Origin of the sequence: Gluconacetobacter diazotrophicus PA1 5 (assembly GCF_000067045.1) — a bacterium.
GTDB lineage: Bacteria > Pseudomonadota > Alphaproteobacteria > Acetobacterales > Acetobacteraceae > Gluconacetobacter > Gluconacetobacter diazotrophicus.
This window is the reverse complement of sequence record NC_010125.1, coordinates 1,077,986-1,191,445: the sequence shown is the minus strand read 5'-3', so window position 1 is coordinate 1,191,445 and position 113,460 is coordinate 1,077,986. Positions and strand designations below refer to the sequence as shown.

Genomic DNA, 113,460 nt, shown 5'->3' with positions numbered 1-113,460 from the left:
CGCGCAATATCGTCGACAAGACGGTGCTGGAGGCCCTGGGTCCCGACGGCGTGCTGATCAACGTCGCGCGCGGCACCGTGGTGGACGAGGACGCGCTGGTCGCGGCACTCCAGGCCGGGACACTGGGCGGCGCCGGGCTGGACGTGTTCCAGCATGAACCCCATGTGCCCGATGCGCTGAAGACGATGGACAATGTCGCCTTGCAGCCCCATCGCGCCAGTGCCACGGTGGAAACCCGTCTGGCAATGGGCGACCTAGTCGTTCGCAACCTCGCCGCCTGGTTCGCCGGGCAGTCGCTGCTGACCCCGGTGGTGTAGCATAACGTACCCGGTCCTGCTCCCGCCCCGGGGCCGCCGGGGCAGGAACGGGACAAGGTCCGTGGCCCATCATCCATCGCCTGGCATGTCATCGCTCCCAGACACTGGGCCGCGCATGTTGGCCCATGTCATTCTCGATGACGTCGATGATGGGCTGGGGGCCGGCCGGGTCCGGCGGAACGATGTCGCCCAGGCGATCGCCGACCTGCACCAGACGGCCCGCTTCGTCCCCCAGGGACTGGTCGGGCCGTTCAACCTGCATCTGTCGGTCCAGACCAACGGCCTGATCTTCGATATCCGCAGTGTGCAGGATGTGCCGCTGCGGATCTATCGGGTCTCGCTGACCCCATTCCGCCGCCTGATCAAGGATTACGTCCTGCTGGTCGACAGCTTCGACCAGGCGGTGACCGAGGGGAATACGATGCGCATCCGCGCGATCGATATGGGCCGGCGCGGGCTGCATAATGACGGCGCGGCGCTGATGATCGAACGCCTGCGCGGCAAGATCGACATGGATGAGGAAACGGCCCGGCGGCTGTTCACGCTGGCCTGTATCCTGCAGCAGCGGCGCTGAGAGGTCGGGCTCTGCCCGAACCCGGCAGGGCATGATGCCCTGCACCCCGGACGAATGGGTTTTCAAAGGGCAAGGTCCTTGCCGACATCTACAGCCATCCGTTGGCGCGGGCGATCCGCCCGGCTTCGATGCGGTTGGCGGCGTTGAGCTTGCCAGCGGCGGTCGAGAGGTAGTTGCGCACGGTGCCGGGCGACAGGCCCAGGCGGCGGGCGATGTCCTTGTTGGAAAGGCCTTCTTCCGCAAGGCGGAGCGCGTCGCGTTCGCGGGCGGTCAGCGGGTCGGCGCCGGCGTCCCAGGCGGCGGCCATGAGGTCGGGGGGAATGAAGGTCCCGCCCGTGGCGACGGTGCGGATGGCGGCGGCAAGCTGTTCCACCGGGGCGTCCTTCAGAAGGTAGCCGCGTACTCCGGCGGTGCGGGCGCGGGCGAGGTAGCCGGGGCGCGCGAAGGTGGTGACGATGATCGTGCGTGTCGGCAGGCTGGCCGCGGCGATATCTCGCGCGACGTCGATGCCGCTCGGGCCCGGCATTTCGATATCGGTCAGCAGGATGTCGGGGACGAGGGTGCGGACAAGGTCCAGCGCCGCCGTTCCGTCCTTCGCGCGGCCGATGATGGTCAGGTCGTCTTCCAGTTCCAGCAGGGCGGCGATGGCCCCGAGCACGAGCGTCTGGTCTTCGGCGATGACAAGACGGATCATGCGGGCACCGTGGCGACAAGCCGGATGCCCTGCCTGCCGGCCTCCGGCGTGCCGGGCTGAAAGGCCAGCGCGCCGCCCGCGGCCGCCAGCCTCTGGCGCATTCCGGTCAGGCCCCGTCCTTCCGTGAAACTGCGTCCGTGGCCGTTGTCGCATACGGACAGGCGGGCGGTGCCGTCGTGATGGTCCAGCTGAATGACGCAACATGTGGCTTCGGCGTGGCGGATGACGTTGGTGACGGCTTCGCGCAGGGTCATTGCGAGGACGGCGCCGGCATCGGCGGGGATGGCGGCGGGGTCCCCGGCAAGGGTCGAGGCGATGTTCGCGGCTTCAAGGGCGGCGGTGGAGGCGGCGATTTCATGCGCCAGGCTTCCTCCGGCGTGTCCGGCCAGGGCGGCACGGATTTCGGCCAGGCCCTCGCGCGCCAGGGCGGCGACGGCGCGCATCTCGGCTTCGGCGGCCTCGGCGTCCCGGGGGGCGAGTCTGGCGGCGAGGTCGGCCTTCAGCGCGGTCAGGGTCAAAGCGCGGCCGATGACGTCGTGCAGGTCACGCGCGATGCGTTCGCGCTCGGCCGTCCCGGCAAGGCGGCGGACTTCTTCCTGGCTGGCCAGCAGGGCCTGGGTGCGTTCATGGAAGGCCACCCGCGACATGGTGCTGCCGCCGATGATGATGACAAGCAGGATTCCGGGGAACCACCACAGCACGGGCTGGTGCCAGGCCAGCCCGGCCAATGCCGTCGCGACGGCAATGGCCGCGACTGTCGCGACGGCGAAACGGACGGGTCGCAGGTGGCCGGCCACGGCGCTGGCGTAGATCGGGAAGACGGTCCAGCTGCCGAACGGGGCGAGTGCGATGCCGATGCCCAGCATGATGCCGGCACAGGCCAGCAGCGGCAGGTCGGTGAGGCGGTGACTGACAAAATACACCGGCAGGAACACGGCCAGCCCGATGGCCGAGGCGATCAGGTCGGTCGCATGGGGTGGCTCCCACGCCCAGGGCAGGACGTAGAAGATCAGGTAGACGAGCCAGGGCCATGGCCCCTCCCACCAGCGCTCGCCCCGTGTGTGCATCGTCGGATCGTTGCGTGTGGCGGGGGCGGGCGTCAAGCGGCGCTCCTGCGCCAGCCGGCCCGGGCCCAGAGGAAGGCGGCGGCTGTCATGGCCAGCAGGGCGGCGGCGTGCGTGGCGACGGTTCCGATCGTGTCGGCGCCGACCAGGAAGCGGGCCAGTTGCCCCAGGTGGTACGAGGGCAGCACCTCGCCGATGGCGCGCATCCACCCCGGCAGTAACTGCGAGGGAAACCACAGGCCGCCCAGGATGGCGGACCCCAGGAACAGGACATTGGCGAGTGCGACCGCCCCCTTTGCGCTCATGCGCATGCCGATTCCGAAGCCGACCAGGGCGAACGGGATGGCCGATGCGAGGTGGAGCAGTGTCAGGGCGCCCCATTGCGCGGCGGTCAGCCTGACACCGGCAATCAGGCTGAGGGCGTCGATCAGCATGATGGCGGCGGCCGTGGCGGCAAGGGTGGCGACGAGTTTCGCCGCGACATAGGCCCCGGCAGGCATGGGGGAGACGCGCTTGAGTTCGATCAGCCCCTGTTCGCGTTCCGACGCGATGCCGGCGCCGAAGCCGAACAGCGCCGGACCTATGGCGGCAAAGACGCCATAGGTCGCCAGGGTGGCGGTGGCTTCCGATGGCGACGGGTGCGCGGGGATGGCAAGCGTGAACAGGGCGTAGAAGGCGGCGGGGGTCAGGACGGTCGGGACGATGAATTGCGGCAGGCGCCAGGAGCGTTTCAGCTCGGCGGCGCATTCGCGGCCATAGATGCCGGCGGGCAAGGCGAGGTCGGTCATGCGGCGAGGCCCTTTTCCGGGGTGAGGAGGATGGCGATGGCGTCTTCGAGCGTGGCGTCGTGGATGCGCAGGGCGGCCAGGGCCGGGTCGCGGTCGCACAGGCCGCGTGCGGTGGCGACGGCGTCGGCGGTGACGAGGCGGAGGTCGGCGCCGTCACGGACGGCCTCGCGCACGGCGGGGAGCGTCGCGGCGATGGCGGGCGGAAGGGCGGACCGGCAGCGGATGACCGAGCCGCCGGTGCGGGTGCGCAGGGCGGCCGGGGTATCGTCGGCGACGATCTGACCGGCATTCATGACGACGACGCGGTCGGCGAGGGCGTCGGCTTCCGCCAGGTCGTGGCTGGTCAGCAGGATCGCGGCCCCGTCGTCGGCGGCATCGCGGACGGTGCTCCACAGGGCGCGGGCGGAGGCGCGATCCATGGCGGCGGTGGGCTCGTCGAGAATGAGCAGGTCGGGCCTGCCGCAGATGGCGAGCGCATACTGCACGCGGCGGGCCTGGCCGCCCGACAGGGCGGCGCAGCGGCGGTGGGCGAGATCGGACAAGCCGGCGAGGGCAAGTGTCTCGGCGACGGGGCGCGGACGGCGGTAATAGCCGGACTGGAGGGTGACGAGTTCCGCGACGGTCATGGCGTCCGGCAGGCCGGCGGCCTGGAGCATGACGCCCATTCTCGCGCGGGCGGCGGCCCGGGCGGGGTCGAGACCGAACAGGCGGGCCTGACCCGCGTCGGGGCGCAGACGGCCGGTCAGCAGGCCGATGCCGGTGGTCTTGCCGGCGCCGTTGGGGCCGAGAAGGGCCGTGACCTCGCCGGCCCCGAGTGTCAGGCTGAAATCGCAGAGTACGGTCTTGCCGACCAGTCGTTTCGTGACGGCCGACAGGCAGGCCGGTGGTGGCTGTGTCATGGGGTCCTCCTCGGTGTTCGAGTGTGGAGGACGTGGTCCTGGCGAGGAATTGCCGGGTGTCAGGTGCCGGGCATGACATCTGTCATGGTGGTCTGTCCGGAATGGTCTCTCGTTTTGAAGGAAAGGAAGCCTTCGTTCAGAAAAGAACGAACGGTTCAATCTGCCGCCGAACTGACCACCAGTTCGATCTCGATCAACGTCGCCGCGTCGGTGAAGCCCGGCACCCGGCGTAGCGTCGTCGCGGGGCGGCCGGTTCCGAAGGCCTCGCGCAGCAGCGGGAAACAGGTGGAAAAGGCATCTGTATCGCGCAGCATGAAGACAATGCGGGTCACGTCCTGCATCGCATATCCGTCGCGCGCCAGGATGGCCGCGCCATGGTCCAGGGCGATGCGGCATTGCTCGACCAGGTTGGGGGCCGGACGCCCGGTCGTGGGGTCGATCCCTGTCAGGTGCCGAACATGGATGTCCTGTCCCATCATGCGGTGCGCGATGCTCCTTCGCCGGATGTATCAATAACGAACCTGAAAATAACAAAAGTGTCATATTGTGTTCACGATAAAATTCAACCCCGGCAAGGCGATTTCGAGGAATCATGGAACCGTATCCATCGCAGAAGAATCAGATTCATGCCGGCTGTGCCGCTAGGCGCGGCCCCCGGGGGGTAGACGGCCACCAAACGGACAGCCAGGGCGTGCTGCTGCTGGGGCCGCCGGGGGCGGGCAAGTCCGACCTGCTGCTGCGGCTGGTCGATGCGGGCTACGACCTTGTGGCCGACGACCGGGTGGACCTGGCCGGCGGCTGGGCCTCGGCCCCCGCTGCCCTGGCCGGTCTGATCGAGATCCGGGGCATGGGCATCGTGCGCATGCCCTTCCTGGCGCGGGCGCGGCCCGTGCTGGTGGTCCGGCTGGTCGGACCGGACGACCGGCCCGACCGGTTGCCCCTGCCGGCGCACGATCCGGTGACCGGCCTGCCTGAAATCCGGCTCGATCCGGCGCTGGCCTCGGCGGTGGCGCGGGTCAATCTGGCTCTTGACTGCCAGCATGGACGTTGCAAAATTTTAACGTCCGAGCAGATGTGATGCCGATGTGATGCCTGTGTGTCCTTTTCATGGCGGTGCTTTGGGTGTCAGATGGACGTTGACGCATCATTCCCTTGCGGTGCGGCGACTGTTCTCGGGTCCGGAACTGTCCGGCCCGTTGTTCAGCCAGGATTTCCCGTGACGGATTCTTCACATGACGGAGTACCGGCGCCGCGTCGCATCCTGCTGGTCACCGGTCTGTCCGGGGCGGGAAAATCCTCGATTCTGCGCATTCTCGAGGATCTGGGATACGAGGTCATAGACAATCCGCCGCTGGGCATGATGGACGAGATCGTGACCCGCGCGGAACAGCCGGTCGCGATCGGGGTGGATTCCCGCACCCGGGGCTTCGACGCCGCCGCCGTGCTGGCCGCCCTGGGGCGGCTGCGCGTCAATCCCGACCTGCAGGCCGAGCTGATCTATGCCACGGCCGAGGAAAGCGTGCTGCTGCGCCGTTATACCGCCACGCGGCGGCGGCACCCGCTGGCCATGCGCGGTACGGTCAAGGAAGGGATCGAGGCGGAAATTGAACTGACCGCGCGGCTGCGGGCCGCCGCCGACATGGTGATCGATACCTCCGACCTGCCGCCGCCCGAACTGCGGCAGGTCGTGGAAATGCGCTTCGCCCCCCGCCATGACCGCATGGCCGAAGGGCTGACCGTCGCGCTGATGTCCTTCGCCTTTCCCGCCGGCCTGCCGCGCGAGGCCGACATGGTGTTCGACGCGCGGTTCCTGCGGAACCCCTATTACGATCCCGACCTGTCCGTCCGGAATGGGCTGGACCAGGCGGTGGCGGACTATGTGGCGTCCGACCCCGATTATCCGCGCTTCCTGGACCAGATCGACGGCATGTTGGGCCTGGTGCTGCCGCGCTTCGTGCGCGAGGGCAAGAAATACGCGACCATCGCCATCGGCTGTTCCGGCGGCCGCCATCGCTCGGTCACGCTGGTCGAGGCGCTGGCGCGGCGCCTTGCGGCCAAAAATCTTGCGGAACCCGGTGGAACATGCGACAGCCCCGGGAAACCTGCCCATATTGAAAAGGGCGCGGCCCCGACCGATGTGCAGTCGGGCGGCGCGGATGCTCAGGGTGCGTGGCCGATCATCGTCATGCACCGCGAACTGGCCCGGCAGGGGCGATCTAGCTGGCGCTGGGCCAGCCGACCGAGGGAGCACGCGGCGGACGTGGTGGAAGGGCAGTATTCCTCATGATTGGTATGGTCCTCGTCACCCATGGCGAGCTCGGCGACACGCTGAAACGCGCGATGGAGCACGTGGTGGGGCCGCAACCCCAACTGGCTACCCTGAACATCGAGGCTGGTGACGATCCCGTCCTGCGACGCGCGGACCTGCAATCGGTGATCGCCGGCGTCGATACGGGTGATGGCGTCCTGCTGCTGACCGACATGTTCGGCAGCACGGCCTCGAACCTCGCCATTTCCACGATGGAAGCGGGCCGGGTGGAAGTCCTGGCCGGCGTCAACGTGCCGATGATGGTCAAGCTGGCGCAGATCCGCAACGGCCACACGCTGGAGGAATGCGCGGACCTGGCCGAGGGCGCGGGCCGCAAATACATCTCCACCGCCTCGCACCTGCCGCCGCAATGCCTGGGGGGCGCCCGGAGCTGCCTGCTGGGCGAACGCCCCGCCGACATGCCGCCGCAGGCGCTGTACCGTCCTGCGCCGCGGCGGGTCGCCATGGGCTGACCGGGCATGTCCTCGCCCGGCATGTCGGCTCCTGGCGGGCTGGACCCCCAGGACCCCGATGTCCTGTCCGTGACCCTGACCATGGTCAATCGTCGCGGGCTGCATGCGCGCGCGGCGGCCAAGCTGGTGACGGTGGCCGAGCAGTTCGACGCGAATGTCGAGGTCACGCGGGCCGACCAGACCGTATCGGCGCGCTCGATCATGGGCCTGATGATGCTGGGGGCCGGTCGGGGGGAATCCATTACCCTGATGGCCACGGGATGGGATGCCCATGCGGCGATCGAGGCCCTGGTGGCCCTGATCGAGGCGGGCTTCCATGAAGACGACTGACGCCGCCGGCCCCTCGTCCGCGCCGCGCCGGCGGGCTGCCGGCCGGCGGGGAACGCGGGCGGAACACCGGCTGTCCGGCGATGCCACGGTGCGCGGCATCGCCATCGGCCCGGCGGCGGTGGCGCTGGAAAGCCCGGCGCCGGATATGGATCCCGACGCCCGCGCCGCCGACCCCGCACCCGAGCTGGAGCGCCTGGCCGAGGCCGTGGAACGGTCGGTGCGGCAGGTCGAACGCCTGCGCGACCGCCTGGCGGTGCTGCCCGAGGACAGCCAGATCGAAATCGGATCGCTGCTGGAGGTCTATCGCCGGATGCTCGGCCCGTCGCGCCTGCAGCGCGGCATCCGCCGCCGCATCGTCCAGGACGGACTGACAGCCGAAGCCGCCGTCCGGCAGGAAACCGAAAGCCTGGCCCTGGCCCTGCTGGGCGGGGCCGACGCCCCGGTGCCCGAGGGCGAGGACGCCGCCGCCGCCCAGCGCCGCGCGGGCGAATTCCGCGAAATCGGCCGGCGGCTGCTGCGCAACCTGGGGCGCATGCCCTTTCGCTCGTTCAGCGCGCTTCCCGAGGGCGCGGTGCTGGTCACCGAACAGTTGCGCCCCGCCGATGCGGCGCTGATCGACCCGTCGCGCATCGTCGCGGTCGCGACCGAGGAAGGGGGCGCCACCGACCACACCGCCATCATGCTGCGCGCCCTGGGCATTCCCGCCGTGCTGGCCGCCCACGGGCTGATGGCGCGGGTGCGCGAGGGGGCCACCGTGGTGGTGGACGGCACCGCCGGGCTGGTGGTGGTGGACCCGACCGAGGATACGCTGGCGGCGGCGCGCGGCGGGGTGGCCGAACATGCGCGCGAACGCCAGGCGCTGGGCCGGCTGCGCCGCCTGCCGGCCCGCCTGTCCAGCGGCGAGAAGCTGCATCTGCAGGCCAATCTGGAACTGCCGGCCGAACTGGCGCTGATCGCGCAGTCCGGCGCGTCGGGCATCGGCCTGCTGCGCACGGAATTCCTGTTCATCAATGCCGAAACCATGCCGGACGAGGACAGCCAGGCCGCGATCTATTCCGAAATCATCACCGCGATGGCAGGGGATACCACCACCATCCGCGTGGTGGACTGGGGCGGCGAAAAGCATAGCGAGGCCCTGAACCGCGCGGGGCTGGACCGTGACGGCGACAACGTCAATCCGGCGCTGGGCGTGCGCGGCCTGCGGCTGCTGCTGCGCCATCCCGCGATCCTGGAAACCCAGTTCGCCGCGATCCTGAAGGCGTCGTCCGCCGGGCCGATGCGCGTCATGCTGCCGATGGTCACGACCGTCCCGGAACTGCGCGAGGCCCGCGACATCTATCAGCGCGTCGCGCGCCGCCTGCGCCGCCGGGGGGTGAAGCTGGGTGACAGCCTGCCGCCGCTGGGCATCATGGTCGAAACCCCGGCCGCCGCCATCATGGGCGATGCGCTGGCGCAGGAAGCCGAATTCCTGGCCATCGGCACCAACGACCTGACGATGTACACGCTGGCGGCCGATCGCGCCCTGGCCGATGTCGCGTCCCTCTACCAGCCGCTGCATCCCGCCGTGCTGCGCCTGATCCAGACGGTGACCGAGGCCGCGCTGCGCCAGTATCGTCCGATTTCGATCTGCGGGGAAATCGCCGGCGATCCGCGGGTGGTGCCGCTGCTGGTCGGGCTGGGCCTGCGCAGCTTCTCGATGACCGCCTCCGCCGTGCCCCGGGTGAAGCGCAGGGTGCGCGCCCTGTCGTTCGAGGACTGCCGACGGCTGGCCCACCGCGTGATGGAATCCCCGGACGTGGCCGAAGTCCTGTCCCTGATCGACGCCTTCGCCGCGGGGGGGTAGCGGTCATGGATGGTCCGGTTGGCATCGGGGACCTTCACGCCGTCGAACTGCCGTGGCGGGACCCTGATGACGTGCTGTGGGCGTGGCGGGACGAACCGTGGCTGGCCTGCCTGGACAGCGGCGGGCCGGCGGGGCCGCGCGCGCGCTGGACCATCCTCTGCCGCCGGCCGCGCCAGGTCCTTGAATGGCGGGACGGCGGGGCCCCGCTGGCATCTGATCCGCTGGCGGCCCTGCGCGCCCTGCTGCCGCCGGCCGGATCGCCGCCCGTGACCGCATCCGGCGAGGCCCTGCCGTTCGCGGGCGGGGTGATCGGCTTCGCCGGGTACGGGGTGGGGCGGCGCCTCGAAGGGATCGCGACCCGCCACGTGGCCGATCCGGCCCAGCCGGACCTGGCGGCGGGGTTCTATGACCATGCCGTCCTGTTCGACCGTGTGCGGCGGCGCGCCTACCTGGCGACGATCCGCCCCGATCCGGACCGGCTGATCGCCGACGTAAGCGCCGCGTGGGCGGCCATGGAGCCGGCCCCGGCCCCCGCCGCCCTGCCGCGCCTGGCCTTCGCCGCCGACCAGGCGCCGGGGCAGTACGCCGCCGCGGTGGCGCGCGCGGTGGAGCGGATCGCGGCGGGCGACATCTTCCAGGTCAACATCACCGGGCGCATGGCCGCCCGCCGCCCGCCCGGCCTGACGGACGGCGCCATCTACCGGGCCCTGCGCCGGGCCTCGCCCGCGCCGTTCGGGGCGTGGCTGGCCTGCGGGCCGGGTTTCGGCCTGCTGTCGGCCTCGCCGGAGCGGTTCGTGCATCTCGGCCCTGACGGGGTGGCCCGCACCCGGCCGATCAAGGGCACCCGCCCGCGCGGCGCCACCCCGGCACAGGATGCCGCCCGCCGTGTCGAACTCGCGGCCGATGAGAAGGAACGGGCGGAAAACCTGATGATCGTGGACCTGATGCGCAACGATCTGGGTCGTGTCGCGCGGATCGGCAGCGTCGGTGTCCCGGAACTGCTGTCGGTGGAGACCTTCACCCATGTCCATCACCTGGTGTCCGAGGTCACGGCCACCCTGGCCCCGGGACGGGATGCCATCGACCTGCTGCGCGCCACCCTGCCGCCCGGATCGGTGACCGGCGCGCCGAAGCACCGCGCGATGCAGATCATCGACGAACTGGAATCGTCGGCGCGGCAGGCCTATTGCGGGGTGGTCTTTCGCATCGGCACCGATGGCGCGATGGACAGTTCGGTCGTCATCCGCGCCCTGGCCACGACGCCGGATGCGATCGTGGCGGCGGCGGGGGGCGGGATCACGATCCTGTCGGACCCCGGGCGGGAATATGCGGAAATGTGCCTGAAGATCGCGCCGCTGCTGGCCCTGTTCGGGGCCGAGCCGGCCGGGATGGCGTCATGACGATGCTGTGGCTGAATGACGGGCTGGTCCCGGCGGACCGGGCGCGGATCGATCCCGCCGATCGCGGCCTGACCCTGGGTGACGGACTGTTCGAGACGATGCGCGTCGCGGGGGGGCGCATCGCCCATCTGGCCCGGCATCTCGACCGGCTGTGCCAGGGTGCGGACCTGCTGATGTTTCCGGGCCCCGACCTGGACCGGATCGAGGACGCGTTGCGCCAGGTGGTGCGGCACAATGCGCTGGCCGAAGGCGCGCTGCGCCTGACTCTGACGCGCGGCTGCGGCCCGCGCGGCCTGTTCCCGCCCGCCTCTCCGCAACCCAGCCTGCTGATCGTGCCCTTTCCCCCGGCGCCCGCCCCGGGACCGGCCCGCCTGGTGGTCAGCACCCGCGTCCGGCGGGATGCGGCATCCCCGCTCTCGCGGGTCAAGAGCCTGAATTACCTGCCCAACATCCTGGCCCGGCTGGAGGCCGAACAGCGCGGCGCGGATGACGCGCTGCTGCTGAACGCGGCGGGGCGGGTGGCCGAAAGCACGGTCAGCACGGTGCTGGTCCATCACCAGGGGCGCCTGGTCACGCCGCCGGTCGGCGACGGCGCCTTGCCGGGGATCGCTCGCGCCGTGCTGCTGGCGGCTTGCATGGTGGAGGAGGCCTCGCTGATACCCGACGATCTGCGGGGGGCAGGGGGTGTGGTGCTGGTCAACAGCCTGTCGGTGCGTCCGGTTGTCAGTCTGGACGGGATGGCGTTGTCTGTTCTGCCGGGGTTGGTCGAGGACATTCGGGCGTGTGTACAAGGGCTCAGCCCTTGACCCGCCAAAGGGCCGAGCCCTTTGGAAACCCAATCGTTCGGGGTGCGGGGCATCATGCCCAGCCTTGCTCCCGTGGTCCAGGTTGGATAAGGACGCGGGCTTTGCCGCCCGTCCATGTGAAAGGTCGCTTCCCGCGATGACCCAGACGCCCGTGCCGGTCCGCCGCGCCCTGATTTCCGTTTCCGACAAGGCGGGGTTGCTCGACCTCGCCCGCGCCCTGATCGCCCATGGGGCGGAAATCCTCTCGACCGGGGGCTCGGCCCGTGCGCTGCGCGAGGCCGGACTGAAGGTGACCGAGGTGTCGGACCATACCGGCTTTCCCGAAATTCTCGACGGGCGGGTGAAGACCCTGGTGCCGCAGATCCATGGCGGCATCCTGGGCCGCCGCGACCTGCCGGCCCATCTGGCGCAGATGGACGAACACGGGATCGCGCCGATCGACCTGGTCGCGGTGAACCTCTACCCGTTCGAGGCCACGGTGGCCTCCGGCGCGGGGGAAGAGGACTGCATCGAGAACATCGATATCGGCGGCCCCGCCCTGATCCGCGCGGCGGCCAAGAACCACGGCCATGTCGTGGTGCTGACCGATCCGGCGCAGTACGGCGCGGTGATCGACGCGCTGGCCCAGGGCGGCACCACGCTTGCGGCGCGGCGCGCGCTGGCCGGCGCGGCCTATGCCCGCACCGCCGCCTATGATTCCGCCATCGCGGCGTGGTTCGCCGTGCAGCGCGGCGACGTGCTGCCGGAACGCCTGGCCGTCGCGGGCCTGCGCCGCGAAAGCCTGCGCTATGGCGAAAATCCGCACCAGCAGGCGGCCTTCTATGCCGACGGCAGCAGCCGGCCCGGTGTGGCCACCGCCCGCCAGGTGCAGGGCAAATCCCTGTCCTACAACAACCTGAACGATACCGATGCGGCGTTCGAGGCCGTGGCGGAATTCGACGGCCCGGCGGTGGTGATCGTCAAGCACGCCAATCCCTGCGGCGTCGCCACCGCCGATACGCTGTCGGCGGCCTGGGACCTGGCGCTGCGCTGCGATCCGGTCTCGGCCTTCGGCGGCATCGTCGCGCTGAACCGCACGCTGGACGCCGACGCCGCCGCGCGCATCGCGGCCATCTTCACCGAGGTCATCGTCGCCCCCGACGCGACGGAGGAGGCCCAGGCGATCCTGGCGAAGAAGAAGAACCTGCGCCTGCTGCTGACCGGCGCGATGCCCGACCCGTCCGTGGGCGGGGTGGCCATCCGTTCGGTCGCCGGCGGCTTCCTGGCGCAGACCCGCGACAATGGCCGGATCGTCCCCGCCGGCCTGAAGGTGGTGACCCGCCGCGCCCCGACCGAGGCCGAGATGGCGGATCTGATCTTCGCCTTCCGCGTCGGCAAGCATGTGAAGTCGAACGCCATCGTCTATGCCAAGGGCCAGGCGACCGCCGGCATCGGCGCGGGGCAGATGAGCCGCGTGGACTCGGCGCGCATCGCCGCGATCAAGGGGGCGGAAGCCGCCCGGGCCGCCGGCCTGGACCAGCCGCTGACGACGGGCAGCGTGGTGGCGTCGGACGCGTTTTTCCCCTTCGCCGACGGGCTGGAGGCCGCGATCGCGGCCGGCGCCACGGCGGTGATCCAGCCGGGCGGATCGATCCGCGATGACGAGGTCATCGCCGCCGCCGACCGGGCGGGCATCGCCATGGTGTTCACAGGTATGCGCCACTTCCGGCACTGATCCGACGCAAGCGGGGATTGTCGCGCCGGGCGGGATCGACTTGACTGTTCCGCCCCACGCACGACGACCACGCAGAGACGAGACCAGGCATGGAAATGTTCCAGGATATGTTCCGCCGTTTCCCCCTTCTTCCGGTGGCGGCCGGCCTGTCCGTCCTGCTGGCCGGATCGGCGGCCGCCCGGCCGTCGGCCGCGCCCGCGCGTCCCGCCGCAGCGCCCGCTGCCGCGGTGTCCACGGGGCAGCCGGTTTCGGCCTACGACTTTTCCCCGCTTCCCGTCACCTCGGGCACGGTCGCGCATTACCTGCCCACGCCGGCGGGTGACGTGGACGGGCTGATCCTGACCGACGGGACGGAAATCCTCTGCTCGCACGAACTCGGGCTGGCCATTGCCGGGCTGGTCAAGCCGGGCGACCGGGTTTCGGTCAGCGGCCTGCGGGGCCGTACCCTGCCGATCGTGCGGGCCTATGCGGTCGATGGCCCGCGCGGCCGCCGTATCGAGGATGCGGGGGCCGTCTCGGTCCGCCTGCCCACGCCCACCAGCGGGCCGGACATCGTGGTGGACGGCACGGTGCGCGCGCCGCTCTACAGCCTGCACGGGCAATTGATCGGCGCGGTGATGCAGGACTACAGCGCCATTTACCTGACGGCGGCCGAGGCCGCGCGCCTGGCCGCCTGGCTGCAGCCCGGCCGTCCGCTCTATGCCGTGGGCAACGGCAGCACCGGCGCGTTGGGAACGGCGATCGACGCGCGCGACATCGGGCCCTCGGCCGGGCAGACCATGCGGGTCGCCCCTCCCGACGCGCCGATGCCCGGCGCCTTCCCCGGCAGCGCGGCCTATGACGAGATCCCGGGGGCGAGTGCCCACCCGTGACACAATTATGCGTTCGCGGCATGACAGTTATGTTATGAATGCATATACGTCACGAATGCATGCAACCCGGGACGGAACATCCCTGTTTTCCCCAATATCAAATACGACCGGTCGCTTGACAGCCTCATGCCGCGTCGTTAGCTAGCGCCTGCACCTGCCTGGAGGTGTGAATTTTGGGTAAGGATACGGACAGTTCCCGTCAGTCCTTCGACGCGCGCCTGCGGCAGGCCCGGGACCGGAATATTTCCGGCCGGGAGACGCAGGGGGCGACGACGCAGGGCAGCGACATGTCTGTCCTGGGGTTCGCCCTCAGGGCTGGCACCGAGATGGTCTCCGCCCTTGTGGTCGGCGTCGCGGTCGGGTGGGGGCTGGATCGATGGCTGGGCAGCCGTCCGGCTTTCCTGATCCTGTTCTCGTTCCTGGGCGGTGCTGCGGGTGTGCTGAATGTCTGGCGTCTGGTCAGGCCCATGGACACGCCGGGGGACAAGCCGGACCCGTAGGCGGGCCGGCGCGGTAGAGGGAAGACGAAGTTGGCGGCTGGATCCACCATCGACGCACTGGGTCAGTTCGAACTCCATCCCGTCCTGGGCGGACTGGGCGAATCCTTGCGCTTCAGCCAGTCGCCCGTCATGATGATCGTGGCGTCCGTCCTGGTCCTGGCGTTCCTGTATGTCGGCATGCGTCCCGCCGCCATCGTGCCCGGCCGCCTGCAGGCGGCGGCGGAAATCTGCTACGATTTCATCCATGACATGGCGGTGGACACGATCGGGCCCGAGGGTCGGGCGTTCTTCCCGTTCATCTTTACGCTGTTCTTCTTCATCCTGGCCGGCAACTATCTCGGCCTGCTGCCCTTCTCGTTCGCCTTTACCAGCCATATCGCCGTGACGCTCGCGCTCGCGCTGCTGGTGTTCGTGCTGGCGGTCATCGTCTCGCTCAAGGCGCAGGGCCCGAAGTTCTTCGCGCATTTCATGCCGGCGGGGGCGCCCGTCGCCCTGGCCCCACTGCTGGTGCCGATCGAAATCCTCTCATTCCTTTCCCGTCCCGTCAGCCTGTCGATCCGTCTGTTCGCCAACATGGTCGCCGGTCACGTGATGCTGGAAATGTTCGCCGCCTTCACGATCATGCTGGCCGGGCTCGGACTGTTCGGCGACGTGCTCGCCGTCGGGCCGGTGGTCATCAATGTCGCGTTGATGGCACTTGAATTGCTAGTGGGTGCGCTGCAGGCCTATGTCTTCGCCATTCTCACCTGCATCTACCTGCGGGAGGCGGTCGCGCACTGATCGCGACGTATCCCCAGCCTCTTTGAACGCCTGAACAACCAAGGAAAGCCTCGCTATGGACATCGCTGCAGCCCGGGAAATTGGTGCCGGTATCGCCGTTATCGCCCTCGCCGGCGTCGGCATCGGCCTGGGTAACATCTTCTCCACGCTGGTCAGCAGCATCGCCCGCAATCCGGCCGCGCGTCCGCACGTGTTCGGCCTGGGCATGCTGGGCTTCGCCCTGACGGAAGCCGTTGCCCTGTACGCCCTGCTCATCGCCTTCCTGATCCTGTTCGTCTAAGAACGGAGGCCGAAATGGCACGTTCCGCGGTGTCGATCACCCGCAAGGCGGCGTCGCTCCTGACGTCGTCCGCGCTGGCCCTGCCCGTTATGGCGATGGCCGCGCCGGGCGCGCGCGCCGTGGGCATGCCGCAGCTTGATTTTGCCAACCCCCTGATCATCGGTCAGGTGGTCTGGGGTGGCGTGATCTTCCTGGTCCTCTACCTGCTGCTCAGCCGTTCGGCCCTGCCGAAGGTTGACCGGGTGCTGGCCAACCGGCGCCAGACGATCGAAAACGACCTGGATATCGCCCATCGCGCCAAGGATGAAGCCGACGCGGCGGTGGACGAACTGCACCAGGCCCGTCGCGCCGCGATGGCCGAAGCGCAGGCCAATGTCGAAAAGGTGGTCGAGGACGCCCGTCTCGCCGCCCTTCACGAGACACAGAACATGAATGCCCGCCTCGCGGCGGAAATCCGTGATGCCGAGGCCCGGGTGGCCGCGGCGCGCGCCGCGGCCCTGGGGTCGCTGCGCCAGATCGCGGACGATACCGCGCAGGCCTTGGTTCATCAGCTGTCCGGCACGTCGGTTCCGGCCGACCAACTGGCCCGCCGGGTCGACGACGCCGCGACGGCGCACGGTTTCTGATCGCGGACGCAAAGGAACAGGTCCAAGACCATGCTGCATGAACCCCGTTTCTGGTCGGCCGTCGCCTTCGTCCTCTTCTTCGTCCTGTTCGGCAAGAAGCTCTGGACGCCGCTGGCCGCCGCCCTGGACAGCCGCGCCGACCGCATCCGCGCCGACCTGGACGAGGCCGCGCGCCTGCGTCGCGAGGCCGAGCAGATGCTGGAAGACGCGACCCGCGAGCGTGAAACCGCGATGGTCGAGGCCCGCGCCCTGGTCGAGCATTCGCTGATCGAGGCCGCGCGCATTGCCGACGAGGCCCGTCGCGAGGCCGAAGCCGTTGCCACCCGCCGCGAACAGATGGCCCGTGACCGCATCGCGGCCTCGGAACGCAGCGCGGTGCGCGAGGTCCGGCAGGTCGCGATCGACGTGGCGATCCAGGCCACGCGCGATGTGCTGGCCACGGCGCTTCCGGCCGGCGCGGACCATGCGATCGTCGATCGGGCGATCGCCGACCTGCCGTCGGCCCTGTCCCACCGCGCCGCCTGACCGGGGTCGCCCTTCTGACCGTGTCCTCATCCCCTGATCGTTCGGAGCCCGTCCTTTCGATCGTGGCGGCCGTCCTGAACGAGGCGGAGAACATTCGGCCCGTCTGTGCCGAACTGGCCGAATCGCTCCGCTCCCTGCCGCCGTGCGAAGTCGTCTTCGTCGATGACGGCAGCACCGACGGCACCGTGGACGCCCTGCTGGCTGCCCGGGCCGAGGGTGTGCTGCCCGGCCTGCGGGTCCTCTGCCACGATCGCCGGCTTGGAAAATCCGCCGCCCTGCGTACGGGGATCGAGGCCGCGCACGGGCGCTGGATCGCGACGATCGACGGCGACGGGCAGGACGATCCTTCGGAAATCGCCGATATGCTGGACCTGGCGCGGAATGCGCCGGGCCGCGCGCCGCTGGTCGTGGGTGTCCGGCTGCGGCGCCGCGATACGCTGTCGCGCCGGTTTGCGACGCGCTTTGCCAACGGCCTGCGCGGCCGGCTGCTGCGCGACGGCTGCCCCGATACCGGCGCACCGCTGAAGGTATTCCTGCGCGCGGATTTCCTGCGCCTGCCGCAGTTCGAGGGGCTGCATCGCTTCCTGCCCGCGCTGCTGGGGCGGCAGGGCGTGCCCCTGCTGTGCCGGCCGGTGCGGCACCGCAACCGTCTGCACGGGCATTCCAAATACACCAACCTGAACCGCGCGCTGGTCGGTATCCGCGACCTTCTGGGCGTGATGTGGCTGAACAACCGCACACGGCTTCCCCATCATATCACCGAACGCTAGGGCGCGGCGGATGACGCGGCTGACCTTGCGGCATTACGTCATGCTGGCGTTGTGTACGTTCATGATCTTCCTGCCCGGGCGGGCCAGCCTGCCGCCCCTGGACCGGGACGAGCCGCGCTATATGGAAGCCAGCGCGCAGATGCTGCGCAGCGGCAATTTCATCGATGTCCGGTTCCAGGACCAGCCGCGCTATCTGCAGCCCGCCGGCATCTACTGGCTGGAGGCCGCCTCGGTCGCCGCCACCGGCACCCTGCGCCAGCATGCGGTGTGGGCCTATCGCATTCCGTCGCTGCTGGCGGTGACGGCCGTGGTGGTGCTGACGGCCTGGATCGGCGCCACCCTGTTCGGTCCGGCCAGCGGTCTGCTGGCGGCGGGACTGCTCGCCGTGTCGGTGCTGACGACGGCCGAGGGCCGGATGGCCACCATCGACACCACCCTGCTGCTGGCGGTGCTGCTGGCGCAGACGGGGCTCCTGCGCGCCTATCTGGACCGTGAACGCGACCGGCCGACGCCGCTTTCGGCCGCGCTGCTGTACTGGACGGCGCTGGGGGTGGGGCTGATGCTCAAGGGGCCGGTGGTGCTGATCCCGGGCTTCGGCACGCCGCTGGCGCTGGCGCTGGTGGAACGGCGCATCGACTGGTGGCACCGGCTGCGGCCCGCGTGGGGCTGGGCGGTGATGCTGGCGATCGTCCTGCCCTGGTGCGTCGCGATCGGGGTCGTCAGCCATGGCGATTTCTTCTCGCGCGCGGTGGGAACCAATTTCCTCGGCAAGGTGGCCCATGGCCAGCAGGCGCACGGCCTGCCGCCCGGGTATCACCTGCTGGCGTTCGCCATCGCCTTCTGGCCCGGCTCGATCTTCGCGGCGATGGCGCTGCCCTTCGTCTGGGCCCGGCGGCATGCGCCGCCGGTGCGTTTCCTGCTGTGCTGGATCGTGCCGCACTGGCTGGTGTTCGAAGCCATCGCGACCAAGCTGCCGCATTACGTGCTGCCCACCTATCCGGCGATCGCGATGCTGACCGCGGCGGCGATCATGACCATGCCCGACCGCTGGTCATGGCCGGCCGCGCTGTGGGGCCGGGTGGTGCTGGCGGTGTACGGCGTGCTGTGGCTGGTGCTGGGGGTCGCGCTGTCCGTGGCGGGGCCTGTGCTGCTGTGGCGGCTGGAGCATCGGGTGGAGCCCGCGGCGCTGATCGTGCCGCTGGGCGCGTTGCCGCTGGTGCTGGTGTCCGCCTGGCTGCTGGTGGGGCGCCAGCCCCTGCGGGCCGCCATGGCGGCGGTCGCGGCGGCGGTAATCATCCATGTCGGCCTGTTCGTGACCGTGATCCCGAACCTGCAGGCGATCTGGCTCAGTCCGCGCCTGGCCGCGCTGGTGGACGATTACCGGCCGTGCCCGGATACGATCGTGGCCTCGCCCTCGTTCTCGGAACCCAGCCTGGTGTTCCTGGTGGGGCAGAATACGGCGCTGGTCGATCCCGTTGCCGCGGCCGACCTGCTGCGCGACAACCGGGCCTGCGGCCTGGCGCTGGTGGACCGCCGCGACGAACCGGCCTTTCGCGCGCGCCTGCGGCGGGACGGCCTGAACGTGATCGAATTCGGCCGCGTCGCGGGGCTGAATTATTCGACGGGCAAGCATCTCGATATCGGGCTGTTTGGACCGACACCCCCATAAAAAAGCCGGGCTGTGCCCGGACCCGGCAGGGCATGATGCCCTGCACCCCGAGGATAAGGACCCACGCCGTGACCGGATTGCTGCGCGTGTTGACAGGTCTGGCGGTCCTGTCCCTGTCCGTCCTGTCTCCAGCCCGTGCCCAGGTGCCGGACACGGTGACGGTCATTCTCGACTGGTTCCTGAATGCCGATCACGCGGCGCTTCTGGCGGCCGACTATAGCGGCGCGTTCCGCCGGCATGGATTGCAGGTGCACCTGATCGCCCCGTCCGATCCCGGGTCCCCCGCGCGGCTGGTGGCGGCGGGGCAGGCGGATCTGGCGGTGTCCTACGAAACGCAGCTGGGCATGCTGGCCGAGCAGGGGATTCCGCTGGTGCGGGTGGGCACGCTGATCGACACGCCGCTGGATACGCTGATCACCGGGCCGGACATTCATTCCCTGAAGGACCTGAAGGGCAGGACGATCGGGATTTCCATGGCGGGGGTCGACGACGCGGTGCTGGCGGCCATGCTGGGGTCGGTCGGGCTGTCCCTGTCCGACGTGCATCAGGTCAACGTCAATTTCCAGTTGGAACAGGCCCTGATGTCACACGCGGTCGATGCCGTGATCGGGGCGACGCGCACCTATGAACTGATCGACCTGCGGCAGAAGGGATTCGCCCCCGGCGCGGTCTATCCCGAGGAACATGGCGTGCCGCTGAATGACGAACTGATCTTCCTGGCCGCGCGCGACCATGCCCATGACCCCAGGATCGTCCGCTTCATGGACGCGCTGGAGGAGGGGACGAACGTCCTGCTGAACCATCCGGACGATATCCTGGCCCAGGCCGTCCGGGAGCATCCCGAACTGGATACGAAGCTGAACCGTGCCGCCTGGACGGCGACCCTGTCGCGCGTCTGCAAGCAGCCCTCGGTCCTGAATGCGCGGCGCTATCGGGCGTTCATGGCATTCCTGCGTGCCCGCGGCGTGGTGCATCGGGACATGAACCTGTCCGACTACGCCGTCGATCCGGCTGACGGCACGCCGTAGGCGGAAAGCTCGGCGTCAGGCAATCCGGTCGGCGACGGCGGTGGCGACCATCAGGGCGGCAACCAGCGGCAGGAAGGCGACCATCGGCAGGACCGACGCGACGTCCATCGAGTGGGCGACCAGATTACCGATTTCCTGAATAAGCATTATCCAAAATCCTATGGGTTGGTTTCGGGCGGAACCAACACCGAATTCCTGCCCCACGCAACAGGAAAGAAGAGGGAGGCAGGTGACTGGAAAATGCATAGTAAACAATAAACGAATATTCTGTTCATTCTTTGAACATGAGAATGTTTATTGATTGGAGTCGAAAAACACGCCGTGCTGAATCGTGACGCGTTTCTATGCGATCGTGGGGAGATCATCAGGGTTCGACGGAAGAAATGATCAATAAATGGGCATTGTGCACATTTATTGATCTTATGCGTTTGTAATGAAAAATTCGTGCTTCGACGCGGTCGTCTAGATCTTCGGCTTGATCGATCGTGCCCAGGATGTGGTCATCCGCAACCCATGCCACGCCAGCAGGCTGTCGCACAGGAACATGGCCAGCGCCCCCACGGTACAGCACAGCGCCACGCCGAACATCACGACCAGCCACGATGCCACCGAGGAATCCCGCAGGCTGCCCAGGAACAGCACGAAGGCCGCGCCGCAGGCCGACGCGCCGCCGACCGCGCCCAGCAGGATGGCGGCATCCAGCAGCAGCGTGCGCCGGTGCAGATGGCCCAGGTGCCGGTGCAGGTGCCGGCGTTCGGACGGCGTCTTGGTCTGCTCCAGCGTCTCGTTCGCCTTCTCGATATGGTCGGACACGCGCGCCAGGCGGGTATTGAACAGGTTCAGCAGCGTCCCGATCCCCGACAGCATGAAGATGGGGGTCAGGGCGGTCTGGATCAGGTGGGCGACGGTGTCGACCGGCTCGTCGGGCAGTAATCCGGGAAAGGGGGACACGGGGCTTCCTTGACCTGGGGGCGGGCCTGCTGGTGGATTGAGGTATGTTGGTGTTGAAGCCGTTCGGCCTGCGGAATGCAACCGGGGAATGGCTGTTCGTCTTGCGCCGTCCGCCGTGCGCGGGCCACTCTGGAATGCAGGAGGCCCCCGATGTCCCATAATTATGCGACGCCGATGACGCCCGAACGCCGGCTGGCCCGGCTGCTGTCGCGCATCCCCGACGACAGGATCGTGCGGATCGAGAAGACGGCCGATCCGCATGGGGCCCTGCGCTGGCGCGCCGCGATCGGGGGGGCCGACGCCGCCCCCGGCGACGCGCCGGACTGGAGCGCGTTCTGCGATACCATGCCCGACGCGCTGGAGGCCGCATGGAGGGCGGTGCGCGGCGCAGGTCCGTAGGGGCGGGCTTGAGTTCCGGCGGCCGGCGCCTATTGTGACGGACCAGGCTGGACGGACCAGGCTGGCGCGTGCCCGTGGATTGTCCGACATGACCCATCATCAGGTTCCGGCAAGCTTTACAGTGACGCTGTCCTGTCCCAACCGGCCGGGCATCGTGGCGGCGATCGCCACCACGCTGTACGAAGCCGACGGCAATATTACCGAGGCGCAGCAGTTCGACGACGTCGAAACCGGATTGTTCTTCATGCGCGTCGTCTTCAGTATTCGTACGGACGGCGAGCGCCTGGACTGGCTGCGGGCGCGGCTGGGTGCCGTGGCCGAACGCTTTCACATGAACTGGACCCTGCATGACCGCGCGGTGCGCCGCCGCGTCCTGCTGATGGTCTCGAAATTCGACCACTGCCTGGCCGACCTGCTGTACCGCTGGCGGATCGGCGAGCTGCCGATGACGCCGACGGCCATCGTCGCCAATCATCCGCGCGCGGCCTATGGCCATATCGACATGGCCGATATCCCGTTCCACCACCTGCCGGTCACGCGCGACAACAAGGCCGAGCAGGAAGAGCGCCTGTGGACCCTGGTGCGGCAGACCAATTCCGAACTGGTGGTGCTGGCCCGCTATATGCAGGTCCTGTCGGATTCCCTGACCGCGCGGCTGTCGGGGCGGTGCATCAACATCCACCATTCCTTCCTGCCGGGCTTCAAGGGCGCGCGGCCCTATCACCAGGCGCATGCGCGGGGGGTGAAGCTGATCGGGGCGACGGCGCATTACGTGACAGCCGACCTGGATGAAGGCCCCATCATCGAACAGGATGTGGAACGCGTCAGCCATTTCGATACGCCCGCCGACTTGGTGCGCAAGGGGCGTGACATCGAACGTCGCGTCCTGGCCCGCGCCGTACGCTATCACCTGGATGATCGTGTGATCCTGAACGGCAACAAGACGGTCGTGTTCGGTGATTGACGCGGAGGAGGTTGCTTTATCGTATTGACTGATCTGGCATATTCTCCGTAACGTTTCGTCATGATATTGTCCTGGGTGATGAATCGTTGCCCGGACGGGCCAGTGGACGGCATCGCGGTCCGTGTGCCGGCGGCCGGCTGCGGAACGTTTTTCCTGCTTCGTTTCCTTCCCATCTTTCGGACCAGTACCGGTCGCCGGACCCTTCATGACAGGTGGATATTTCTTCAGCGGTTCGGCGGAGTCTGAATTGAATGGCGAGACATGGCGCTTCTGACGGATTCCTCGCAATTCTCCGGTGTCATGCCGGGCACTTTCGCCGTGGTCCCGATCATGTCTGATCGGTTCGTCTGTCTTCTCGACCCATCGGGCCGTGTCGCGGCCTGGGGCGCGGACGCCCGCAACCTGACGGGCTATACGGCCGACGACATGCTGGGCCGTCCTCTGGCCGCGCTGTTTTCGCCGTGCCGGGGCGCCGGGGAAACAGGGGCCGCCCTTCCGGTCCAGGGACAGGCCGAGCGGGTCGAACTGATCGCCCGCAGGGACGGCACCCGGTTCCACGCCCGCATCGAATGTCATGCCCTGGACCATTCCCGCCATATCGGCGCGATCCTGGCGGACATGCCGGCGGCCGTCGTCGTGGTGCAGGATGTGTCGGCGGCGGGTGGGCCGGCGCAAGGTGCCGATCCGGCGCTGCGTCCGGTCCTGGACCGGATTCCCGACGGCATCGCCCTGTTCGGGGCGGATTGCGGCCTGCTCTATCGCAATGACCTGTTCGGGAGCACGCTTGCCCTGCCGGATGACCTGCTGTGGCCCGGTACCCAGGCCCGGGCGATCATGGCGGTGCAGTCCGGCGATACCGCGCGGACGGCGGACGGTGCGTGCGACTGGACGACCGAAATCCTGCGGCAGGGGCGGTCGCTGCGCCTGTCCTGGACCGGGCTGCCGGATGGGCGCCGGCTGCGGCTGTGCCGGGACCTGACGGACCTGCGCCGGTCGGAAAGCCGCGCGCGCTTTCTGGAACAGCATGACGATGTCACGGGTCTTGCCAACCTCCCGGGATTGCAGACGCATCTCCAGATGTTGTGCGAACGGCCGTCGGAACGCTTTACGGTCCTGTATTTCGACCTGTTCGGCTTCAAGCGCATCAACAACACCATGGGCCACGCGGCAGGGGACGAATTGCTGCGCCTCGTCGCCGACCGGGTGCGCCGGTTGATGGAGCCGGACGACGTCGCCGCCCACATCCGGGGCAATAAATTCGCGCTGGTCATGCGGGCGGAACAGGATAGCGACATGATCTGGGCGCACGCGCAGCATCTGCGCAGCGTCCTGTCGCGCCCGATGTCGGTCCTGGGCCACGACGTCACGGTCGGGGTCGGGATCGGCGTGGTGCGCTTTCCCGCCGACGGCAGCGATCGCGATACCCTGATGTGGAACGCCGATATCGCGCTTCAGTACGCCAAGGACGGCAAGGGCGAGGGAATCCGGTTCTACAATCCGGTCATGGACCGCATGCGCCAGAAACGCATGGACCTGGAACGCGACCTGCAGCGTGCGCTGGCGCAGGATGAATTCGTCCTGTTCTACCAGCCTTTTCTGAATATCGGGACCCATCGCATCGTGGGTGTCGAGGCGCTGATCCGCTGGATGCATCCCGTCCGTGGCCTGATCCCGCCAGGCGACTTCATCCCGGTGGCCGAGGGCATGGGCCTGATGTACGATATCGGCGTCTGGACGCTGAACACCGCATGCCGTCAGGCGTCTGCCTGGCCGGAGGATATCGTCGTTTCGGTCAATGTGTCGGCGGCGCAGTTCCGGCATGACGGACTGGTCGAAACCGTGGCCCAGGCGCTTCTGGGGTCGGGGCTGGATGCCGGGCGCCTGGAACTGGAAATTACCGAAACCGCGATGATCGACGACGTGCCGCGCGCGGCACGGGTGCTGCGGCAGTTGCGCGAGATGGGCGTGAAGATCGCGCTGGACGATTTCGGAACGGGGTATTCCTCGCTCAGTTTCCTGCAGAGCCTGCCCTTTACCCGGATCAAGATCGATCGCAGCTTCGTCCGCGAACTGGGCCAGGGTGTCGGCGACGGGGCGGCGATCGTGGGGGCGATTACCAGCCTGTGCGGCAGCCTGAACGTGGTCGCCACCGCCGAGGGCGTGGAAACGCAGGAACAGTTCGATTACCTCAAGCAGATCAATTGTTCCGAAATCCAGGGCTTTTTCATCTGCCGGCCCCGTCCGGCCTCCGAAATCCAGCCGCTGCTGGATCAGATCAACTGATCGTCGCCGGGTCCCGGATCCGTCCGGTGGCCGCAATGGCGGGCATAGTCGCTGGGCGTCAGGCCGGTCAGCGCCCGGAAGCGTGCCGTCAGGTGGCTATGGCTGCTGAAGCCGCACAGGCCTGCGATCCGCTTCGGGGATTCGCCCAGGCGTAGCAGATGCCGGGCGCGTTCGATGCGCAGGCGCGTCAGGAACTGGTGCGGGGTCTCGCCATGCGACTGGCGGAAGGCCCGTGCGAAATGAAAGCTGCTCAGCCCCGCGGCCATGGCCAGATCGTCGATGGACAGGGCCCGGTCCATCTCGGCGTCGATCAGGGCGCGGACCCGGCGGAAGGCCGCGACCGATAGCCCGCCCCGTCGTGGCAGGTCCAGCCGCCGGTCGGTCATGTGTGCCAGAAGATAGGACAGCAGGTCCATTCCCGCCTGTGTCACCGCGACACGGTCCGCCGGCTGGGCCCAGTGTCGCGGCAGAATGGCCGAACGGATTTTCGCCTCGATCCCGGCATGGCGGAAATAGGCATCCTCGCGCAGGCTTATGCGGGCGGGGTCCAGGTCGAACATTTCGGATGTCGCACGGTCGAAAGCGTGCGGCGCGATATAGAGATGGAACATCCGGATCGGCCCGCTGACGTCCCAGTCGCTGGTGGCACGTGCGGGCATCAGGCACAAATCTCCCGCGCCATTGCTGCATTTCCAGCCTTGATCAAGCCTTTTCCGGAATCCTTCGCCGTGTTCCAGGTACAGGCTCAACGTATGATGGTTGGGGGTGTCGTACCGCGTCAGGGCGACCTCGTCGCGGTCCCATATGGCAACGGCCAGCCCTTCGCCGACATGGGCCGACGCGCGCAGCGTCGCGTCGGTATCGTGCAGGGTGCGAAAGATCGTCAGGTCGGCCAGTTGTGTCATCGCGAGCGGCCATGGGGGTGGGGACTGGATAGGGTATCATAGAGCGGGTCCTCACGGACAGGACAGGTGGCCGCGCGAACCGGATCGCAACAAAGCGCAGGATTCTGACAGGCGCGGCCACTCCGGGACCGGCGCGCTTCGCTAGAGTGCGCGAGGCAGGGCCGCCGGCCCGGTCATGATCTTGTTCCAAGGATAAGGCGTCACATGCTGGGTGTGCTGTTTTTCGCCGTCGTGCTGATCTGGGGCACGACATGGTTCGCCATCCACGTGCAGGTGGGCAGCACGCCGCCGGAAACCGCGATCTTCTGGCGCTTCCTGATCGCATCGCTGACACTGGGGGGCTGGCTGGGCCTGGCCGGGCGTCTGCGTCGGGTGCCCCTGCGGCTGCATGCCTGGCTGGCCCTGATGGGCGCGTGCATGTTCTCGGGCAATTTCCTGGCGATCTACGGGTCGGAGACCTACCTGGCCAGCGGCACGGTGTCGGTCATTTTTAGCCTCGCGACATTGTTCAATACCCTGAACCAGTGGCTGTTCTTTCGCCATCGTCCCAGCCTGCGCGGTATTGCCGGCGGCTGCATCGCGATTCTGGGCATCGTGTTCATGACCGGCATGGCCGGGGCAGGCGGGATCTCGCGGACCGGGGCGCTTCTGGCATTGGCGGGAACGGCCCTGTTTTCCTGCGGCAACATGGTGTCGCGTCGCGTGGTGATGGCTGGCGTGGACCTGCCCAACGCGATCTTTCGCGGCATGGCCTGGGGCTGTGTGTTCCTTGCCGTGCGCCTTGTTGCCGGTGGCGAATCCCTGGCGGGTTCGACCGACCCGGCATGGATCGGGGCATTGCTCTATCTGGCGCTGCCCGGATCGGTGGTGGCGTTCCTGGCGTATCTGCATCTGGTCCACCGGATCGGTGCCGACCGGGCGGCCTATACCACCATCCTGTCGCCTGTCGTGGCGCTGGCGATATCGATCCTGTTCGAGGGAACGCGCTGGACGTCGGGCATGACGCTGGGGATCATCCTGGTCCTGCTGGGCAATCTCGTGACCTTCGCCCGGCCCGGCCTGCTGCGCCTGCCACGCGCTGTGCGGTTATGACCAGTCGCAAGGCAGGCCGATATCATACGGCGATGCGCAGCGGAAACGGGGCATCGCTTATCACAAGCGGCAGGTGGCCCGATGCGTCGCCGTCATGCTGGACCGGGGCGCAGGCGGGCGCGATCAGGCGGATATGCGACGCCCGGACGCGCCGCATGCCCGGCACCTGATCGGGGCGGTCGCGCAGCAGGCCGAGCCCCGCCCTGGCCATCTGGCCCGTCCCCGGCGCATCCAGCAACGTCACGGAAAATCCGCGCCGCAGGGGCGTGGCTTCGGGCGCCAGGACGTGGCGCCCCCCATAGAACCGTCCCTTGGAGACGACGACTCCGAACGTCCTGCATGCCTCGCCGTCGATCGTGACATGCAGCGGGGGGAAATCGTAGCGGCCGGCTTCGCGGATGGCCTGCACGGCATAGGCGGTGCGGCCCAGCAGGCGCTTGCCGCGCAATGACACGTGATGCACGACCTGCGCATCGAAGCCCGCGCTGGCCATCTGCATGAACAGGCACGTCTGTGTGCCGGTCTGAAGCTGGCCCGGCCATATCGTGCGAGATGCGCCCGACAGCAGCGCCCGGGCGTTGTCGGCCGGCGCGAACGGAATCCCGAGTTCATGGGCCAGGACGTTGGCCGTGCCCAGGGGCAATACGCCCATGGTCAGGTCGGACCCCGACAGGCCGTCGGCGACCTCGGAAATCGTACCGTCGCCGCCTGCCGCCACGATATGGGTAACGGTCCCTGCCTGCCATGCGGCGCGCGACAGGATACGGCCATGCCCGGCATGGGCCGTCGCCGCCACCGTTACCGCCGCGCCCGCTGCCTCCAGGCATCGGACAAACTGTCGCAGCCGGCCCAGGCGTCGCCGTCCCGCCGTGGGATTGTAGATAACCAGAATACGCATTCAGGCCGCCAAGGATGATCCGGTCGATCAGTACCCGGATGTGTCCACGCGGCCAAGGGGGACAGGGCGGGGATTTTATGCGTCCTGGGTTCCCGCCGGCACGCGGAACTGGTCTCCGTCAGGTATTCTGGGGGGATATGGTCTGGAAACCATATGTCTCATAGCGGGTTTTCACGGTTCCGTTCGCGACGTCCACCACCATGAACCCTTCCGGGGTGCCGTAGCGCGTTCCGTGCCACCAATTGCCGCTGACGGCCCCGCCGGTGATGTAGGGCACACCATGCCAGTCGATCCGCTCCAGGATATGCGTATGGCCCTGGAACACGCCGATGACGTTGTACCGATCGAACAGCGGCAGAACCTCGTAGGCGTTGACGACGCTCAGGCCGTTATGGGCGGCCGGTCTGGCCGGCGGGGCCGCGTAGTCCTCGACAGCGGTGACGAGGGGGATATGTGTGACCACGATGATGGGCGTACCCTCGGGCTGCGCGGCCAGATCCTTTGCCAGCCATGCAAGCTGGACCGCGTCGATCCGTCCCTCGTAGGCGCGATCGGCCGTGATTCCGATCGAATCCAGGACCACCACGTGGACACCCTTGTGGTCGAACGCATAATAGAGGCGGCCGAAACTGTCCTCGAAATATTTCTTGCCATATAGCGGATCGGTCGGCCGCGCGCCGCTCTGGGTATAGACCCCGAAGCAGTCGTGATTGCCGATCGTGTGATGGACCGGCAGCGTCAGGTCGTCCGCCGTGCGCTTGTAGAGATCCATCAGCATCGTGGCGCGCCCGGCATTGACGCCCAGCGCGTCGAAGACGTGATCGCCGCCCTGGATCGCGAAATCCGCCGGCACCGACCGGGCCTTGGCAAACGCCATGTGGCACCCGCTGTTCGCGTTCAATTCCGGCTGGAGGTGCGTGTCGGTGATGAACAGGAAGGTGAACGGTTCATGCGCGCGCAGCGGCGGGCGGCTGGGCACCGACGCGAACGCGCCACCCGTGCCCGTCAGCGCCAGGCCTGCACCCAGCGTGAGAAAGGAACGTCGGTTAACGTGAAGCATGAACAGCGTACCCCGTATCAGGCATGGATCACCGGCCAGAAAGAAAACTGCGGATATTTTTGTAAAGATTCAACGGTTTCATAAATGTTTCACATTGTCGGAGACGGCAGTTTCAGATCCGCCAGCGATCGGTTCAGGACCCAGGCCAGGCGCACCCCGGCCTTTTCCAGTTGCAGCGTCGCGGTGTCGCGCGCGGCGGCGTCATAGCCCGGCGGCAGCGATACCGGCGCCGCGTCGGGATCGCATCCGCTCGGTGCGTCCAGGTGATAGGCGACGTCTCGTGCCAGGCTGAAGCTCTCCTCGGCCCATTGCCGCGCGTCACCCTGCGACCATTCGTTCTTCTGCGCGACCGTGATTCGCGAAAACAGCGTGTCGGCGAAATGGCGTGCGTCCGGGTCGATTTCGCTGACGGTCACCGAATCCCAGTAGCTGTGCAGATTGACGGTGCGCGGGCCGCCCATCGCCAGGCGCACGCAGTTGCCGCCCTTGTCGTGCCGGTCGGCCGCATGCAGCGGCTGATGAATGTCGCCAACGAAATGCACCACATATTTCAACGCCAGCACCCGTTCAGCCGGGGTTGTGGCGGGATCGGCCAGTTCGCGGGTGAACTCTTGAAGCTTGTTGACGACGCAATCCTGGGCCGGTCCGGTGCTGGCCGGCTGGGCGGAAGGAAATCCGTAGCACGCCTGCGCCAGATCGGGCCGGTCGATTTCCAGGTCGACGAAATGCCAGGAACCGGTTTCCTTGTGACCGGCGGCGCGCCACGCATCGGCCCAGCTCGCACGGGCCGCCAGGTCGGGCGCCGTCAATGTGTCATGGTCCTGTGCCAGGATGGCCGTGACCTTCTGCCGGGTATCCGGCGACAGATAATCCCAGGCCAGATCGGCGACGATCGCGTGGCCTTCCCGCCCCCAGGCGCGGGCGGCATGGTCCGGCAGCGTACCGGCCAGCGCCAGCAGACCCACGGCGAGCAGACGCGTCATGCCGCGCCGGAAGCGCGAATCGTGTGACATGCCGATTTTTCCTTCGATTTTCCCATTGATGGCCTGGAGTGCCGCACTCTCAAGCAGGCTCTAGTTAGAGGCCGGGCCGTGCCGAGGCCACTCCTTTTTTCCGGGACGGTCGCAAATTCGCAAAAGGCCGGGGGCCTTGCCCGCGCCGGTGGGCGCTGAATCGCGGTTTTGTGAAGATTAAATGAAACTGCGATTCGGAATGGTGCAAATCGAAACAATTTTTAATAGATGGTCACGCAGACCGGCCTCGGGGGGTCGTCTTACAGAAATGTTTTGAAATAAGGCCACACGGAATAGGGGATATTCCATGCGTTGTCGCTCGCTCTGGGCTTTCTTTTGTTGTTCGACTATCCTGACTTCCCATGCCCTGGCGCAAACGGGGGCACCGGCCGTGGTGTCGAGTGTTGCGCCCACCGCTGGCGCTCAGTCCAAGTCCCCGTCCCATCCCGGGAAGGCTCCATCGGACAATAATGACGCGCCTTCGATGATGGGGGCGACGGCGCCGACGGACGCCCGGGGCGAAGTCGTGGAGGTGCATGGTTCGCGCCATACCGCCGTGGGCGGCGGCATGATGACCCACGAGGATGCGGCGAAGTCCCGTTCCACGGTCACGGCCGAGTTCATCGCGAAGCAGACGCCGGGCCTGAACCCGATGCAGCTCATCCAGTATCTGCCGGGCGTGAATACGACGTCGGTCGATCCGCTGGGCATCAATGGCGGCGAAATGACGATGCGCGGGCTCAACCAGAGCCAGATCGGTTTCACGCTGGAAGGCTTTCCGATCAACGATATCGGCAACTATGCCGTCTATCCGCAGGAAATCGTGGATTCCGAAAACCTGCGCATGATCAATGTCGAACAGGGTTCGGCCGACCTCGACAGTCCGCACATCAGCGCCACCGGCGGCGCGGTCGATATGTATCTTATCGACCCCACCGACCATTTCGGCGGCACCGTGGATGGAACCTACGGCAATTACAATTCCAGGCGGATTTTCGGCCGCGTCAATACCGGGTTCATCGGCAACACCAATCTCAAGGGCTTCGTGTCCTTCTCCGCCGCCGACGAACATTCCTGGCGTGGCCCGGGCGATCAGTCCAAGCTCCATGGCGAAACCAAATGGGTGAATGCCTGGGGCAATGGAAACGTGATTTCCTTCTCGCTGATCGGGAACCAGAGCGAGAGCACCCTGTTCCCGTCGATGTCACTGGCAAACTGGAAGAAATACGGCGCCTACTACACCTATGACGCGAAATGGAATCCGAAGGCGCCGGATGCGAACTACTACCAACTGCATCGCAATCCGTTCACCAATATCTATGCCAGCGCGCCTTCGACCTTCACGCTGACGGACAACCTGACGCTGACCGAAACGCCGTATTTCTGGTACGGCAACGGGAACGGCGGCGGTGCGTACAACGAGAGCCTTACGAGCCAGCAGTGGGGCGCGCAGAGCCTGACGGGCTCCATCGGGCCTTATAATGCGTCCAATACCAAATCGATGCTGCTCTATAACCCTTCCAATACCCAGACCTATCGTCCGGGCGCCGTTACCAAGCTCAGCCTGCATACCGGGATCAACCGCCTGACGGTGGGGTACTGGTTCGAATATTCGAAGCAGTTGCAGACCGGCCCCTACAGTCTGGTCAACATGGCGACCGGCCAGCCCTACGACGAATATGGCGGCGGGCCCAACATGGTTCTCTCGAACGGGATGACGGCCGAGTACCGCGACACGCTGACGCAGACCCGCATCCATACGATGTTCATCGATGACAGCCTGTCGCTGCTGCACGGCCGGCTGACGATCGAAGGCGGGCTCAAATATGCCGTCGTCGACCGTGACGGGCATAATTTCCTGCCGGACACGTCGACCGGTCCTTATATCCATGGGTCGTGGCAGGAGCCGCTGCCGGCCGTATCCATCCGCTACAAGATCAACGACGAAAACCAGCTCTTCGCGTCCTCAACAACCAATTTCCGTATTCCGATGAACACGTCGCTGTACGATTCCGGAACCTACAAGCAGGGCGTCGGTTACACCGCGAAGGCCAATGCCGACACCAAGCCGGAAATTTCGATCTCGGAGGAATTCGGCTGGCGCTATCAGGGGCCGCTCCTCAACAGCACGCTCAGTTATTTCCATTATAACTTCACCAATCGGCTGTATACGCAGACGCTCATCGACCCGAGCGGCGCCATTTATACGCGCAGCATCAACGGTGGCGGCTCCCATGCCGACGGCGTCGATTTTGAAGTCGGGACGCGGCCGATCCTCTATCATCTCCGTCCCTATTTCTCGGCTGAATATGTCAATGCGCGGACGGACAGCAACGTGGGTGCCGGAAATGGCGACTATGTGTTCAGCAAGGGCAAGTTCGCGCCCCAGACACCGAAATATCAGCTCGCTTTCCACCTGGATTATGATGACGGTCACCTGTTCGGCGGTTTCGGCTTGAAATACGTCGCCAGGCAGTATTCCACCTTCAATAACGACCAGTCCATTCCGGACTACCTGACGATGGATGTGAATGCGGGCTACCGCTTCAAGGATGTCGGTCCGCTCAAGGCGCCGACCTTGCGGCTCAACCTGCAGAACATCACGAACAATCATTATCTGGGCTTCGTCCATGGTACGTCTGCCAACGCCCTGCCGACCACGGGTGTCTATGGAACGAAGATTGCCGGGGCCAGTACGTCCTTCGACGTCGCAGCGCCGTTCTTCGTCGGCGGCACGGCGAGCGTGGATTTCTGATCTGCCGGTCCGGTGACCGATTTTTACGGTTGCCGGTTGTCCCCATCCCGTCGGCGTCCCACCGACGGCCGGACAGGCCGGATGTTCTGCTGACCTACGTCGGCATGAACGAAGGCCCGTCATGGCTGAATGTCCGGGACGCCAGGCGGGCTCCGGTCGCCCGTAGCAGGTGAGTGGCATCTTGTGCGAATCTACTGATTCCAGCCATGCACCAAGATGGAGGCGATCATGACATCGAATAACCGCAGGCCGTCCGAACGATGGACCTGAGACCCGTTCCCTCAGGCTCGGAGCATGTGGGCGATGGGCCGCAGGGTATGAATGCAACCGGCCCCGAGGCGCATTCCGACGTTCCTCCCGCGCGGGGCTGGTCGCTCACCGTCACCCTGCTGCTCGGCGTGGCAGGCATGCTCGACTTCATCGACCGGTTCGTCTTCTCGACCGCCAACGACGCGATCAAGCACGACCTTCATCTCTCGGACGCGACGGTCGGCCTGCTGGGCGGGACCGCCTTCGCGCTGCTCTACGGCGTGATGATCCTGCCCTTCGCCCTGATCTCCGATCGCGGCTTCGCCGCGCGCATGGCGTCGATCGGCATTGCACTATGGAGTGTCGCCACCGCCCTGATGGGACGCACGCATGGAATCGCCGCCATGGCGACCACCCGCGTCTGCGTGGGACTGGGGCAGGCGGCGTTCTCGCCCTCCTCCGCAGCCCTGAATGCGGCGTATTCGACCCCCGCGAAGCGCAGCACGTCGTTCGCGATCTCCTACGGCGTGTCCTATCTTGGCTATATCATCGGGCTGGCGGGTGGTGGCTATCTGGTCGAGCATATCGGCTGGCGCGCGACCTTCGCGGCCGTCGGGCTTGCAGGGGTTCCGGTCGCGATCCTGATGCTGCTGTTCGTCCGCGAGCCGCGGATACCGCGGGCGGCCCAGGACGGGGAATCGTGGCTCGCGTTGTTCGCCAACCGGCCGTTGCGCGACCTGCTCCTCTACGGTGTCACCAGCCAGGTCGTGAGCTACGGCGTCACCTTGTGGGGCGTTTCCTTCTATATGCGGTCCTTCGGCCTGACGGCGGGGCAGGCCGGTACGTGGTTCGGCCTCGGGATCGGAATCGCGAGCGTCGTCGGGACCTTCATCGGCGGACCGATCGCCGACCGGGTGGCAAGACGCACCGGTTTCGGCGGCGCGATGCGCTTCGTCTTCTGGGCCTACCTCGTCTCCCAGCCCTTCCAGATCGTCCAGGTGCTGACGCACTCGCTCGATCTCTCGCTGACGATGCTGGTGCTGAGTGCGACGATCTCGGCTTTTTGCACCGGCCCGATCTACGGAGCAATCCCGAGCATCGTGCCGGCACATCGCCGCGCGGCGGCGGTGGGGCTGTATGCGCTGCTCGCCAACGCAATCGGTATCGGGCTCGGCCCCCCGCTCTTCGGCTGGATCAGCGATATGCTGACGCCGCATTTCGGCATCAACGCCCTGCGCATGTCGCTGCTGGTGGCCGCCATCCTCAGCTTCTGGCCGGCGGTCCACCTCTTCCAGTTGCAACGCCGGTTCCGGGGGTAGAGAACGGGGTGGGATGCCCCGCCCATCTTCAGGCCCTGATAGCGCGAGGATGGCGTGTGTGTCCGGTAATTCCGGCTGGGCGGCATGCGACTATACGAGTCCGCAAGCACACAGTCGCTTACCGGCCGAAACCGCTAATTTTGGAAAACTTTAAAAGGAGAATGGCGCACCCGAAAGGACTCGAACCTCTAACCCCCAGATTCGTAGTCTGGTGCTCTATCCAATTGAGCTACGGGTGCCGCTTGGGGCGCTGTTTAACCGAGTGCTGGGGAAACGGCAACCCCCTCCGGTTCATTTTTTTTCGTGTGGGTTTCGGTGGGGCGGGGTGGGGGTGGAACCGGGCGGGGTTCGGAGGGTTAGGCCCGTGGAGCATCCGCGCGGCGCGTTCGGGTCGTCGTCGGCGCGTGTCTTGAAGCGGGCAGCGAAAGGGGCGTCATGACCGGGTTCCGTCCATCTCATGTTCTCGTGATCGCCTGTCTGGTCTGCCTGGTCATGGCCGGGGGGGCGGCCCGGGCCGCTTCGGCCGGCGGTCTGCGGCTTTGCGGCGAGATGCCGGTCTTTCATGACGAGTTCGATGACCTCCGGCTCTCGGCCTGGCAATTGGGGGGGGCGCGCTGGATCACCCATACCCCGTGGGGAGGGGATTTCGGGGATGCGCGGTTTACCGATCCCGGCCCGGGCTCCGCCTTTTCCGTCCATGACGGTATCCTGTCGATCGCGGCGCGCAAGGATGCCGCCGGGCGCTGGACGGCCGGCCTGCTGGCGTCGGCGGACGGGGCCGGCAACGGCTTCACGGCGATGTACGGATATTTCGAAACCCGCATGAAACTGCCGCCCGGCCCCGGCACATGGGTCGGGACATGGCTGAACGAATCGGCTCCGAAGGACTGGATGCTGCCGACCGTCGAAATCGACACGATCGAATATTATGGCCAGTTCACCGACGGGTTTCACACCACGGTCCATGTCTGGCACGGGCGGTCGTCACAGCCGGACGGGGGTGCCGGGACGATCATCAAGGTGCCGGCCCATTCCCTGGTCGATGATTTCCATACCTACGGCACGCTGGTCACGCCGCGATGGATCACCTTCTACCTCGATCGCAAGGAAATCTGGCGCAGTCCGACCCCGCCGGAACACCGGTCGCCGTTCATGTTCCTGATCAACCTGGCGCTCGGTTCGGGCTGGCCGATCGACAAGACCCTGAATCCGGCCATCATGAAGGTGGATTACGCCCGCGTCTATCCGGCCGCCGATCCCGCCGCGTTCGCCCGTTGCCTGGTGGGACAGGCGCATTAGGACGACCCAGGTTTTCAGGTCCGTCTTGTTTCAAGGACGCAGAAGATGTTCGAAAGAGTCGTTTCAAACCTGGGTCGGCTGATCGGCACGATACCGGCGCTGTACAGGCGTCCGAAGGACGACACGAAATACAACCCCCAGATCGACGGGCTGCGCTGCCTGGCCGTCGCTTCGGTCCTGCTGTGGCATGGGGGATTGCGGATGGTGCGCCATGGCGACTGGATCGATCCCACCGGGCGGAACACGGGATCGCTGTACCGGTTCCTGCCACATGGCGAGATCGGGGTCGTCCTGTTCTTCATGATCAGCGGCCTGATCATCGCAAAACCGTTCCTGAGCCAGCCCGATCGCCGGATCATACTGGGCAAATTCTACTACCGCCGTATTCACAGGATCTATCCGCCCTACATCATCGCGCTTGTCCTGTTCAGCATTCCCGTGTTCCTGGATTTCGTTCACGCCAACCATGCATGGGTGATTTCTCCGACCGAGAGTTTCCTGGCCAGCCTGTTCTATGTTCACGGAATCGTCTGGAATGCGTCCTCGATGTTCATTCCTCCGCTGTGGTCGCTGGAGGTCGAGGTGCAGTTTTACCTGCTGTTTCCCCTTATGATGTGGATCTACCGGGCCATGGGGCCGTCGCGGATCGCGGCGACGATGGCGGCCATGGTGCTGTATGTCGCGGCTTTGGGATACGTCCATAGCGTGTTCCCGTTCGACGGGCGGTTCCGCTATGGCGTCCTCGCACATCTTCCTTATTTCGTCATGGGAATCGTTGTCGCCGACCTTGTCCAGACCTATGGTCACGCCATGCGGACCAGCCCGCGCCGGTTCGACCTGGTTTTTGCCGTGGGCATCGTCCTGTTCCTGCTGGTCGGGCTGGCATTTACCCGGGTCAATGCCGAAGCGCGGCAGGCCGTGCCCTATAGCGGGCTGGAGGCCGCTGCGATCGTCGCCTGCGCCCTGGTGATGCTGGGTGCCATGTATGGCGGACGATGCCGGAGGATCTTCGCCAATTCCTGGATCTGCCTGACCGGGACGATGTGTTATTCGATCTATCTGGTGCATGTGCCGCTGATGGAGGCTATCGAGCGGCTGGTTCTGCGTCATCTGCCGCTGGCATCGGTCGTGCCCTGGTGGGCCGTGGATGCGATGATCCTGTTTCCTTCGGTATGGGTCGCCGGTCTGGCGTATTATATCCTTGTCGAACGGCCCTTCATGAATCGGGAAACGCGTCCTGCTCCGGTCGTTCCGGCCGGGGGGGCGCCGGTCGAAGGGGCGCCGGCGCTGCGGGTCTCGGGCCCTACGGCGTAACCCCGCCCCGGGTGGGTATGGCATGCTCCAGCAGGGCGCGCAGCATCGCCCCGGTATCGGGGACGGCATCGGGGCGCTGCGGCGTGCGGTGGTAGGTTGCGTTGGCGCGCACGGCCGGTGTGCCCTCGACGGTTGCCAGGCCCTGGACGAAGACCAGGCTGCGTGTGATGCGCAATGTTTCCGACCGCAGCTCGACCCAGGCGCCGTGCGCGACCGGCGTCAGGAAATCCAGCCCTAGCGACACGGTAGGCAGGAAATCGGTCCGCAGATCCTCGCGGAACAGGGCGGCCAGTGCCAGATAGACGTCGCAGACGGTGGCCAGCTTGCCCCCGTGGCAGATCCCGCCCCGGTTGCAGAATGCGGTCGTGACCCGAAACCCCCCGATCAGTTCACCGGCTTCCAACCCCACCAGGAAGCCGCCGCTTGCGGTGTTGAACCCGCCGGGAAAGGGTTCAGGCATGGGTATGAAGCCGGGCGGGGGCGGCAGTGCGTCCTTGCCCGTGTCTGTGTCCGTGTCTGGGGCCATGCCGGATCTCCGTCGTGGCGGGTATGGCGGTGTTACGCGCCAGCGTCGTCGCGGGATGCCGGGCGGGCGCAAAACACTGCGTGACCGGGGCCCGTTACGTCGCCAGCAGGATTCGCGCGGCTTCGGTGGCGACATCGTGGCGCAGGCGCACGATGCCGCGGCCGCCGCCGCCGCTGGGGTGCACCCGGTTGGTCAGGATCAGCACGAAACTGTCGCTGGCCGGGTCCATCCACAGCGACGTGCCGGTGAATCCGGTATGGCCGAACGAGCCCACGGGGAAGATATCGCCGCGCGGCGTGGAATAATGGGTGCGGATGTCCCACCCGATGCCGCGCAGGTCCGGCTTGCCGGCGGGCTGCTGGGGCGTGGTCATCAATACCAGGGTTTCGGGCTTCAGCGGATAGGCGCTGGGCCGTCCGGCCCGCCGGTCCAGCAGCGCCTGGGCGTAGATGCTCATGTCGGCGGCGTTGGAGAACAGGCCGGCATGGCCCGCCACGCCGCCCATCCGCCGCGCCGTCGGGTCGTGGACGATTCCGCGCAGCATGACCCCGTCCGCATCGAACTGGGTCGGCGCAATGGCGGGGCGCCATGCGGCGGGGGGCAGGAAGCGCGAATGGGTCATGCCCAGCGGGTCCAGCACGCGTTCCTGCACGGTGCGGTCCAGGGGCTGGTGCGACAGATGTTCGACCAGAAGCCCCACCGTGATGAAATTGATGTCGCTGTAGACGAACCGCTCGCCCGCCGGGTGGTCGGGGCGCGTGTCCATCACGCGGCGCACGGCTTCGTCCTTGCCGGTCCAGGATGTGGACAGGTCCAGGTCGGGCGGCAGGCCCGAATAATGGGTCAGCAGGTGGCGGATCGTGATGTCCGCTTTGCCGTTGCGTGCGAAATCCGGCAGGTACCGGCAGACCGGGTCGTCCAGCCGGAAGGCCCCGGCCTCGAAGAACTGCATGGCCGCGACCGTGGTCGCCACCGGCTTGGTCAGCGACGCCATGTCGTACAGCGTGCCCTCGTCCAGCGGCTCTGCCGTGGGCAGCAGGGCACGCCTACCATAGGCTTGGTGATGGACGATCGCCCCGCCATGCGCGATGACGACGACCGCGCCGGGAATCTGCCTGTCCGCGATCGCACGGTCCACCAGCCGGTCGACCGGGGCGAACGGGCGGGCGGGGGCGGCGGCGCATCCGGCGGCCAGTCCCGCGCCTCCGGCCGCGACCATCGCCCGCAGGATCGTCCGGCGGCCAAGATCCGTCATGGCGTCTGTCATGGTGTCGGCCGCTCCGTCGGCTGGTCGGTGGGGATGGGGTCCGGGCGCAGGCGGCAGGCGCCGCCGATCGCCAGGCTGGCCGCCACGCCGATCGGGACCAGCCAGGGAAAGGCGATGGCGTGTCCCCCGGGATGCACGCCCAGGATCAGCGCCGTCATGATCGCCAGCGTGCCCAGGAAGGCCGCGACCGCATCGCGCTGCCGCGCGCCGCGGACCAGCAGGCCCAGCAGGAACGCGCCCAGCAGCGCCCCGTAGGAATAGCCCGCGATCGACAGGCCGAAGATCACCACCGACTGGCCGGTGGCCGAGAAGCACGACGCCGTGACGACCAGCATCACCGCCCACGCGGCGGTAATGGCCCGCGACAGCGCCACCGCGCCGGATCGCCGCGTCAGGCGGGTGGGCAGCAGGTCCGACAGGGTCGATGCCGTCATGGCGTTCAGCGCCGAGGCCAGCGATCCCATCGTCGCGCTGACGATCCCCGCGATCAGCAGCCCCGCCAGGGCCGGCGGTAGGTCGCGGGCGATGAAGGCGGGAAACAGCGCGTCGGGCGAGGGCAGGCCCAGCGCCGCCGGCGATGCCCCGCCATGGCGGAGCCATAGCAGCACCCCCACCGCCGACAGCAGGCCGAACAGCAGCGTGACGACGATGGCGCTGCCGATCATCGCGGCCTGGGCCGCGCGCAGCGACCGGGCCGCCAGCACCCGCTGGACCATCAACTGGTCCGTGCCGTGCGACGCCATGGACATGATGGCCCCGCCGACGATCGCCGTGACCGGGGCGTAGGGCGAGGTCAGGATCGCGCCCCCCCGCTGGAACAGCGCGAACCGCCCCGCCAGCCAGGCCGCGTGCAGCGATGTCATGTCGAGCGATCCGGCGGCATCCCGGGGCAGCAGCAGGGCGACGCAGAACGCGGCCCCTGCGGCATACACGCCGAACTGGATGCTGTCGGACCACACGACGGCCCGCAACCCGCCGATGGCGGTATAGAGCGCGGTCAGCGCCGTCAGCCCGATCAGCACCGGCATGCGCCCCGCCGGCAGGTGCGCCGCCGCCAGCAGCGCGCAGATCGGCAGGGTGGAGGCGAACAGCCGCACGCCCTCGGCCAGCAGCCGGGTCAGGAGGAACGCGCCGGCCGCCAGGCGCTGCATGTCCCGTCCGAACCGGTGGCCCAGATATTGATACGCGCTGGCCAGGCTGCCCCCGGGGCCGCCCCGCATGTAGAGCGGCAGCAGGATGCGCGCCACCGCGATCCGCCCGACCAGATAGCCCAGCCCCAGCCCGACGAAGACCATCCCGCCGCCATAGGCCACGCCGGGGACGCTGACGATGGTCAGGGTCGATGTCTCGGTCGCGACGATCGACAGGCAGATCGCCCAGGTCGGCATGTCGTGGCGGCCGGCCAGATAGTCGGCCGCGACATGGCGGCCGCGCGACAGGCCCAGCGACACGGCGGCCAGGACCAGCAGGTACAGGCCGATGATGACGGGTTCGGCGTGGGGCATGGCGGCGCGGTGGTACTCCCGTGGCGGGGGGCAGGGCAGGGGAAGGGGCCGAGGGGGGCGGGTCGGGAACTTTGGCCCTTCGCCGGGGTTTGCGAGGATATCAACCTATAGAGGAGGTTTTCATGCATCACGACCGTTTTCCGGCATCCAGCCTGTCCCGTGCTGCGTTGCTGGTGGTGGCGATGCTCGGCCTGGCGGGGGGATTGACCGCGTGCAACACGGTCCGCGGGGCGGGCCAGGATGTCAGCTCGGTCGGCCATGATGTGTCGCGTGGGGCGAACGCCTCGCAGAACGCGATCACCAAGTCGACGGGGGCGTCGCCCCGGTAATTCATGCCCTGAACGGCGGCCGGAACGGGACGCGCGCGCGTCCCGTTCCGCATTCCGTCCGGCATTGCCCGCGTGGCAGGCCCGCAGATGGGCCTTGCATTTCCACCGGTCCTTTCCCAATAATAAAAACGTTCCGGTCCTTGCGGCCGGTCGAATTGACGTTCTCGGGGCGGGGTGAAAGTCCCCACCGGCGGTATTTGCGCCCGGTCATCAGGCCGGGGTGCATCAGCCCGCGAGCGCCCGCCAGGCCTTTGGGCATGGCGGGGACAGCAGATCCGGTGTGATTCCGGAGCCGACGGTTACAGTCCGGATGATAGAGAACGATGCCCGCCCGGGCGTGCCGCGCTGTGTCGTGGTGCGTCGGCGGGTCCGTACGCCCTGGGTCCGTCCGGATGGATGGGACCGTTCGTGTTGGCTGCGCACTTGCGAGATTCGGGGACCGTGGAGGCCGCGCATGACGCGGCCGGCCGTTCCGTGTCCGCTGCCGCCCTCGCCCCCCCTGTCGATCCGGCCCGCATCGCGCGGGCCTTCCGTGCCGCGCTGGCCGAGGCCGCGCGGTATATGGGTGCCACCGCCCCCAAACCCCCCGTCGGCTGCGCCATCCTGGACGCGCGTGGCGAGATCCTGACCGTCGCCGGCCATCACCGGGCCGGCGCCCCGCATGCCGAGGCCCTGGCCCTGCGCCAGTGCGCGGAACAGGGGCTGATGGATCGCGCGTCGGTGGCCGTCGTGACCCTCGAACCCTGCAACCATACCGGCCGCACCGGCCCGTGTTCCGAGGCGATCCTGGCCTCGCCCATTCGCACGGTCTGGGTGGGCGCCGCCGATCCCAATCCCCGCGTGGCCGGGGGCGGGGCCGCCCGGCTGCGCGCGGCGGGCTGCGCCGTGTATGTGCTGGGGGAAGCGGGGGGCGAGCTGCTCCCCGATCCGTTCCCCGAACTGGCCGCTGCGTGCCGGGCGCTGATCGCCCCCTTCGTGCACTGGTCGCGGACCGGTCGCGCGTGGCTGACGGTCAAGCAGGCGGTCGATGCGGACGGATCGATGATCCCGCCGGCCGGGCGGACGACCTTTACCTCCGACGCCGCGCTGACGCTGGCGCACCGGTTGCGCCGGGCGACCGATGCCGTCGTGACCGGCAGCGGCACCGTGCTGGCCGACCGGCCGGGCCTGGATGTGCGGCGCGTGGCCGACCATGCGGACCGGGCCGCGCGGCCGCTGGTCGTCTGCGACCGGCGGGGGCGGGTGCCGGAGGACTGGCGCGCCGCCGCCAGGGGGCGCGGGTTCGACGTGCGGACCTGCGACGATATCACCCGGCTGCCCGCGATGCTGGGGGCCGACGGCGTGCTGTGGGCGCTGGTCGAGGCCGGGCCGGCCCTGCTGGATGCGCTGCGCGCGGCGGGGCTGTGGGATGACTGGCTGACCATCGGGGTCGGCCCGGACGGGACGGAACGGATGGATGTCGCCGTCCGCTGCGGCACGGATACGCCGCTGCGCCTGTTCGCGGAACTGGCGGCGCCGGGGACGGCACATCCAGGGACGGCACATGGGGAGGAAGCATGTTTTCCGGCATCATAGAGCATCTGGGCACCGTCACGGCGGCGCGGCGCGGCGACCGGTCGCTGCATGTCGCGGTGGCCACGGGCATCGGCGACCTGTCGATGGGCGAGAGCATCGCCGTCAACGGCGTGTGCCTGACGGTGACCGCCTATGACGCGGCGGGCAATGCCTCCTTCTTCATCAGTTCGGAGACCCTGGAGCGCACCAGCCTGGGCCGCCTGGCCGAAGGCAGCCGCGTGAACCTGGAACGCGCCGTCACGCCGGCCACGCGCCTGTCGGGCCATATCGTGCAGGGCCATGTGGACGGCACGGCGCGCCTGCTGTCGGTCGAGGATGCGGGCGAATCCCGGCGCATCGTCTTCGGCATCCCGGCCGCGCTGCGCCGCTATCTGGTCGAGAAGGGTTCGATCACCCTGGACGGCATCAGCCTGACGCTGAACGAGATCGGCGAGGTCGGAACGGGTGCGGGCGGCGCGGAGGAATTCCCCGTCGCGCTGATGATCATTCCCCATACCTGGACCCATACCACGCTGGGCACCCTGTCGCCCGGCGATGGCGTGAATGTCGAGGTCGATGTCATCGCGAAATATGTGGAGACCCTATGCCAGTACCGGTGATGAGTCCCGGCCTGCGGACCGCGGTGGCGGCGATCCGGGCGGGCGGCATGGTGATCCTGGTCGATGACGAGGATCGCGAGAACGAGGGCGACCTGGTGATGGCCGCCGACATGGTCACGCCGCAGGCGATCAATTTCATGGTCACGCACGGGCGCGGCCTGGTCTGCCTGCCGCTGGAGGCCGAACGGGTCGAGCAGCTTGGCCTGTCGATGATGACGCAGGTGAATACCTGCCCGCGCGAGACCGCCTTCACGGTGTCGATCGAGGCGCGCGAGGGTGTGGAGACCGGCATTTCCGCCGCCGACCGCGCCCGGACCATCCAGGTCGCGGTGGCGGACGGCGCGGGACCTGCCGACCTGGTGTCGCCCGGGCATATCTTTCCGCTGCGCGCGGTGCCGGGCGGGGTGCTGGCCCGCAACGGTCATACCGAGGCCTCGATCGAACTGGCGCGCATGGCGGGCCGCGCGCCGTCCGCCGTGATCTGCGAGATCATGAACGAGGACGGGTCCATGGCGCGGATGTCCGACCTGCGCCCCTATGCCGAGCGGCACGGACTGCCGATCCTGTCGATCGCGGAACTGGTGTCGTGGATGAAGGCCCAGGCCGGACAGGCATCCGGGCAGGCCGCTGGCGATTCCGGGGAACGGATCGAGAAGGTCGCCGAGGCCGCGCTGCCGAGCTGCTATGGCGGCGAGGACCTGATGATCCACGCCTTCCGCGCCGCCGATGGGACCGAGCACGTGGCGCTGGTCAAGGGCGATCCCGCCGCCGGCGCGGTGCCGCTGGTGCGGCTGCATTCGGAATGCGTCACGGGCGACGCGCTGGGCTCGCTGCGCTGCGATTGCGGGGCGCAGCTCCAGACCGCGCTGGCGCGTATCGGCGCGGCGGAAAGCGGGGTCCTGCTGTATCTGCGCGGGCATGAGGGGCGCGGTATCGGCCTGGCGAACAAGATCCGTGCCTATGCGCTGCAGGATCGCGGGCTGGACACGGTGGACGCCAATCACCGCCTGGGCTTCGAGACCGATGCGCGGGACTGGAGCGCCGCCGGCGCCATCCTGCGCACGCTTGGCGTGCGGACGCTGGACCTGATGACCAACAACCCGGCCAAGGTCGTGGCGGTGGAGCGGCACGGCTTTACCGTGCGCGAGCGCGTCGCGGTCGAGATCCCGCCCAATCCCTTCAACCGCGCCTATCTGGACGCCAAGCGTACCCGGATGGGACACCATCTCTGCTCCACCGTCAGCGCGGCGGCCGAGTGAGGCGCCGCAGACCACCGACCGGATAGAATCGACATGAGCACCAATACGCCGTCTTCCTCACCCGACCTGACCTTCGCGCGGCCGCCGCGCCTGGCGATCGTGGTCAGCCGCTTCAACGAAACCGTCACCCACGGCCTGCGCGACGGGGCGCTGGAATGGCTGGGCGAGCACGGCATCACCGTCGCGGACGACGACGTACTGTATGCCCCGGGCGCCTACGAACTGCCGCTTCTGGCCCAGACGCTGGCCCGTACCGGCCGCTATGAAGGGGTGATCTGCCTGGGCTGCGTGATCAAGGGCGACACGGCGCATTTCGAATTCATCAGCCTGGGCGCCGCGATCGGCCTGATGCAGGCCTCGCTGGCGACCGAGATCCCGGTCGCGTTCGGGGTGCTGACCACCTACACCGACGAACAGGCCGTGCTGCGCTCGCGCACCGACGAACATAACAAGGGGCGCGAGGCCGCGGCCGCCTGCGTCGAAAGTCTGGCCTTGATACGCAAAATCAAGGGCTGATACGCTGGCCTGACACGGGTCGGCGCCACCGCCGGCCCATGGTCCCGGGGGGCCGGGCGGCGGGGGCGCGGAATGAAGCTGGTGACGTTGACGGCCGGACTGTTCGGGGTCGCGCTGACGGTCTGGCTCCTATCCCGCTTCGGCGTCCACGCAATCGCGCATCTGGTGGCCCAGGGGGGCTGGGGCATCCTGGCCGCCATCCTGTTCCATACCGTGCAGGTCCTGCTGTCCGCCGGGTCGTGGCGGGCGATCGCGGGCCAGGACCGGGCCGGCCTGCCGCTGCGCGATTACGTCGCCCTGCGCTGCGTGCGCGAGGGTGTGAACAACCTGCTTCCCGTCGCCCAGGTGGGGGGCGAGGTCATATCGGCCCGCCTGCTGGCCCGGCGTGGGGTCGGGCTGCGCCGGGCCGCCGCCGCGACGATCTGCGACCTGACGATCGAGCTGCTCAGCCAGGTCGTCTTCACCCTGCTGGGGCTGGGCCTGCTGCTCTGCCTCGTCAAACGCTCCACGGTTACGGATGAACTGGTCGAAAGCGCGGGGGTCGCGCTGGTGCTGGGGGCGGTCTGCCTGGGCAGCCAGTGCCTGGGGGCGGTGTCGCTCATCGAACGGCTGCTGGTGCGCATCGCTGCCCACCTGGGATGGACGGGCGTCGAGGGCATTCGTGGACTGCATGGCGAGATCATGGGCCTGTACACCGCCCCGGGCCGCGCGTTTCGGGCAGGGGTCTATCAACTGGTCGCATGGTCGCTGGGTGCGGTCGAAGTCTGCCTGATCCTGCATTTCATGGGCCATGACCGGTCGCTGACCAGCGGTTTCGTGATCGAAAGCGTGGGCCAGGCCGCCAAGTCGGTGGGCTTTGCCGTGCCCGGCGCGCTGGGCGTGTCCGAGGGCGGGTTCATCCTGATCGGCAGCCTGTTCGGCCTGCCGCCGGCGGTCTCGATCGGCCTGTCGCTGATCAAGCGGCTGCGCGAGATCGCCTGGGGCCTGCCCGCGCTGGCCGGCTGGCAGTGGATGGAAACCCACTGGCGGGGCCCCAGCAAGCTGGATCACGGTATCGGCCTGCCCGGCCATTAGGGGCGGGGGGGCATGTACCTAAGTATTTATCCTTTATAATGTTTTTCCTCGCATGCCGATGATTGGCGCGTCCGGCGCGGGCGGGGTGACGCCGGCGGGCAGGGCTGTCCGCCGAACATGCGTCTTGCATCCTTCCGCCATCCCGGGTCAAACGATCCCCCATTGCGCGGCGTTCTGGGCGCCGCGGTCGCGCCGCCAGTTTCTCAAGGGCTGAATTACGAATCATGCTGTCCCTTCCGATCGGTCGCCTCGTGGCGTTCTGTTCCCGTCGCGCCGTGCTCGTATTGCTGCTGTTCGCGGCGCTGGTCGGGGGTGCGGTCGACTGCAGCATGCACCGGCTGGGGGTCACGACGGATACCGGCACCATGTTCTCGCGCACCCTGCCGTGGAAGCAGCGCTCGGACGAACTGGCGCGCCTGCTGCCGCAGCAGCAGGACCTGCTGGTGGCGGTGGTCGAGGCCGACCTGCCCGAGGAAGCGCAGGCGACGGCCCGCGCGCTGGCCGACCGGCTGCGGGGCGACAGCGCGCATTTCCTGTCGGTCACCCTTCCGCAGGATAATCCCTATCTGGTCCGCAACGGGCTGATGTTCCTGGATCAGAAGAACCTGGGCGGGGTGCTGGACACCGTCGTGACGGCGCAGCCCTTCCTGGGCGGCCTGGCGGCCGACCCGTCGGGGCGCGGCCTGTTCGATTCCCTGTCGCTGATCGCGCTGGGCGTGTCGCAGGGCCAGGCGAACCTGAAAGGCTTCCAGCCCGCGCTGGATGCTTTCGCCACCACGCTGGAACAGGCGGCCGACGGCCACGCCCAGCCCCTGTCGTGGGAGCGGATGCTGGCCGGCAGCCTGGCGGACATGGGCGGGAAGTTCGTCTTCGTCGTGACCCGGCCGCGCATGGATTATGGCTCGTTCCAGCCCGGCGGCGCGGCCAGCGACGCGATGCGCCAGGCCATCGGCCAACTGGAATTCGTCCGGTCGGGCCACGCCAAGGTGCATCTGACCGGCGACGTCCAGATCAGTGACGAGGAATTCGCCACCGTCGCCCAGGGCATGGTCGCGGGGCTGATCGGGTCGCTGGTGCTGGTCACGCTGTGGCTGTTCCTGGCCGTGCGGACCTGGCGGATCATCGCGCCCATCGTCATCACCCTGGTGGCGGGCCTGTTGCTGACGACGGGCTTCGCGGCGCTGGCGGTCGGCACGCTGAACCTGATTTCCGTGGCCTTCGCCGTGCTGTTCGTGGGTATCGCGGTCGATTTCGCGATCCAGTTCTCGGTCCGCTTCCGCGCCCAGCGCCTGCCCTCCGGCGCCATGCCCACGGTCCAGGCGGCGCTGGAGCATACCGGCGAGGAAACGGGGCACCAGATCCTGGTGGCCGCCATGGCGACGATGGCGGGATTCCTGGCCTTCACGCCCACCGCCTTCGTCGGCGTGGCGCAGCTTGGCCTGATCGCCGGGTTCGGCATGATGATCGCCTTCATCTGCACCGTCACGCTGCTGCCGGCGCTGCTGCGGCTGTTCCGCCCGTCGCTGGACCATCCGGCGACCGGCTTCGCCTTCGCCCGCCCCGCGGATCGCGCGGTGCGGCTGCATCGCACCCCGATCCTGAGCGTCTTCACCTTCCTGGCGGTGCTGGGCGCGGTGCTGATTCCGGTGCTGACCTTCGATGCCGATCCGCTGCATACCAAGGACCCGAATTCGGACGGCATGCGGACGCTGAAGCTGCTGATGACCGATCCGCAGACCTCGCCCTACGGGGCGCAGGTGCTGGTCCCGAACCTGCAGCAGGCCCATGCCCTGGCGGACCGGCTGTCGCAACTGCCGCTGGTCGATGACGCGATGTGGCTGGGCTCGCTGGTCCCGGCCGATCAGCCGCCCAAGCTGGCGATGATCCAGGACGCGGCCTCGATTCTGCTGCCCACCCTGGTCGTGCCCAATCCACGTCCCGCGCCGGACGCCGATGCCCTGCGTGCCTCGGCGGCCAAGGGCCGCCCGGGACCTGGGCGGCGTGCTGGACAAGCTGGCCCCCGGCGATCCGCTGCGCCGCATCCAGGCTGCACTGGCGCGGCTGTCGCACGCGCCGGACGCACAGGTGATGGCGGCGAACAGCGCGCTGGTGCGCTTCCTGCCCGGGCAGCTCGACCAGTTGCGGCAGATGCTTTCGGCGCAGGCCGTGACCCTGGACGACGTCCCGCAATCCATCCGACAGGATTACCTGCTGCCCGACGGGCGCGCGGTGGTGGCGATCCATCCCAAGGCCTCGATGGACAGCAGCACCGAACTGCACCGCTATGTCGCGCAGATCCGCAGCGTGGCGCCCGACGCGGGCGGCGATGCGATCGACGTGGTCGAAAGTGCGTCCACCATGGTCCGGGCCTTCGTCTTCGCGGCGATGTCCGCCATCGTCATGATCGCGGTGATCCTGCTGGTGGCGCTGCGCCGCCTGCTGGACATGGCGCTGGTGCTGGCGCCGCTGCTGCTGTCGGCGCTGATGACGGTCATCCTGATCGTCGTGGTGCCGGAACAGCTCAATTTCGCGAACATCATCGCGCTGCCGCTGCTGCTGGGCGTCGGTGTGTCCTTCAACATCTATTTCGTCATGAACTGGCGGTCCGGCGTCCAGGCCCCGCTGTCCAGCCCCACGGCGCGGGCCGTCCTGTTCTCGGCCCTGACGACCGGGACCGCATTCGGCTCGCTGGCGGCATCGCACCATCCGGGCACGGCCAGCATGGGGCGGCTGCTGCTGCTGTCGCTGGCCTGCACCCTGCTGGCGACGCTGATCTTCGTGCCGGCGCTGCTGCCCAAGCGTGCGATCGACGAGCGGTAGTAAAAAAGGCCGGGTCCTGCCCGGACCCGGCCGGGCAGGAGATTTCGCATCCCGATCTGTTGATCCTTGCAACCCTGCGTGTCATTCGTGCGCTAGAAATACTCCAGCCACATTTTGACATACTGGCGCGACGCCGGACGCGGCGTCCGCGAGAGGGAGATATTCGCACCGATGAGACATGATTACGTCGCCTCGATGTCCGGCGTCCGCCACTGGTTCGACTGGCTTCCCGCCCCCGTCGCCTCGATCCTGCTGCTGGTCATCGCCGCTTTTATCGCGCGTCTGTTCAGCCGTCTCATTACGGATGCCATTCCGCGCCTGCCGGGCCTCAGGCGTTTCCCGATCATTCCGCTGCTGATGGTCCGGCTGCGGCCGTCCATCCGCATGCTGCTGATGCTGCTCGCCGCCAGTGCCGCCCTTCCCGCCGCTTCGGTCGGATTGTCGAGCGAGACGCTCTACATGCTCGGCAAGGTGTTCGCGTTCCTGTTCATCCTGATCCTGGGCTTCGGAATCATCCGCGCGCTGCGGATCGCCACGGACAGCTACCTGACGCGCATGGGCCAGCGGGACCCGGGTGACGACATCACGGTCCGTTCCCACCAGACGCAGATCCGGGTCCTGCGCCGGCTGGTCGAAATCACGCTCGGGGTCATTACGGTGGCGTCGGCGCTGATGGTGTTCGATACCGTGCAGCGTTTCGGCCTGTCGCTCTTCGCTTCGGCCGGCGCGGCCTCGCTGGTCGTCGGCCTGTCCGCCCGTCCGGCGCTCAGCAACCTGATCGCCGGCGTCCAGATCGCGATCACGCAGCCGATCCGCATGGAGGACATGCTGATCCTCAACGGCGACTGGGCCTGGGTGGAGGAAATCAACGCCACCTATGTCGTGCTGCGGACGTGGGACAAGCGCCGCTATATCGTGCCGATCGCCTATTTCCTTGAAAATCCGTTCCAGAACTGGACGCACAGCGCGCCCGCGCTGGTCGGTTCGGTCTTTCTCTGGCTCGACTACCGCACGCCCATGGACCGTATCCGCCAGTTCCTGGAGGAAGAGATCGTCCATTGCCCCGATTGGGACAAGGACCGCGCCAATCTGGCCTGCCAGGTGGCCGACAGCAACGCGCAGGTCATTTCCATCCGCATCATCGCGGGCGCGGCGGGTGCGGGACAGATGTGGAACCTGTGCTGCGACGTGCGCGAGCGCATTCTCAAGCGCATCCGCGAGGAAATCCCCGAATGCATCCCCCGCGGCCGGACGGCGCTGGTCGGCGACGGGGCGGGCAACGATGCCTGGCCGGAGGCCTTGGCGGCCCCGCACGTCAATCGTCCCGACCGGGGCCCCTATACCGGCCCGAACCTGCAGGTATCCCCGCCGCGCACATAGGGGGCAGGGCGGGGGCCGGGCGCGCAGGCCCGGCCCCGGATGGCGTCAGGCGGTCTCGACCGGCTTGTGCGGCACGGCGACGTCGCGGCCGGTCAGCATCATGTGCCAGTACAGTTTGGGGAACACCTGGGTCTTGAGGAACCAGGCGAAGCGGCTGGGCTTGCGCTGGTCGTAATGGAAGCTGGGGGCCGGCACGCCGCCATACAGGAATTCGGCCAGCACCACGCGCCCGTACGACACCGTCAGCGGGCAGGCGCCGTAGCCGTCATATTTCCCGTCCAGCGGCCGTCCGTCCAGCGAGGCCAGCAGGTTCGCCACCACCACCGGCGCCTGCGCCCGCGCGGCGGCGGCGGTCTTGGCGTTGCTGGTGCCGATGACGTCGCCCAGGCCGAACACGCTGTCGAAGCGGGCATGGCGCAGGGTCGCGGCATCGACGTCCAGCCACCCGCCGCCATTGGCCAGCGGGCTGGTCTTGACGAAGTCCGGCGCGCTCTGCGGGGGGGTGACGTGCAGCATGTCGAACGTGCGGGTCACGGTCGTGCTGCTGCCGTCCGGGCCCGTGACGGCGAAGGTCGCGGTGCGCTTCGGCCCGTCGACCGCCACCAGGTTATGCTTGAACTGCAGGTTCACGCCGTAATAATCGATCGCGTCCTGCAGCGACGGAATGAAATATTTCACGCCGAACAGCGCGTCGCCGGCCAGGCAGAAATCTACCTTCATGCGGTTCAGCACGCCTTCGCGGCGCCAGTGGTCGGACGCCAGGTACACGATCTTCTGCGGCGCGCCCGCGCATTTGATGGGCATCGGCGGCTGGGTGAACAGTGCCGTCCCGCCCTTCAGCGACTGGATGCAGGCCCAGGTATATTCGACCGTTTCGGCCGAATAGTTGCTGCACACGCCGTTGCGGCCCAGCGTGTCCTGCAGTCCTTCGATCTTGCCCCAGTCCAGTTGCAGGCCCGGGCAGACGACTAGGCGGCGATAGGCGATGCGCCGCCCGTCGGCCAGGGTGACGATATTCTCCTCGGGCGTGAACGAGGCGACGGTCGCGCGCAGCCAGCGCACGCCCTTGGGGATCAGGCCGCCTTCCTGGCGCAGCGTGTCCTTCAGCGCCATGACGCCCGCGCCGACCAGCGTCCATCCGGGCTGGTAGGCATGGGTGGTGGCCGGATCGATGACCGCGATCGACAGGTTGGGCCGCTTGCGCCGCAACTGCGCGGCCACGGTCAGTCCGGCCGCCCCCCCGCCGACGATCACGACCGTGAAGCGGTCGCTATCCGGGATATCCGGCTGTGTTGGGACCATGGGACACACTCCTTGCTGACGATGTCCGTGTCTGTCCGCAAACGCGGTCTGGTGGCGATCCGGCGCATGGTTGCTTGCCGGACCGCGTTTCCGGACAGACACACCAAGTATTGACCCTATCACCTTTTCCCGGAAGGGCGAGGGGGCGGCGGCGCGCGCCGGACGCGGGTCAGCCCTTGAACCAGACCTCGACCGGGCCCTGCAGCTTCATGGTCATCGGGTTTCCGCGGCGGTCCATGGTCTTGCCGACCGCCAGCCGCACCCAGCCCTCGCTGACGCAATATTCCTCGACATTGGTCTTCTCGACGCCCTTGAAGCGCACGCCCACGCCGCGTTCCAGCAGGGCGGCATCGTGAAAGGGGCTTTCGGGGTTGGCGGACAGGCGGTCCGGGGGAGTATCACTCATCGGGTTGACCTCTGCTGGTGACGATCATGGATGCTGAGATAGCGGGTGCTGACATAGCGGGTCCCGGCCACCAATCCAACCGCCCGGCCGCCTGGCGCGAATGCCCCGGGCAGCGCCTGGGGGCGGACGGCGCGGCCGGCATCGTGCGGCCCCTGGCCGAGGAGGTTCCGGTCGGCCTGACCTATAACGGCCTGGCGCATGCCGTGATGATGGCGACACCGGCCGACCTGGAGGATTTCGCCACCGGCTTTTCGGTGACCGAGGCGATCGTGCCCTCGGCGGCGGCGATCCGCGACCTGCGCGTGACCCATGCGTCGGGGGGCATCACGGTGGACATGCGCATCCCCGGCGATGCCTTCGCGCGCCTGCTGGCCCGGCGGCGGCACCTGACCGGGCGCACCGGCTGCGGCGTCTGCGGGGTCGAGGACCTGGCGGCGTTCGACCCCGCGCCGCCCCCGGTGCCGGTGGGCGGCCGCGTGGCGCTGTCGGCGGTGCGTGCGGCGCTGGACGGTCTGGCGGCGCGGCAGGTCCTGAACGCGCGGGTCCATATGGTGCATGGCGCGGCCTGGGCCGGCCCCGACGGTGCCCTGCGCCTGGTGCGCGAGGACGTGGGCCGTCACAACGCGTTGGACAAGCTGGTGGGCGCGGGCCTGCGGGACGGGATCGCGTTCGATGCCGGGTTCGGCCTGATCACCAGCCGCTGCTCGTATGAAATGGTGCAGAAGGCCGCGATGGCGGGCCTGACGGTGCTGGTGGCGATTTCCGCCCCCACCGCCCGGGCGGTGGACATGGCGCATGCCGCGGGGCTGACCCTGGTTGCGCTGGCGCGGCACGACGCGCAGATTATCTTCACGCATCAAGGCCGGATCGACACGGCCGCCTGATCACGCAAGCGGGGGGCATCCATGTCCGACGAGGTGAAATTCCGTCCCTACACCCATCCGGCCGGCGGCTGGGGGGCGGCGAAGGCTACGGCGCGGGTCCTGCTGGAACAGAGCGTGGTCACCACCGGGTCGCGCGCGCTGCTGTCGATGAACCATCCCCACGGGTTCAAATGTCCCAGTTGCGCCTGGCCCAATCCCGACCGGGAAAAGACGCTGGAATTCTGCGAAAACGGCGCCAAGGCCCTGGCCGTCGAGGCGACGAAGCGGCGGATCGGGCGTGATTTCTTCGCCGCCCATACCGTCACCGAACTGATGGAACGCAGCGATTACTGGCTGGAGCAGCAGGGACGGCTGACCGAGCCGATGCGCTACGACGCGGCGACCGACCGCTACGTGCCCTGCGACTGGGACGCCGCGTTCGCGATGATCGGCGACGCGCTGCGGGCGCTGGACCATCCGGACCAGGCGGAATTCTATACGTCGGGCCGCACTTCGAACGAGGCCGCGTTCCTGTATTCCGTATTCGTGCGGGAATTCGGGACCAACAATTTCCCCGACTGCTCCAACATGTGCCACGAGCCGACCAGCCGGGGCCTGCCGGCATCGATCGGCATCGGCAAGGGCACGGTGATCATCAACGATTTCGCCCATACCGAGGCGATCTTCATCATCGGCCAGAATACCGGCACCAACAGCCCGCGCATGATGACCGAGCTGGTCCATGCGCGGAAGCGCGGCGTGCCGATCGTCGTCATCAACCCGATGCCCGAACGCGCGCTGATGCGCTTCACCGAACCGCAGGACCCGGTGAAGATGGCGACGTTCGGCTCGACCGAGATTGCCAGCGAATTCTGCCAGGTCCGGATCGGCGGCGACATCGCCGTGATCAAGGGCATGATGAAGACGCTGCTGGAACTGGATGACGCGGCCCGGGCGGCCGGCACGCCGCGCCTGCTGGACGTCGATTTCATCGCCGCCCACACGGATGGCTTCGACGCGGTGGCGCAGGATGCGCGGGCCACAAGCTGGGCCGACATCGTCGCGGTGTCGGGGCTGGAGGAAGCGCAGATCCGCCGCATCGGTGCGATCTATGCCCATGCGGGCGCCAGCATCGTCTGCTACGGCATGGGCATCACCCAGCACCAACAGGGCGCGCGGGCGATCCAGCAGATCGCCAATCTCCTGATGATGAAGGGGAATTTCGGCAGGGCCGGGGGCGGGATCTGCCCGGTGCGCGGCCATTCCAACGTCCAGGGCGACCGCACCGTGGGCATCGACGAAAAGCCGACCCCCGCCTACCTGGCCCGGCTGCAGGCCGCCTTCGGCTTCACCCCGCCGAGCGAGCATGGACACCATGTCGTCGAATCGGTGAAGGCGATGATCGACGGGCGTGCGCGCGTCTTCATCGGCATGGGCGGCAATTTCATCCACGCCATCCCCGACACGCCCATCGCGTACCGGGCGATGGCGACACTGGACCTGACGGTGGGCATCGCGACCAAGCTCAATCGCGGCCATCTGGTCCACGGGCGGCAGGCGCTGATCCTGCCCGTCATCGCGCGGTCGGAGATCGACATCCAGGCCAGCGGCCCGCAATTCGTGACGCTGGAGGACGCGATGTCCAATGTCGGCGCGTCACGCGGTGTGCTGGAGCCCGCCAGCCCGCATCTGCTGTCGGAAATCGAGATCGTCTGCCGGATGGCCAAGGCGACTCTGCCGCACAGCGTCGTGCCGTGGGGCACCTATATCGACGATTACAACCTGATCCGCGACAAGATCGCCGAGGTCTATCCCGATTTCGCGGACTTCAACGTCCGCATCCACGAACCCAAGGGGTTCCACCTGTACAATCCGCCGCGCCATCGGGAATGGCGGACGGCGACGGGCAAGGCCAACTTCCTGCCGTTCGCTGGGCTGGCGATGGACCCGCCGGTGGACGACGCCGCCATGCTGCGGCTGGCGACGGTGCGCTCGCACGACCAGTACAACACCACCATCTACAGCAATACCGACCGCTATCGCGGGGTGTACGATACCCGCATGGTGGTGCTGATGAACGCGGACGACATGCGCGACCGCGCCATTGCCCCCGAATCCCCCGTGGTGCTGGAAACCCTGTCGGATGACGGCATCGTGCGGCGGGTGGGCGACCTGCGCGCGCTGCCCTATTCCCTGCCGCGCGGTGCGGTGGCGGGCTATTACCCCGAACTCAACCCCCTGCTGCCGCTGGACCATTTCGACGAGATCAGCGGCACCCCGGCGGCGAAGTCGATTCCGGTGCGGGTGGTGGCGGCCTGACCGTCGCCGTCGCTGCCGGCGGGGGGACCATCGCATCCAGCAGCACGTGCGGATCGCCCCCGCAGGACGGGGCGGCCAGCAGGGGATCGAGCCGCCGGTCCAGCAGCAGGGTGCAGAATCCGTGCAGGAGCGACCAGCGATAGGTGACGTGGCCCAGGGTCGTCAGGTCGGTTGTCGTCAGGTCGGTCGTCGCCAGGTCGGCCTGCGCCGCGCTGTCGGTGTCCGAACCGACCGACCGGAACAGGATGCTCCAGGCCTCGCGCGATGCGGCGGCCAGCGACTCCCGTCCGTAATCGAGCCGGTCGGAGCGGAACATCAGCGTGTACAGTCCCGGATGGTCCTGCGCGAAGCGGACATAGGCATGCAGCGGCGCGCGCGGCGCGGGGTCGGTCGCGGCGCGGCGCATGGTCTCGGCCAGGCGGGTGAAGCCGGTCGCGGCCAGGTCGGCCAGCAATCCCGGCAGGTCGCCGAAATGATGGGCGGGCGCGGTATGGGACACCCCGGCCTCTCGCGCGATGGCCCGCATGGTCAGGGCCGCCGGTCCGTCGCGTTCCAGCAGGCGTTCGGCGGTCTTCAGCAGGGCGGCGCGCAGGTTGCCGTGATGGTAGGGGCGGGGGGACGGGTCCATGGCCGCACGATAGGGCGGCACGCCTTATCTTTACAATGGAAAGATTCGTGTGGAATCGGGGCGGTCCGATCCGGTAGGGTCGGGGCGGAATCGTTCCGTCATGAAGGAAACACGTCGATGACCCTGCAAGATCCGCCCCCAGCCTTCGCGCCGGCCGCCGCGCCTGCCGCGGGGCCGGGCATGGGCCTGACGGTCCCGGGATTGCTGCGCGAGGTGGGGCTGAACGTCGTGCTGCCCTGGGGAATCATGTTCGGGGCCGGGCGGCTGGGATATGGCGGCCTGGCCGCCAGCCTGGCGGCGTCGGCGGCGATGCTGGCGGTCATGCTGGCGGGCCTGGTCCGCCGTCGCAGCCTGGACGCCATGACCATCCTGGCCCTGGCGGCGACGCTGGCCGGGGTGGCCTGCGCGCTGTGGTTTTCCTCGCCGCGCCTGGTGCTGGTGCAGTCCTCGCTGGTGACCGGGGTGATCGGGCTGGTCTTCCTGGTGTCGCTGCTGCTGCCGCGCCCGCTGGTCTATTTCCTCGCCCGCGCCATGATGGGCACGCCCGACCGGATGGCGGCGTTCGCGGACCGGTGGGTCTATCCGTCGTTTCGCTGGTTCATGCGGGCGCTGACCCTGGCGTGGGCGGTGCTGCTGCTGGGCGAGGCCGCGCTGCGGGTCGCGGTCGTGATGTGGTGGCCCGATCCCGTCCTGCTGGGGGCGATGCACGTGCTGTGGATCGTGCTTCCGATCGCGCTGATGCAATGGAGCATCCGGACCGGCCGGCGGATGGCGGCCCGGGCGGGACGCCCGATGCCGCCCGCGTGAGGATGATCCCGGTTTTTTGCTTCTGTTTCAAAAAAGAATGAAGAGCACTGCCCGCGCGCGTCTGCCATGTTTCCGGCGGGGCGCGCCGTGAGGGATAGCAATGGACAAGTGTCGCGGAAACCGTGACATACGGTGCCCCTTGTTCATCGGGTTCACGACCTTGCCCATGTCTTCCTCCACATCCTCGCTTGCCTATCGCCATCGTATTCCCGTCGGCGCGCTGCCGGCGTGGCTGGTGATTCTGCTGGGCCTGGTCACGGCGATCGGGCCGCTGGCCACCGACATGTACCTGCCGGCCTTTCCGGCGGTCGATCGCGACCTGGGCGGCGGTCCGGGCTCGGCGCAGATCACGCTGGCATCGTGGTTCGCGGGGCTGGCGATCGGCCAGTTCAGCCAGGGCCCCCTGTCGGACCGGCTGGGGCGGCGGGTGCCGCTGCTGGGCGGCCTGACGCTGTTCAGCATCGCCTCGGCGGGGTGTGCGCTGTCGTACAGCTATCACATGTTCTGCGTCTGGCGCTTCCTGGCCGCCCTTGGCGGCTCGGCCGGCGTGGTGGTGCCGCGCGCCATCGTGCGGGACGTCGCGACCGGCATGCAGGGCGCGCGGATCATGGCGCAACTGACCCTGGTCTTCGGCCTGATGCCGATCCTGGCCCCCAGCCTGGGCAGCCTGGTGCTGTCGGTCGGCCACTGGCGCTGGATCTTCTGGTTCGCGGTCGTCTATGGCGCGCTGGGTGTCGTTGCCATCGCCTGGACGCTGCCCGACACCATGCCGCGCGACCGGCGCATCGCGCTGTCGATCCCGACCGTGCTCTGGCGCTATGTCACCATCGCGCGCGAGCCGATGTTCCTGTCGGCGGCGCTGCTGCTGGGCTTCTCGGCCTTCGTGATGTTCGGCTACCTGGCCAGCGCGCCGACGCTGTTCGAACACATCCTGTCCTTCACCCCGGGGCAGTTCGGCCTGTTCTTCGGCGTGAATGCCGCGCTGTTCATCACCGGGGCGCAGGTCAACGGGCGGCTGGTCCACCGGGTGGCGCTGGATGTGCTGATGCTGCGCGGCGTGACGGTGGTGACGATGGCGGCCGTTCTGTTCCTGGCCCTGTCCCTGGCCGGAATTGCGGGGCCGCGCCATCCGGCGCTGGTGTGCTGCCTGATCGGGCTGATCACGGGCTCGCTGGGGTTCGTCAACCCCAATGCCACGGTGCTGGCCTTCACCCGGCACGGCCATCATGCCGGCAGCGCCTCGGCCCTGCTGGGCACGCTGCAATTCACCATCGGCTCGCTCAGCGGCGTGCTGCTGGGCTACCTGCCGCTGGATACGACGGTGCCGATCGCCGGTACCATGGCGGCGGGCATCGTCGGCATGCTGTTCTGCACCGTGTGGCACCGGCGGCATTCGGCGGGCTGAAGGTCAGGGCCGTCCTACGGAATGATAGGCGAACCCTGCTTCCTGCATCGCCACGGGGTCGAAGATATTGCGCAGGTCGACGACCACGCGGCCCCGCATCGCCGCGGCAAGCCGGCCCGGCGCCAGGGCACGGAATTCGGTCCATTCCGTCAGCACCACCAGCGTGTCGGCGTCCGTCGCCGCGTCCAGGGCGCTGTCGCAATAGGTGACGGCCTGCGGCAGGTGCGGCCGGGCGGCCGGCATGCCCACCGGGTCGAAGGCGCGGATCTCCGCACCCTGTTCCGCCAGGCGGACCAGGATGGGAATGGACGCGGCCTCGCGCATGTCGTCGGTCTCGGGCTTGAAGGTCAGGCCCAGCACCGCGATCCGCCTGCCGCGCACCGACCCGCCGCTGGCGGCGACGATCCGTCCCGCCATCGCGACCTTGCGGGCGTCGTTCACGCCCACCGTCGCCTCGATCAGGCGGGTCGGCGCGCCGGCTTCCTGGGCGATGCGGGTCAGGGCCAGCGTGTCCTTGGGGAAGCACGATCCGCCATAGCCCGGGCCGGGATGCAGGAATTTCCGGCCGATCCGCCCGTCCAGCCCCATGCCGCGCGCCAGGTCGTGGACGTTGGCCCCCACCCGTTCGCACAGGTCGGCCATTTCGTTGATGAAGGAAATCTTCATCGCCAGGAACGAGTTCGAGGCGTATTTGGTCAGTTCCGCCGTTTCCAGCTTCATGAACAGGACCGGCGCCTCGATCAGGTAGAGCGGCCGGTACACCGCGCCCAGCACCGCGCGCGCCCGCGCGCCGCCGTCGGGCGCGTCCTCGTCCAGGCCCACGATGACGCGGTCGGGCTTCATGAAATCGCCGATCGCATTGCCTTCGCGCAGGAATTCGGGATTGGACGCGACATCGAAATCCAGGTCCGGCCGGGTGTCGCGCACGATCTCGGCAATGCGGCGGCTGGTGCCGACGGGAACCGTCGATTTGGTGACGATGACGGCGTAATCCGTCATCGCCCGGGCGATCTGCCGTGCGGCCTCGTGGACATAGGTCAGGTCGGCATGGCCGTCGCCGTTGCGCGGCGGCGTTCCCACGGCGATGAAGATCGCCTCCGCCCCCTGGACCGCCGCCGAGATATCGGCGCCGAAGGACAGGCGACCCGCCCGCATGGTATCGGCGACCAGCCCGTCCAGCCCGGGTTCGTAGATGGGAATGCGCCCTTCGCGCAGGGCTGCCAGGCGGTCGGGGTCGATTTCCACCACGGCGACGTCGTTGCCGAATTTGGCGAAGCAGGCCGCCGAGACAAGGCCGACATACCCGCCGCCGATCATCGCGATGCGCACCGCCATTCTCCTGTATTTGTCATGGGGCGTTAGGATTCGGCGCGACTATGGCGCGTGCCCCGCGATTTGGCCAGCGAGACGCCGGGTGGCCCCATGACGACCCCGTGGGAGCGTGCATATTGCACTGCACAATATTCTTGACTTATGGCCGCGCCAGTGGTCATGAAGACCATGAAGTGGCGTTGTGCGCGCTTCATGGATGTTTCCTCCCTAGACTACGGCGGCGTTCTGCGTGACGCCGTTTTTTTTGTGCTGCGCGTTTCTTTTTGTGACAGCCGCCTGTTTGGCGGACCCGTCCTTTGACGTGCCGGTCTTCCCGCGCTACGGCAGGAACCATGTCCGATCGACTTGCCAGATTTTTTCGCGCGGGCTGCCCGCGATATCCCGCGTGAACGCCGTTCTCGACTTCATAGCGGCGCTGGGGCGTGCCGCGCTGAATCTGGTCCGGACCGCCGGGGCCCTGACCCTGTTCGGGGCGCAGGCCCTGTCGCATCTGGTGCGTCCCCCGTTCTACTGGCGCATCTTCTTCGGCGCGCTGGTTGAAATCGGTTTCTTTTCCCTGCCCGTGGTCGCGCTGACGGCGCTGTTCTCGGGCGGGGTGATCGCCCTGCAATCCTATACCGGCTTCGCCCAGTACCATGTGCAAAGCGCCATTGCCGGCATCGTCGTGCTGGCCGTCACGCGCGAACTGGGCCCGGTGCTGGCCGGGTTGATGGTGGCGGGGCGCGTCGGGGCCGCGATGGCGGCCGAAATCGGCACGATGCGCGTGACCGACCAGATCGACGCGCTGACCACGCTGTCGACCAACCCGATGAAGTACCTGGTGACGCCCCGCCTGCTGGCCGGCACCCTGGCGCTGCCGTGCCTGGTGCTGGTGGCCGATATCCTGGGCGTGCTGGGCGGCTTTACGGTGTCGGTGGCCAAGCTCGATTTCTCGGCCCCGGTCTATATCGCCGCGACCTTCGCGGCGGTGAAGCCGATCGACGTCACGGTCGGGCTGGTGAAGGCGGGGGTCTTCGGCTTCCTGATCGCGCTGATGGGCTGCTATCACGGCTATAACAGCCGGGGCGGCGCCGAGGGCGTGGGGGCCGCCACCACGGCGGCGGTGGTCGCGGCGTCGATCCTGCTGCTGGCCTCCGACTACCTCCTGACCGACGTGTTCTTCTCGCAATGACCGACGCCGCACCCAAGATCCGCATTCGCGGCCTGCGCAAGGCGTTCGGGTCGAAAATCGTCCTGGACGGGATCGACCTGGATGTCATGCAGGGCACGTCGATGGTCATCATCGGCGGATCGGGCAGCGGCAAGTCCGTGCTGCTGCGCTGCATTCTGGGCCTGATCGCCCCCGATGCCGGGTCGATCGAAATCGACGGCGTCGATGTGGTGGCCCTGTCCTCGCGCCGGCGCGAGGCGGTGATCGAGACGATCGGCATGCTCTTCCAGAACGCGGCGCTGTTCGACAGTCTCAGCGTGTGGGAAAATGTCGCCTTCGGCTTGCTGGCCACCGGGCGGCGGCACGGCAAGCGGCTCAGCCGGGCCGAGGCGCGCGCCCATGCCGGGCGCATGCTGGAACAGGTGGGACTGGACCCGTCGGTGGGTGCGCTCTACCCTTCGGAACTGTCGGGCGGCATGCAGAAGCGCGTGGGCCTGGCGCGGGCCGTCGCCGGGCAGCCCGACATCCTGTTCTTCGACGAGCCGACGACCGGGCTGGACCCGATCATGGGGGCGGTGATCGACGGGCTGATCGTCGATTGCGTGCGCCGCCTGGGCTCCACCGCCATCGCCATCACCCATGACATGGCGTCCGCCCAGCGCATCGGCGACCAGGCGGCCATGCTCTACCAGGGCAAGCTGATCTGGCAGGGCGCGGCATCATCGCTGCTGGACAGCGGCAACCCGGTGGTGGACCAGTTCACCCACGGCCGCCGCGAAGGCCCGATCAGCATGGAACTGCGCCGCTAGGCCGTACGCGCCCGGCAACAGGTCCTGAACGGCACGAAAACCGGAGTACCCTACGTGGCCCGCCGTCCCTCGCATCATTACGTCTGCCAGTCCTGCGGCGCGGTCTTTCCCAAATGGGCCGGACGGTGCGAGGCCTGCGGGGCGTGGAACAGCATCGTCGAGGAAGCGGCGGCGCCCTCGGCGACCGGCGGGACGGCGCCCCGGCGCGCCCGGGGGGCCGCGATCGACTTCGTCAGCCTGGACGGCGTGGCCGAGCCGCCGCCGCGTGTCGGCACCCGCATTGCCGAACTGGACCGCGTGCTGGGCGGCGGGCTGGTGCCGGCGTCGGTGGTGCTGGTGGGGGGCGATCCGGGCATCGGCAAATCGACGCTGCTGCTGCAGGCGGCGTGCGCCCTGGCCAATGGCGGCCGGCGGGTGATGTATATCTCGGGCGAGGAAGCGGTGGACCAGATCCGCCTGCGGGCGCGCCGGCTGGGGCTGGACGCGCCGGGGCTGCATGTGGCGGCGGCGATCAACGTGACCGACATCGCCGGCACGCTGGAGGCCGAGCGCGACGTGGCGCTGGTCATCATCGATTCGATCCAGACCATGTGGCTGGAAACGGTGGAAAGCGCCCCCGGCACGGTCAGCCAGGTGCGCGCCACGGCGTTCGAACTGATCCGCCTGGCCAAGCAGCGCGGCTTCAGCCTGATCCTGGTCGGCCATGTGACCAAGGAGGGCGCGCTGGCTGGTCCCCGCGTGCTGGAACACATGGTCGATGCCGTGATGTATTTCGAAGGCGATCGCGGCCACCAGTTCCGCATCCTGCGTGCCGCCAAGAACCGGTTCGGCGCCACGGATGAAATCGGCGTCTTCGCCATGACCGACCAGGGGCTGGTCGAGGTGCCGAATCCCTCCGCCCTGTTCCTGGCCGAACGGCGCGGGCATATCGCGGGATCGGCGGTCTTCGCGGGGATCGAGGGCACGCGGCCGGTGCTGCTGGAAGTCCAGGCCCTGCTGTCGCCCAAATCCGGCGATTCCGCGCCGCGCCGCGCGGTGGTGGGCTGGGATTCCTCGCGCCTGAACATGCTGCTGGCGGTGCTGGAGGCCCGGTGCGGCATGAAGCTGCATGGCATGGACGTGCATCTGAACATCGCGGGCGGGCTGCGGGTGCTGGAACCGGGGGCCGACCTGGCGGTGGCGGCGGCGCTGGTCTCGGCCGCCACCGGCCGGCCCACCCATGCCGGCGCCGTCTATTTCGGCGAGGTCGGGCTGTCCGGCGAGGTCCGGCAGGTCGCCCAGGTCGATGCCCGGCTGAAGGAGGCGCAGAAGCTGGGCTTCGACGCCGCCTTCCTGCCCCGGCGCATCGCGCGCGGCCATACCCGCCTGGTCGCGCCGGATGGGCTGCACCTGAATGAAATCGGCCATCTGGGGGATCTGGTGGCCCTGTTCGGCGGCGGGGACGCGGCCGACGACGGGTCATGAGCGGCAGCCGGGCCGACAGCCAGGCGGGGGGCCGCGTGATGCTGGAAGCCCCCGCCCGGCTGGAGAAGGAGGTCCGCAAGAGCGTGTTCCTGGCCCAGGCGGCGCCCGTCGCGACGCCGGCCGAGGCGCTGGATTTCGTCCGTGCGGTGTCCGTCGCGGATGCCACGCATAACTGCTGGGCCTATCGCATCGGGCAGGATTACCGCAGCGACGATGCCGGCGAACCCGGGGGCACGGCGGGCCGGCCGATCCTGCAGGTGATCGACGGGCAGGGGTTCGACCGGACCGTGGTGGTGGTGACGCGCTGGTTCGGCGGCATCAAGCTGGGGGCGGGGGGGCTGGTCCGCGCCTATGGCGGCACGGCGGCGGAATGCCTGCGCCTGGCGCCCCGGACCCCGATCGTGACCCTGGTCCGGCTGGCATTCCATTGCGGCTTCGCCGACCTGGCCCTGCTGCGCGCCCGGCTGGGGGCGCTGGACGCGGTGGTGGAAGAGGAAGCGTTCGACGCGACGGGGGCGGATCTGGTGGTCGCGGTGCCCGAGGCGCGGATGGACGAGGCGGTGGCGCGGATCGGCGATCTGACGCGGGGGCAGTCGGTGCCCAGGGTGCTGGACTAGACCAGGAACGTGCCCCGTTACTCATGGACCAGGTCCAGGTCCCCGAACCGGGTGAACTCGCCCTCGAAGAACAGATGCACGGTGCCGGTGGGCCCGTGGCGCTGTTTTTCCAGGATCAGTTCGGCGCGGTTATGGGCCAGGTCCATCTTGCGCTGCCAGTCCTCCAGCGCGGTCTGGTATTTGTCCGTCGAGTCGTACGCCGTTTCCTTGGGCTGGCGCTGCTGCAGGTAATACTGGTCGCGATAGACGAACATGACGGCGTCGGCGTCCTGTTCGATCGACCCGGATTCGCGCAGGTCCGACAGCATCGGGCGCTTGTCCTCGCGGCTTTCGACCTGGCGGGAGAGCTGTGACAGCGCGATCACCGGCACGCTCAGTTCCTTGGCGATGGCCTTCAGCCCCTGAGTGATCATCGAGATTTCCAGAACGCGGCTTTCCGGTCGCGTGCCCACCGATGGGCGCATCAGCTGCAGGTAATCCACCACCACCAGGCTCAGCCCCTTGGTACGGGCCAGGCGGCGGCAGCGGGTGCGCATCGCCGACAGCGAAATGGCCGGCGTGTCGTCGATATGCAGCGGCAATTGCGCCAGTTCGCGGGTGACGTGGACGAAGCGGTCGAATTCCTTCTGCCCGATCTCGCCGCGCCGGATGCGCTCGCCCGACACGCTGGCCTGTTCGGACAGGATACGGGTGGCCAGCTGCTCGGCCGACATTTCCAGCGAGAAGATCGCGACCGATCCCTTGGTCTGCGTGCCCGGCGCGGCCTCCTGCGCCTCGCGCAGCAGGGCCCGCGCGGCGCTGAAGGCGATCTTGGTCGCCAGCGCCGTCTTGCCCATCGCCGGCCGGCCGGCCAGGATCAGCAGGTCCGACGGATGCAGGCCGCCCGTCTTCTTGTCCAGGTCGCGCAGGCCGGTGGTCAGGCCCACGACATCGCCGGTGCGGTGGAATGCCTTCTCGGCCACGTCCAGCGCGTCGGCCAGCGCGCGGTCGAAGCTGGTGAAGCCGCCCTCCTGCCCCTTGTCGGTGGCCAGGCGGAACAGCGCTTCCTCGCTGGCGGCGATCTGGTCCACGCCGTCCAGGTCCGGCCGGGCGCCGAAGGCGTTGTTGACTACCGTCTCGCCGATATCGATCAACTGGCGGCGGACCCAGGCGTCATGGATGGCGCGGCCGTAATCGCCGGCATTGATGATGCCGACCATCGCCGTCAGCAGGCGGGCCAGGTACGCCGTGCCGCCCACGCCGTCCAGCACGCCGGAATGTTCGAATTCCCCGCGCAGGGTCACCGGGTCGGCCAGTTGCCCGGCCTCGATCCGGCGGGCGATGGAATCGTAGATCCGCCCGTTCACGGTATCGGCGAAATGCTCGCCGGTCAGGAAGTCCGATACCCGGTCGTACGCCCGGTTGTTGGTCAGCAGCGCGCCCAGCAGCGCCTGTTCCGCCTGGATGTTGGCGGGGGGCTGCCGCTGCGTCAGGCCCAGCAGGGTACCGTCCCGGGACTGGGACTCGTCTTGGGGGGAATTGATCTGGTTCACGTCGCCCTCATACCAGATCCGGGCGGTCCTTCGGTTGTGGATAACCGAGGAAGCCGGGGATAACTTCCCCGGCAGCGTCACGCGCCCGGACGGGCCTCGTTCACCAGCCGGTCCAGTTCCGCATAGCCCGCGACGATATGGTAGAAGGAACTGGCCGGGATCTTGTCGCCCACCGGGTGCCCTGCCGCATCCAGCTGGTCGTTCCATGTTCCGGCCGGGCAGCCGGTGAAATAGGGGCCCAGCAGGTTGTCCACGATCCGCACGATCTGGGCGCCGTTGTCCGCCTGCGGGCCGTGCGTGACGATTTCCGCGCGCAGGGCCTCGGTCTGTGCCCACAGGCGCGCGCCGCCGCGCACGATGGCGCCGTCGCGGGTCAGCACGTCGCGGACCAGCCCCGTATCCGGGTCCACGCCGTGCCGCCGGCCGAAGGCGAACAGGCTGCGCGCGTGGCCCGGCAGCGTCCGGCCGGTCAGGCGGCCATATTCATGCAGCAGCCAGACCCATTCGTACTGATGGCCCGGTTCGACCAGCGTGCCGTCCAGGCCGGAAACGGGCTGCCAGGATTCGGTGAAGAATTCGCCCAGCGTCCCGGCGCGCTCGTCGAACAGGCAGGTGCGGAACAGTTCCACCAGATCGTGCGCCAGCGCGGCGTCGGCGTCGTCGCCCGTCGTCTCGAACAGCGCCAGCGCGGCTTCCAGCAGGTGCATGTGCGGGTTCTGCTGACGGGGGCCGTCGGTGCGCGGCAGGGTGTTCAGGAACCCGCCATTACCGGTGGCCATCGTGGCGCGCAGCCATGCGACCGTGCGGCGGGCCAGGCGCACCGGCTCGCCGGACCGATCCAGCCGCGCGTACCACGACAGGGCGAAGAGGATGAAGGCCAGGTCGTACAGATCCGCCGTGCGGTCCAGCACCGCGCCTTCCGGCGTCAGGCGGGACACCCATCCGCCGTCCGCCCGCAGCCCGGACAGCATGAAGCGATAGATCCCGCGCGCCCGCTCCGCCCCGCCCGGCCAGCCGTACAGGGCGGCGCGGGTGAAGGCATATAACTGCCGCGCCTGCACCCGCATGCGCTTGAAGCCCGGGCGGGCGGGCCGGCCGTCCAGGGCCAGATGTTCCTGCGCGCCCCAGCGGGCGGGGTCGTCCGCCGTGCCGTCGCACCCGGCATCGCCCCATGCCGGCAGGGCGGTCTCGAACAGCCACGACCGGAACGCGGCATGGGCCTGGCGGATTTTGTCGTCCGCCACGGCGGGGGGGGTGACGGGGGCCATTCCGTCGGCGGTCATCGGTCGGCCGCCCCGGCGGCACGGATGCGGCCGATCGTGCGGGTGGTCGATTTGCCGTCTTCCAGGTCGGCCAGCACCACGCGCCCGCCGGCCTGCCGCACCACGTCCGCGCCCACGACCTGGTCGGGGCGATAGTCCGCGCCCTTGACCAGCACGTCGGGCAACAGCAGCCGGATCAACTCCAGCGGCGTGTCCTCGCCGAAGGCGACGACGGCATCGACGTGGCGGATCGCCGCCATGACCCGGGCCCGGTCTTCCAGCGGGTTGACCGGGCGTTCGGGGCCCTTCAGCCGCGCCACGCTGGCATCGTCGTTCAGCGCCACGATCAGCCGGTCGCATGCCCTCCGGGCCGCCGCCAGCAGCGCGACATGGCCGGGATGGATGATGTCGAAACAGCCGTTGGTGAAGCCGACCCGCAGGCCCTGCGCCTTCCAGCGCGCGACCTGCTCGGCCGCCTGCGCGCGCGACAGCAGGGACGGCGTGCCGCCCATGGCATCGGCGTCCTGGGCGTTCAGTTCGGCCAGGACCTCGGCGATGTCGGCCGTCGCGGTGCCCAGCTTGCCGACCACGACCCCGGCGGCGGCATTGGCCACGTGCATCGCCTGGGCCAGCGTCATGCCCGATCCCGCGGCCAGCGCCAGGGCGGCGATCACGGTGTCGCCCGCGCCCGACACGTCGAAGACCTCGCGCGCGCGGGCCGGGACGATCTGGACCCCGCCCTCGCGCTCGACCAGCGCCATGCCCTTCTCGGACCGCGTGGCCAGGATGGCGACGGCGTCGGCCCGGGCCATCGCCGCGCGGGCCGCCTGCTCGATCTCGGCGTCGGTATCGATGGGCAGGCCCGTGGCCTGGGCCAGTTCACGGGCGTTGGGCGTGATGCAGCTCGCCCCGCGATAGCGTGCGAAATCGCGCGATTTCGGATCGACGAACACCGCGATCCCCCGCGCCCGCGCCGTGGCGATGGCATGGGCGATCACCGGGTCGGCGCAGGTTCCCTTGGCATAGTCCGACAGCACGACGATGTCCGCCGCGCCGATATGGGCGTCAATGGCGGCGATCAGGGACGTGGCCTCGTCGGGTTGCAGCGCCAGGCGGCTTTCCTCGTCCGCGCGGACGACCTGCTGGTTGGCGGCGATGAAGCGCGTCTTGCAGATCGTCGGCCGCGCGCCGGTTTCGACCAGTGCGTCGGTCAGGCCCGGGCGCTGGCCCAGCAGGCCGCGCAGGGCCTGCCCCGGCGTGTCCCGTCCCACCAGGCCGACCAGGATCGCCCGGCCGCCCAGCGACAGGATGTTGTTGGCCACGTTGCCCACGCCGCCGGGCATTTCGCGCGTGCGGCCCAGCCGCAGGACGGGCACCGGGGCCTCGGGGGAAATGCGCTCCATTTCGCCATAGACGAAACGGTCCAGCATGATGTCCCCGATGCACAGCACCGTGATCGATGAAAAATCCATGGCCGGCTACGCGCCGAATCCGGCGACGAAGGCCGCCAGCCCTGCCTGCCGCCGGGTCTGCAGCCGCGCTGCCGTCAGGACCGACCGGGCCTCGCCGATCGCCCGGTCCAGGTCGGCATTGATGATGACGTGATCAAATTCCTGCCAGTGCGCGATTTCGTCGCGCGCCGCCTTCATCCGCCGCTCGATCTCCTCGGGGTGGTCGGACGCGCGATTGCACAGCCGGCGCTCCAGTTCCGCCAGTGACGGCGGCAGCACGAACAGGCTGATGACGTCGTCGGGCAGGGCGGCGCGGATCTGCCGGTGGCCCTGCCAGTCGATGTCGAACACCATGTCCCGCCCCTCGGCCAGGGCCGATTCGACCGGGCCGCGCGGCGTGCCGTAGCCCCGGCCGAACACCGTCGCCCATTCCAGCAATTCGCCGGCCTCGGCCATCTGCTGGAACTGTTCCATGCTGCGGAAATGATAGTGGACGCCGTCGGTCTCGCCGGGCCGGGGCTGGCGGGTGGTGACGGAAACCGAATGCAGCAGCCGGGGCTCGGCCGCGCGCAACGCATTGGCAATGGTCGATTTTCCGGCCCCCGACGGGGCCGAGATCACCAGGCACACCCCGCGCCGCGCCACGACCGGGCCGCCCGCCGGACCCTGGTGATGGGCGGGGGGGCGTTCGCCCGGCTGTCGTTCGCGGCTGTGCGTCATCGGCGGCGTGTCCTTGGGTCCTGAACCGGTCCGCGCCGGCCGCGCGGATTTGCGGTCTTTTATCAGGAGGTCTCTATTCTGGCGAATATGAAACAGGATACGATTCTTATCACCGGTGCTTCGTCGGGTATCGGTCGGGCCATCGCGCTGGCGCTGGCGGCTCCGGGCGTGGTGCTTCATCTGGGCGGGCGCGATGCCGGGCGGCTGGATGCGGTCGCGCGGGCCTGCGCGGACCGCGGGGCGCGGGCGCAGACCCGGCGGCAGGATGTCCGCGACCAGGATGGCATGGCGCGCTGGATCGGCGATGCCGGGCCGCTGGACCTGGTCTTCGCCTGCGCGGGCATCACCGCCTCCACCGCGCGGCCCGCCGGCGGGGGCGCCCCGCGCGAACCGGACGGGCAGGTCCGGCGCATCATGGATGTCAATGTGGGGGGCGTGGTGAACACCGTGCTGCCGGCCCTGGCAACGATGGGCCGGCAGGCGCGCGACCCGCTGGGCGTGCGGGGGCGCATCTGCGCCATTGCCTCGGTCGCGGGGTATGTCTCGTTTCCCGGCACGCCGTCCTATTGCGCGTCCAAGGCGGCGGTGGACCGGTTCATGGTCGCGACCGGCGGCAACACGGCCCGCGACGGCATCCTGCTGTCCAGCGTCTGCTGCGGCTTCGTCCGCACGCCGATGGTGGCGGCCAACCGCTTTCCCATGCCCGGGCTGGTCGAAGCCGGCGACGCGGCGGCGGCGATCCTGCGCGGGGTGGCGGCGGGGCGGCGGCGCATCGCCTTTCCCTGGTGGCTGGCGGCCGGGTCGCGCCTGATGGACCGGCTGCCCCTGCGCTGGGCCGAGGCCTATTACGCCCGCCAGCCGGCGGGCCAGGCCGGGTCGATGCCGGAAACCGGGGGCATGGCTTCCTTCACGGGCGACTTGCCATAACCGGTCCGATTACGCGACGATCGCGGTGATACGCTCTCGAGGAGCCGCATCCGTTGCCGATGTCGTTTTTGCGTCCGCCCGTCATGGAGGAGTTCGGTGCCGCCGCCGTGTCCCGGCCGGTGCCGGCCGCGCGCAAGACGATGCCGATCGATCGCGTGTTCTGGAGCCATTTTTCCCCCAACCTGGGGCCCGGCGGCTGGGTGACGGGCGTGCTGCTGGTCGCGCTGGGGCTGGATTTCCGGGCCGGGCTGCTGGCGATCCTGGTCGGCAACGTGGTGGGCGCGCTGCCGGTGGCGCTGGCCGCCGCGATCGGCCCGCCCACGGGGCTGACGCAGATGGAGGCCTCGCGCCGGGCGCTGGGGCGGCTGGGGGTGCGGCCGCCGGCCTTCCTCAACTGGATCTATTGCGTGGGCTGGGACGCGGTGAACAACGTGCCCGCCGCCACGGCGCTGATGGCGTTCCTGTCGATCGTGGCAGGGGCCAGCCCGCCCTTCTGGCTGGCGCTGGGCGTGCTGGCCCTGGTACAGATGGCGGCCAGCATCTACGGCCATGACATGGTCCAGGCGTTGCAGAAATATCTGGGCGCCGTGCTGCTTCTGGCCTTCCTGGTGATCGGCGTGCAATGCGTGTCGCTGGGGGGCGCGCTGCCGCGCGCCGCCCATCCCCCCACGCTTGCGACCATGCTGCTGGCGATCGCGATCCTGGCCAGCTTCAACCTGTCCTGGGCGTCCTATTCGTCGGACTATACGCGCTATCTGCCCGCCGACAGCGACCCGAAACGGGTGGTCGGGCTGGCGCTGGCCGGCCTGCTGGGCTCGGCGGTGCCGTTCCAGACGCTGGGCCTGCTGACGGCGGCCAGCATCGCCGAACCGTCACCCACCGCCGTGATCGCCAGCCTGCAGCACGCGGCGGGGCCGTTGGGGCCGGTGGTGCTGGCGGCCATCGCGCTGTCCTCGGTCACAGGCAATTCCTTCAACGACAATACCGCCAGCTACAGCCTGATTTCGGCGGGCATTCACATCCCGCGCGTTCTGGCGGCCATCATCACCGCCCTGCTGGGCTATGGCCTGGCGGTGGCTGGGGCGGGGCGCTACGCCGCGCTTTATACCGACTATCTGGTGGTGACGATGTACTGGATCGCACCGTGGATTGGCATCGTGCTGGCGGACTGGTATCTGGGCGACCGGACCGCCCATCCCGTGCCCCCGGGCTGGACGCGCGGGGCGACCATCTTCATCATGACCACGGTGGTGACCATCCTGCTCTTCTCGACCAGCCAGCTCTATACCGGTCCTGTCGCCCGCTGGCTGGGCGGGGCCGATATCGGCTATTATGTCGGCTTCTTCGTCGCCGCCCTGTGGTACGGCCATGGCGCGGCGCGGGGCCGCCGGCCGGTGGTGCGGGCGTGACGCACGACGGTCATCCGCCGGGCGCCGCATGAATCCCTGTCGTCCCTTCATCCTGCGGCCGGTTGCCACGACCCTGATCTCGCTGGCGCTGGTGATCGCGGGGCTGTTCGCCTATCGCGCGCTGCCGGTGGGCGACCTGCCGAACATTTCGGTGCCGATCATCTACGTGGTCGCGACCCAGCCCGGGTCCTCGCCCCAGCAGATGGCAACGTCGGTGACCACGCCGCTGGAACGCCGGCTGGGGCAGATTTCCGGCATCAGCGCCATCGAATCCGATTCCACCGACAGCACTGCCTTCATCCTGCTGACCTTCGACGACAGCCGGAATATCGACGGCGCCGCCAACGACGTGCAGGCGGCGCTGCGGGCCGCGACGCAGGACATGCCGGCGACGTTGCAGATGGTGCCGCAATACTGGAAGGCGAATCCGGCCGACAATCCGATCATGATCATGGCGCTGACGTCGGACACGCGGCCGATGGCCGACCTGTACGACGTCATGAAGACACACCTGCAGCCCATGCTGTCGCAGATCAAGGGCGTGGGCTGGATCGAGATCACCGGCAGTTCGGCCCCCGCCGTGCGGGTCGAGATGAACCCGTATCCGCTGTTCAAATACGGCATCGGGTTCGAGGACATCCGTTCGGCCCTTGCCTCGGCCAACGCCAACACGCCCAAGGGCTTCGTCGATGTCGGGCCGCAGCGCTACAGTATCTCGACCAACGACCAGGCGCGGCACGCGGCGGATTATCGCGACCTGGTGGTGGGCTATCGCGGCAGCCGCCCGGTGCGGCTGACGGATGTCGCAAGCGTGGTGGACGGGGTCGAGGACGAACGCCAGACCGGCTATTTCAACGGGCATCGCGCCGTCATGGCCATCGTCCGGCCGCAGCCCGGCGCCAACGTCATCCGCGTGATGGACGAAATCAAGGCCCGCACCCCGGCCATCATCGGCGCCCTGCCGCGCGGGATGACGCTGACGCCCGCCATGGACCGGTCGATCACCATCCGCGCCTCGCTGGCCGACACGCAGCTGACCCTGCTGATCTCGGTGCTGCTGGTGGTGGGGGTGGTGCTGGTGTTCCTGCGCGCCCCGCGCTCGACCCTGATCCCGGCGGTGACGGTGCCGATCTCGCTGGCCGGCACGCTGGCGGCGATGTACCTGCTGGGCTTCTCTCTGGACACGCTGTCGCTGATGGCGCTGACCATCGCCACCGGCTTCGTGGTCGATGACGCGATCGTGGTGGTGGAAAACATTGCCCGCCACATGGAAGCCGGGATGGACCGGCGCGCGGCCTCGATGCTGGGCGCGGGCGAAATCGCGTTTACCGTGCTGTCGATCACCATCGCGCTGGTCGCGGTGTTCCTGCCGCTGCTGCTGATGCCGGGCACGCCGGGCAAGATCTTCTACGAATTCGCCATGACGCTGGCGGTGACGGTCGGGATTTCGCTGTTCCTGTCGATCAGCCTGACGCCGATGATGTGCAGCCTGCTGCTGGACGTGGCCCATGGCGCGCCCCTGCCGGCCGGGGCATCGCGCACCCGCCGGGCCCTGCGCCGCCTGTCGGACGGGATCGAGGCGACGTTCGAGGCCATCCTGCACACCTATGTCCGTTCGCTGGACTGGGCGCTGCGCCATCGCTGGTGGGTGCTGTCCACCCTGCCGCTCAGCCTGGTGGCGACGGCGGGCATCATCGTGCTGATGCCCAAGAACATCATCCCCAAGCAGGACGTGGCGCTGATCGTCGGCTATTTCCGGGGGGACGAAACCGGATCGTTCCAGAAGATGGACGGCAAGATCCGCGCCGTCAGCGCCGCCATGATGGCCGATCCCGACACCGAATCCGTCGCGGCGTTTTCCGGCGACACGCGGGTCGAGGGACAGGCCTTCGCCCAGATGACCGACAAGCACGATCGCAGCGACGGCCCGGACGAGATGATCGCCCGTATCCACAAGCGCCTGGAAGGGCTGACCGGCGTGCGCCTGTCGCATGTTTTCGGCGCGGCAGACGTGAACGGCGGCGGCGGCCGCCAGCAGCAGGGTGCCTATCGCTACGTCCTGCGCAGCGACAATGCCGAGGACATCTATACCTGGACGCCCCGGCTGGTGCAGGCCCTGCAGGGCAGCAAGGTGATGACCGACATCACCACCAACCTGACCAACCGCGCGGCGGCATCGTATGTCGACATCGCCCGCGATACCGCCGCGCGCTATCTGGTCACGCCGCAACTGATCAGCAATGCGCTGTTCGACGCCTACGGCCAGCGCAGCGCCTCGAACATCTCGACGCCGATCGCGACCTATCACGTGGTGATGGAGGTCGCGCCGCCCTATCGCCAGTCGCCCGACGTGATGCAGGCCTTCCGGGTTTCGACCTCCGGCGGGTCGGCGGGCGGGGGGACCGTGTCCAATACCGTGCGCGTGGCGCTGTCCGACCCGGCCGCGACTTCGCAGGCCTCGTCGCTCAGCCAGCAATCCTTCCGTAATGCCGTGGCCAACCGGCTGGCCGGGGGCGCCGGCGCGTCCAGCGGCTCGGCCGTGTCGTCCAGTATCGAGACGATGGTGCCGCTGCCGGTGGTATCGCGGATCGAACAGCGCCCGACGTCGATCTCGGTCAGCCATCGCGACGGGTTCGTCTCGGGCGCGGTGTCCTTCAACCTGGCCAAGAACCGGTCGCTGGACGAAGCCGCGGCGGAAATCCGCGCCACGATGGTGCGCCTGCATGTGCCCGAATCGGTCCAGGGCGGCTTCACCGGCGAGGCCGCGCAGTTCCAGACGGCGATGATCAACGAACTGCTGGTCTTCATCGCCGCCCTGGCGACGATGTACGTCACGCTGGGCATTCTGTACGAAAGCTACGTGCATCCGCTGACCATCCTCTCGACCCTGCCGTCGGCGGCGGTGGGGGCGGTGCTGGCGCTGTGGCTGACCGGGCAGGAATTCTCGCTGATCGCGATGATCGGCGTGATCCTGCTGGTCGGCATCGTGAAGAAGAACGCGATCCTGATGGTGGACTTCGCGCTGCACGCCGAACGCGACGGCGCCATGTCGCCCGAGGAGGCGATCCGCGAAGCCTGCGCCAAACGCTTCCGCCCGATCCTGATGACGACGCTCGCCGCCGCCTTCGGGGCGGTGCCGCTGATCCTCAGCGGCGGCTACGGGATCGAACTGCGCCGCCCGCTGGGCATCGCCGTGGTCGGCGGCCTGGCCATGAGCCAGTTGCTGACGCTCTACACCACGCCGGTCGTTTACCTGCTGCTGGAACGCATCCGCTCGTGGGTGGTCCGGACCGCCTCGTCCCGCTGGCGGTCGCATATTGGCCGCGCTACGTCGCTGGATCGGCCGACGGCGTAGGGCGTTCGGTGCGTCTGTGGCGAAGGACTTCTTTTTCTGAAGAAAAAGAAGCAAAAAGACTTTGATTCGTTAAGAGACTTTGTATGACGCTCGCGCATAATACCAACGGTTATAGACACAGACCTGTGTGAGCCCACTTTCTGAGCCCGATGGATCGGATGGTGTCAGGCAGGGCGGCAAGCTTGTTCCAGGCGGAACAGGCGGCGTCGATGATATGATCGATGCCGTCGAAGACGGTGTTGGACAGCCAGTTGGCGCGCAGGAACTGCCAGACATTTTCGACCGGGTTCAGTTCGGGCGCGCGGGACGGCAGGAAGATCAGGCTGATATTGCGGGGCAGCTTCAGCTTGTCGGTGGTATGCCATCCTGCGCGATCGAGCAGCACGACGGCGTGGGCACCGCGGACGACGCAGCGCGAGATTTCCTCGATGTGCAGTTGCATGCTGGCGGTGCCGATGAACGGGAGCGCCAGGCCGGCGGCTTTGCCACGCGCCGGACAGATCGCGCCGAACAGCCAGGCATTCTCGTAGCGCTGATCAGCCGGCTGGCGTGGCCGCGTGCCACGCCGGGCCCATTGTCGGACGATGCCGTTCTTCTGGCCGATCCGGGCCTCGTCCTTACATGAGGGTTCAGGTGTCAACGTATTTTCGCGATGGCGTGTCTCCTGTCCCTATGGTCTTAAGTCAGGTGCTTTTATGGGCTCGGGGCCCTTCCGTATCGCAGCAGCGGCTGCATCACCTTACATGCGGTCGGATCGCGCGAGCGACCCGCACCATAATGCCTCTTGCACGAGGCTCTGCCCCGACGACGCGCGACCCACCTGAAACGCGGTAGCGTGGCGCTACCAAAGAAGAAGACGGTCGCGTTCCCCGTATCGCCGCCGACGACTGATCGGCCCGCGGCACTTCTGTCTATCTATTCTGCGGTCGTTCCGGTGCCGAATGCGAGACCGTCCGGTATCGATCCTGTCTCCACATAGCGCCAAAGCGCAATCAGAAGCTTTCTCGCCATGGCCACGATCGCAATGCGGCGTGTCCGCCCTTTCAAGGTGCCGACGCGCTCACGAAACCATGAGGCGAGCCCGCTTGCGGGCTGATAGCGTAGCCAAAGCCAGGCGAGTTGGATCATCGCCGTCCGCGCTCGCGGGTTTCCGGCCCGGCTGATGCTTCGATCACGATCCATGCTGCCACTTTGATAAGGCATAGGCGTAATGCCGACGTAACTGGCCAGTTGGCGACGGTTGTCGAAGCGGCGATAGAACACCTCCCGAACGAGAACGGCAGCGAAATTCTCGCCGATGCCGCGGATCTGTTTCAGCGAGACGATCTTTTGAGTCACACGGTCATCCATCGCTGCGGCGTCCAGTGTCTTGGCCCGTTCAGTTTCCAGTTCTCGGATCAGTTCCAACGCCAGGAGAAGCCGACGACGCAGGCGGTCGAGTTCAGCACGAAGGAACGGCGGCAGTTCCCGCAATACGCCCGTGCGCAACGCGGCGACGTCGCGTTCCCAGGACCGTAACGACGGTCTACCCCGGATGCCCTGGGTAAACAGCAGCGCCTCTATTCTGTTTTCGATACGCAGCCTTTCCTGAACAAGGTGTTCGCGTTCGCGGTGTGTACGTTTGGCATCCTCCTCGTCGGGCGTCGGCACACGCACCATGCTGCATATCTGGCGATCACCATTGAGCCATGCCGCAAGAACACGCAGCATGCCTTCCGCGTCGAGACGGTCCGTCTTGGCCCGACGTGCGCGACGATTGACCAGAATGCTCGTGGGCTCAAGCACATACGCGGCGATGCCGTGCGCTGTCAGCAAACGATACAGCCAGAAGCCATCGCGGCCGGCCTCGAAACAGCATGACACCTCCGCGACATCACCCGGCTGGGTCGACGCGCGCGTTTGAAGCTCCGCGATCAATTTCAGCAGCCCTGAGGCGTCTCCACCTTCGAGGCGATGCAATCGGGATTTCGTGGCTCCCGAGATAGTCTTTACCGCGACAAGCCAGGAGGAAACGCTGAGTTCGATGGCAATGTGAATGGCGTTCTCGGATGACATGGCAGGAACTCCCTCGTCATTGGTGCTGACACGCTTGAGATTGAGCCTTTCTTGCCGGCGGTGTCTGCCCTCATAGCATCTGGAACCAGATCTCGATCGGCTTGCCCTTGGGCAGATGGCCGGTATGGGCATTCAGGATGCGGGGGAAGTTTTTTTGAATGCCTCCATGACGCCAGCGTCCTGACCCGGGTGACGTGGCCGGGCGCTGACATAGGAAAAACCAAGCCGTTTCAGTAGAGTGGACACATGACGCTCATGATAGACGACGCCGAAGCGCTCTTCGATCACGCGTTGCAGATCGACCCGGCGCCAGCGCACCACGCCATCACGCTGCCGATCCGGCCCCGCCTCGACCAGGGCCTTCAATTCGGCCTGCTGTGCCCCGCTCAGGCGGCAGGCCGGCCCTGCGTGCAGATGATCGCGCAGGCCATCCGGCCCTTCAGCATTGAAGCGGTGAACCCAGTCCCGCAGCGTCTGGCGGTACCATGCCGCCTACGCGGGCCGCATCGGTGCGGCTGGCCCCGTCACGGATCGCCGCCAGGGCCAGAAGCCGGCGCGCAGCGTTCGCCTGCCGGCTGCGCGCCGCAAGTCGCCTCAGATCAGAGGCCGAATAGTCATCCCGTAGCTTCACCGCTCTCGTCATCTGCCAGATCCTCCCAAAATCAAGAGAATCAGAGCCGGCGCCGTTCGTCACTTCACACACGAGTCAGTGGCTACGGCCTTTGGTATAACTTCTGAATGAAGCAGCGCACATGGCTAACTACCATTCGGCTGGTTTTCGGCCCGCTCGAACTGGCTGACAAACTTCACATTGTAGGCATATACTCGCCGTCCGGCGTAATGATAACTAGCCTTGTCCGTGCGACGGTTCAATAACGACGACGACGCCGCACGGTCAGTACGGATCTTCACCGATTACACGCGGGGCGATGTCGTCGCGCACCATCAGCATGGAACTGAACCGCGACGGTGTTCCGGGTCGTGCAGTGACGTGAATGGGGACCGTCCACCATTCACGGCAATCGGGAACGTGGTACCGGCATCCTGAATAATGAAATGTATGTCGGGCGTCTGGTCTGGAACCGGCTGCGCTATCTGAAAGATCCCGATAGCGGCAAGCGCGTCTCCCGTCTCAATCCTGAATCCGAATGGGTCATCCAGGAGGTGCCGGAGCTGCGGATCGACGAGCAGGATCTATGGGATACCGTAAAGGCCCGACAGGCCGAGACGACCTTCCGACGCGGGCGTGGCAAAGGGGGCACTGTTTGAAGACGGCGGCGTCCTCGCCACCTCTTTGCCGGGCTGATCCGCTGCGCTTGCTGTGGCGGTGGTTACAGCATGATCTCAAAATATCTGCTCGGCTGCTCGACGGCCCGCAACAAGGGCACCTGTGACAACCGTCTGAACATTCGTCGCGATGCCCTCGAAGCATCAGTGCTGAGCGGGCTGCGGACGCACCTGATGGAACCGGACCTGTTCAAGGAGTTTTGCAATGAGTTCACCCGCGAGGTGAACCGACTGCGCATGGAACTTGGGGCCGATCTCGCAGCAATGCGGAATGAGTTGCCTCGCATTGATCGCGAACTGGACAAGGCAATCCAGGCCATCCTCGACGGCGTTCCAGGTGCGAAGCTCAAGGATAAGATCGGCGCGCTCGAAGCTCGCAAGATCGAACTCACAGAACGTCTGGCCAACGCGGAGGAGCCGCCTCCCCCTGCTACATCCGAACATGGCGGAGATTTATCAGCAACGGATCGCGTCTCTTTATGAGAGCCCTCAGGCCGAAGAGACAAAGAGCGAGGCGGCCGAGCGCCTGCGCACGCTCGTCTCTCAGATCACGCTCCAGCCGACCGACGGCGAACTGGCGATCATCCTGCGCGGCGACCTGGCGGCGATCCTGCAGTTCGCGGCGCATAAGAAAAACGCCACGGTCCATCCGGACAGTGGCGTTCTTGATGCGTTCGTATCGCAAGTATCGTTGATTGCGGGGAACCGCACACTACGATCCCGGCGAAATGTGGCGAATGGTCATTCGCAAGCGTCGTTGGTTGCGGGGGAAGACAACCAACGATACTTGCGATTGGTGGACCGCGGGATACCCCGTCTCGCCGCGTGACAGAGTCGCTATACCACAAAGCGCACGGGCGTATCCAATTGGAATCCTTATTATAGGCAATCCGCCTCATACATGATCCCATATCGTGATTAATATATGAAGCAATGTGTCATGACTGAGACCACATGCCTCTCCGACGCCTTCGATCCATCTGGGCTGATTGAATAGCCCCTAGTTTTCTAGACGCCTTGAGCATTCAATATCTGCTGCCGTTCGAACTCCGCAGGTGACAGCGTCCCGTTCCTGACGTGCTTACGCACCAGATTGTAGAACATTTCGACGTAATCAAACACGTCCTCCCGGGCTCCCTGACGTGTTTTGTAGGTTTGGCGCCGAATGCGCTCGCGCTTGAGCGATGAGAAGAAGCTCTCCGCCACAGCGTTACGCCCGTTCCCGTCTTCAAATGGAGCAGAGCTTTCATATCGCGCCGACCGTCCCGGAAATGGCGTCGAACCGCCTCTCCTCACGGAACCTGAAGGTGCTCTAAAAGAACTCTGCTACGGTGACGCCGAAGGGCGTGGTTGGCCGGCCAGTCAGCCGGGCGAGTTCGCCGCCGTCTTCAAACAGTGCCCCCTTTGCCACGCCCGCGTCGGTGTCCGACAGGACCGTGGCGAATAGCTCCGGCACGCCGGCTCCGAGCAGCGCCGTTCGATACGCGTCCGGGTCCATGTTCCGATAGGGGAGCGGCTTCCCCGAGGCATCGGCTACCGCCGCAACGAACTCGGCCAGCGTGTAGGATGTATCACCGGCCAATTCGTAGGTGCGGCCAGTATGATCGCCGCCGGCCAACACGACCGCTGCGGCCCTGGCATAGTCGGCACGGGCCGCGGACGAGATACGTCCCTCCCCGGAGGCGCCAAGGAACACGCCATGCTGCAGGGCAGGTGCGATCCGCCACGTATAGACCTCGGTGTACCAGCCATTCCGCAGCAGCACGAACGGCACACCGGACTCTTTCAGTGCGGCTTCCGTTTCGCGATGCTCGGAGGCGAGGAGTAACGGGGACGTATCCGCACGAAGGATGCTGGTATAGGCGATCAGGCCAACGCCCGCGTCCTTCGCCGCGGCGATGACGTTGCGATGCTGCGCCGTGCGCTGGCCGATTTCGCTGCCGGAAATCAGGAGCAGCCGGTCGATGCCCGCGAGCGCACTGGCCAGTGTTTCCGGTCGGGCATAGTCGGCCACGCGGACCTCCACGCCCTTGTTGCGGATTGCGACCGCCGCGTCCTTCGCGGGATCGCGTACGCCCGCCACGATGGCGCTGGCGGGCACCGTCTCAAGAAGTGCTTCGATGACCAGGCCGCCGAGATGGCCGGTGGCAGCGCTGACGAAGAGCGTGGGTGCGGTGGGCATTGTCGGTCTTCCTTGTGGTTCGCAATCGACACAAGGTAATTAAGTGAGACCATAGACGGCGTGAAGGAGGCAGGATTTTGGGACAGGGTGAGGCAAAAGTAACCGCCCCGGCATTCGATGCCACCGTCCAATTGTTCGCCGAACGGCAGCCCGGCCAGCCGGTCGATCCACAATGCCCGGTGCGGGACGTGCTCGATCGCATCGGAGACAAGTGGTCAACGCTGATACTGGGCACCCTCGCCACCGGCCCGCACCGGTTCAGCGCCGTGCAGCGCGCGATCCCGGACATTTCCAAGCGGATGCTGACGCAGACCCTCCGCGATCTGGAGCGTGACGGCCTGATCGCGCGCACGGTGTTTCCCACCAAGCCGCCAAGCGTCGAATACCGACTGACGCATCTTGGTGTTACGATCTTCGAACCGCTGACCTCCCTTGTCCGATGGGCCAATCAGAGCCATGCCGCCATCCGGGAGGCCCGTCTGGCGTTCGATCAGGCGTCCTGAAGCTGTTCCAGATCGGTAATCAGCCCCTGGCCGGTCGGTGCCCATCCCAATGCCTGCAGCGTCAGTGCGCTGGAGGCGCGCATGTCGAAGCCAGCGAACATCGCGAAGCGTCCGAAGAAAGCCGACGACGCTCTTGAAAGCCAGGGGAATTTATCCAATTACGGCAAAATGCGTCGGATCATGGCGTTATCAACACGCAGACACCCCCACAGTCAGCAGCGACGAGCCTATCGTACAGATGCATCCGGCTATTTCATTAGGTCCGCATAAAGCTGCTTCGGCTCGGACGAGAGCGCATCCTTGACTTGACGCGTCATGTCATCTGCCACCACCTCCCAGTCTCCGACTTCGACCGCATCTAATGCCGCATTCGCGACGCTAGCGGGCGCATTTTTGGGCATATCAATGCCTCTCATCATATCGGTGTCGGTCGCGCCGAGTTGTACGCCTACGACGAGTGTTTTCTGCTTTGCGAGCTCGAGCCGAATACCATTGGTTAGGCTCCATGCCGCAGCCTTCGCCGCCGAATAGGCCTCTGCGCCCGGATAACTGAACCACGACGTCACGGAGAGCATGTTCACAATCGCGCCGCCGCCATTTGAGCCGAGGATTGGGGAGAAAGCGCGCACCATGTGACGTGCCCCCCTTTTTGTATCCACTCAAAAGGAGAGTTCCCGTTTTTTATGGCTTGAGGTTGATGGGATGACAAGTGTCTCGGGGGCATGCCCCCGAGACACTTGTCTGGCGACCTGATCCGGTGTCCTGCCACCCAGCTGGGAATGGGGGCGCACCGTATTGTAGTCTTCCCGCCAGTCAGCCAGAGCCTGTCGGGCATGGCTGAGAGACGTGAACAGCGTTTCGTTGAGGCATTCGGTCTTAGGTAGCAGATGCACCAAATTTACGGCTGGATGAGACGTGCCCGATTGGGTTCAATATCGGTATGGCTGAATTATTGGTTGTGCAGACCCTGACCGAGAAGCGTGCCGAAATCCTCGGACGTATCAGGGCCTATGAGGCTCAGATCGCACAGGCGAAGCACGATCTGGCGCATGTAAACGCGACAATCGAGCTGTTTGCTGCACCCGGACGACAGCGTACCCGCTACATGGTCAGCCACGGGTTTTTCAAAAAAGGCGAGATCGCCGATATCTGCACGAACCATCTCGAGGTGGATGGCGAGATGAATACACGTCAACTCGCCGAACGTGTCATGGCCGAACGCGACCTCGACAGTTCGGATACGGCGTTACGCAACTCTGTCGTGTTCAAGGTCGTCCAGGCCCTCCGCCACGCCAGACGCCGCAAGCTCGTGCGGATGGTCGCAAAGCGTAAAGGCATGTGCGTCTGGGCGCCAGGGGACGGCGTCACGCTGCGCGTCGTTGCCAATAGCCCTTCCATGCCCGACTGACGGGCACTGCCAACGCTCTGCCAGTCAATCGATCAGCCAGGCACCCGTTGCTTTCTTTGCGGTGATCCTCGAGCCACGCCGCATGGGTTGCGTAGGCATCAAGATATCGTCCATCGACCTTCAGATGCTGGCCGCTGATCATGCGCCTGAGGCGAGAGAAAAAGCTTTCGGCAAAATTGGTATGCACTCCATCCCGACTGTAAGCTTGGGCGTGGTTGATCCGCCGCATGTCAAAGTCCTGTTCGAGCAGATCCCAGTGTGCTGCCTCGTCGGTCGCGACTATGGAACCGGGAACGATCCGCTCATGAGCGAAATCAACGCCCTGGGATTCCCGCAGAAACGTCCGTGTGAGCGTTCGGCCGTGTCGTTCGCGCAAGACGACAACCACGCGGCGCTTGTCGCTGCGATTGTCGAGACGCCGGCGATCGATGCGGTCTTCACGCAGGTTGGCGGGGCGGACATGGCCGCCGAAGAATGCACCGTCGACCTCGACCGTCCCGAACAGTCGTGCCTCCCGGGTCTCCGTGGCCATTGCCTCACGTAACTTGTGCATCAGCACGAATGCCGTCTTGTGCTGGATGTCGAGGTCGCGCGAGAGCTGAACAGATGACAAACCCTTGGAGGCATTTACGAACAGACAGATCGCCCCAAGCAAGTCTACGAAAGATAATTTCCGGGATGCGAAGATTGTTGACGTGCTCCCCGAAAACCGAGCCATTCTGAGTTGGAATTTTCCATTTATGATCCCGTACTCGGGATGAGGAGAGTTTCATGAAGGCATCGAAGTTCACCGGGGCGCAGATCGCGTTTGTTTTGAAGCAGGCCGAAGGGGGCACACCTGTCGGCGAGGTCTGCCGGAAGGCAGGCATTTCGGATACGACGTTCTACAACTGGCGGAAGAAATATGCGGGCCTGATGCCATCCGAAATGAAACGGCTGCGTCAGCTCGAAGACGAGAACGCGAAGCTGAAACGGATCGTGGCGGACCTGTCGCTCGACAAGGCGATGCTGCAAGACGTGCTGTCAAAAAAGCTCTGAGGGCTGCGCGCAAACGCGAACTCGTGGACAGGCTTCAGGGGGAGTGGAAGATCTCGACACGGCGGGCCTGTGCGGAGCTGCAGATCGATCGTTCCCTCTATGTCTACAAGTCGAAGCGCGGCACGCAGGCCGAACTGACACAGCGGATCCGGGAGATCTGCGCAACCCGTGTGCGCTATGGCTATCGCCGCGTTCATATCCTGCTGCAGCGGGATGGCTGGGCGGTGAACCCGAAGCGGATCTATCGTCTTTACAACGAGTTGGGCATGCAACTGCGCAACAAGGTGCCCAGGCGGCGGGTCAAGGCGAAAGTGCGCGAGGACCGTCGTCCGGCGACGCACACCAATGATATCTGGGCAATGGATTTTGTTCACGACCAGCTTGCGACGGGCCGCAAGATCAGGATCCTGACCGTGATCGACACCTTCTCCCGCTTCTCGCCGGCCACGGATCCCCGGTTCAGTTATCGCGGCGAGGATGTCGTCCAGACCCTGGAGCGGATCTGCGGGCAGATGGGTTATCCCAGGAGCATCCGGGTCGACCAGGGCTCGGAGTTTGTCAGCCGGGATCTGGATCTATGGGCGTATCAGAAGGGTGTCGTGCTCGACTTTTCTCGCCCGGGCAAGCCGACCGACAACAGCTTCATCGAGTCCTTCAACGGCAAATTCCGGGCCGAGTGCCTGAACACGCACTGGTTCATGAGCCTTGACGACGCCCGGGCAAAAATGGAGGCTTGGCGTCAGGACTACAATCCTGCTTCACAACACCCATCTGTCTATATGACTGTTTCGAATAAGTTTTCTTGTGCATGTGTTTGTCCTACAAGCTGACTACGCCGTGTTTTTGCCTGGCGGGCGATAAGCTTCGCTTTGTCGCTATCGAGGATATGTCGGTCGAATATCCAGGGACCGTCAGGCAATGGGTGCGTTGCGGCGATCTTTCCGGCCTCGGCAGCAAGCCGTAGCGTTTTGGGGGCGATGCCGAGTAGCTTCGCAGCTTCACCCAGATTGAGGCACGGCATTTCTTCATCAGGCATGACCCGACAGACCGGGATCCGAAAAGGCGAGCGCATGGAAGTCACCCGTTCGCATCCCGCGGCCAGGCGGCCGGAGCAGCGGAAAGCAGGCGCTCTTTACCTCAGATCTATAAAAAGCCTTCATGGCGTAAGCCACGAAGGCTATGCACGGGGCGAGCGTCCCATCATTGCTTACGACTGGACGCTTGCAAACCCCCGCACCTGGATCGGAGCGAGTTATGGTGAGACTTTAAGGCGATAGCGGGGCGCCGGTGTACCATTTTGAAATCCCGGCTGGAGTGCCAGTCGTGCTTTGTCATAGGCCTTCCATTGATCCTCATCGACCAGCGGCGGGATCGTCACATCCTCGCGCCGGTCAAAACCGACCAACGCTGCGTCCACCAGGTCATATACGTCCATTACGACTTGAGGTGGGAACATACCGATATCCATCCCACTCCTTTCCCAGACTTCCGTGCGAGTAACCGCGGGCAGCAAAGCCTGAACGTATACGCCTTTCGGACCGAGTTGCAGACCAAGCCAGCGACTGAACGTCAGTAGGTAAGCCTTGCTGCCATTATAGGCGCCATCCAGCAATTCGCTGACCAACGCAAGAACAGAGGCAACATTCACGATCGCGCCTTGTCCCCGTTCGGCAAAGGCATTGCCAGCCGGCGTCGCAAGACGCGTCGGAGCAGTCACGTTCAGCGCGATCAGGCGCTCCAAGTCGGCTGCGGGAGCCGTGATGACGCTCCCCGTGAGCGCCATACCCGCGTTGTAACGAGCAGGTCGATCCGCGGAATCGCCGCGCAGGCGATCCTCGACGCGCGCTACATCCTGACTTTTTGTGAGGTCCGCGCCGACTACGTCCACCTTACGAGACGTCTCAGCGGTCAGGCGTCGCGCGAGTTCCTCCATTCGCTCGACGTTGCGCGCGACGAGAACGAGGTCATAGCCCCGACGGGCGAGACGATCGGCGTAGGCCGCTCCGATCCCGCTGGATGCCCCGGTGACAAGGGCTGTTTTGCGTGAAGTTTCGGTCATGAGAGTTCTCCAGTCACTTGCAGAATAGTGACCGTTGCACATCAATAGCCACCTCGCTATCAATATGCAATGGACTGCGAAAAAATCTCTGGCGGAAAATGCGCCATCGCCCATGGGGTCGCCCGCGTCGGGGATGCGTGGAGCATGATGATTCTGCGTGATGCGGGGCTGGGCTTTTCGCGCTTCGACGAGTTCCATAAAAGCCTTGGTATCGCGCCCAACATCCTCACAAGCCGTCTCGCAATGCTCGTCAATCAGGGGCTTCTCGAGGGTCGGGCAGTATTGGATCGCCTCCCGGGAGACGAGTTTGTGCTTACTGAGGCGGGACGAGATTACCTGCCCATCTTGCACGCGCTCGGTGCCTGGACCCAACGGCATTTCGCTGATCGTCGGTTCAGCCGACTGGTGGACACACAGAGTGACGCACACGTTGAGCCTGTCGTCGTAGACCGTGCAACGGGCCGCCCCACCAGGGACATGGCATTACGACTCGAAGAGCCGGACCTCTCGAAGCGATAAATCCCCGCCCTCATTCTCGCCAGCGCCGAAACACGACGGAGGCGTTCACACCGCCGAATCCGAAACCATTCGAAATGGCATAATCAAAACACTTTTTCCGAGATTCAGGCCCTACAAGATCGAGTCCCTCCGCCAGCGGGTCCGGGCGGCTCAGATTCAGCGTCGGCGGCATGAGCTGATCGCCCAGCGCCATGACAGTGAAGATTGCCTCGACCCCGCCGGCGGCTCCGAGCAAATGGCCAGTCGCGGATTTCGTGGCGCTGATAGCCGGGCCGCCACCTTCCCCGAATACAGCGCGGATCGCGGCCAGTTCTCCACGATCTCCGACCGGCGTCGAAGTCGCATGGGCGTTCAGATGCCCGATCAGTCGCGGAGAGACGGCCGCCTGATCAAGCGCCGCGCGCATTGCCTCCGCGGCACCTGCGCCGTCTTCTGGTCCAGCCGTCAGATGGTAAGCATCCGCGCTCGTTCCGTAACCGACGAGTTCAGCAAGCGGTCGCGCGCCACGCGCCAGCGCGTGATCCAACCGCTCAACGACAAGAATGCCTGCGCCTTCCCCCATCACAAATCCGTCCCGCCCCTGATCGAAAGGGCGTGATGCCTGCTCAGGCCGGTCATTGTAGCCAGTTGACAAGGCACGGGCCGCCGCAAAGCCTCCAAGGCTCACCCGATCGATCGCCGCCTCCGATCCACCGGCTAAGGCGATGTCCGCCTCGCCCGCACGAATCAGGCGCGCCGCGTCACCCAATGCCTGGACACCGGCTGCACATGCAGTCGCGGGGGCTCCGATCGGTCCCTTGAAGCTATTCCGGATCGACACCCATCCCGCCGCAAGATTGACCAAGAAGGATGGAACCGTGAAGGGAGAAAGCTTGTCAGCTCCCCGTAATTCGACCGTCCGCACGGCATTGGCTATCGCGCCGAAGCCGCCGATTCCAGACGCGATGACGGTCGCGGTCCGTAGTTTTTCCTGCTCCGTTCGCGGATTCCAGCCGGCCTGACCCAGCGCTTCCTGCGCCGCGCCCAGAGCAAACTGAATAAAGCGATCCATTTTCTTGCGGTCCTTGACCGGGATCGTCTCCTTCAATGTTGAAACCCGCGTCATCGGCGCGCCCCGGCACGAAACCGGCGATCTGGCAATCGACGCCGCGCGCGAAATCCTCGGCAACGCGCTGGATACCCGACTGACCGGCGCCAAAGGCGGCGCCAGAGCCGCGTGACTGCCGCAGGCGAGCGGCGGCGCGAGACCCATACCAGTTATAACACTTCGCATGATTACGATACCCATACCAGTTATAACAATTCGCATGATATTCTTTCTGAATTCGGTAAGCGGGTGCCCGACCGCGACGCGTCTATGTGGGGCCAGTCGCAACCATGGTTTCTTCATCTTCGGGCCGGATGCGATACCAGATTGCATAGAGCGCCGGCAGGAACATCAGGATCAGCCCCGTGCCGGCCGCCGTGCCGCCGATCAGCGTATAGGCCAGCGATCCCCAGAACACCGATTCCGTCAGCGGGATAAAGGCCAGCACCGCCGCCAGCGCCGTCAGGATGACCGGGCGGGCACGCTGCACGGTCGCCTCGACCACCGCATGGAACGGATCGAGCCCCGCCGCCTGATTGACCTTGATCTGTCCGATCAGAATCAACGTGTTGCGCATCAGGATGCCCGACAGGCCGATCAGGCCCAGGATCGCGTTGAAGCCGAACGGCTGATGAAAGATCAGCAGGGTCGGCACGGTCCCGATCAGCCCCAGCGGGGCCGTCAGGAACACCATGAACATGCCGGAGATGGACCGGGTCTCGAACACCAGGACGATCAGGGTCAGCAGGACCATCACCGGAAAGATCGGCACCAGGGCCTTGTTTGCCTTTCCGGGATTCTTCCGCGTTGCCGCCGGCCTCAATACGATAGCCGGGGGGGCAGCGTCGCACGGACCGGCGCCAAAGCCTGATCGACCTCCCGCGTGACCCTGCGGCGGTTGCAGGTTTTCGTCGATATCCTCTGTACCGTGATCGTCCTGATCCAGCACGAAATGCGCCGTCGGTACGCGCTCACCCCAATCGGTATTGACGTCACGTGTATGGGGATTATTCCGCATGATTGTGCCGAGCTGGGCCGCGATATCGCGCACCCGATCCACATCGGGTCCCATGACACGGAACATGACCGGGAAATGGGTGTAGGGGCCGAAGACGAACTGCGTCACGCGGATCCGGGCTTCAGGCGCCATCCCCTGGGCCACGGCTTGCCGCATACGATCGCGCAAGCGGTCGCGATCCTGCGCACTCGGTGTCAGGACGACGATCTTCGCAAAGGAAGGGTCGGGCAGTTCCGGGTTGTACGCCAGGAAGAAACGCGGTGCGCCGGCACCCACATAACTGGTGACGATCCTTGCCTCAGGCTGTGTCTTCAACCACGCCTCCACACGGGCCGTGACCCGCGTGGTGGTTTCGATACTGGTGCCCTCCGGCATCTGCACCTCGGCCAGCAGTTCCGGGCGGTCCGAACTGGGGAAGAATTGCTGCCGAACAGAGCCCATCCCGATGAAGGCAAGCAGGAACAACGCCAGCACCGCTCCCCCGACCATGAACTTGCGGCGCACGACCCACACGACCAGGCGCCGGAAGCGACGGTAATTGGGCGTGGCGTAGATATGTTCGTAGGCGCCATCGACCCGCTTGATATCCGGCAACAGCTTGACGCCGAGATAGGGCGTGAACACCACGGCCACGAACCAGGAGGTCAGCAGTGCATAGCCGACGATCCAGAAAATGTTGCCGGCATACTCGCCGGCGGTCGAGCGCGCGAAGCCGACCGGGGTGAAACCGATGATCGTGACCAGCGTGCCGGCCAGCATCGGAGCCGCCGTGTGGCTCCAGGCATAGGCGGCGGCCTTCGTGCGTTCGTACCCTTCCTCCAGCTTCACCACCATCATTTCGATCGCGATGATCGCGTCATCGACCAGAAGACCCAGCGAGATGATCAGCGCTCCCAGCGTGATGCGATCCAGCGCCCGCCCGGTCACCAGCATGATGACCATCACGATCGACAGTGTCAGCGGCACAGCAGCCGCAACGACGATGCCGACCCGCCAGCCCAGGCTGACCAGGCTGACAACCATCACCACCGCGAGCGCCACGAAGAATTTCAGCATGAACTCGCCAACGGCGGCATGAATGATGCCGGCCTGATCGACAATTTTCGTCAATGTAACCCCAACGGGCAGCCCTGCTCCCAGCGTCTTCTCTGCGGCGGCCAGGGACTGTCCGAGCTTCAGCCCATTCCAGTGATCCTGCATCACGACGTTCAGGATGAGCGTCTGCTGCCCGCTATGACGGACGAGATAGGTCGGCGGGTCCTCATACCCCCGCTCCACCGTCGCGATGTCCGAGATCTTGAAAGCCCTGCCGCCCGCCGCGATGGGGATGTCGCGAATTTTCTCCAGGTCGTCCAGCGCGCCGTCCAGCCGCACGAAGACCTGCGGGCCATGTGTATCGATCGAGCCGGCGGCCGTCACCGCATTCTGACGCTGAAGTGCCGCGAACACGTCCTGGGCGCTGATCCCGAGCGTGACCAGTCTGGCATTGGAAAAATTGACGAAGATCTGCTCCGGCCGTTCTCCGACAATATCGACCTTGCGCACGCCCGGCACATGCAGCAGGCGCTGCCGCACCGTTTCCGCCTGACGGACCAGCAGGCGTTCGGGCAATCCATGACCGTCCAGCGCATAGACCGCAAAATCGACATCGGAATATTCGTCATTAACGAACGGTCCCTGCACGCCTTTCGGCAGAAGGGGCATGGTGTCGTACAGCTTCTTGCGCGTCTGGTAGAATTGCTCGGGAACGGCGGCAGGCGGCGTGTTGTCCCTGAGCGTAACCATCATCAGCGCCAGGCCCGGCCGGGTCAATGTTTCCACCCGGTCGTACCATTGCAGTTCCTGCACGCGCTTTTCCAGCGGATCGGCCACCAGATCCTGCATTTCCTGCGCCGTGGCACCCGGCCAGACAGCGGTCGCCGTCAGGGTCTTGACCGTAAAAGGCGGATCCTCGGCACGGCCGAGACTGAAGAACGCGTAGGCGCCAGACAAAGCCAGTGCCACGATCAGGAACAATGTGATCCCGCGCTCGCGCACCGCGAGGGCGGACAGGTTGAATCCGCTCATTGCATCGCGACCTTTGTCGAGGCGATCTGGACACGCTCGCCGATATGCAACTCGTGACCGCCGGCCGCCGCGATCAGCATGCCCGGGCGAAGATCCGCACCGGGAACGACCGTCGCCGTCTCCTCGCCGATATGTGCGATCTGTACCGGATGAAAGCTGACCGTCGATGCCCGGCCATCCACGCTCCAGACGCCGGGCCCCTTGCCCTCGTCATCGACGGCGCCCAACGGTACGACGAGCGCGGTCGGATCGTCGCTGGCTTCAGGCAGGTGGACACGCACCGTCGCCCCCAGCGGCGCGTCCGCGCCTGGCCCGTCCATGACGTAAACGGCCTCGAACGTGCGGGTACGCGGGTCGACGGCGTCGGACAATTGCCGCAGATGCGCGGACACACGGGAACCCTCGTCATACAGTTCGGCTTCCGCCGCGGAATGCAGGATCGGACGCACCCCTTCCGGCAGGTCGATTGCGGCCTCGCGCGGGCCGGCATGTGCCAGCACGATCACGGTCTGGCCGGCCGCGACGACATGCCCCGGTTCCGCCAGGGTCTGGACGACGACACCGTCTTCATCCGCCCGCAGCAGGGAATAATCGTCCTGGTTGCGGGCGATCTTCTCCTGCGCGATCGCCGCATCCAGTTGCGCGCGGGCGCTGTCCGCTGCGGCTTTCACCTGATCGTAGGCCGAGGCTGCCACAGCACCGGTCGCGACTAGACCGCGATAACGGCGCTCATCGGCGGCCGCCTGGACCCAGCGGGCATGCAACGATGCGACGCCGCCGATTTGGGTCGTCACGGCATGGAGATAATCCGTCGGGTCCAAACGCATCAGCACTTGCCCTTTGGACACAGTCTGCCCGGTGTCGACCAGGCGTTCGACGATCTTGCCGGAAACGCGAAAGCCTAGATCACTTTGGACTCGGGCCGCTACGACCCCTGTGTAGACATGCTCGGCTGTCGTTGCGGACTCGATCCGCACCGTCTCCACGATACGTTCAGCCGTGCGCGGATCAGGATCATCTTTGGGCTTGCAGGCCGACAGCCCGAATGCGGTGCAGATGCCGGCCGCTGCAAGAAGGGATAGGCGTGTTCCAGCCATGTTCGGGCTCCCAACGGGTTTGGAAGCCCAAATGTACACGAGTGACCGTATTGTCAATTGGTCACATAAAGCCACGCGCTAAATTCACGGCGCGAGGCTTCTCAAGACGAGACTGGCCAGCGTCGCCGCATCATCGTCCAGCGTGTCCATGTGCTGTTCGAGCAGGAGAGGGTGATAGATCGACTGCAGGACCAGCATGATAGCGTGACAGGTCTCGTCAACGGGCGTCTTGCGCTCGAACTCGCCGCCCTCGCGACCTTCATGGATCAGACGCTCCACCATGCCACGCAATGCCTCGACAAAGCTCCTGGAAGACGTCCACTCCTCCTCCACTGCCGAATAGACGATGTCGTGCAGCTTACGCTCATGAGAAAACAGCGCGACGGTATTGCGCGCCAACGCAAGGAAAACCCGGCGCATTCTGTCGGATGCCGACTTGTTATCCTCAATGATTGCCTGGAGATCCGCGTGCATCTTGCCGTGCTGGAGCGCGCAGATCGCTTCGCCGATCGCCTTCTTCGAGTCGAAGAATTTGTAGATATAGGCTTTCGACAGACCGATGGCGTCAGCCAGATCCGCCATCGTGGTCTTCTTGTATCCGTAATGCCCGAAATGTTCGATGGCCGCCGTCATGATCTGATCCCGACGTTCATGATCGACCGGGCCGCGTTGTCCGCTGCGAGGCGCGCGCATCCTGTTCCTCCTGACTGAAATCCGCCTTCTAGATAGGACGTCGGTTATAAATTGACAACGAGTGACGTATGTGTATATCGGTCACTAGACAACGCCGGGACGTCGCGTGTCCGGGCTGATCGAAAGTCGACCACCATGAACCTTTCGCTTCCCGCACCCAAACTGAACGCCAATCGCACGAGGCACAGGGGAGTGGCTCCCGCAGTAGCCTTGACCATGACGCTCATGACAACGGCCTGCGCGGTCGGCCCCAACTATCATGCACCCGATACGCATCTTCAGCCCTTCCACAGTGCTGCCGCTGTCGACATGCGACAAGTCACCTCGACTCCACCGTTAGATACTTGGTGGGAGGGATTTCACGATCCCGAACTAGTCCGCATAGAACAGCGTGTCCTGACCCAGAACCTTGATCTCGCGGCCGCCATAGCGCGCGTCCGCCAATCTCGAGGTGCCGCTGAGGCCGCCACGGCGCGCCTGCTCCCCACTCTGGATTTCAACCCGCAGGCCTCCGCGAACCGGCTGTCGCAGGAGGGGCTGATCGGCCATGTCGTTCGCACCATACCGAGCTTTCACCGCGATTATCGCACTTATGACGTAAGTGGCGCTGCGAGCTGGGAAATCGACCTGTTCGGCGGCCTACGACGTGGGCAGGAAGCCGCACGTGACGAAGCGGAAGCCGCACAAATGGAGCGTGTGGGGGAGCGTATCATGATCGCCGCCGACGCGGCAGACGCCTATTTCCAAATCCGCGGAGATCAAGCCCGCCTGGCCGTCGCGGAAAAACAGATCACAGTGGACGCCCATCTACTGGAACTGGTGCGTCAACGGCGAACAAGCGGCGTTTCGAATGAGCGGGAACTGGCCCAGGCCGAGGCGTTACTGCAATCGGCGCGCCAGACCGTGCCGCTGCTCCGCATCGCACTCGAAGCGCAGCTCAATCGGCTCGACGTACTAATGGGCGTGCAGCCCGGTACCTATGCCGCCGAACTGGGAACGCCGTCTGAAATTCCGGCCATCCCTGCCATCGGCGGTACCAACAAACCCACGGACGTGCTGCGCCGCCGACCGGACATTCTGGCTGCTGAACGCAGACTGGCGGCATCAAATGCGAGGATAGGCGCGGCACTCGGCGACTATTACCCCAAGCTCTCTCTTTCGGGCATCCTCGGCTTTCAAAGCATCAATCCTCAGCATCTATTTACGGCACCGGGATTCCAGGCTGTCGGATCAGGCGCCATTCGCTGGCGGATCTTCGATTTCGGCAAGATCGACGCCGAGGTACAGCAAGCCCGTGGCGCCAATACCGAGGCCCTGGCGCGCTACCGGTTGACGGTCCTACATGCGGCCGAAGATGTAAAAAATTCTTTCACGACCCTGGTACAGACGGAGCAACGCAGTGGCGAATTGCAGACTGAAGTCGCCTCGCTGACCCGTGCACGCGATCTTTCCCAACAATCCTTCCAGGCGGGTGTCATCCCCTTGACTGATGTGCTCGACGCTGAACGGCAGCTTCTCGACTCGCAGGACCAACTGGCCCTTAACCGGGCGAACCCGGGGCGCGCGGCGGTTAGCTCCTTCAGAGCCTTGGGGGGCGGCTGGCCCACATGAGAGCGCTGATCAACCGAGCATGGCAGAGGGTTGGCTCGTTTCTCTTCTGCATACTTATTACTCTGCTTGTTCGTGGGGCAGAGATATTCGCACGTCCCCGTTCACGTCATGCGCAGCGCAAATCTTGAATATTTCAAACTGGCTGTGGAGGCCGGCAGCCTGACGCGGGCAGCCGGCCTCCATGGTGTGAGAGTTTCCACGTTCACGCGTGCAATCGACAAGCTCGAAGACGAGTTTGGTGTTACCTTACTGGAGCGAAACCATGCCGGGGTCCGCCTTACGGCAGCCGGTGACTTATTGTTTCGGAGAATCGTCACGCTGCTTGATGATCTGGATGAAGTCAAAGCCTTATGCCAAATGCTTGGAACAGGTCGCCGCGGGGTCGTTCGGATCGGTACCCTACTCCCTCCGGTCGGCGTCCAATTCAGGCTTGCATTATCGGTTTGGAAGTCGAAACATCCAGACATAAGAGTGATTTTTTACGAGATGGGAACACGAGACCTTCGATCCGCCTTGTTTCGTCGTCGTGTAGATGTGATTTTTTCCACGCCTTTTGCCAAATCCGGAGCGATTGAATCACTTCCGTTTTGCAGCGAGAACTTGATGGTGGCGCTGTCGAGCGAACACTCTCTGCATCAATATCCGAGTATCACGCGGGGACAATTGCGAAATGAGACTTTCTTGGTCCAGGACTGGGGGAGCGATCATAGTGTAAGGAACCATTATATGGAGATTCTCGGCAAGGATGTGAAGATTGAAACGCATCCTGCGGGAAAACAATCCGTCTTCGCGCTGGTAAGTGCCGGATATGGCGTGACACTTGCCGTCCAGAGTCAAGCGGAACGAGGCTTTCCGGGCGTCATTTTCCGGCCGCTACGGGAAAGTGATGCCCACCTGCCCATTCGCCTCGGCTGGGATGCCGGTCGCCAAGACGCGGTTACGGGCCGTTTCGTTGCTTTTATCCGCGATTTTGTTCGACAGCGCTAATTCGAAGACGCCGCGCCTTAGAAAACGCTCTGTCACCCTCCATGAAACGCGCGAGCATCGGCGGGATCAGCTTCGCCGGTGCGATTTCAGCCTGACCGTTCTGTTGCGCCAGCAGGCGCCCGTAAGCGACAAGATCGCGATGCACGGTCGCTGGCAGTTCCACGGTGAGCCGCACCGGCTTGTCATTCGCGATCGGCCCGAGCCTGAGTTTCGTCATCGGGAAACCTCCTGTCCGTAGGGGGTGAGAACCAGGTCACGATGCACCATCACCCGCACCGGAAAGCCCGGCCGGATGATGTTGGTGGGCTGGATATTCAGCGAGCGCCCGACGATCTGTTCGCCGATCTGGTTGAAGCCCTGCGAGCCGCCGGTCCGCAGGGCCTGGGCAATGCCGTTGCCGCCGCTGATATCGGCCTCGGAGCCGACGCTGAGGATGGTCGAGACCAGGGCAGCCTTGAAGACCTCGCCCCAATGATTATCGGTCTGATCCTGCAACCCGGCATAGCCGGCCGCATCCGCAGCCGGTTCGTTCTCCAGCACGATCGAATCTCCGGCACCGCGCATCAGCCGGGTCCAGACCAGCAGCACGCGGGTCTGGCCATAGCCGATCTGGGAATCATAGCGGCCGATCAGCTTCGCCCCCTGCGGAATCAGCAGGATTTTCCCGGTCGGAGAGTCATAGACGTTTTCCGTCACCTGGGCGGTGACCTCGCCCGGCAGGTCCGAACGGATACCGGTGATCAGCGCACCGGGTATGATCGAGCCCGCCTGGAGCACGTAAGGGCTGGGCGCAGGCACCAGACGCTCGGCGCTGACGGTGCGGTGATCGACCGGGCCGTCGAGGAATGCCTGCTTGCGATCGGCAGGAGCGCCGCTGGACTGGACTGCAGTCATACCGGGTGTCGCCGGCGTCGCGATATCCCGTCCCATCTGCGTCTGGGTGAACAGATGGCTGACCCGCGCGGCTTCCTGCTCCTGAGCGACGCGCTGCTTTTCCGGATCAGCGGGTGCGGCCGGTGTCGCCATGCCGGGGGCACCCACGCCCGCCTTGAGCAACGGCCGACCGAGATCGCCAGGCAGCGGCTGTCCGAGGCGCGGCGGATGGCTATAGTCGCCCGGCAGGTTCGCCAGCCCGTCCGGCGTGGTGCGGCCGCCGACATTATAAAGCTCGGCATTGCTCTTCGGTGGCACCGGCCTCAACGCCAGATAGAGCGCGCCGCCGACGCCGCCCAGGGCGATGACCGACAGGCACAGGATCACCTTGCGCGACAGCCGCGTGACCGGCGGCCGCGTCGTCCGCAGCCGCATCTCTCCAGATGGCCTGACAGCGGCCCCTGGCGTTTCGGTGCCGCCACTTCCGGCGCTGTCGTTCATGACCGCCGCGACCCGTCAGTGCGGACGATCCGCACTACCTGCTGGTGCTTCGCTCCCAGCCGCAGTTCGGCAGCGGCGAACAGGCGATCGACGATCATGCGGTTGCCGCGCACCCGGTAATTCACTAATTGCCCGTCGCCCTGCGGGCCGATCACCCAGAGCGGCGGCATTTCCCCTTGAGAGATCCCGGTCGGAAACTCGATGAACACCTGCCGCCCGTCATCGAAAGCCCGCAACGGCCGCCACGGCGCCTCGGCGCCCTCGATCCGGTAGCGGAAATTCAGCGCATCGAGATCGACGCCGGTCGCGATCGGATTGCCAAGGTCCGCTTCACGATCCTGGCCGCGCAGGGCAACGATCTGGTCCTGCGGATAATCCCACGACACCGACGCCATGTAGGTCCGCTCATCGGAACGTAGTTCCAGATGATAGGTGCGCCGGTCGGTATTGATGACCAGGTTGGTCGTCAGGTCCGGACGGGTCGGCTTGAGCAGGATGTGAATCCGTTTCGACACCCCTGCCCCGCTCTCGGTGTCGCCGATAATCCAGCGCACGGTATCGCCAGCGGCGACCGGACCGAAACCGACCAGCTTCTCGCCCGGCTGCAGCGCGATATCCGTGATTTCGCCCGGCGCCGCATAGAGCTGATAGAGCGCCCCCTCGGAGAACGGATAGACCTGGATCGCATTGAGATAGCCGGCCCGCGTCGGCTGGATCCGCGCCGCACTGTTGGCGCGCTCGACCCGCTGATGGGGATCCGTCGGGTCCGGGGCCGCATGCCGATACGGGATCGGCTTGAGCTGCCCCGGCAGCGGCAAGGGCTCGGGCAATGCCACCACCTGCACCGGCTTCGGGGGCTCGGGCGTGAGGACCGCCTGCCGGGGCGTATCGTCGTATTTGATGGCAGGCGGCTTCCATGAGGAGCAGGCGGCAAGCGGCGCCAGCAGGATCATGAACGGCGCGATGGTGTTGAGGGTGCGCATCAGCCGAGTTCCCCGGACCAGTTGAGGGCGTGGATGTAGATGCCAAGCGGGTTCTTGCGCAGCCGCTCGGCATCGGTGGGAGTTGTGACGACGATGGTCAGGATCGCGCTCCAGCGCTCGGTGGCGGCCAGCGCGCCGTCGACATAGCGGCGCTCGACCCATTCCATCCGGAAACTGTCATCGGAGGCACGGATGACGCTGGCGATCTCGACTGCCACCTGCATCTTGCCGATCCGGCCGAAGGGATCGTTGGTGCGATCAAGCTTATCGATACCGTCGACCTCGAGGGGGGCCCGTACCCAATTCGCCCTATAGTGAGTCTATAACGGGTCAGTCGACCGCTCATGAGGTGCTCGAACCGGGAGGCGGTTGCGGTCAGCGACAGGTCAGCAAACAGGCAGAACGGTCAGACCCGGATAGGGACGATGCCCGCAGACAGACCCGGCGACCGAAAGAGATCGGTCACGGCGTCCCCGCCAGGCGATTCTAGATCGGGGTTTCATGATCGTTTCTTGTTCGGGGTGTCGCCGCGCGTCCAGGGTCCGCGCGGCGATCGGTTGCGGTGGGTATAGCCGGTTTCGGGGCCGGTTCAAGGAAAAACACGCCCCGACTCGGAAACGGAACGCATGCCTTTCCGCTGCCCGTCGTGCTGAACGGCGGAGTGATATAACATATGCGTGATCAGATGGATAACGCGGCTGTATTAATGCCTAACCTGTCCCGGGAAGATTGTGTCATACAATTTATACACCTATAGGTAGCAATGTTGGTTTAACAAAACTCATGGTGGCATATATGCGTGTTTTGCTCGTCGAGAATGATGGTGGCACGGCTCAGAGCCTGTTTGGAAAGTCGCTGAAGTGTGATTCAAGCTCTGGATGTGGACGCCAGAGCAGAGAGGCCGCATGGCCAGGATTACCCGCAAGACGAAGCGTTATCCGTCTGATATGACGGAGGAGGAATGGGCGCGCATCGCGCCACTGATGCCCGAGCCGGGACGCACGGGGCGTCCGCGCGAGATCGAATTCCGCGAGGTGATCAACGCGGTTCGTTACCTGGTTCGATCCGGCTGCGGCTGGCGAATGCTGCCGATCCATTTCGGGCATTGGCGTACGGTCTATGGTTGGTTCAGGGAATTGGCCCGGCGGTTCCTGTTCCAGACCATTCATGATGTGGAACTGATGCTTGACCGGGAGCGCTCGGGCCGTGAAGCCAGCCCTTCGGCCGGAGTGATCGACAGCCAGAGCATCAAGGCGCCGCACGCGAAAACAAGAGGTTACGACGCTGGAAAGAAGATTGTCGGGCGCAAGCGGCATATCGCCGTGGATACGGACGGACGCCTGCTGATGGTCAACCTGACGCCGGCGGACATCTCCGACAGCGCCGGAGCGCAGATGATCCTGGACGCGATCCGCAAGCGCTGGCCGTGGGTCAAGCATCTATTCGCGGACGGTGCCTATGACCGGCTCCAGTTGATGGACAAGGCTGCCTACCTGGACTTCGTCGTCGAGGTGATCCGTCGCAGGGACGGAGCGAAAGGCTTTGAGGTTCTCCCCCGGCGCTGGGTCGTGGAGCGAACCTTCGGATGGATGACCCGATGGCGACGCCTCGTGCGCGATTACGAGCGTCGCATCGATGTCTCACAGGCCATGATCTTCGTCGCCATGGGCGCCAATCTCACCCGAAGAAACGCTCATCCATGACTTTCCAAACAGGCTCATCCGTCCCAGTCCAGTTCGTGCGCGTCTCCGTGTGACGCACCATCGTAGATCTGCCGACAGCGCCAGAAGCCGACGCGCCTGGCCCGCATGCCTCGTTGTCCTGCGCCAGAGCACGCAGTCCCGCCGCATCATAATCCTCACGCAACGCTAACGCCCCGCCCATTCGGATGCCTCCCGCCCGGTTCGGCATCCTGTGAATCACAGCTCGTTCCAGAACGATACCGTCAGGCAATCACATATGAGTCAGGGCGGACCGGAGTTGGTATAAAGGGCTTTTGCCGGGTTCTGTTGCAGCCTGGCCTTCATTTCCAGGCGCCAGGGCTCGGTGATCCGGCGCGGCTCCCTGGGTGGCGGTTCTGGCCGGAAGTCATAAGGGCGCCGATTCACAGGGCGTCCGATGGCGACCAGCGGGTCCACGCCGCTGGCCTGCAACGTTTCGACGGCTTTGCCGCTGGCGAAACCCGTGTCGGCGAGGACGGTTCGTGGCAGGCCGATCCTCTCCTCCATACCCAGGATGGTGGCGGCGAAGCTGGGCGCGTCCGCCGTCGTCGCAACGACGCCATTTTCCAAGATCAACTGGCTGCCCTCGGCACAAACCACGGCCTGGGCATTGTAGGCTTGCCGGTATTCATGCGCGTCGGAGCGGCGCATCAGCTTGCTGTCCGGATCGGTCAGGTTGATCTGCCGGTCTGGTGGCGGTTCATCGTCCGGTTCTTTCGGCGGCCGACCGCGCCGTCCCCGCTTCGCATCAAAAGCTGCCTTCTTGCGCTCATATTCTGGTCGGGCGGTCTTGGCCTGCTCGCGGGCTTCCGCCTCCAGTCGCGCACAGGCTTCATCCAGCTTTGCCTTCAGAGCCTCCCGCCGGGCCAGTTCCTCCGGCAACGCCTGATGATCCACATCGGTTGTATCCGCCGCCTGTGCCCGTTCCATCAGGGTTGAAGATAACGGGGGGCAGTTTCTTGGGCAGGTTTTTGGGCGATCAAAAGAAAGGGCGGTATTTGGAGGCATTGGCATGGATTTTCGTGCCGTCGATGACCCCGTGCCAAGCCGCACCAGTCCCGTCTTTGCGTGCCAGCAGGAGTACATGCATGAACGTTGCCTCGATCCCCGTGCGGTTGCCGCGCCGGAACGTCGCGATCGTGTCATGGTCAGGATGCAGGTTCGCCGCCACAAAGCGCATACCGATATCACGATATGTCGCCCGTTCGATCCGACGCGATGAGAACACGCCGTTCGCATAGGCGTAAATCAGCAGCGCCAGCATCAGGCGCGGATGATACTGCGCCTTGCCGCCAGTCCGCACAGGAACGGAAAATGCCCTCAACGGCACCCGCTCTACCGCCGCCACGATGAAATGCGCCACATCGTCCGACGGCAGCCATGACTTCAGATCCGGCGGCAGAAGATACGGCTGCGATCGATCAAACGGAATGAAGCTGCTCATCCTGAAAGCTTACCGCAGATCGCCAGAGCCAGGTACCCCAACCCGACAGCCTGCTAAGGGCTGTGGTCAACGACAAAGAGGAGATGGGTCGTCAACAGCATCCAGAGCCGGGCTGGTTCCAACTGGAGCTTTCTTGCCAGGTCGGTCAGTCGTAGGGTGCCCTTGAAATGCCGTGCGAGCTTCGCGCTGAGCAGAACCTCATGCAGGATCACCAGCGGCGGGAAATCGTGTTCATTGAGGACTTTGTTGACGGCGTAGAGGTCTTCGACCATATAGCCGGGCCATTCAAATGCCTCGGCGGCCCATGCGACAAAATAGCGCTTGAGCGCCTTGGTTGGAGTGAGGCCGATCGGGCCGTTTTCCTCAATATAGCCGATCGTCAGCAGCGCGGCCTTCAGGATGAGGGCATGCGACAGGGGAAGGTCGTTGCCAGGCGGCGAGCGGGACCGGCGGGGCAAGCTGGTGACGAACGCGTTCGGCTCAAGGAACTTGAGCGCGAGGTCAAGGAGTTGCGCCGCGCCAACGAGATCCTGCGCAAGGCATCGGCGTATTTTGCGATGGCGGAGCTCGACCGCCGCGGGAAATGATGATGGCGTTCATCGACGCCCATCGCGAGGACTTGGGTATCGAGCCGATCTGCCGCGAACTGGCGATTGCCCCATCCTCCTATCACGAACATGCTGTCCGTCTGGCGGACCCCGCCAGGCGGCCTGCGCGTGCCCGGCGCGACGACGAACTGAAGGACGAGATCAAGCGGGTATATGACGCCAGTTCAAAGCTCTACGGGACGCGCAAAGTCTGGCATCAGATGCGCCGTGAAGGCATTGAGGTGGCCAAATGCACCGTGGAACGCCTGATGCGTGCCATGGGCCTAGCCGGCATTCGGCGAGGGAAGAGGACGGTCACGACCATCAGCAATCCCAAGGCTCCGTGCCCGCTGGACAAGGTGAACCGCGCATTCCGCGTGAGCCGGCCGAATGCCCTGTGGGTGGTCGATTTCACCTACGTCCACACATGGGCCGGCTTCGTCTATGTCGCCTTCGTGATCGACGCCTATGCCCGGCGCATCGTCGGCTGGAAGGTCAGCACGTCAGCCACCGCCGGCTTCGTGCTGGACGCCCTGGAGCAGGCGATCCATGCCCGCAGGCCCGGACCCGAGGATGGCTTGATCCACCATAGTGACAGGGGCGTCCAATACCTCGCCATGAATTACACCCAGCGCCTGGCCGAGGCCGATCTGGTACCCTCGGTCGGCAGCGTCGGGGACTCCTATGACAATGCCCTGGCCGAGACCATCAACGGCCTCTACAAGGCCGAGGTCATCTGGCGGCAGCCTTCCTGGCCGACCGTATCGGCCGTGGAAATGGCAACATTGCGCTGGGTCGATTGGTTCAATAACCATCGCCTCTTTGGCCCCATCGGCTATATCCCACCCGCCGAGGCCGAAGCCAACTACTATGCAGCCCTCGAGATCATCGATATGGCTGCGTGACTCAAACCAAATGGCCTCCGGGAAACCCGGGACGCTTCATTCCGCCGCATGGGCCTCGGCGAGGCTGCCGGGCAATTCGACATGCCTCAAGATAGTCCAACGTTCCCGGCAACGCGCCTCGAGCCAGACGTTCAGGGAGGCCAGATCAGGAAAATGCGGCATCTCCTGCCAGATCTGCCGCCGGGCGTCCTGGACGGTCTTCTCGATTTGACCTTTCTCCCAACCCGCTGCCGGATTGCAGAACTCCGCCTCGAACAGATAATGGCTCACCAGGGCCGAAAAACGCAGATTGACCTGGCGGACCTTGCCGGGCCCAACCCGGTCCACGGCGGTTTTCATATTGTCAAAAATACCTCGACGCGCAACCCCGCCCAAAACGCGAAAGGCTTCCGTCAGCGCGTCGAACAGCATCTCGTGAGTCTGGAGCGGATACGCCCGCAGAATGAAGGCCCGGCTGTAGGACAGCTTGGTGTGGGCGACCTGCAGCTTGACGCGCCGCCCTCCGATCACCGCCCAGTCCTCTCCCCAGTCGAACTGGAAGGCCTCTCCGGGTTGAAAGCGCAGCGGAACGAACACGCCGCGTCCCGTCGTCTGCCGCGCCCTTTGCTGTTCCGCCTTCCAGTTCCGGATAAAGGCCGCAACCCGCTCATACGATCCGTCATCACCCAGCGCTACAGGTCCGCATGCCGCCGCGCCCGTGCGCGCTGTTGCGCGATTTGACGTCTCCGAGCAGCCAGTCGCAGTTCTCCGCAATGATTCAAGGGTCCATTTTCCCATGGAGGCGAGCGCGGATCGCAATTTGTCGCCAGCATAGCCGCCATCAGCGAAGATGTGGCGCAGCCAGGGAAAGCGCCTGCGTATCGCTGCCAGGACATCAACAGCCCCATCACGGTCCTGGATGTCGGCGGCATGAACGAGGAGAAAGATCAGGAAGCCGCAGGTATCCGTCACAATATGGCGCTTGCGGCCCTTGACCTTCTTCCCCGCGTCATAGCCCGAAAGCCCGCCACTTTCCGTGGTTTTCACCGACTGGCTGTCAATCACGCCCGCGCTCGGAGAGGCTTCACGCCCCTCGATCTCGCGCAGGCTCATGACCAGCACCGTATTCATGACTTCGAACACTCCGGCACCACGCCAGGCGTAAAAATAGCGCCTGACGGTCGAGACCGGCGGAAAGCATTTCGGCAGCAGGCGCCACGCACACCCGGCCGAGGCTATGTAGAGCATCGCGTTGACCACCTCGCGCATATCCGTAGTGCGGGGGCGACCGCCCCGTTTCGCCGGGGGTACAAATGGCATGATCAAAGCCCACTCCCCGTCCGTCATATCCGATGGATATCGCAACCCTTCCCGGCTATGTTCACGTCGGGCAATACCAGTCCATGTCACCATTCACTCCATCTCTTCGCAAAGACGGATGAATCACAACAGGCTGGTATTGTTCAAAAACTTTCGGATCGGGCTCTAACATCATTTCCCGCTCATCGGTCGACACCATCAGCGTCGGCAATGTCAGACCAGGTGAGGGAAAGGGCGCGAGCCGCATAATCCACCCTCACATTTTCAGGAATGCCCGGACCCGTTCCAACTCGTCCGCTGTTTTCTCGCTAGTCCAGCCTTGCTTGGCTGCATAAGCCAGGACATGCCCTTCGACATCCGTCCAGCCAAGACCGGCATTCTTGACCGCATCCCGGTAGATTTCCGGGACCTGTTGCAAAGTTTTTGGTGTTGCGTGAAACCGCGTTTGGTATTGGTGTGAGGCACTGCGCATGGGTGATTTCAAGGGTCGGCATTTTGGTGGAGCTGAAGCGTCCCGGGTTTCCCGGAGGCCATTTGGTTTGAGTCACGCAGCCATATCGATGATCTCGAGGGCTGCATAGTAGTTGGCTTCGGCCTCGGCCTCGGCGGGTGGGATATAGCCGATGGGGCCAAAGAGGCGATGGTTATTGAACCAATCGACCCAGCGCAATGTTGCCATTTCCACGGCCGATACGGTCGGCCAGGAAGGCTGCCGCCAGATGACCTCGGCCTTGTAGAGGCCGTTGATGGTCTCGGCCAGGGCATTGTCATAGGAGTCCCCGACGCTGCCGACCGAGGGTACCAGATCGGCCTCGGCCAGGCGCTGGGTGTAATTCATGGCGAGGTATTGGACGCCCCTGTCACTATGGTGGATCAAGCCATCCTCGGGTCCGGGCCTGCGGGCATGGATCGCCTGCTCCAGGGCGTCCAGCACGAAGCCGGCGGTGGCTGACGTGCTGACCTTCCAGCCGACGATGCGCCGGGCATAGGCGTCGATCACGAAGGCGACATAGACGAAGCCGGCCCATGTGTGGACGGGCTCTGTTGCAAAGTTAGGAATGGGTTGGATCGGGCCTGATTCCCAAGGTTTTCAGGTGTAGAAGTTTGCACTTAATCTGACGGACGGCTTGAAGTGGCCGGCGTGGATGCTACGCGTTCATGTGGTGTTCGACGTGGCGCCCGATATCTTTTTCGCGGGCGTGGTGGGCTGCGTCAAGGAAGGTTTGCATCGGGGTTTTGCCGAAGCAGTATCGTCCCTGGTGGGTGCGATTGCGGTTGAAGTCATCCATCCATTCGTCGAGGTCTGCCTGGAGTTCGTGGATGCTGTCGTAGATCTTGCGGCGAAAAGTGACACGATAGAACTCGTCGAGCATGGTCTTGTGGAAGCGCTCGACGATGCCGTTGGTCTGCGGGCTGCGCGCCTTGGTGCGGGTATGGTCGATGTTCTCCACCGCCAGATAGAGTTCGTATTCATGGCGGTCATGAGAGCCGCAGAATTCGGTGCCCCGGTCGGTCAGCACGCGCTGGAGCGGGAGATCGTGCAGCTCGAAGAAGGGGATGACGCGGTCGTTGAGCAGGTCGGCAGCGGTAACCGGGGTCTTGCGATCATAGAGCTTGGCGAAGCCGACCTTGCTGTAGGTATCGACGAAGGTCTGCTGGTAGACGCGACCGACGCCCTTCAGGGTGCCGACATAGAAGGTATCCTGGGCGCCGCAATAGCCGGGACATTCGGTCTCGAACTCGCCCCAGGCCTCCTTGTCGGCCTTGGCCTTCTCCAGGGCCGCAAGCTGGCTTTCGGTGAGGATCAGCCGTTCCTGGGCCATCTTGGCTTCGAGCGCCTTGAGGCGGAGCTTCATGGTAGCGAGGTCGTGGCGCAGCCAGATGCTGCGCACCCCGAAAGGAGAGACGGTGACGCCGCGCTTGAGCAGTTCGTTGGCCACGCGGGCCTGGCCCCAGGCCGGTTTGTTCGATGGCGGATCCGCGACCACTGCTTCCTCAACCGCCGGCTCGACGCGGTTTTTCAGCAAGGGTTTGCGGCGGGAGAGTTCCTGGAGCGCGATTTCGCCGCCTTTGTCGTAGAGCTCCTTGAAGCGGTAGAAGCTGTCGCGCGAATACCCCATCATCTTGCAGGCCTGGGAGACGTTGCCCAGTTGCTTCGATAGTTCCAGCAGGCCAACTTTGGCGCGGATGATCTTCTGGTCACGGGTCATGAGGATATCCTCCGATGGCTGCGGCGGGGGCTGCGTCGCCCGGCCACTCCGCCCCCGCCGCAGCCCTGGTTGAGCTTCAGCAGACACCATCCGTCAGATTTAGTCGAGACTTCTACAGCTCGATCCACAGGCCGAGGACCTCCTTCGTGCCGTCGGCGCGCACGCCCAGGGCGATATGCACCGCCTTGTTGCGCACCACGCTTTCATCGCGGATCTTCACCCGCAGGGCATCGAAGAACACTACCGGATAGACCGCTTCCAGCGGCCGGTTCTGCCACGCGGCCACCTCGTCCAGCACGGCGTCGGTGATGACGCTGATCAGGTCCGGCGAGGCGTCCACCCCATAGATTTCAAGCAGATGACCCTGGATCTCGCGCACGCTCATCCCGCGCGCATACATCGAGATGATCCGGTCGTCGAAACCGGGAAACCGCCGCCGGTAGCGCGCGATCAGTTGCGGATCGAACGTTCCCGCCCGATCGCGCGGGATGTCCAGCCGTACCCGACCGGCATCCGTCAGCACCGTCTTCTGGCCGTAGCCGTTGCGGCAGTTCGGGCGACCAGCCACAGCCTCGCCGTCCAGATGGTGGTCCAGTTCGGCGTTGAGCAACCGCTCCGCCAGGGCTTTCTTCATGTCGCCCAGAAGGGCGTCCGCGTCCGACATGGTACGGACTACGCGACCAGCCAAAACCTGGTCCAGAACATCGTCGGGGATCACCGGTTTCTTGCGTCGGGCCATGATGCTTCTCCTTCTCCAGCATCACACCAAACACACGAAATTCAGGATAGGCCCCCCGGCCGCGTCATCCGGGGCAGGATCCTGCCGTCATGGAGGCATTCAAAAAAACTTCCCTCGCAGCCTGAACGCCCATACCGGCCATCTACCGAAGGGAAAGCCGATCGAGATCTGGTTCCAGATGCTATGAGGGCAGACACCGCCGGCAAGAAAGGCTCAATCTCAAGCGTGTCAGCACCAATGACGAGGGAGTTCCTGCCATGTCATCCGAGAACGCCATTCACATTGCCATCGAACTCAGCGTTTCCTCCTGGCTTGTCGCGGTAAAGACTATCTCGGGAGCCACGAAATCCCGATTGCATCGCCTCGAAGGTGGAGACGCCTCAGGGCTGCTGAAATTGATCGCGGAGCTTCAAACGCGCGCGTCGACCCAGCCGGGTGATGTCGCGGAGGTGTCATGCTGTTTCGAGGCCGGCCGCGATGGCTTCTGGCTGTATCGTTTGCTGACAGCGCACGGCATCGCCGCGTATGTGCTTGAGCCCACGAGCATTCTGGTCAATCGTCGCGCACGTCGGGCCAAGACGGACCGTCTCGACGCGGAAGGCATGCTGCGTGTTCTTGCGGCATGGCTCAATGGTGATCGCCAGATATGCAGCATGGTGCGTGTGCCGACGCCCGACGAGGAGGATGCCAAACGTACACACCGCGAACGCGAACACCTTGTTCAGGAAAGGCTGCGTATATCGAATTCCTGCAGCCCGGGGGATCCACTAGTTCTAGAGCGGCCGCCACCGCGGTGGAAACTCCGCGGTGTTCCCTTTAGTGAGAGATCATCGGCTGCAAAAGGCATAGCCAAGTTCTGTAGATGCTCTACTCCCATCTGCAGTACGGTACACTGTGGATGATTATACCGATACGTTTCGAATGCAGCATGATGCAGTTCGACGGCGAATTTTGTCACTACCCCGGCCTTTTCAGCCCCTAGCGACATTCCACCAGCTCCCGCAAATAGGTCGATTCCGATCACGGACTATCAGCCCTTACTATCAGACATGGCGAGCGCTGACCTAGCGTAATCTGTAAGAGCCTTGAGCGAGCAGGTCAGAAAAGTATTCGACGGGGTTGCATAATTCAGATTGTATATGAATGCTGGCGCATAGCAAATTTGCCATTCCGGCCGATTACGAGCGAGAACGCCTAGTGCTGCAGTAGAGATCTTGCTATTTAAGGGTGCCAGAAGAACATTGCATTTTATATCGCGCAACACACGGATCAGCGCATCAATCATTCCGAACGGTTCGAGCGCAGGGTAATCGAAAGTGGACCCCTTGCGCGTCATAAGCAGTTGTCGCGCGATCTCGCGATTTTTCGTAGCGCTCCAAGCATGATGATCACCGACAGGGCAGGCAATGCCTACGATCAATTGTTCGGGCTCAATTTCCTCCACCATCCGCTGCATTCTTTCAGAATCGAACCCAGGGAGAGCCACCAACACAGTATGTTTCCCAGGTGACCAATTACCGGGGTAACCGATCACCGTTCTGACATCATGAATCCCTTGGCTTATCCATTTCTTCCCAGGTTCGTCGTCACCGGAATATTGGGCTGCCACATTGTAGACAAGGGAAAGATCCTTCCATTGAGTTACGATCTCATCAGCTGCGGCAAGGATGATGAGTAGCATCTCGTGTGTCATAGTCGTTATATCGGCAACCCATTGCTCTGACTCGGTTAGTTGAGCGTTGCCTGCAAGTTGAATCATCGCATCTGCTAAGAGTAACGGATTGCGCTTAGATGCTTTCAGAAACTCGATAGTGACGCCGGCGCGTTCTGCAATCCGTAACGCTTCTCTATGGATAGACGAGATATCAGTCTCAATGTCCTCATTAATGATGCAAAGCCAGCGCGTGAGACCAATATTGATAAGCGATTTCGCGACAGCAAGGCTCCGCTCTTCAAAACTAAGGCAGCTGATAAGTGCAACGGGGTCAGAAAACAGCTTGTCCCCGAATACAGTTTTCGTGACCTCATTCATCGTGTTCTTCCCCGTCGAAGTCGAGTGTTATTTGTTTTTCGTCTTTGAGAGGCCGATAACGACGCAAGCTCGAGCGCGCTCCTGCGGGATCATTCATCAACTGCTCGATCTTTTGATTAGTTAGGAACTTATATCCTGAGAAACCCATAGGATCGAGGTTAAAAAGCGGTGCAAGGCGGCGGCTTAAAATATAAAGTGGAGCGCGACCTGCACCTTCTTTCCTGCCGATAACTCCTTGAAAAAGATACCCATAACGAACGCCAAGGCGAAGAACTTCGTCCATTTCCTTAGTAGGCTCTTCCGTCAGTGCGAAACTGAACAGCTTTCGTTCGGAAGCATTCATGTCGATCAACGCGCTCTCAAAAAGCGCGCCCAATCCTTTTATGAGGTTACTTAGCTGAACAGCCTGTTGTGGGTCTCCCTTTAATCGCTCCACATCGCGCGCGAGATCCTTTAGGTCCACGATCATCTGACGGTTGGCATGTTCGCGAATAACCTCGTTTTGAACACGAGGCTCGATAACTTCGACGCTCTTGTTTCCTCGCGGAGCAAGCGAGACTGACTGAGCGTACATATCTGCGGCGGCTTCCAAAAAAAAGCGCGTGACTCCTGACGATATATGCACAAGTTGGTCGAAACCGCTGTAGCTATATGTGCTGCGGCTCTTGCGATCACCACCTAACTTTGTGATATAATTTGGTCGTGCGTAACGGTAAGCATCATCTCGCGCTCTATACCCGCGACCATGTCCGGCCTCCCACTCCGATATCAGCCGTTGCTCCTCACGCTCAATTGCAATCCGTTGACGATTTTCCTCAGGAAAATACTTGTCGGCTTGCTTCAGAACGCCTGCAGTACTGAGGCGACGTTGCACGATAGCGGCGATACGAATCTTGTATGCCTTTTGGCTCGCCTTACTAGTGGCATCGGAAAGGTTTATTTCTTGATAATCGTGCGGTGCCTCGATCCGAGTATTGTAGACAGTAACCATCGTTTTGTATGCTGTGATCTGCGCCGCTATCTTCAAGCTACACCGACTCGAAAGCCTCCGCGCCACCCAAGAATTCACTATCCGCGTCTGCGTCTCGGTTAAACTATCGGCATCATCAAGCAACAAAAGGATTGGAGAAGTTTCCGGAATTCGTAAGGTTGCCCTTAAAAAGTCCACCAAAGGGAGAAGCAAATCGTCAAAGCCGTACAATTCTCCATTATAAGCCAAAGTATCCGACTTGAAACCGTGCTTTCTAACGTATTGAATAGCGCTACGATATGCGGACTGGAGCCGTGAGGCCATGGCATTAAGCGCTGCACCAACACTTAATGACCCGCCTGATCTCTCCTCTCCCAGCATATCGCTCAACTCGTCATGAAGTTTGCGCGCCGCGTGGCTCATTTCATCCGTAGCGACATCATTGTTGCGCAAAAGCCGCAAAACGACCTGCGCCCCGATCGCCAGTACAAGGAGATGCTCATTGAAGAATACTTCACCGTGCCGGTCGTCAAAGCGCGCGAGTTCGCTGATCTGAGCCTGAGTTTCACGAAACGAGACATAAAGAGAAAAGAACGGAAGCTCATTGAGCGCCTTGTTAGTTATAATTCTCTGACAGTCAGGTTCCAGATACCGGAACAAAATACTCTTTCCAGATCCCCGCGTCCCAATGACGAAGGCATGTCCTGCATTCTCAATATTGCCCAAGCCCGGCATCTCAGTCGAAAAAATCGCGACAACCCGCTCTGCAGTCAGACCCTCAGGTGTGAACACGGCAAATGGATTGTCATTCATTGGCCTTCCTCCTGGGCCGCAGCGAGCAGTTTTTCAAGATAGGCAGGGGTCAGCTTTCCATTGCCTTTGTAGGCTGCCAACTCAGGTACCATGTCATAAATATCCGGCGAATGGTCGCCGTAGCCATGTTCAGCAATCGTGTAGACGATGTTATGAAGTAGCATCTGATGTTGGTCGAAAATCATGATATCGACCTTCACTCGCTCGAATTCCATATACGGGCGCATAAAGCGCGAGCAGTAGCGGGCTTCGTTGAACGTTTTCATGGAACGTTCGTATATCTCATCAAGTAGATGTACTTCTCTCCGCCCTTTGCCGAGCATACGTTTGAACAGGGTCGGATCGTCGAAATTAAAGCTGAGAGTGATTTCTCTGGTAGAGACATCGTGCATCTGTGAATGAAGGCCTGTGGCCACCACATGATAAACCTCAGATTCACGCGGGAGATGCCCGGAAGCCAGTTGGACCCGATTAGCTCGAGCTGGATCATCGGCAAGTTCGTCGGCCAACCGAAGTATGGCAGCAAGGAGCCGTGAGCGGATATACAAGCCGGATACAGCCTGTCGCTCAGGAAGGATTGAGATTGTGTCCTTCGAGCCCGCAACAGTGCCACCGTGTGCGGTAGCTATCTGTTTGGCCGCCTTATACTCAATCCGATCAACTGGGGGCATAGCACCAGCGGCCTCAAGGGTACGGTCAATTTTCCGCTCATGTCCGGAGCGACCCAATACATTACCAACATCGTGTAGGTAGATGGACAATAAAAGTAATGTCAGTTCGAAAGGCGTTAAGTTAATGCTTTCGGACTTCGCAATTAGGTTGGACGCAACTTGACGAACCCTGGCAACATGCTCGCGATCATGCATAGTAAGATGACCGCCCCCATCTGTTGCAATCGCACCAGAAGTGATATAAGTGTTTGGTCCCGGGATTTGGTGGTGCATTATTTTCACATGAGTGGAAGGATGCGCTATGGGCCAGGTTCACCACGGAAGCGCCACGACGACAGCGGCAGTCCGTCGAGCGATACAACATAGTCAAGAGAGCCTGAGGGTTCTGGCGAAACGCTACGGGATCAACCCGAAGACGGTCGCCAAATGGAAGGGGCGGACCGATACGTCGGATCGACGCACCGGTCCGAAGGTCGCATCCTCAACCATCCTGTCGACCGAAGAAGAAGCGATCGTTGTGGCCTTCCGTCGCCATACCCTGCTGCCTCTTGATGATTGCCTTTATGCGCTTCAGGCGACGATCCCGCATCTGACGCGATCTTCCCTGCACCGTTGTTTTCAGCGCCATGGGATCAGCCGCCTGCCCGAGACCGAAGGCGACAAACCAAAACGGTCGAAGTTCAAGAGTTATCCGATCGGCTATTTTCACATCGACATTGCTGAAGTCCGCACTGAAATGGGGCGCCTTATCTTCTCTCACCGAAAGCCAGTCTTGCGGGCTGGAGAAGGCCAAGGCCGACAAGGAGGCCTGGGGCGAGTTCGAGACCGAATGTCCCGGCTATTGCGGCGCCCAGGATACCTTCTAGGCCCCCACCCTGAAGGGCTTCGGTCGCGTCTACCAGCAGACCTTCGTCGATACCTACAGCAAGGTCGGCTTCGCCAAGCTCTATGACCGCAAGACCCCGGTTACCGCTGCCGACCTGCTCAACGACCGCGTCATCCCCTTCTTCGAGCTGCACGATCTCCCGCTCCAGCGCGTGCTGACCGACCGGGGCACCGAATTCTGCGGCTCTCATGACCGCCATGAATACGAACTCTATCTGGCGGTGGAGAACATCGACCATACCCGCACCAAGGCGCGCAGCCCGCAGACCAACGGCATCGTCGAGCGCTTCCACAAGACCATGCTCGACGAGTTCTATCGTGTCACTTTTCGCCGCAAGATCTACGACAGCATCCACGAACTCCAGGCAGACCTCGACGAATGGATGGATGACTTCAACCGCAATCGCACCCACCAGGGACGATACTGCTTCGGCAAAACCCCGATGCAAACCTTCCTTGACGCAGCCCACCACGCCCGCGAAAAAGATATCGGGCGCCACGTCGAACACCACATGAACGCGTAGCATCCACGCCGGCCACTTCAAGCCGTCCGTCAGATTAAGTGCAAACTTCTACAATCGAGCAGAACGAGGGCGCCAAATTCTGGCTCCGCGTCATGAACGAACTGCGCCATCGCGGCGTCGAGGATATCCTGCTGGCCGTGGTCGACGGGCTCAAGGGGTTCCCGGACGCCATCCGTGCCGTCTTCCCCGATGCCCTGGTGCAAACCTGCATCGTTCATCTGCTGCGTCATTCGCTGGATTTCGTCGCCTGGAAAGACCGTAAATCCGTGGCTACGGCATTGAAGGATATCTACCGGGCAGTGGACGCCGAGGCCGGCAAAGCTGCCCTGGCCGCCTTTGCCGAAAGCGCCTGGGGCCGGAAATACGTGGCGATCGTCCAGTCCTGGGAGCGGGCCTGGGAGGAGGTCATTCCGTTCTATGCCTTTCCCGCCGAAGTCCGAAAATTGATCTACACCACCAATGCCATAGAGGCGCTGAACGCCAAACTGAGGCGGGCCGTCCGGGCCAGGGGGCATTTCCCCAATGACGACGCGGCCCTCAAGCTTCTCTTCCTGGCCTTGAACCGGGCCGAGAAAGAATGGACTATGCCGCCAAGGGAATGGTCCATGGCAAAGGCACAGTTCGCCATTCTCTTCGGTGACCGCTTCGCCCGCGCCACCGTCTGATCAACAACGTGAACAACGCATCGCACACGAAATTCCTGACAGTCCCCGGCCGGGCGCTGACATGGGAAAAACCAAGACGTTTCAGCAAAGTGGAAACATGCCGTTCGTGGTAGACGACGCCGAAACGCTCCTTGATCACGCGTTGCAGATCAATCCGGCGCCAGCGCACCACACCGTCATGCTGCCGATCGGGCCCCGCCTCGACCAGGGCCTTCAACTCGGCCTGCTGTGCCCCGTTCAATCGGCAAGCTGGCCCCGCGTGCTGATGATCGCGCAGGCCATCGGGTCCTTCGGCATTGAAGCGATGAACCCAGTCTCGCAATGTCTGGCGGTCCATGCCGCCTACGCTCGCCGCATCCGTCCGGCTGGACCCGTCGCGGATCGCCGCCAGGGCCAGAAGCCGGCGCGCAGCGTTCGCATTCCGGCTGCGTGCCGCAAGCCGCCTCAGGTCAGAGGCCGAATAGTCATCCCGTAGCTTTACTGCCGCCGTCATCAGTCCGATCCTCCCGCATCAAGAGAATCAGAGCCGACGCCGTTCGTCACTTCACACACGAGTCAGTGGCTACGTCCTTTGGTATTACATACCGCCCGTTGACCTTGCCACTCAAAGCAATAAGCTGGCCTTGCACCGAGGGTGCTCAACGCGTCTTCCACCGTTCTCGCAACTGCACCGGGCGGTGGATTTAGGGGGAATCAACGGTGGTATTGTCAGTTCAAAACGCACCGGAAACACTCAATAGAAAACCCCTGGACCGCGATATTTCAACTCAGGCTGCAAATACAAAATCGAGTAGTTCCGATATTATCGACATTCCCGTCGCCTGGCCGCGCCTGCCTGCCATGGAATATATCGCACCCTATCTCCACCAAATCGATGCAAACCGTTGGTACTCGAATCAGGGACCTCTGTGCGAGGCCTTCCAGGAGCGCCTGGGCCGCTTCTGGGGCATGGCATATGATAACATCGCCCTTGTGGCCAACGCGACCACTGGCCTTACCCTGGCCTTGCGCGCGCAGGCTCTTCGACCGGGCTCCCGTTGCCTGATGCCGTCATGGACATTCGTGGCAAGTGCCGCTGCCGTTGCGGCTGCCGACCTCGTGCCCCACTTCGTCGACGTCGATCCCGACACGTGGATCCCTGACCCCGACACGATCGAAGATCTCGCCCGGTCCCCCGATGTCGGGGCGATCCTCATCGTGGTTCCGTTCGGGTCACCCATCGACCTGGCGGTATGGGATGCGGTCAGCCAGCGGACGGGTTGCCCTGTCATCATCGACGCGGCCGCCGCGTTCGACACGTTGCGCTCCGACGGTCCCATGCGCATCGGCAAGAGTACGGTCGTTGTCAGCCTCCATGCGACGAAGGTGTTCGGTATTGGCGAAGGAGGCGCGGTTATTTCCCGCGATCCTGTCCTGGCCGAGCATATCCGTATCCTTGCCCGGTTCGGTTTTTCCGGTAGCCGATCCGCTCAATACCCTGGAATTAATGCGAAAATATCGGAATATACGGCTGCCGTCGGTCTCGCCGGCCTCGATGTCTGGGCCGAGACCCGGTCACATTGGGATGCGTTGACACGTCTCTATCTGGGTCTGCTTCCTGCTTCCGTCAGGCTGCCGCCTGCTTTCGGCCGCAACTGGGTGGCCTCGACACTTGCCATCATCTGTCCTGAAAAATCCCAGCCTGTAGCGGAAACGCTGGCAAGGCGCGGAATAGGAACGGTCTCCTGGTGGGGGAGCGGCTGTCATACCCAACCCGCCTATGCGGGCTACCCACGGGAACACCTTCCGACGACGCAGCAATATGGATATCGCGGCATCGGTCTGCCCTTCTATCAGGACATGACCGAGGAACAGGTCACGCGTGTTTGCACCACGCTTCTAGATGTCCTGCCGGCGGAATCCGATGTGCCGCGTCCCCTGAAATCCTGCAATTTTTCCTAGTCGATCCCGCTGACATCAGGCCAATGACCATGCCCCCCTTGCGTAATATCGTCGCGTTTGTCGGCGAGAACGAGAATGGAATCCTGCGCCAGTTCAGTAGGGATCTCATGGCCCTCGTCGAGCCGGACGGCTACCGAGGGCACGTCATCGACCTGCATGCGTCGGGTTGGCCCCAGAGGCTGGCCGAGATTGCCAGGGACGGAATCGTCATGGCCTGGGGCATTGCCGGGATCGGCGCCATTCTCGAGAGCGAAGGCAGAAATTTATGGGATACGATCAAGGTTCCCTTCGTGTCGGTTCTGGCTGATCCTCCCTGTGCGCTACCGCGGAACCATTTCATACGCGCCCATTACGTCGCCAACGCCTACGTATTTGAGGAATGGCTTCGCATTCAGAGGGAGTTCATCCGCTCCCCGCAATATTCCACTCTCATCAATTGTGTCGGCCTGCCTTCGCAACCCGAAAGGGATACCATCCCCTGGCGTGATCGCCCCCAGAGAATGGCGTTTATCAAGACCGGCGGAGACCCCGAAGCCCGTCGGAAAGACTGGGCGACCTTGCCTCCCCGTTGGCGCGCCATCCTGGAAGATGCCGCCGCTGTCGCCGTCCAGCGCAGCACCGGGGATATTACCGACATCTTCCTCGCGGCGTGCAAGGAGCATGGTCTTTCCACCGAACATCGACTTGAGATTCTCTTTACCCTCATGCAGGCACTCG

At 65.3% G+C, this 113,460-nt stretch carries 98 protein-coding genes, 1 tRNA gene, 19 pseudogenes, 1 riboswitch and 1 other annotated feature (2 of these 120 only partly in view); of the genes and pseudogenes, 64 read left to right on the top strand and 54 right to left on the bottom strand.

Annotated features, from left to right (window positions below):
* Both GDI_RS05655 and GDI_RS05650 read left to right on the top strand, forming a co-directional pair.
* A protein-coding gene (locus GDI_RS05655) for a 2-hydroxyacid dehydrogenase (RefSeq protein WP_012224314.1) crosses the window boundary here: on the top strand, positions 1-317 show its 3' end. It extends 610 nt beyond the left edge of the window; only the last 317 of its 927 coding nucleotides appear in the window; its start codon lies off the left edge, out of view; the stop codon is at positions 315-317.
* A gap of 115 nt (positions 318-432) precedes the next feature.
* Entirely contained in the window at positions 433-891 is a 459-nt protein-coding gene (locus tag GDI_RS05650) for a UPF0262 family protein (protein WP_231854226.1), read from the top strand.
* An 88-nt stretch (positions 892-979) separates the two neighbouring features.
* Here the strand turns inward: GDI_RS05650 and GDI_RS05645 are convergent, their stop codons facing one another.
* From GDI_RS05645 to GDI_RS05625, 5 genes are all read right to left on the bottom strand, one after another.
* Positions 980-1,585, bottom strand: a complete 606-nt coding sequence (locus GDI_RS05645) for a response regulator transcription factor (RefSeq protein WP_012224310.1) — start codon at positions 1,583-1,585, stop codon at positions 980-982.
* The gene (locus tag GDI_RS05640; protein WP_012224309.1) at positions 1,582-2,688 is read right to left on the bottom strand and encodes a sensor histidine kinase; all 1,107 of its coding nucleotides are present in this window, start codon (positions 2,686-2,688) and stop codon (positions 1,582-1,584) included. Before GDI_RS05640 ends, GDI_RS05645 begins: the two co-directional genes overlap by 4 nt.
* Positions 2,685-3,437: an ABC transporter permease gene (locus tag GDI_RS05635; RefSeq protein ID WP_012224308.1), complete on the bottom strand. Its 753-nt coding sequence runs from the start codon at positions 3,435-3,437 to the stop codon at positions 2,685-2,687. The genes GDI_RS05640 and GDI_RS05635 overlap by 4 nt, the downstream gene beginning before the upstream one ends.
* Positions 3,434-4,336, bottom strand: coding sequence for an ABC transporter ATP-binding protein (locus tag GDI_RS05630; RefSeq protein WP_012224307.1), 903 nt, complete (start codon positions 4,334-4,336; stop codon positions 3,434-3,436). The genes GDI_RS05635 and GDI_RS05630 overlap by 4 nt, the downstream gene beginning before the upstream one ends.
* 155 nt (positions 4,337-4,491) lie before the next feature.
* On the bottom strand, positions 4,492-4,815 hold the full coding sequence (locus GDI_RS05625) for a RidA family protein (RefSeq protein ID WP_012554031.1): 324 nt from the start codon (positions 4,813-4,815) through the stop codon (positions 4,492-4,494).
* Between the two features lie 113 nt (positions 4,816-4,928).
* On the opposite strand from GDI_RS05625, the gene GDI_RS05620 reads away from it, so the two are divergent.
* The 17 genes from GDI_RS05620 to GDI_RS05540 all read left to right on the top strand — a co-directional run bounded on the left by GDI_RS05620 (position 4,929) and on the right by GDI_RS05540 (position 20,260).
* The gene (locus GDI_RS05620) at positions 4,929-5,414 is read left to right on the top strand and encodes an HPr kinase/phosphorylase (protein WP_012224304.1); all 486 of its coding nucleotides are present in this window, start codon (positions 4,929-4,931) and stop codon (positions 5,412-5,414) included.
* Between the two features lie 138 nt (positions 5,415-5,552).
* Positions 5,553-6,623 (top strand): RNase adapter RapZ, encoded by a 1,071-nt coding sequence (rapZ, locus tag GDI_RS05615; protein WP_012554030.1) that lies wholly within the window; start codon positions 5,553-5,555, stop codon positions 6,621-6,623.
* Complete coding sequence (locus GDI_RS05610) at positions 6,620-7,117, top strand: PTS sugar transporter subunit IIA (protein WP_012224299.1); 498 nt, start codon at positions 6,620-6,622, stop codon at positions 7,115-7,117. Before rapZ ends, GDI_RS05610 begins: the two co-directional genes overlap by 4 nt.
* A gap of 6 nt (positions 7,118-7,123) precedes the next feature.
* Positions 7,124-7,447 (top strand): HPr family phosphocarrier protein, encoded by a 324-nt coding sequence (locus tag GDI_RS05605; protein WP_012224298.1) that lies wholly within the window; start codon positions 7,124-7,126, stop codon positions 7,445-7,447.
* Entirely contained in the window at positions 7,434-9,290 is a 1,857-nt protein-coding gene (gene ptsP / locus GDI_RS05600) for a phosphoenolpyruvate--protein phosphotransferase (protein WP_012224296.1), read from the top strand. Before GDI_RS05605 ends, ptsP begins: the two co-directional genes overlap by 14 nt.
* 5 nt (positions 9,291-9,295) lie before the next feature.
* Positions 9,296-10,690 (top strand): anthranilate synthase component I family protein, encoded by a 1,395-nt coding sequence (locus GDI_RS05595; RefSeq protein WP_012224294.1) that lies wholly within the window; start codon positions 9,296-9,298, stop codon positions 10,688-10,690.
* On the top strand, positions 10,687-11,496 hold the full coding sequence (locus GDI_RS05590; RefSeq protein WP_012554029.1) for an aminotransferase class IV: 810 nt from the start codon (positions 10,687-10,689) through the stop codon (positions 11,494-11,496). Before GDI_RS05595 ends, GDI_RS05590 begins: the two co-directional genes overlap by 4 nt.
* 136 nt (positions 11,497-11,632) lie before the next feature.
* On the top strand, positions 11,633-13,210 hold the full coding sequence (purH, locus tag GDI_RS05585) for a bifunctional phosphoribosylaminoimidazolecarboxamide formyltransferase/IMP cyclohydrolase (RefSeq protein WP_012224290.1): 1,578 nt from the start codon (positions 11,633-11,635) through the stop codon (positions 13,208-13,210).
* An 89-nt stretch (positions 13,211-13,299) separates the two neighbouring features.
* Positions 13,300-14,082, top strand: a complete 783-nt coding sequence (locus GDI_RS05580) for a hypothetical protein (protein ID WP_012224288.1) — start codon at positions 13,300-13,302, stop codon at positions 14,080-14,082.
* A 173-nt stretch (positions 14,083-14,255) separates the two neighbouring features.
* A complete protein-coding gene (locus tag GDI_RS05575) occupies positions 14,256-14,582 on the top strand; it encodes an AtpZ/AtpI family protein (protein ID WP_012224286.1) in 327 nt (108 codons plus the stop codon).
* Between the two features lie 30 nt (positions 14,583-14,612).
* Positions 14,613-15,362 (top strand): F0F1 ATP synthase subunit A, encoded by a 750-nt coding sequence (locus GDI_RS05570; RefSeq protein ID WP_012224284.1) that lies wholly within the window; start codon positions 14,613-14,615, stop codon positions 15,360-15,362.
* Positions 15,363-15,417: 55 nt separating this feature from the next.
* Positions 15,418-15,642 carry an ATP synthase subunit C family protein gene (locus tag GDI_RS05565; protein ID WP_012224283.1) on the top strand — a complete coding sequence of 75 codons (225 nt, stop codon included), beginning with the start codon at positions 15,418-15,420 and terminating at the stop codon, positions 15,640-15,642.
* Positions 15,643-15,656: 14 nt separating this feature from the next.
* Positions 15,657-16,268, top strand: a complete 612-nt coding sequence (locus GDI_RS05560) for a F0F1 ATP synthase subunit B family protein (RefSeq protein ID WP_012224281.1) — start codon at positions 15,657-15,659, stop codon at positions 16,266-16,268.
* A 30-nt stretch (positions 16,269-16,298) separates the two neighbouring features.
* The gene (locus tag GDI_RS05555; RefSeq protein ID WP_012224279.1) at positions 16,299-16,793 is read left to right on the top strand and encodes an ATP synthase subunit B; all 495 of its coding nucleotides are present in this window, start codon (positions 16,299-16,301) and stop codon (positions 16,791-16,793) included.
* A 20-nt stretch (positions 16,794-16,813) separates the two neighbouring features.
* The gene (locus GDI_RS05550; RefSeq protein ID WP_012224277.1) at positions 16,814-17,563 is read left to right on the top strand and encodes a glycosyltransferase family 2 protein; all 750 of its coding nucleotides are present in this window, start codon (positions 16,814-16,816) and stop codon (positions 17,561-17,563) included.
* A 10-nt stretch (positions 17,564-17,573) separates the two neighbouring features.
* Positions 17,574-19,232 (top strand): ArnT family glycosyltransferase, encoded by a 1,659-nt coding sequence (locus tag GDI_RS05545; RefSeq protein ID WP_012224275.1) that lies wholly within the window; start codon positions 17,574-17,576, stop codon positions 19,230-19,232.
* Between the two features lie 68 nt (positions 19,233-19,300).
* Complete coding sequence (locus GDI_RS05540; RefSeq protein WP_012554027.1) at positions 19,301-20,260, top strand: ABC transporter substrate-binding protein; 960 nt, start codon at positions 19,301-19,303, stop codon at positions 20,258-20,260.
* A 15-nt stretch (positions 20,261-20,275) separates the two neighbouring features.
* Here GDI_RS05540 and GDI_RS20470 read toward each other — a convergent pair whose 3' ends face one another.
* Together GDI_RS20470 and GDI_RS05535 are read right to left on the bottom strand one after the other, a co-directional pair.
* Positions 20,276-20,407, bottom strand: coding sequence for a hypothetical protein (locus GDI_RS20470; RefSeq protein ID WP_012554026.1), 132 nt, complete (start codon positions 20,405-20,407; stop codon positions 20,276-20,278).
* A 315-nt stretch (positions 20,408-20,722) separates the two neighbouring features.
* Positions 20,723-21,211, bottom strand: a complete 489-nt coding sequence (locus GDI_RS05535) for a DUF2721 domain-containing protein (protein ID WP_012224269.1) — start codon at positions 21,209-21,211, stop codon at positions 20,723-20,725.
* Positions 21,212-21,361: 150 nt separating this feature from the next.
* On the opposite strand from GDI_RS05535, the gene GDI_RS05530 reads away from it, so the two are divergent.
* The 3 genes from GDI_RS05530 to GDI_RS05520 all read left to right on the top strand — a co-directional run bounded on the left by GDI_RS05530 (position 21,362) and on the right by GDI_RS05520 (position 24,857).
* Positions 21,362-21,610: a hypothetical protein gene (locus GDI_RS05530; RefSeq protein ID WP_012554025.1), complete on the top strand. Its 249-nt coding sequence runs from the start codon at positions 21,362-21,364 to the stop codon at positions 21,608-21,610.
* Between the two features lie 88 nt (positions 21,611-21,698).
* Positions 21,699-22,574, top strand: coding sequence for a formyltetrahydrofolate deformylase (gene purU, locus GDI_RS05525; RefSeq protein WP_012554024.1), 876 nt, complete (start codon positions 21,699-21,701; stop codon positions 22,572-22,574).
* A 261-nt stretch (positions 22,575-22,835) separates the two neighbouring features.
* Positions 22,836-24,857, top strand: a complete 2,022-nt coding sequence (locus tag GDI_RS05520) for a putative bifunctional diguanylate cyclase/phosphodiesterase (protein WP_012224264.1) — start codon at positions 22,836-22,838, stop codon at positions 24,855-24,857.
* Here the strand turns inward: GDI_RS05520 and GDI_RS05515 are convergent.
* Positions 24,845-25,762 carry a helix-turn-helix domain-containing protein gene (locus tag GDI_RS05515; RefSeq protein WP_012224263.1) on the bottom strand — a complete coding sequence of 306 codons (918 nt, stop codon included), beginning with the start codon at positions 25,760-25,762 and terminating at the stop codon, positions 24,845-24,847. The two genes, GDI_RS05520 and GDI_RS05515, sit on opposite strands and share 13 nt — an antisense overlap.
* Before the next feature lie 204 nt (positions 25,763-25,966).
* Here GDI_RS05515 and GDI_RS05510 point away from each other — a divergent pair, with 204 nt between their 5' ends.
* A complete protein-coding gene (locus GDI_RS05510; protein ID WP_012224262.1) occupies positions 25,967-26,854 on the top strand; it encodes a DMT family transporter in 888 nt (295 codons plus the stop codon).
* 22 nt (positions 26,855-26,876) lie between these two features.
* Here the strand turns inward: GDI_RS05510 and GDI_RS05505 are convergent, their stop codons facing one another.
* From GDI_RS05505 to GDI_RS05495, 3 genes are all read right to left on the bottom strand, one after another.
* On the bottom strand, positions 26,877-27,752 hold the full coding sequence (locus GDI_RS05505) for a diacylglycerol/lipid kinase family protein (protein ID WP_012224260.1): 876 nt from the start codon (positions 27,750-27,752) through the stop codon (positions 26,877-26,879).
* 118 nt (positions 27,753-27,870) lie between these two features.
* A complete protein-coding gene (locus GDI_RS05500; protein WP_012224259.1) occupies positions 27,871-28,812 on the bottom strand; it encodes a metallophosphoesterase family protein in 942 nt (313 codons plus the stop codon).
* Between the two features lie 89 nt (positions 28,813-28,901).
* Positions 28,902-29,825 carry a S1/P1 nuclease gene (locus GDI_RS05495; protein WP_012554021.1) on the bottom strand — a complete coding sequence of 308 codons (924 nt, stop codon included), beginning with the start codon at positions 29,823-29,825 and terminating at the stop codon, positions 28,902-28,904.
* A gap of 484 nt (positions 29,826-30,309) precedes the next feature.
* Between GDI_RS05495 and GDI_RS05490 the strand changes: the two genes are divergently transcribed.
* Positions 30,310-32,580 (top strand): TonB-dependent receptor, encoded by a 2,271-nt coding sequence (locus GDI_RS05490; protein WP_041249315.1) that lies wholly within the window; start codon positions 30,310-30,312, stop codon positions 32,578-32,580.
* A gap of 317 nt (positions 32,581-32,897) precedes the next feature.
* Positions 32,898-34,148, top strand: coding sequence for an MFS transporter (locus GDI_RS05485; protein ID WP_231854225.1), 1,251 nt, complete (start codon positions 32,898-32,900; stop codon positions 34,146-34,148).
* Positions 34,149-34,310: 162 nt separating this feature from the next.
* Here GDI_RS05485 and GDI_RS05480 read toward each other — a convergent pair.
* A tRNA-Arg gene (locus GDI_RS05480) sits at positions 34,311-34,387 on the bottom strand.
* A gap of 196 nt (positions 34,388-34,583) precedes the next feature.
* On the opposite strand from GDI_RS05480, the gene GDI_RS05475 reads away from it, so the two are divergent.
* Positions 34,584-35,447, top strand: a complete 864-nt coding sequence (locus GDI_RS05475) for a glycoside hydrolase family 16 protein (RefSeq protein WP_012224253.1) — start codon at positions 34,584-34,586, stop codon at positions 35,445-35,447.
* 45 nt (positions 35,448-35,492) lie between these two features.
* Positions 35,493-36,761 carry an acyltransferase family protein gene (locus tag GDI_RS05470; RefSeq protein ID WP_012224251.1) on the top strand — a complete coding sequence of 423 codons (1,269 nt, stop codon included), beginning with the start codon at positions 35,493-35,495 and terminating at the stop codon, positions 36,759-36,761.
* Here the strand turns inward: GDI_RS05470 and GDI_RS05465 are convergent.
* The 3 genes from GDI_RS05465 to GDI_RS05455 all read right to left on the bottom strand — a co-directional run bounded on the left by GDI_RS05465 (position 36,751) and on the right by GDI_RS05455 (position 40,059).
* Positions 36,751-37,287, bottom strand: coding sequence for a PaaI family thioesterase (locus GDI_RS05465; protein WP_012224249.1), 537 nt, complete (start codon positions 37,285-37,287; stop codon positions 36,751-36,753). The genes GDI_RS05470 and GDI_RS05465 overlap by 11 nt on opposite strands.
* Before the next feature lie 94 nt (positions 37,288-37,381).
* A complete protein-coding gene (locus GDI_RS05460) occupies positions 37,382-38,554 on the bottom strand; it encodes a serine hydrolase domain-containing protein (protein ID WP_012224247.1) in 1,173 nt (390 codons plus the stop codon).
* Positions 38,551-40,059, bottom strand: coding sequence for a sodium:solute symporter (locus tag GDI_RS05455; RefSeq protein ID WP_012224245.1), 1,509 nt, complete (start codon positions 40,057-40,059; stop codon positions 38,551-38,553). The genes GDI_RS05460 and GDI_RS05455 overlap by 4 nt, the downstream gene beginning before the upstream one ends.
* A gap of 122 nt (positions 40,060-40,181) precedes the next feature.
* On the opposite strand from GDI_RS05455, the gene GDI_RS05450 reads away from it, so the two are divergent.
* The 8 genes and pseudogenes from GDI_RS05450 to GDI_RS05415 all read left to right on the top strand — a co-directional run bounded on the left by GDI_RS05450 (position 40,182) and on the right by GDI_RS05415 (position 49,611).
* Positions 40,182-40,388, top strand: a complete 207-nt coding sequence (locus tag GDI_RS05450; RefSeq protein WP_012554015.1) for an entericidin A/B family lipoprotein — start codon at positions 40,182-40,184, stop codon at positions 40,386-40,388.
* 156 nt (positions 40,389-40,544) lie between these two features.
* Positions 40,545-40,714, top strand: a riboswitch (FMN riboswitch).
* A gap of 148 nt (positions 40,715-40,862) precedes the next feature.
* Positions 40,863-41,963, top strand: a complete 1,101-nt coding sequence (gene ribD, locus GDI_RS05445; RefSeq protein ID WP_012224242.1) for a bifunctional diaminohydroxyphosphoribosylaminopyrimidine deaminase/5-amino-6-(5-phosphoribosylamino)uracil reductase RibD — start codon at positions 40,863-40,865, stop codon at positions 41,961-41,963.
* The gene (locus tag GDI_RS05440) at positions 41,945-42,562 is read left to right on the top strand and encodes a riboflavin synthase (RefSeq protein ID WP_012224240.1); all 618 of its coding nucleotides are present in this window, start codon (positions 41,945-41,947) and stop codon (positions 42,560-42,562) included. Before ribD ends, GDI_RS05440 begins: the two co-directional genes overlap by 19 nt.
* Entirely contained in the window at positions 42,562-43,821 is a 1,260-nt protein-coding gene (locus GDI_RS05435) for a bifunctional 3,4-dihydroxy-2-butanone-4-phosphate synthase/GTP cyclohydrolase II (protein WP_041249314.1), read from the top strand. Before GDI_RS05440 ends, GDI_RS05435 begins: the two co-directional genes overlap by 1 nt.
* Before the next feature lie 33 nt (positions 43,822-43,854).
* Positions 43,855-44,337, top strand: coding sequence for a 6,7-dimethyl-8-ribityllumazine synthase (gene ribH / locus GDI_RS05430; RefSeq protein WP_012224236.1), 483 nt, complete (start codon positions 43,855-43,857; stop codon positions 44,335-44,337).
* Positions 44,338-44,409: 72 nt separating this feature from the next.
* Positions 44,410-45,411 (top strand): lysylphosphatidylglycerol synthase domain-containing protein, encoded by a 1,002-nt coding sequence (locus GDI_RS05425; RefSeq protein ID WP_012224231.1) that lies wholly within the window; start codon positions 44,410-44,412, stop codon positions 45,409-45,411.
* 224 nt (positions 45,412-45,635) lie between these two features.
* Positions 45,636-48,231, top strand: a pseudogene (locus GDI_RS05420) (MMPL family transporter).
* Positions 48,232-48,402: 171 nt separating this feature from the next.
* On the top strand, positions 48,403-49,611 hold the full coding sequence (locus tag GDI_RS05415; protein ID WP_012554011.1) for a mechanosensitive ion channel family protein: 1,209 nt from the start codon (positions 48,403-48,405) through the stop codon (positions 49,609-49,611).
* Between the two features lie 45 nt (positions 49,612-49,656).
* On the opposite strand, the gene GDI_RS05410 is transcribed toward GDI_RS05415, so the two are convergent.
* Together GDI_RS05410 and GDI_RS05405 are read right to left on the bottom strand one after the other, a co-directional pair.
* Positions 49,657-50,913: an NAD(P)/FAD-dependent oxidoreductase gene (locus tag GDI_RS05410; RefSeq protein WP_012554010.1), complete on the bottom strand. Its 1,257-nt coding sequence runs from the start codon at positions 50,911-50,913 to the stop codon at positions 49,657-49,659.
* A 169-nt stretch (positions 50,914-51,082) separates the two neighbouring features.
* Positions 51,083-51,319, bottom strand: a complete 237-nt coding sequence (locus GDI_RS05405; RefSeq protein WP_012224224.1) for a DUF3297 family protein — start codon at positions 51,317-51,319, stop codon at positions 51,083-51,085.
* A 26-nt stretch (positions 51,320-51,345) separates the two neighbouring features.
* Between GDI_RS05405 and fdhD the strand changes: the two genes are divergently transcribed.
* Positions 51,346-52,203 (top strand): formate dehydrogenase accessory sulfurtransferase FdhD, encoded by an 858-nt coding sequence (gene fdhD, locus GDI_RS05400; protein WP_012224222.1) that lies wholly within the window; start codon positions 51,346-51,348, stop codon positions 52,201-52,203.
* A 21-nt stretch (positions 52,204-52,224) separates the two neighbouring features.
* On the top strand, positions 52,225-54,501 hold the full coding sequence (locus GDI_RS05395) for an FdhF/YdeP family oxidoreductase (protein ID WP_012224220.1): 2,277 nt from the start codon (positions 52,225-52,227) through the stop codon (positions 54,499-54,501).
* Here the strand turns inward: GDI_RS05395 and GDI_RS05390 are convergent.
* The gene (locus GDI_RS05390; protein WP_012224218.1) at positions 54,449-55,150 is read right to left on the bottom strand and encodes a TetR/AcrR family transcriptional regulator; all 702 of its coding nucleotides are present in this window, start codon (positions 55,148-55,150) and stop codon (positions 54,449-54,451) included. The genes GDI_RS05395 and GDI_RS05390 overlap by 53 nt on opposite strands.
* Before the next feature lie 96 nt (positions 55,151-55,246).
* Here GDI_RS05390 and GDI_RS05385 point away from each other — a divergent pair, with 96 nt between their 5' ends.
* Complete coding sequence (locus tag GDI_RS05385; RefSeq protein ID WP_050934996.1) at positions 55,247-55,936, top strand: VC0807 family protein; 690 nt, start codon at positions 55,247-55,249, stop codon at positions 55,934-55,936.
* Positions 55,937-56,102: 166 nt separating this feature from the next.
* Complete coding sequence (locus GDI_RS05380; protein WP_012554005.1) at positions 56,103-57,341, top strand: multidrug effflux MFS transporter; 1,239 nt, start codon at positions 56,103-56,105, stop codon at positions 57,339-57,341.
* Between the two features lie 3 nt (positions 57,342-57,344).
* Here the strand turns inward: GDI_RS05380 and GDI_RS05375 are convergent, their stop codons facing one another.
* Entirely contained in the window at positions 57,345-58,658 is a 1,314-nt protein-coding gene (locus GDI_RS05375; protein WP_012224212.1) for a UDP-glucose dehydrogenase family protein, read from the bottom strand.
* Positions 58,659-58,832: 174 nt separating this feature from the next.
* Between GDI_RS05375 and GDI_RS20205 the strand changes: the two genes are divergently transcribed.
* The 5 genes from GDI_RS20205 (at position 58,833) to GDI_RS05355 (ending at position 62,713) form a co-directional block, all read left to right on the top strand.
* A complete protein-coding gene (locus tag GDI_RS20205) occupies positions 58,833-58,973 on the top strand; it encodes a hypothetical protein (protein ID WP_220792339.1) in 141 nt (46 codons plus the stop codon).
* A gap of 85 nt (positions 58,974-59,058) precedes the next feature.
* Positions 59,059-59,844, top strand: coding sequence for an MlaE family ABC transporter permease (locus GDI_RS05370; RefSeq protein WP_012224210.1), 786 nt, complete (start codon positions 59,059-59,061; stop codon positions 59,842-59,844).
* A complete protein-coding gene (locus GDI_RS05365) occupies positions 59,841-60,632 on the top strand; it encodes an ABC transporter ATP-binding protein (RefSeq protein ID WP_012224208.1) in 792 nt (263 codons plus the stop codon). The genes GDI_RS05370 and GDI_RS05365 overlap by 4 nt, the downstream gene beginning before the upstream one ends.
* A 54-nt stretch (positions 60,633-60,686) precedes the next feature.
* Positions 60,687-62,096: a DNA repair protein RadA gene (gene radA, locus GDI_RS05360; protein ID WP_012224206.1), complete on the top strand. Its 1,410-nt coding sequence runs from the start codon at positions 60,687-60,689 to the stop codon at positions 62,094-62,096.
* On the top strand, positions 62,093-62,713 hold the full coding sequence (locus GDI_RS05355) for an IMPACT family protein (RefSeq protein ID WP_012224204.1): 621 nt from the start codon (positions 62,093-62,095) through the stop codon (positions 62,711-62,713). Before radA ends, GDI_RS05355 begins: the two co-directional genes overlap by 4 nt.
* A 17-nt stretch (positions 62,714-62,730) precedes the next feature.
* On the opposite strand, the gene GDI_RS05350 is transcribed toward GDI_RS05355, so the two are convergent.
* From GDI_RS05350 to gmk, 4 genes are all read right to left on the bottom strand, one after another.
* Entirely contained in the window at positions 62,731-64,245 is a 1,515-nt protein-coding gene (locus tag GDI_RS05350) for a replicative DNA helicase (RefSeq protein WP_012224201.1), read from the bottom strand.
* Positions 64,246-64,322: 77 nt separating this feature from the next.
* The gene (locus GDI_RS05345) at positions 64,323-65,528 is read right to left on the bottom strand and encodes an AGE family epimerase/isomerase (protein WP_012224199.1); all 1,206 of its coding nucleotides are present in this window, start codon (positions 65,526-65,528) and stop codon (positions 64,323-64,325) included.
* A complete protein-coding gene (gene rfaE1 / locus GDI_RS05340; protein ID WP_012224197.1) occupies positions 65,525-66,979 on the bottom strand; it encodes a D-glycero-beta-D-manno-heptose-7-phosphate kinase in 1,455 nt (484 codons plus the stop codon). Before rfaE1 ends, GDI_RS05345 begins: the two co-directional genes overlap by 4 nt.
* A gap of 6 nt (positions 66,980-66,985) precedes the next feature.
* Entirely contained in the window at positions 66,986-67,678 is a 693-nt protein-coding gene (gmk, locus tag GDI_RS05335; protein ID WP_012224195.1) for a guanylate kinase, read from the bottom strand.
* Positions 67,679-67,765: 87 nt separating this feature from the next.
* On the opposite strand from gmk, the gene GDI_RS05330 reads away from it, so the two are divergent.
* The 3 genes from GDI_RS05330 to GDI_RS05320 are packed head-to-tail and all read left to right on the top strand — an operon-like array spanning position 67,766 to position 73,369.
* Positions 67,766-68,605 (top strand): SDR family NAD(P)-dependent oxidoreductase, encoded by an 840-nt coding sequence (locus tag GDI_RS05330; protein ID WP_012224194.1) that lies wholly within the window; start codon positions 67,766-67,768, stop codon positions 68,603-68,605.
* Positions 68,606-68,664: 59 nt separating this feature from the next.
* The gene (locus GDI_RS05325) at positions 68,665-70,014 is read left to right on the top strand and encodes a purine-cytosine permease family protein (protein ID WP_041249312.1); all 1,350 of its coding nucleotides are present in this window, start codon (positions 68,665-68,667) and stop codon (positions 70,012-70,014) included.
* A gap of 28 nt (positions 70,015-70,042) precedes the next feature.
* The gene (locus tag GDI_RS05320; protein WP_012224182.1) at positions 70,043-73,369 is read left to right on the top strand and encodes an efflux RND transporter permease subunit; all 3,327 of its coding nucleotides are present in this window, start codon (positions 70,043-70,045) and stop codon (positions 73,367-73,369) included.
* A gap of 109 nt (positions 73,370-73,478) precedes the next feature.
* Here GDI_RS05320 and GDI_RS05315 read toward each other — a convergent pair.
* From GDI_RS05315 to GDI_RS18965, 3 genes and pseudogenes are all read right to left on the bottom strand, one after another.
* Positions 73,479-73,988 (bottom strand): annotated as a pseudogene (locus tag GDI_RS05315) (IS630-like element ISGdi5 family transposase); the annotation flags it as partial.
* A 296-nt stretch (positions 73,989-74,284) separates the two neighbouring features.
* The gene (locus GDI_RS05310; RefSeq protein ID WP_012224178.1) at positions 74,285-75,424 is read right to left on the bottom strand and encodes an IS110-like element ISGdi7 family transposase; all 1,140 of its coding nucleotides are present in this window, start codon (positions 75,422-75,424) and stop codon (positions 74,285-74,287) included.
* A gap of 79 nt (positions 75,425-75,503) precedes the next feature.
* Positions 75,504-76,067: pseudogene (locus GDI_RS18965) on the bottom strand (IS630 family transposase); the annotation flags it as partial.
* Positions 76,068-76,480: 413 nt separating this feature from the next.
* Between GDI_RS18965 and GDI_RS20610 the strand changes: the two are divergent.
* From GDI_RS20610 to GDI_RS20600, 3 genes are all read left to right on the top strand, one after another.
* Positions 76,481-76,693: a hypothetical protein gene (locus GDI_RS20610; protein WP_408735209.1), complete on the top strand. Its 213-nt coding sequence runs from the start codon at positions 76,481-76,483 to the stop codon at positions 76,691-76,693.
* A 69-nt stretch (positions 76,694-76,762) separates the two neighbouring features.
* Complete coding sequence (locus GDI_RS20605; protein ID WP_408735208.1) at positions 76,763-77,194, top strand: hypothetical protein; 432 nt, start codon at positions 76,763-76,765, stop codon at positions 77,192-77,194.
* Positions 77,154-77,540 carry a hypothetical protein gene (locus GDI_RS20600; RefSeq protein ID WP_408735207.1) on the top strand — a complete coding sequence of 129 codons (387 nt, stop codon included), beginning with the start codon at positions 77,154-77,156 and terminating at the stop codon, positions 77,538-77,540. The genes GDI_RS20605 and GDI_RS20600 overlap by 41 nt, the downstream gene beginning before the upstream one ends.
* A gap of 179 nt (positions 77,541-77,719) precedes the next feature.
* Here GDI_RS20600 and GDI_RS05300 read toward each other — a convergent pair.
* Together GDI_RS05300 and GDI_RS05295 are read right to left on the bottom strand one after the other, a co-directional pair.
* A pseudogene (locus GDI_RS05300) lies at positions 77,720-77,923 on the bottom strand (IS3 family transposase); the annotation flags it as partial.
* A 100-nt stretch (positions 77,924-78,023) separates the two neighbouring features.
* Positions 78,024-78,893, bottom strand: a complete 870-nt coding sequence (locus tag GDI_RS05295) for an SDR family oxidoreductase (RefSeq protein WP_012224174.1) — start codon at positions 78,891-78,893, stop codon at positions 78,024-78,026.
* A 77-nt stretch (positions 78,894-78,970) separates the two neighbouring features.
* Between GDI_RS05295 and GDI_RS05290 the strand changes: the two genes are divergently transcribed.
* Positions 78,971-79,396: a winged helix-turn-helix transcriptional regulator gene (locus GDI_RS05290; protein ID WP_012224172.1), complete on the top strand. Its 426-nt coding sequence runs from the start codon at positions 78,971-78,973 to the stop codon at positions 79,394-79,396.
* A 248-nt stretch (positions 79,397-79,644) separates the two neighbouring features.
* Here GDI_RS05290 and GDI_RS05285 read toward each other — a convergent pair whose 3' ends face one another.
* Together GDI_RS05285 and GDI_RS18955 are read right to left on the bottom strand one after the other, a co-directional pair.
* The gene (locus GDI_RS05285) at positions 79,645-80,055 is read right to left on the bottom strand and encodes an SDR family NAD(P)-dependent oxidoreductase (RefSeq protein WP_269446539.1); all 411 of its coding nucleotides are present in this window, start codon (positions 80,053-80,055) and stop codon (positions 79,645-79,647) included.
* A pseudogene (locus GDI_RS18955) lies at positions 80,056-80,274 on the bottom strand (integrase core domain-containing protein); the annotation flags it as partial.
* 62 nt (positions 80,275-80,336) lie between these two features.
* Here GDI_RS18955 and GDI_RS05280 point away from each other — a divergent pair.
* Positions 80,337-80,804 (top strand): hypothetical protein, encoded by a 468-nt coding sequence (locus GDI_RS05280; protein WP_012224168.1) that lies wholly within the window; start codon positions 80,337-80,339, stop codon positions 80,802-80,804.
* On the opposite strand, the pseudogene GDI_RS18950 reads toward GDI_RS05280, so the two are convergent.
* Positions 80,761-81,516, bottom strand: a pseudogene (locus tag GDI_RS18950) (IS1595 family transposase); the annotation flags it as partial. The gene GDI_RS05280 and the pseudogene GDI_RS18950 sit on opposite strands and share 44 nt — an antisense overlap.
* Positions 81,517-81,575: 59 nt before the next feature.
* Between GDI_RS18950 and GDI_RS05265 the strand changes: the two are divergent.
* A protein-coding gene (locus GDI_RS05265) for an IS3 family transposase (protein ID WP_157870998.1) occupies positions 81,576-82,672 on the top strand; the annotation gives its coding sequence in 2 pieces (ribosomal slippage) (positions 81,576-81,828 and positions 81,828-82,672; 1,098 coding nt in all).
* A 422-nt stretch (positions 82,673-83,094) separates the two neighbouring features.
* Here GDI_RS05265 and GDI_RS05260 read toward each other — a convergent pair.
* Entirely contained in the window at positions 83,095-83,901 is an 807-nt protein-coding gene (locus GDI_RS05260) for an SDR family NAD(P)-dependent oxidoreductase (RefSeq protein ID WP_012224160.1), read from the bottom strand.
* A 69-nt stretch (positions 83,902-83,970) separates the two neighbouring features.
* On the opposite strand from GDI_RS05260, the gene GDI_RS05255 reads away from it, so the two are divergent.
* Positions 83,971-84,420: a winged helix-turn-helix transcriptional regulator gene (locus tag GDI_RS05255; protein ID WP_012224158.1), complete on the top strand. Its 450-nt coding sequence runs from the start codon at positions 83,971-83,973 to the stop codon at positions 84,418-84,420.
* 10 nt (positions 84,421-84,430) lie between these two features.
* On the opposite strand, the gene GDI_RS05250 is transcribed toward GDI_RS05255, so the two are convergent.
* The 4 genes from GDI_RS05250 to GDI_RS05235 form a co-directional block, all read right to left on the bottom strand.
* Entirely contained in the window at positions 84,431-85,672 is a 1,242-nt protein-coding gene (locus GDI_RS05250) for a beta-ketoacyl-ACP synthase (RefSeq protein WP_231854223.1), read from the bottom strand.
* Positions 85,673-85,775: 103 nt separating this feature from the next.
* Complete coding sequence (locus tag GDI_RS05245; RefSeq protein WP_012224155.1) at positions 85,776-88,592, bottom strand: efflux RND transporter permease subunit; 2,817 nt, start codon at positions 88,590-88,592, stop codon at positions 85,776-85,778.
* On the bottom strand, positions 88,589-89,764 hold the full coding sequence (locus tag GDI_RS05240; RefSeq protein WP_231854222.1) for an efflux RND transporter periplasmic adaptor subunit: 1,176 nt from the start codon (positions 89,762-89,764) through the stop codon (positions 88,589-88,591). Before GDI_RS05240 ends, GDI_RS05245 begins: the two co-directional genes overlap by 4 nt.
* Positions 89,765-89,773: 9 nt before the next feature.
* Positions 89,774-90,382, bottom strand: coding sequence for a TetR/AcrR family transcriptional regulator (locus GDI_RS05235; RefSeq protein ID WP_012224151.1), 609 nt, complete (start codon positions 90,380-90,382; stop codon positions 89,774-89,776).
* Positions 90,383-90,598: 216 nt separating this feature from the next.
* On the opposite strand from GDI_RS05235, the gene GDI_RS05230 reads away from it, so the two are divergent.
* Both GDI_RS05230 and GDI_RS18940 read left to right on the top strand, forming a co-directional pair.
* Positions 90,599-91,993, top strand: coding sequence for an efflux transporter outer membrane subunit (locus GDI_RS05230; RefSeq protein ID WP_231854298.1), 1,395 nt, complete (start codon positions 90,599-90,601; stop codon positions 91,991-91,993).
* A 108-nt stretch (positions 91,994-92,101) separates the two neighbouring features.
* Complete coding sequence (locus GDI_RS18940) at positions 92,102-92,980, top strand: LysR family transcriptional regulator (protein ID WP_012224147.1); 879 nt, start codon at positions 92,102-92,104, stop codon at positions 92,978-92,980.
* Here the strand turns inward: GDI_RS18940 and GDI_RS05225 are convergent.
* From GDI_RS05225 to GDI_RS05210, 4 genes are read right to left on the bottom strand one after another with little or no spacing between them, the layout of a single operon-like run.
* A complete protein-coding gene (locus GDI_RS05225) occupies positions 92,952-93,197 on the bottom strand; it encodes a DUF2274 domain-containing protein (RefSeq protein WP_012224146.1) in 246 nt (81 codons plus the stop codon). The two genes, GDI_RS18940 and GDI_RS05225, sit on opposite strands and share 29 nt — an antisense overlap.
* Positions 93,194-94,354, bottom strand: a complete 1,161-nt coding sequence (locus tag GDI_RS05220) for a TrbI/VirB10 family protein (RefSeq protein WP_012224145.1) — start codon at positions 94,352-94,354, stop codon at positions 93,194-93,196. The genes GDI_RS05225 and GDI_RS05220 overlap by 4 nt, the downstream gene beginning before the upstream one ends.
* Positions 94,351-95,337, bottom strand: a complete 987-nt coding sequence (gene trbG, locus GDI_RS05215; protein WP_012224144.1) for a P-type conjugative transfer protein TrbG — start codon at positions 95,335-95,337, stop codon at positions 94,351-94,353. Before trbG ends, GDI_RS05220 begins: the two co-directional genes overlap by 4 nt.
* Entirely contained in the window at positions 95,337-95,561 is a 225-nt protein-coding gene (locus GDI_RS05210; protein ID WP_081482855.1) for a VirB8/TrbF family protein, read from the bottom strand. Before GDI_RS05210 ends, trbG begins: the two co-directional genes overlap by 1 nt.
* A gap of 654 nt (positions 95,562-96,215) precedes the next feature.
* Here GDI_RS05210 and GDI_RS05205 point away from each other — a divergent pair.
* Positions 96,216-97,040 carry an IS5-like element ISGdi2 family transposase gene (locus tag GDI_RS05205; RefSeq protein ID WP_012553437.1) on the top strand — a complete coding sequence of 275 codons (825 nt, stop codon included), beginning with the start codon at positions 96,216-96,218 and terminating at the stop codon, positions 97,038-97,040.
* Between the two features lie 29 nt (positions 97,041-97,069).
* Here the strand turns inward: GDI_RS05205 and GDI_RS19700 are convergent.
* The 3 pseudogenes from GDI_RS19700 to GDI_RS20200 form a co-directional block, all read right to left on the bottom strand.
* Positions 97,070-97,221, bottom strand: a pseudogene (locus tag GDI_RS19700) (IS630 family transposase); the annotation flags it as partial.
* A gap of 101 nt (positions 97,222-97,322) precedes the next feature.
* Positions 97,323-98,502, bottom strand: a pseudogene (locus GDI_RS05200) (transposase); the annotation flags it as partial.
* A 56-nt stretch (positions 98,503-98,558) separates the two neighbouring features.
* Positions 98,559-98,960, bottom strand: a pseudogene (locus GDI_RS20200) (hypothetical protein); the annotation flags it as partial.
* Between GDI_RS20200 and GDI_RS05185 the strand changes: the two are divergent.
* A pseudogene (locus GDI_RS05185) lies at positions 98,910-99,994 on the top strand (IS3 family transposase). The pseudogenes GDI_RS20200 and GDI_RS05185 sit on opposite strands and share 51 nt — an antisense overlap.
* Positions 99,047-99,161: a sequence feature (AL1L pseudoknot), on the top strand. It overlaps the preceding pseudogene by 115 nt.
* Positions 99,995-100,033: 39 nt before the next feature.
* Here GDI_RS05185 and istA read toward each other — a convergent pair.
* The 6 genes and pseudogenes from istA to GDI_RS05160 all read right to left on the bottom strand — a co-directional run.
* A pseudogene (gene istA / locus GDI_RS05180) lies at positions 100,034-100,686 on the bottom strand (IS21 family transposase); the annotation flags it as partial.
* Between the two features lie 43 nt (positions 100,687-100,729).
* Positions 100,730-101,386 (bottom strand): annotated as a pseudogene (locus GDI_RS05175) (IS5-like element ISGdi1 family transposase); the annotation flags it as partial.
* A 163-nt stretch (positions 101,387-101,549) separates the two neighbouring features.
* Positions 101,550-101,765 carry a hypothetical protein gene (locus GDI_RS19690; RefSeq protein WP_157864196.1) on the bottom strand — a complete coding sequence of 72 codons (216 nt, stop codon included), beginning with the start codon at positions 101,763-101,765 and terminating at the stop codon, positions 101,550-101,552.
* 72 nt (positions 101,766-101,837) lie between these two features.
* Positions 101,838-102,329, bottom strand: a pseudogene (locus GDI_RS05170) (IS3 family transposase); the annotation flags it as partial.
* A gap of 112 nt (positions 102,330-102,441) precedes the next feature.
* Complete coding sequence (locus tag GDI_RS05165) at positions 102,442-103,503, bottom strand: IS481-like element ISGdi10 family transposase (protein ID WP_041249309.1); 1,062 nt, start codon at positions 103,501-103,503, stop codon at positions 102,442-102,444.
* 118 nt (positions 103,504-103,621) lie between these two features.
* Positions 103,622-104,242 (bottom strand): annotated as a pseudogene (locus tag GDI_RS05160) (IS256 family transposase); the annotation flags it as partial.
* Positions 104,243-104,298: 56 nt separating this feature from the next.
* On the opposite strand from GDI_RS05160, the pseudogene GDI_RS19685 reads away from it, so the two are divergent.
* Together GDI_RS19685 and GDI_RS18935 are read left to right on the top strand one after the other, a co-directional pair.
* Positions 104,299-104,420, top strand: a pseudogene (locus tag GDI_RS19685) (IS630 family transposase); the annotation flags it as partial.
* Positions 104,421-104,499: 79 nt separating this feature from the next.
* Positions 104,500-104,988, top strand: a pseudogene (locus GDI_RS18935) (IS110-like element ISGdi7 family transposase); the annotation flags it as partial.
* On the opposite strand, the gene GDI_RS20595 reads toward GDI_RS18935, so the two are convergent.
* Genes GDI_RS20595 through GDI_RS19675 form a run of 4 tightly spaced genes read right to left on the bottom strand, consistent with a single transcriptional unit; the run spans position 104,964 to position 108,923 of the window.
* Positions 104,964-105,230 (bottom strand): DNA cytosine methyltransferase, encoded by a 267-nt coding sequence (locus tag GDI_RS20595; RefSeq protein WP_081482854.1) that lies wholly within the window; start codon positions 105,228-105,230, stop codon positions 104,964-104,966. The pseudogene GDI_RS18935 and the gene GDI_RS20595 sit on opposite strands and share 25 nt — an antisense overlap.
* Positions 105,231-105,272: 42 nt before the next feature.
* A complete protein-coding gene (locus GDI_RS19680; RefSeq protein ID WP_012224137.1) occupies positions 105,273-106,274 on the bottom strand; it encodes a hypothetical protein in 1,002 nt (333 codons plus the stop codon).
* A complete protein-coding gene (locus GDI_RS05150; protein ID WP_012224136.1) occupies positions 106,267-108,057 on the bottom strand; it encodes an ORC-CDC6 family AAA ATPase in 1,791 nt (596 codons plus the stop codon). Before GDI_RS05150 ends, GDI_RS19680 begins: the two co-directional genes overlap by 8 nt.
* A complete protein-coding gene (locus GDI_RS19675) occupies positions 108,054-108,923 on the bottom strand; it encodes an HD domain-containing protein (RefSeq protein WP_157870997.1) in 870 nt (289 codons plus the stop codon). Before GDI_RS19675 ends, GDI_RS05150 begins: the two co-directional genes overlap by 4 nt.
* A 106-nt stretch (positions 108,924-109,029) precedes the next feature.
* Here GDI_RS19675 and GDI_RS20590 point away from each other — a divergent pair.
* Together GDI_RS20590 and GDI_RS05135 are read left to right on the top strand one after the other, a co-directional pair.
* Positions 109,030-110,137 (top strand): annotated as a pseudogene (locus GDI_RS20590) (IS481 family transposase).
* Positions 110,138-110,190: 53 nt separating this feature from the next.
* Positions 110,191-110,802: pseudogene (locus GDI_RS05135) on the top strand (IS256 family transposase); the annotation flags it as partial.
* Positions 110,803-110,848: 46 nt separating this feature from the next.
* On the opposite strand, the pseudogene GDI_RS18920 reads toward GDI_RS05135, so the two are convergent.
* Positions 110,849-111,295: pseudogene (locus GDI_RS18920) on the bottom strand (helix-turn-helix domain-containing protein); the annotation flags it as partial.
* 206 nt (positions 111,296-111,501) lie between these two features.
* On the opposite strand from GDI_RS18920, the gene GDI_RS05125 reads away from it, so the two are divergent.
* Together GDI_RS05125 and GDI_RS05120 are read left to right on the top strand one after the other, a co-directional pair.
* Positions 111,502-112,743, top strand: coding sequence for a DegT/DnrJ/EryC1/StrS family aminotransferase (locus GDI_RS05125; RefSeq protein ID WP_231854221.1), 1,242 nt, complete (start codon positions 111,502-111,504; stop codon positions 112,741-112,743).
* Between the two features lie 23 nt (positions 112,744-112,766).
* Positions 112,767-113,460, top strand: the 5' portion of a protein-coding gene (locus tag GDI_RS05120) for a hypothetical protein (RefSeq protein WP_231854220.1). It continues 524 nt past the right edge of the window; 694 of the gene's 1,218 nt are visible here — the first part of the coding sequence; its start codon is at positions 112,767-112,769; the stop codon falls past the right edge of the window.

What these genes read in the sequence shown, in the direction of transcription:
- GDI_RS05650 (WP_231854226.1), top strand. Translation starts at nt 433, where the DNA reads ATGTTGGCCCATGTCATTCTCGATGACGTCGATGATGGGCTGGGGGCC.
- GDI_RS05645 (WP_012224310.1), bottom strand. Translation starts at nt 1,585, where the DNA reads ATGATCCGTCTTGTCATCGCCGAAGACCAGACGCTCGTGCTCGGGGCC.
- GDI_RS05635 (WP_012224308.1), bottom strand. Translation starts at nt 3,437, where the DNA reads ATGACCGACCTCGCCTTGCCCGCCGGCATCTATGGCCGCGAATGCGCC.
- GDI_RS05630 (WP_012224307.1), bottom strand. Translation starts at nt 4,336, where the DNA reads ATGACACAGCCACCACCGGCCTGCCTGTCGGCCGTCACGAAACGACTG.
- GDI_RS05625 (WP_012554031.1), bottom strand. Translation starts at nt 4,815, where the DNA reads ATGATGGGACAGGACATCCATGTTCGGCACCTGACAGGGATCGACCCC.
- GDI_RS05620 (WP_012224304.1), top strand. Translation starts at nt 4,929, where the DNA reads ATGGAACCGTATCCATCGCAGAAGAATCAGATTCATGCCGGCTGTGCC.
- GDI_RS05610 (WP_012224299.1), top strand. Translation starts at nt 6,620, where the DNA reads ATGATTGGTATGGTCCTCGTCACCCATGGCGAGCTCGGCGACACGCTG.
- GDI_RS05605 (WP_012224298.1), top strand. Translation starts at nt 7,124, where the DNA reads ATGTCCTCGCCCGGCATGTCGGCTCCTGGCGGGCTGGACCCCCAGGAC.
- ptsP (WP_012224296.1), top strand. Translation starts at nt 7,434, where the DNA reads ATGAAGACGACTGACGCCGCCGGCCCCTCGTCCGCGCCGCGCCGGCGG.
- GDI_RS05595 (WP_012224294.1), top strand. Translation starts at nt 9,296, where the DNA reads ATGGATGGTCCGGTTGGCATCGGGGACCTTCACGCCGTCGAACTGCCG.
- GDI_RS05590 (WP_012554029.1), top strand. Translation starts at nt 10,687, where the DNA reads ATGACGATGCTGTGGCTGAATGACGGGCTGGTCCCGGCGGACCGGGCG.
- purH (WP_012224290.1), top strand. Translation starts at nt 11,633, where the DNA reads ATGACCCAGACGCCCGTGCCGGTCCGCCGCGCCCTGATTTCCGTTTCC.
- GDI_RS05580 (WP_012224288.1), top strand. Translation starts at nt 13,300, where the DNA reads ATGGAAATGTTCCAGGATATGTTCCGCCGTTTCCCCCTTCTTCCGGTG.
- GDI_RS05565 (WP_012224283.1), top strand. Translation starts at nt 15,418, where the DNA reads ATGGACATCGCTGCAGCCCGGGAAATTGGTGCCGGTATCGCCGTTATC.
- GDI_RS05560 (WP_012224281.1), top strand. Translation starts at nt 15,657, where the DNA reads ATGGCACGTTCCGCGGTGTCGATCACCCGCAAGGCGGCGTCGCTCCTG.
- GDI_RS05555 (WP_012224279.1), top strand. Translation starts at nt 16,299, where the DNA reads ATGCTGCATGAACCCCGTTTCTGGTCGGCCGTCGCCTTCGTCCTCTTC.
- GDI_RS05545 (WP_012224275.1), top strand. Translation starts at nt 17,574, where the DNA reads ATGACGCGGCTGACCTTGCGGCATTACGTCATGCTGGCGTTGTGTACG.
- GDI_RS20470 (WP_012554026.1), bottom strand. Translation starts at nt 20,407, where the DNA reads ATGCTTATTCAGGAAATCGGTAATCTGGTCGCCCACTCGATGGACGTC.
- GDI_RS05530 (WP_012554025.1), top strand. Translation starts at nt 21,362, where the DNA reads ATGTCCCATAATTATGCGACGCCGATGACGCCCGAACGCCGGCTGGCC.
- purU (WP_012554024.1), top strand. Translation starts at nt 21,699, where the DNA reads ATGACCCATCATCAGGTTCCGGCAAGCTTTACAGTGACGCTGTCCTGT.
- GDI_RS05520 (WP_012224264.1), top strand. Translation starts at nt 22,836, where the DNA reads ATGGCGCTTCTGACGGATTCCTCGCAATTCTCCGGTGTCATGCCGGGC.
- GDI_RS05515 (WP_012224263.1), bottom strand. Translation starts at nt 25,762, where the DNA reads ATGACACAACTGGCCGACCTGACGATCTTTCGCACCCTGCACGATACC.
- GDI_RS05510 (WP_012224262.1), top strand. Translation starts at nt 25,967, where the DNA reads ATGCTGGGTGTGCTGTTTTTCGCCGTCGTGCTGATCTGGGGCACGACA.
- GDI_RS05505 (WP_012224260.1), bottom strand. Translation starts at nt 27,752, where the DNA reads ATGCGTATTCTGGTTATCTACAATCCCACGGCGGGACGGCGACGCCTG.
- GDI_RS05500 (WP_012224259.1), bottom strand. Translation starts at nt 28,812, where the DNA reads ATGCTTCACGTTAACCGACGTTCCTTTCTCACGCTGGGTGCAGGCCTG.
- GDI_RS05495 (WP_012554021.1), bottom strand. Translation starts at nt 29,825, where the DNA reads ATGTCACACGATTCGCGCTTCCGGCGCGGCATGACGCGTCTGCTCGCC.
- GDI_RS05490 (WP_041249315.1), top strand. Translation starts at nt 30,310, where the DNA reads ATGATGGGGGCGACGGCGCCGACGGACGCCCGGGGCGAAGTCGTGGAG.
- GDI_RS05485 (WP_231854225.1), top strand. Translation starts at nt 32,898, where the DNA reads ATGAATGCAACCGGCCCCGAGGCGCATTCCGACGTTCCTCCCGCGCGG.
- GDI_RS05475 (WP_012224253.1), top strand. Translation starts at nt 34,584, where the DNA reads ATGACCGGGTTCCGTCCATCTCATGTTCTCGTGATCGCCTGTCTGGTC.
- GDI_RS05470 (WP_012224251.1), top strand. Translation starts at nt 35,493, where the DNA reads ATGTTCGAAAGAGTCGTTTCAAACCTGGGTCGGCTGATCGGCACGATA.
- GDI_RS05465 (WP_012224249.1), bottom strand. Translation starts at nt 37,287, where the DNA reads ATGGCCCCAGACACGGACACAGACACGGGCAAGGACGCACTGCCGCCC.
- GDI_RS05460 (WP_012224247.1), bottom strand. Translation starts at nt 38,554, where the DNA reads ATGACAGACGCCATGACGGATCTTGGCCGCCGGACGATCCTGCGGGCG.
- GDI_RS05455 (WP_012224245.1), bottom strand. Translation starts at nt 40,059, where the DNA reads ATGCCCCACGCCGAACCCGTCATCATCGGCCTGTACCTGCTGGTCCTG.
- GDI_RS05450 (WP_012554015.1), top strand. Translation starts at nt 40,182, where the DNA reads ATGCATCACGACCGTTTTCCGGCATCCAGCCTGTCCCGTGCTGCGTTG.
- GDI_RS05440 (WP_012224240.1), top strand. Translation starts at nt 41,945, where the DNA reads ATGTTTTCCGGCATCATAGAGCATCTGGGCACCGTCACGGCGGCGCGG.
- GDI_RS05435 (WP_041249314.1), top strand. Translation starts at nt 42,562, where the DNA reads ATGAGTCCCGGCCTGCGGACCGCGGTGGCGGCGATCCGGGCGGGCGGC.
- ribH (WP_012224236.1), top strand. Translation starts at nt 43,855, where the DNA reads ATGAGCACCAATACGCCGTCTTCCTCACCCGACCTGACCTTCGCGCGG.
- GDI_RS05425 (WP_012224231.1), top strand. Translation starts at nt 44,410, where the DNA reads ATGAAGCTGGTGACGTTGACGGCCGGACTGTTCGGGGTCGCGCTGACG.
- GDI_RS05415 (WP_012554011.1), top strand. Translation starts at nt 48,403, where the DNA reads ATGAGACATGATTACGTCGCCTCGATGTCCGGCGTCCGCCACTGGTTC.
- GDI_RS05410 (WP_012554010.1), bottom strand. Translation starts at nt 50,913, where the DNA reads ATGGTCCCAACACAGCCGGATATCCCGGATAGCGACCGCTTCACGGTC.
- GDI_RS05405 (WP_012224224.1), bottom strand. Translation starts at nt 51,319, where the DNA reads ATGAGTGATACTCCCCCGGACCGCCTGTCCGCCAACCCCGAAAGCCCC.
- fdhD (WP_012224222.1), top strand. Translation starts at nt 51,346, where the DNA reads ATGGATGCTGAGATAGCGGGTGCTGACATAGCGGGTCCCGGCCACCAA.
- GDI_RS05395 (WP_012224220.1), top strand. Translation starts at nt 52,225, where the DNA reads ATGTCCGACGAGGTGAAATTCCGTCCCTACACCCATCCGGCCGGCGGC.
- GDI_RS05385 (WP_050934996.1), top strand. Translation starts at nt 55,247, where the DNA reads ATGACCCTGCAAGATCCGCCCCCAGCCTTCGCGCCGGCCGCCGCGCCT.
- GDI_RS05380 (WP_012554005.1), top strand. Translation starts at nt 56,103, where the DNA reads ATGTCTTCCTCCACATCCTCGCTTGCCTATCGCCATCGTATTCCCGTC.
- GDI_RS05375 (WP_012224212.1), bottom strand. Translation starts at nt 58,658, where the DNA reads ATGATCGGCGGCGGGTATGTCGGCCTTGTCTCGGCGGCCTGCTTCGCC.
- GDI_RS20205 (WP_220792339.1), top strand. Translation starts at nt 58,833, where the DNA reads ATGAAGACCATGAAGTGGCGTTGTGCGCGCTTCATGGATGTTTCCTCC.
- GDI_RS05365 (WP_012224208.1), top strand. Translation starts at nt 59,841, where the DNA reads ATGACCGACGCCGCACCCAAGATCCGCATTCGCGGCCTGCGCAAGGCG.
- GDI_RS05355 (WP_012224204.1), top strand. Translation starts at nt 62,093, where the DNA reads ATGAGCGGCAGCCGGGCCGACAGCCAGGCGGGGGGCCGCGTGATGCTG.
- GDI_RS05345 (WP_012224199.1), bottom strand. Translation starts at nt 65,528, where the DNA reads ATGACCGCCGACGGAATGGCCCCCGTCACCCCCCCCGCCGTGGCGGAC.
- rfaE1 (WP_012224197.1), bottom strand. Translation starts at nt 66,979, where the DNA reads ATGGATTTTTCATCGATCACGGTGCTGTGCATCGGGGACATCATGCTG.
- gmk (WP_012224195.1), bottom strand. Translation starts at nt 67,678, where the DNA reads ATGACGCACAGCCGCGAACGACAGCCGGGCGAACGCCCCCCCGCCCAT.
- GDI_RS05330 (WP_012224194.1), top strand. Translation starts at nt 67,766, where the DNA reads ATGAAACAGGATACGATTCTTATCACCGGTGCTTCGTCGGGTATCGGT.
- GDI_RS05325 (WP_041249312.1), top strand. Translation starts at nt 68,665, where the DNA reads ATGTCGTTTTTGCGTCCGCCCGTCATGGAGGAGTTCGGTGCCGCCGCC.
- GDI_RS05320 (WP_012224182.1), top strand. Translation starts at nt 70,043, where the DNA reads ATGAATCCCTGTCGTCCCTTCATCCTGCGGCCGGTTGCCACGACCCTG.
- GDI_RS05310 (WP_012224178.1), bottom strand. Translation starts at nt 75,424, where the DNA reads ATGTCATCCGAGAACGCCATTCACATTGCCATCGAACTCAGCGTTTCC.
- GDI_RS20610 (WP_408735209.1), top strand. Translation starts at nt 76,481, where the DNA reads ATGTATGTCGGGCGTCTGGTCTGGAACCGGCTGCGCTATCTGAAAGAT.
- GDI_RS20605 (WP_408735208.1), top strand. Translation starts at nt 76,763, where the DNA reads ATGATCTCAAAATATCTGCTCGGCTGCTCGACGGCCCGCAACAAGGGC.
- GDI_RS20600 (WP_408735207.1), top strand. Translation starts at nt 77,154, where the DNA reads ATGGCGGAGATTTATCAGCAACGGATCGCGTCTCTTTATGAGAGCCCT.
- GDI_RS05295 (WP_012224174.1), bottom strand. Translation starts at nt 78,893, where the DNA reads ATGCCCACCGCACCCACGCTCTTCGTCAGCGCTGCCACCGGCCATCTC.
- GDI_RS05280 (WP_012224168.1), top strand. Translation starts at nt 80,337, where the DNA reads ATGGCTGAATTATTGGTTGTGCAGACCCTGACCGAGAAGCGTGCCGAA.
- GDI_RS05260 (WP_012224160.1), bottom strand. Translation starts at nt 83,901, where the DNA reads ATGACCGAAACTTCACGCAAAACAGCCCTTGTCACCGGGGCATCCAGC.
- GDI_RS05255 (WP_012224158.1), top strand. Translation starts at nt 83,971, where the DNA reads ATGGACTGCGAAAAAATCTCTGGCGGAAAATGCGCCATCGCCCATGGG.
- GDI_RS05250 (WP_231854223.1), bottom strand. Translation starts at nt 85,672, where the DNA reads ATGGGTCTCGCGCCGCCGCTCGCCTGCGGCAGTCACGCGGCTCTGGCG.
- GDI_RS05245 (WP_012224155.1), bottom strand. Translation starts at nt 88,592, where the DNA reads ATGAGCGGATTCAACCTGTCCGCCCTCGCGGTGCGCGAGCGCGGGATC.
- GDI_RS05235 (WP_012224151.1), bottom strand. Translation starts at nt 90,382, where the DNA reads ATGCGCGCGCCTCGCAGCGGACAACGCGGCCCGGTCGATCATGAACGT.
- GDI_RS05230 (WP_231854298.1), top strand. Translation starts at nt 90,599, where the DNA reads ATGACGCTCATGACAACGGCCTGCGCGGTCGGCCCCAACTATCATGCA.
- GDI_RS18940 (WP_012224147.1), top strand. Translation starts at nt 92,102, where the DNA reads ATGCGCAGCGCAAATCTTGAATATTTCAAACTGGCTGTGGAGGCCGGC.
- GDI_RS05225 (WP_012224146.1), bottom strand. Translation starts at nt 93,197, where the DNA reads ATGACGAAACTCAGGCTCGGGCCGATCGCGAATGACAAGCCGGTGCGG.
- GDI_RS05220 (WP_012224145.1), bottom strand. Translation starts at nt 94,354, where the DNA reads ATGAACGACAGCGCCGGAAGTGGCGGCACCGAAACGCCAGGGGCCGCT.
- trbG (WP_012224144.1), bottom strand. Translation starts at nt 95,337, where the DNA reads ATGCGCACCCTCAACACCATCGCGCCGTTCATGATCCTGCTGGCGCCG.
- GDI_RS05210 (WP_081482855.1), bottom strand. Translation starts at nt 95,561, where the DNA reads ATGCAGGTGGCAGTCGAGATCGCCAGCGTCATCCGTGCCTCCGATGAC.
- GDI_RS05205 (WP_012553437.1), top strand. Translation starts at nt 96,216, where the DNA reads ATGTGGACGCCAGAGCAGAGAGGCCGCATGGCCAGGATTACCCGCAAG.
- GDI_RS19690 (WP_157864196.1), bottom strand. Translation starts at nt 101,765, where the DNA reads ATGCGCAGTGCCTCACACCAATACCAAACGCGGTTTCACGCAACACCA.
- GDI_RS05165 (WP_041249309.1), bottom strand. Translation starts at nt 103,503, where the DNA reads ATGACCCGTGACCAGAAGATCATCCGCGCCAAAGTTGGCCTGCTGGAA.
- GDI_RS20595 (WP_081482854.1), bottom strand. Translation starts at nt 105,230, where the DNA reads ATGTCGCTAGGGGCTGAAAAGGCCGGGGTAGTGACAAAATTCGCCGTC.
- GDI_RS19680 (WP_012224137.1), bottom strand. Translation starts at nt 106,274, where the DNA reads ATGAATGAGGTCACGAAAACTGTATTCGGGGACAAGCTGTTTTCTGAC.
- GDI_RS05150 (WP_012224136.1), bottom strand. Translation starts at nt 108,057, where the DNA reads ATGAATGACAATCCATTTGCCGTGTTCACACCTGAGGGTCTGACTGCA.
- GDI_RS19675 (WP_157870997.1), bottom strand. Translation starts at nt 108,923, where the DNA reads ATGCATGATCGCGAGCATGTTGCCAGGGTTCGTCAAGTTGCGTCCAAC.